Origin of the sequence: Emticicia soli (assembly GCF_037860775.1) — a bacterium.
GTDB lineage: Bacteria > Bacteroidota > Bacteroidia > Cytophagales > Spirosomataceae > Emticicia > Emticicia soli.
The window spans coordinates 346,028-461,370 of record NZ_JBBEWC010000004.1 but is presented as its reverse complement, the minus strand read 5'-3'; the positions used below and the strand labels follow the sequence as shown (position 1 = coordinate 461,370).

General features: G+C 37.6%; 86 protein-coding genes (2 of these 86 running past the window's edge). 32 read left to right on the top strand and 54 right to left on the bottom strand.

The annotated features are described in order from the left end of the window. The 7 genes from WAE64_RS07645 to WAE64_RS07615 all read left to right on the top strand — a co-directional run. Positions 1-2,008, top strand: the 3' portion of a protein-coding gene (locus WAE64_RS07645; RefSeq protein WP_340235665.1) for a PKD domain-containing protein. It extends 1,400 nt beyond the left edge of the window; the window shows 2,008 of its 3,408 coding nt (coding positions 1,401-3,408); its start codon lies off the left edge, out of view; it ends in the stop codon at positions 2,006-2,008. Beyond that, on the top strand, positions 2,005-3,069 hold the full coding sequence (locus tag WAE64_RS07640; RefSeq protein ID WP_340235664.1) for a PorP/SprF family type IX secretion system membrane protein: 1,065 nt from the start codon (positions 2,005-2,007) through the stop codon (positions 3,067-3,069). The genes WAE64_RS07645 and WAE64_RS07640 overlap by 4 nt, the downstream gene beginning before the upstream one ends. Before the next feature lie 89 nt (positions 3,070-3,158). After that, the gene (locus WAE64_RS07635; RefSeq protein WP_340235663.1) at positions 3,159-4,658 is read left to right on the top strand and encodes a matrixin family metalloprotease; all 1,500 of its coding nucleotides are present in this window, start codon (positions 3,159-3,161) and stop codon (positions 4,656-4,658) included. A gap of 254 nt (positions 4,659-4,912) precedes the next feature. After that, positions 4,913-6,010 carry a sigma-70 family RNA polymerase sigma factor gene (locus WAE64_RS07630; RefSeq protein WP_340235662.1) on the top strand — a complete coding sequence of 366 codons (1,098 nt, stop codon included), beginning with the start codon at positions 4,913-4,915 and terminating at the stop codon, positions 6,008-6,010. Positions 6,011-6,017: 7 nt separating this feature from the next. After that, positions 6,018-6,743 carry an anti-sigma factor gene (locus tag WAE64_RS07625; RefSeq protein WP_340235661.1) on the top strand — a complete coding sequence of 242 codons (726 nt, stop codon included), beginning with the start codon at positions 6,018-6,020 and terminating at the stop codon, positions 6,741-6,743. After that, on the top strand, positions 6,740-8,089 hold the full coding sequence (locus WAE64_RS07620) for a M48 family metalloprotease (protein ID WP_340235660.1): 1,350 nt from the start codon (positions 6,740-6,742) through the stop codon (positions 8,087-8,089). The genes WAE64_RS07625 and WAE64_RS07620 overlap by 4 nt, the downstream gene beginning before the upstream one ends. A 115-nt stretch (positions 8,090-8,204) precedes the next feature. Further along, on the top strand, positions 8,205-9,194 hold the full coding sequence (locus tag WAE64_RS07615; protein ID WP_340235659.1) for a matrixin family metalloprotease: 990 nt from the start codon (positions 8,205-8,207) through the stop codon (positions 9,192-9,194). 379 nt (positions 9,195-9,573) lie between these two features. Here WAE64_RS07615 and WAE64_RS07610 read toward each other — a convergent pair whose 3' ends face one another. Both WAE64_RS07610 and WAE64_RS07605 read right to left on the bottom strand, forming a co-directional pair. Further along, positions 9,574-9,774: a hypothetical protein gene (locus WAE64_RS07610; RefSeq protein WP_340235658.1), complete on the bottom strand. Its 201-nt coding sequence runs from the start codon at positions 9,772-9,774 to the stop codon at positions 9,574-9,576. A 280-nt stretch (positions 9,775-10,054) separates the two neighbouring features. Continuing rightward, positions 10,055-10,252 (bottom strand): hypothetical protein, encoded by a 198-nt coding sequence (locus WAE64_RS07605; protein ID WP_340235657.1) that lies wholly within the window; start codon positions 10,250-10,252, stop codon positions 10,055-10,057. Between the two features lie 178 nt (positions 10,253-10,430). On the opposite strand from WAE64_RS07605, the gene WAE64_RS07600 reads away from it, so the two are divergent. Further along, on the top strand, positions 10,431-11,030 hold the full coding sequence (locus WAE64_RS07600) for an RNA polymerase sigma factor (RefSeq protein ID WP_340235656.1): 600 nt from the start codon (positions 10,431-10,433) through the stop codon (positions 11,028-11,030). Next, positions 11,027-11,734: a hypothetical protein gene (locus WAE64_RS07595; RefSeq protein WP_340235655.1), complete on the top strand. Its 708-nt coding sequence runs from the start codon at positions 11,027-11,029 to the stop codon at positions 11,732-11,734. Before WAE64_RS07600 ends, WAE64_RS07595 begins: the two co-directional genes overlap by 4 nt. A gap of 207 nt (positions 11,735-11,941) precedes the next feature. Here the strand turns inward: WAE64_RS07595 and WAE64_RS07590 are convergent, their stop codons facing one another. The 5 genes from WAE64_RS07590 to WAE64_RS07570 are packed head-to-tail and all read right to left on the bottom strand — an operon-like array spanning position 11,942 to position 17,931. Then, a complete protein-coding gene (locus tag WAE64_RS07590) occupies positions 11,942-13,486 on the bottom strand; it encodes a protein kinase domain-containing protein (protein WP_340235654.1) in 1,545 nt (514 codons plus the stop codon). After that, positions 13,486-14,190, bottom strand: coding sequence for an FHA domain-containing protein (locus tag WAE64_RS07585; RefSeq protein ID WP_340235653.1), 705 nt, complete (start codon positions 14,188-14,190; stop codon positions 13,486-13,488). Before WAE64_RS07585 ends, WAE64_RS07590 begins: the two co-directional genes overlap by 1 nt. A gap of 32 nt (positions 14,191-14,222) precedes the next feature. After that, positions 14,223-15,176, bottom strand: coding sequence for a tetratricopeptide repeat protein (locus tag WAE64_RS07580; RefSeq protein WP_340235652.1), 954 nt, complete (start codon positions 15,174-15,176; stop codon positions 14,223-14,225). 8 nt (positions 15,177-15,184) lie between these two features. Beyond that, positions 15,185-17,020 (bottom strand): serine/threonine-protein kinase, encoded by a 1,836-nt coding sequence (locus WAE64_RS07575; RefSeq protein WP_340235651.1) that lies wholly within the window; start codon positions 17,018-17,020, stop codon positions 15,185-15,187. 29 nt (positions 17,021-17,049) lie between these two features. Further along, the gene (locus tag WAE64_RS07570) at positions 17,050-17,931 is read right to left on the bottom strand and encodes a PP2C family protein-serine/threonine phosphatase (RefSeq protein WP_340235650.1); all 882 of its coding nucleotides are present in this window, start codon (positions 17,929-17,931) and stop codon (positions 17,050-17,052) included. Positions 17,932-18,131: 200 nt separating this feature from the next. On the opposite strand from WAE64_RS07570, the gene WAE64_RS07565 reads away from it, so the two are divergent. The 5 genes from WAE64_RS07565 (at position 18,132) to WAE64_RS07545 (ending at position 25,762) form a co-directional block, all read left to right on the top strand. Beyond that, complete coding sequence (locus WAE64_RS07565) at positions 18,132-19,340, top strand: hypothetical protein (protein ID WP_340235649.1); 1,209 nt, start codon at positions 18,132-18,134, stop codon at positions 19,338-19,340. 9 nt (positions 19,341-19,349) lie between these two features. After that, positions 19,350-22,259 (top strand): tetratricopeptide repeat protein, encoded by a 2,910-nt coding sequence (locus WAE64_RS07560; protein WP_340235648.1) that lies wholly within the window; start codon positions 19,350-19,352, stop codon positions 22,257-22,259. Between the two features lies 1 nt (position 22,260). Then, positions 22,261-23,517, top strand: a complete 1,257-nt coding sequence (locus WAE64_RS07555) for an OmpA family protein (RefSeq protein WP_340235647.1) — start codon at positions 22,261-22,263, stop codon at positions 23,515-23,517. Between the two features lie 69 nt (positions 23,518-23,586). Continuing rightward, entirely contained in the window at positions 23,587-24,774 is a 1,188-nt protein-coding gene (locus WAE64_RS07550; protein WP_340235646.1) for a hypothetical protein, read from the top strand. Between the two features lie 19 nt (positions 24,775-24,793). Beyond that, entirely contained in the window at positions 24,794-25,762 is a 969-nt protein-coding gene (locus WAE64_RS07545; protein WP_340235645.1) for a hypothetical protein, read from the top strand. A 25-nt stretch (positions 25,763-25,787) separates the two neighbouring features. On the opposite strand, the gene WAE64_RS07540 is transcribed toward WAE64_RS07545, so the two are convergent. Genes WAE64_RS07540 through WAE64_RS07525 form a run of 4 tightly spaced genes read right to left on the bottom strand, consistent with a single transcriptional unit; the run spans position 25,788 to position 30,084 of the window. Continuing rightward, a complete protein-coding gene (locus WAE64_RS07540; protein ID WP_340235644.1) occupies positions 25,788-26,891 on the bottom strand; it encodes a hypothetical protein in 1,104 nt (367 codons plus the stop codon). Continuing rightward, entirely contained in the window at positions 26,892-28,799 is a 1,908-nt protein-coding gene (locus tag WAE64_RS07535) for a hypothetical protein (protein ID WP_340235643.1), read from the bottom strand. 2 nt (positions 28,800-28,801) lie between these two features. Next, on the bottom strand, positions 28,802-29,242 hold the full coding sequence (locus WAE64_RS07530; protein WP_340235642.1) for a GPW/gp25 family protein: 441 nt from the start codon (positions 29,240-29,242) through the stop codon (positions 28,802-28,804). Positions 29,243-29,247: 5 nt separating this feature from the next. Next, positions 29,248-30,084: an outer membrane beta-barrel protein gene (locus WAE64_RS07525; RefSeq protein WP_340235641.1), complete on the bottom strand. Its 837-nt coding sequence runs from the start codon at positions 30,082-30,084 to the stop codon at positions 29,248-29,250. 182 nt (positions 30,085-30,266) lie between these two features. On the opposite strand from WAE64_RS07525, the gene WAE64_RS07520 reads away from it, so the two are divergent. Continuing rightward, positions 30,267-31,034: a TssN family type VI secretion system protein gene (locus WAE64_RS07520; protein ID WP_340235640.1), complete on the top strand. Its 768-nt coding sequence runs from the start codon at positions 30,267-30,269 to the stop codon at positions 31,032-31,034. Between the two features lie 53 nt (positions 31,035-31,087). On the opposite strand, the gene tssD (WAE64_RS07515) is transcribed toward WAE64_RS07520, so the two are convergent. From tssD (WAE64_RS07515) to WAE64_RS07445, 15 genes are all read right to left on the bottom strand, one after another. Then, positions 31,088-31,492 carry a type VI secretion system tube protein TssD gene (tssD, locus tag WAE64_RS07515; RefSeq protein ID WP_340235639.1) on the bottom strand — a complete coding sequence of 135 codons (405 nt, stop codon included), beginning with the start codon at positions 31,490-31,492 and terminating at the stop codon, positions 31,088-31,090. Positions 31,493-31,580: 88 nt separating this feature from the next. Further along, on the bottom strand, positions 31,581-32,075 hold the full coding sequence (locus WAE64_RS07510; RefSeq protein ID WP_340235638.1) for a DUF4123 domain-containing protein: 495 nt from the start codon (positions 32,073-32,075) through the stop codon (positions 31,581-31,583). Beyond that, positions 32,076-32,831 (bottom strand): hypothetical protein, encoded by a 756-nt coding sequence (locus tag WAE64_RS07505; protein ID WP_340235637.1) that lies wholly within the window; start codon positions 32,829-32,831, stop codon positions 32,076-32,078. Beyond that, positions 32,828-34,351 carry a hypothetical protein gene (locus tag WAE64_RS07500; RefSeq protein WP_340235636.1) on the bottom strand — a complete coding sequence of 508 codons (1,524 nt, stop codon included), beginning with the start codon at positions 34,349-34,351 and terminating at the stop codon, positions 32,828-32,830. The genes WAE64_RS07505 and WAE64_RS07500 overlap by 4 nt, the downstream gene beginning before the upstream one ends. Further along, positions 34,351-34,698 carry a hypothetical protein gene (locus WAE64_RS07495; RefSeq protein WP_340235635.1) on the bottom strand — a complete coding sequence of 116 codons (348 nt, stop codon included), beginning with the start codon at positions 34,696-34,698 and terminating at the stop codon, positions 34,351-34,353. Before WAE64_RS07495 ends, WAE64_RS07500 begins: the two co-directional genes overlap by 1 nt. Positions 34,699-34,701: 3 nt before the next feature. Then, positions 34,702-35,091, bottom strand: coding sequence for a PAAR domain-containing protein (locus WAE64_RS07490; protein ID WP_340235719.1), 390 nt, complete (start codon positions 35,089-35,091; stop codon positions 34,702-34,704). Positions 35,092-35,139: 48 nt separating this feature from the next. After that, entirely contained in the window at positions 35,140-36,978 is a 1,839-nt protein-coding gene (locus tag WAE64_RS07485; RefSeq protein WP_340235634.1) for a type VI secretion system Vgr family protein, read from the bottom strand. 25 nt (positions 36,979-37,003) lie between these two features. Beyond that, positions 37,004-37,426 carry a type VI secretion system tube protein TssD gene (tssD, locus tag WAE64_RS07480; RefSeq protein WP_340235633.1) on the bottom strand — a complete coding sequence of 141 codons (423 nt, stop codon included), beginning with the start codon at positions 37,424-37,426 and terminating at the stop codon, positions 37,004-37,006. A 5-nt stretch (positions 37,427-37,431) separates the two neighbouring features. Beyond that, entirely contained in the window at positions 37,432-37,848 is a 417-nt protein-coding gene (gene tssD / locus WAE64_RS07475) for a type VI secretion system tube protein TssD (protein ID WP_340235632.1), read from the bottom strand. Between the two features lie 37 nt (positions 37,849-37,885). After that, the gene (locus tag WAE64_RS07470) at positions 37,886-39,256 is read right to left on the bottom strand and encodes a DUF5458 family protein (protein WP_340235631.1); all 1,371 of its coding nucleotides are present in this window, start codon (positions 39,254-39,256) and stop codon (positions 37,886-37,888) included. Between the two features lie 88 nt (positions 39,257-39,344). After that, positions 39,345-39,788: a hypothetical protein gene (locus tag WAE64_RS07465; protein ID WP_340235630.1), complete on the bottom strand. Its 444-nt coding sequence runs from the start codon at positions 39,786-39,788 to the stop codon at positions 39,345-39,347. A 79-nt stretch (positions 39,789-39,867) separates the two neighbouring features. Then, the gene (locus WAE64_RS07460; protein WP_340235629.1) at positions 39,868-41,043 is read right to left on the bottom strand and encodes a phage tail family protein; all 1,176 of its coding nucleotides are present in this window, start codon (positions 41,041-41,043) and stop codon (positions 39,868-39,870) included. Between the two features lie 114 nt (positions 41,044-41,157). Next, the gene (locus WAE64_RS07455) at positions 41,158-41,562 is read right to left on the bottom strand and encodes a hypothetical protein (RefSeq protein WP_340235628.1); all 405 of its coding nucleotides are present in this window, start codon (positions 41,560-41,562) and stop codon (positions 41,158-41,160) included. Between the two features lie 4 nt (positions 41,563-41,566). Beyond that, positions 41,567-41,929 (bottom strand): HNH endonuclease, encoded by a 363-nt coding sequence (locus WAE64_RS07450; RefSeq protein ID WP_340235627.1) that lies wholly within the window; start codon positions 41,927-41,929, stop codon positions 41,567-41,569. A gap of 11 nt (positions 41,930-41,940) precedes the next feature. Next, positions 41,941-44,427 (bottom strand): ATP-dependent Clp protease ATP-binding subunit, encoded by a 2,487-nt coding sequence (locus WAE64_RS07445; protein ID WP_340235626.1) that lies wholly within the window; start codon positions 44,425-44,427, stop codon positions 41,941-41,943. 356 nt (positions 44,428-44,783) lie between these two features. Between WAE64_RS07445 and WAE64_RS07440 the strand changes: the two genes are divergently transcribed. Continuing rightward, entirely contained in the window at positions 44,784-46,325 is a 1,542-nt protein-coding gene (locus tag WAE64_RS07440; RefSeq protein ID WP_340235625.1) for a YifB family Mg chelatase-like AAA ATPase, read from the top strand. Positions 46,326-46,359: 34 nt separating this feature from the next. On the opposite strand, the gene WAE64_RS07435 is transcribed toward WAE64_RS07440, so the two are convergent. Beyond that, on the bottom strand, positions 46,360-47,241 hold the full coding sequence (locus tag WAE64_RS07435) for a LysR family transcriptional regulator (protein WP_340235624.1): 882 nt from the start codon (positions 47,239-47,241) through the stop codon (positions 46,360-46,362). Between the two features lie 126 nt (positions 47,242-47,367). On the opposite strand from WAE64_RS07435, the gene WAE64_RS07430 reads away from it, so the two are divergent. Next, the gene (locus tag WAE64_RS07430; protein WP_340235623.1) at positions 47,368-47,772 is read left to right on the top strand and encodes an EthD family reductase; all 405 of its coding nucleotides are present in this window, start codon (positions 47,368-47,370) and stop codon (positions 47,770-47,772) included. Positions 47,773-47,895: 123 nt separating this feature from the next. Here WAE64_RS07430 and WAE64_RS07425 read toward each other — a convergent pair whose 3' ends face one another. The 7 genes from WAE64_RS07425 to WAE64_RS07395 all read right to left on the bottom strand — a co-directional run bounded on the left by WAE64_RS07425 (position 47,896) and on the right by WAE64_RS07395 (position 58,688). Beyond that, positions 47,896-49,200 carry a TolC family protein gene (locus WAE64_RS07425; RefSeq protein WP_340235622.1) on the bottom strand — a complete coding sequence of 435 codons (1,305 nt, stop codon included), beginning with the start codon at positions 49,198-49,200 and terminating at the stop codon, positions 47,896-47,898. Positions 49,201-49,212: 12 nt separating this feature from the next. Then, positions 49,213-50,649, bottom strand: coding sequence for an HlyD family secretion protein (locus tag WAE64_RS07420; protein ID WP_340235621.1), 1,437 nt, complete (start codon positions 50,647-50,649; stop codon positions 49,213-49,215). Continuing rightward, positions 50,649-52,868: a peptidase domain-containing ABC transporter gene (locus WAE64_RS07415; protein WP_340235620.1), complete on the bottom strand. Its 2,220-nt coding sequence runs from the start codon at positions 52,866-52,868 to the stop codon at positions 50,649-50,651. The genes WAE64_RS07420 and WAE64_RS07415 overlap by 1 nt, the downstream gene beginning before the upstream one ends. Further along, on the bottom strand, positions 52,849-53,940 hold the full coding sequence (locus WAE64_RS07410; RefSeq protein ID WP_340235618.1) for a glycosyltransferase family 2 protein: 1,092 nt from the start codon (positions 53,938-53,940) through the stop codon (positions 52,849-52,851). The genes WAE64_RS07415 and WAE64_RS07410 overlap by 20 nt, the downstream gene beginning before the upstream one ends. Position 53,941: 1 nt before the next feature. Further along, positions 53,942-55,330: a TlpA family protein disulfide reductase gene (locus WAE64_RS07405; protein WP_340235617.1), complete on the bottom strand. Its 1,389-nt coding sequence runs from the start codon at positions 55,328-55,330 to the stop codon at positions 53,942-53,944. Positions 55,331-55,692: 362 nt separating this feature from the next. After that, positions 55,693-57,333 carry a vitamin K epoxide reductase family protein gene (locus WAE64_RS07400; protein WP_340235616.1) on the bottom strand — a complete coding sequence of 547 codons (1,641 nt, stop codon included), beginning with the start codon at positions 57,331-57,333 and terminating at the stop codon, positions 55,693-55,695. Beyond that, positions 57,330-58,688 (bottom strand): glycosyltransferase, encoded by a 1,359-nt coding sequence (locus WAE64_RS07395; RefSeq protein ID WP_340235615.1) that lies wholly within the window; start codon positions 58,686-58,688, stop codon positions 57,330-57,332. The genes WAE64_RS07400 and WAE64_RS07395 overlap by 4 nt, the downstream gene beginning before the upstream one ends. Before the next feature lie 347 nt (positions 58,689-59,035). Here WAE64_RS07395 and WAE64_RS07390 point away from each other — a divergent pair, with 347 nt between their 5' ends. Next, positions 59,036-59,446 (top strand): helix-turn-helix domain-containing protein, encoded by a 411-nt coding sequence (locus tag WAE64_RS07390; protein ID WP_340235614.1) that lies wholly within the window; start codon positions 59,036-59,038, stop codon positions 59,444-59,446. Positions 59,447-59,597: 151 nt separating this feature from the next. After that, positions 59,598-59,774 carry a hypothetical protein gene (locus tag WAE64_RS07385; protein WP_340235613.1) on the top strand — a complete coding sequence of 59 codons (177 nt, stop codon included), beginning with the start codon at positions 59,598-59,600 and terminating at the stop codon, positions 59,772-59,774. Between the two features lie 205 nt (positions 59,775-59,979). Here the strand turns inward: WAE64_RS07385 and WAE64_RS07380 are convergent, their stop codons facing one another. The 8 genes from WAE64_RS07380 to WAE64_RS07345 form a co-directional block, all read right to left on the bottom strand. Further along, positions 59,980-60,465 carry a DinB family protein gene (locus tag WAE64_RS07380; RefSeq protein ID WP_340235611.1) on the bottom strand — a complete coding sequence of 162 codons (486 nt, stop codon included), beginning with the start codon at positions 60,463-60,465 and terminating at the stop codon, positions 59,980-59,982. A gap of 89 nt (positions 60,466-60,554) precedes the next feature. After that, entirely contained in the window at positions 60,555-62,009 is a 1,455-nt protein-coding gene (locus WAE64_RS07375) for a Gfo/Idh/MocA family protein (protein WP_340235610.1), read from the bottom strand. Between the two features lie 228 nt (positions 62,010-62,237). Continuing rightward, positions 62,238-63,764: a glucuronyl esterase domain-containing protein gene (locus WAE64_RS07370; RefSeq protein ID WP_340235609.1), complete on the bottom strand. Its 1,527-nt coding sequence runs from the start codon at positions 63,762-63,764 to the stop codon at positions 62,238-62,240. Between the two features lie 223 nt (positions 63,765-63,987). Further along, on the bottom strand, positions 63,988-65,331 hold the full coding sequence (locus WAE64_RS07365) for a TolC family protein (protein WP_340235608.1): 1,344 nt from the start codon (positions 65,329-65,331) through the stop codon (positions 63,988-63,990). Further along, positions 65,331-66,422: an efflux RND transporter periplasmic adaptor subunit gene (locus WAE64_RS07360; protein WP_340235607.1), complete on the bottom strand. Its 1,092-nt coding sequence runs from the start codon at positions 66,420-66,422 to the stop codon at positions 65,331-65,333. Before WAE64_RS07360 ends, WAE64_RS07365 begins: the two co-directional genes overlap by 1 nt. A gap of 45 nt (positions 66,423-66,467) precedes the next feature. Beyond that, positions 66,468-69,683, bottom strand: a complete 3,216-nt coding sequence (locus WAE64_RS07355; protein WP_340235606.1) for an efflux RND transporter permease subunit — start codon at positions 69,681-69,683, stop codon at positions 66,468-66,470. A 47-nt stretch (positions 69,684-69,730) separates the two neighbouring features. Continuing rightward, positions 69,731-70,555 (bottom strand): aldo/keto reductase, encoded by an 825-nt coding sequence (locus tag WAE64_RS07350; protein WP_340235605.1) that lies wholly within the window; start codon positions 70,553-70,555, stop codon positions 69,731-69,733. A gap of 190 nt (positions 70,556-70,745) precedes the next feature. Continuing rightward, a complete protein-coding gene (locus WAE64_RS07345; RefSeq protein WP_340235604.1) occupies positions 70,746-71,663 on the bottom strand; it encodes a helix-turn-helix domain-containing protein in 918 nt (305 codons plus the stop codon). 216 nt (positions 71,664-71,879) lie between these two features. Between WAE64_RS07345 and WAE64_RS07340 the strand changes: the two genes are divergently transcribed. Together WAE64_RS07340 and WAE64_RS07335 are read left to right on the top strand one after the other, a co-directional pair. Then, positions 71,880-72,215: a PadR family transcriptional regulator gene (locus WAE64_RS07340; RefSeq protein WP_340235603.1), complete on the top strand. Its 336-nt coding sequence runs from the start codon at positions 71,880-71,882 to the stop codon at positions 72,213-72,215. Between the two features lie 64 nt (positions 72,216-72,279). Then, entirely contained in the window at positions 72,280-74,778 is a 2,499-nt protein-coding gene (locus WAE64_RS07335; RefSeq protein ID WP_340235602.1) for a PspC domain-containing protein, read from the top strand. A 267-nt stretch (positions 74,779-75,045) separates the two neighbouring features. Here the strand turns inward: WAE64_RS07335 and WAE64_RS07330 are convergent, their stop codons facing one another. Further along, positions 75,046-76,473 carry a hypothetical protein gene (locus WAE64_RS07330; RefSeq protein WP_340235601.1) on the bottom strand — a complete coding sequence of 476 codons (1,428 nt, stop codon included), beginning with the start codon at positions 76,471-76,473 and terminating at the stop codon, positions 75,046-75,048. Between the two features lie 480 nt (positions 76,474-76,953). Between WAE64_RS07330 and WAE64_RS07325 the strand changes: the two genes are divergently transcribed. Further along, positions 76,954-77,175, top strand: coding sequence for a DUF2795 domain-containing protein (locus WAE64_RS07325; protein ID WP_015028821.1), 222 nt, complete (start codon positions 76,954-76,956; stop codon positions 77,173-77,175). A 61-nt stretch (positions 77,176-77,236) separates the two neighbouring features. On the opposite strand, the gene uvrA is transcribed toward WAE64_RS07325, so the two are convergent. The 5 genes from uvrA to mutL all read right to left on the bottom strand — a co-directional run bounded on the left by uvrA (position 77,237) and on the right by mutL (position 85,832). After that, complete coding sequence (gene uvrA / locus WAE64_RS07320) at positions 77,237-80,080, bottom strand: excinuclease ABC subunit UvrA (protein ID WP_340235600.1); 2,844 nt, start codon at positions 80,078-80,080, stop codon at positions 77,237-77,239. Positions 80,081-80,195: 115 nt separating this feature from the next. Then, positions 80,196-82,130: a 1-deoxy-D-xylulose-5-phosphate synthase gene (gene dxs, locus WAE64_RS07315; RefSeq protein ID WP_340235599.1), complete on the bottom strand. Its 1,935-nt coding sequence runs from the start codon at positions 82,128-82,130 to the stop codon at positions 80,196-80,198. Between the two features lie 180 nt (positions 82,131-82,310). Then, complete coding sequence (locus WAE64_RS07310; RefSeq protein WP_340235598.1) at positions 82,311-83,219, bottom strand: rhomboid family intramembrane serine protease; 909 nt, start codon at positions 83,217-83,219, stop codon at positions 82,311-82,313. Between the two features lie 36 nt (positions 83,220-83,255). After that, positions 83,256-83,909, bottom strand: coding sequence for a rhomboid family intramembrane serine protease (locus WAE64_RS07305; protein WP_340235597.1), 654 nt, complete (start codon positions 83,907-83,909; stop codon positions 83,256-83,258). 9 nt (positions 83,910-83,918) lie between these two features. Then, positions 83,919-85,832, bottom strand: a complete 1,914-nt coding sequence (gene mutL / locus WAE64_RS07300; protein WP_340235596.1) for a DNA mismatch repair endonuclease MutL — start codon at positions 85,830-85,832, stop codon at positions 83,919-83,921. A 340-nt stretch (positions 85,833-86,172) separates the two neighbouring features. Here mutL and WAE64_RS07295 point away from each other — a divergent pair, with 340 nt between their 5' ends. The 5 genes from WAE64_RS07295 (at position 86,173) to WAE64_RS07275 (ending at position 94,865) form a co-directional block, all read left to right on the top strand. Further along, a complete protein-coding gene (locus WAE64_RS07295; protein WP_340235595.1) occupies positions 86,173-86,697 on the top strand; it encodes a DUF2911 domain-containing protein in 525 nt (174 codons plus the stop codon). Positions 86,698-86,740: 43 nt separating this feature from the next. Then, complete coding sequence (gene prmA / locus WAE64_RS07290; RefSeq protein WP_340235594.1) at positions 86,741-87,568, top strand: 50S ribosomal protein L11 methyltransferase; 828 nt, start codon at positions 86,741-86,743, stop codon at positions 87,566-87,568. Between the two features lie 36 nt (positions 87,569-87,604). Continuing rightward, complete coding sequence (locus WAE64_RS07285) at positions 87,605-92,365, top strand: hypothetical protein (RefSeq protein WP_340235593.1); 4,761 nt, start codon at positions 87,605-87,607, stop codon at positions 92,363-92,365. 100 nt (positions 92,366-92,465) lie between these two features. Next, entirely contained in the window at positions 92,466-94,361 is a 1,896-nt protein-coding gene (locus WAE64_RS07280) for a tetratricopeptide repeat protein (protein WP_340235592.1), read from the top strand. A 105-nt stretch (positions 94,362-94,466) separates the two neighbouring features. Next, positions 94,467-94,865 carry a MerC domain-containing protein gene (locus tag WAE64_RS07275; RefSeq protein WP_340235591.1) on the top strand — a complete coding sequence of 133 codons (399 nt, stop codon included), beginning with the start codon at positions 94,467-94,469 and terminating at the stop codon, positions 94,863-94,865. Here the strand turns inward: WAE64_RS07275 and WAE64_RS07270 are convergent, their stop codons facing one another. Beyond that, on the bottom strand, positions 94,866-95,216 hold the full coding sequence (locus WAE64_RS07270) for a hypothetical protein (protein ID WP_340235590.1): 351 nt from the start codon (positions 95,214-95,216) through the stop codon (positions 94,866-94,868). It lies immediately after the preceding gene. Positions 95,217-95,305: 89 nt separating this feature from the next. After that, positions 95,306-95,662: a hypothetical protein gene (locus WAE64_RS07265; protein ID WP_340235589.1), complete on the bottom strand. Its 357-nt coding sequence runs from the start codon at positions 95,660-95,662 to the stop codon at positions 95,306-95,308. A 313-nt stretch (positions 95,663-95,975) separates the two neighbouring features. On the opposite strand from WAE64_RS07265, the gene WAE64_RS07260 reads away from it, so the two are divergent. Continuing rightward, positions 95,976-96,416: a thioredoxin family protein gene (locus WAE64_RS07260; protein WP_340235588.1), complete on the top strand. Its 441-nt coding sequence runs from the start codon at positions 95,976-95,978 to the stop codon at positions 96,414-96,416. 116 nt (positions 96,417-96,532) lie between these two features. On the opposite strand, the gene WAE64_RS07255 is transcribed toward WAE64_RS07260, so the two are convergent. After that, the gene (locus WAE64_RS07255) at positions 96,533-97,738 is read right to left on the bottom strand and encodes an RsmB/NOP family class I SAM-dependent RNA methyltransferase (protein WP_340235587.1); all 1,206 of its coding nucleotides are present in this window, start codon (positions 97,736-97,738) and stop codon (positions 96,533-96,535) included. 524 nt (positions 97,739-98,262) lie between these two features. Between WAE64_RS07255 and rpoB the strand changes: the two genes are divergently transcribed. The 3 genes from rpoB to WAE64_RS07240 all read left to right on the top strand — a co-directional run bounded on the left by rpoB (position 98,263) and on the right by WAE64_RS07240 (position 107,378). Next, complete coding sequence (gene rpoB / locus WAE64_RS07250) at positions 98,263-102,120, top strand: DNA-directed RNA polymerase subunit beta (RefSeq protein WP_379976617.1); 3,858 nt, start codon at positions 98,263-98,265, stop codon at positions 102,118-102,120. Positions 102,121-102,205: 85 nt separating this feature from the next. Further along, entirely contained in the window at positions 102,206-106,522 is a 4,317-nt protein-coding gene (gene rpoC / locus WAE64_RS07245; RefSeq protein ID WP_340235585.1) for a DNA-directed RNA polymerase subunit beta', read from the top strand. 295 nt (positions 106,523-106,817) lie between these two features. Next, positions 106,818-107,378, top strand: coding sequence for a fasciclin domain-containing protein (locus tag WAE64_RS07240; RefSeq protein WP_340235584.1), 561 nt, complete (start codon positions 106,818-106,820; stop codon positions 107,376-107,378). A gap of 97 nt (positions 107,379-107,475) precedes the next feature. Here WAE64_RS07240 and WAE64_RS07235 read toward each other — a convergent pair whose 3' ends face one another. Beyond that, the gene (locus WAE64_RS07235) at positions 107,476-107,979 is read right to left on the bottom strand and encodes a methylated-DNA--[protein]-cysteine S-methyltransferase (protein WP_340235583.1); all 504 of its coding nucleotides are present in this window, start codon (positions 107,977-107,979) and stop codon (positions 107,476-107,478) included. Positions 107,980-108,118: 139 nt separating this feature from the next. Beyond that, complete coding sequence (gene secA / locus WAE64_RS07230; RefSeq protein WP_340235582.1) at positions 108,119-111,439, bottom strand: preprotein translocase subunit SecA; 3,321 nt, start codon at positions 111,437-111,439, stop codon at positions 108,119-108,121. A 309-nt stretch (positions 111,440-111,748) separates the two neighbouring features. On the opposite strand from secA, the gene WAE64_RS07225 reads away from it, so the two are divergent. Beyond that, positions 111,749-114,670 (top strand): FAD-binding and (Fe-S)-binding domain-containing protein, encoded by a 2,922-nt coding sequence (locus WAE64_RS07225; RefSeq protein WP_340235581.1) that lies wholly within the window; start codon positions 111,749-111,751, stop codon positions 114,668-114,670. A 95-nt stretch (positions 114,671-114,765) separates the two neighbouring features. On the opposite strand, the gene panB is transcribed toward WAE64_RS07225, so the two are convergent. Further along, positions 114,766-115,343, bottom strand: the 3' portion of a protein-coding gene (panB, locus tag WAE64_RS07220) for a 3-methyl-2-oxobutanoate hydroxymethyltransferase (RefSeq protein WP_340235580.1). The gene runs 238 nt beyond the window's last position; only the last 578 of its 816 coding nucleotides appear in the window; its start codon lies beyond the right edge, outside the window — the gene reads right to left on this strand; the stop codon is at positions 114,766-114,768.

The following is a 115,343-nucleotide window of genomic DNA, read 5'->3' as shown; positions in this document are numbered from 1 at the left end:
AGATGAAGCGATTTGTCAGGGACAAGATAAATTACCACTAGTAGCAACCCCGCTGGGAGGGGTCTGGACTACTACTGGTTGTACAAACTGTATCAATAAAGATACCTTATCTATAGCATCTATAACTGCTAGTCAGATAAAGCTTACTTATACTGTTAATAGTGATGTAGGAGGCGGGAAATTCTGTGATGCTTCTAAACAAATAACGGTTAGCATTGGCAGCCCCAAGGCAAGCTTTGATATTCAGGGAGGCTGTAGTGGAACAAATGCCCAAATCACTAATTTGTCGAGTGGTGGATCGGGGTATGAATGGTATCTTAACGGAGCTACTATGCCTATTTCAACAGCTACTAATCCTTCCTTTGCATTACCGTCGGGGAGTGTTGCTGTTAAATTGATTGTTAAAGCAGGTGGTTGTGAAGATACCGCTTCCAAAACAATAAATATTACTTCTAAACCAGATGTCATTAGCTTTACAAGTAATATCAACTCTGGGTGTTCGCCTCTTAGTGTTACCTTAACACCTAATGGTACTGAGCGAAATGACGTAACTTATACCTGGGACTTTGGCGATGGCACCACCAGTAACGGCTTTCAACCCCCGCTACATGTTTTTAGTAATTCAGGTTCTACTGTAAAAGAGTTTGAGATTAAATTACTAGCCCAAAATAATTGTGGAAATGAAGGTGATAACCGGAAAATTTCGGTAAATCCTTTGGCAAAAGCAGAAATAGGAGTCGATTCAACTGTTTTTCGTTGTACACCTGCTGCTGTTAAGTTTTCTAATCGTTCAGTAGGCCACCAAGGCAATTCTCTCTGGATTTTTGGCGATGGCCATACTTCTAATAATTCGAGTGATACTTTATCGCATGTTTTTTCGGCAAAAGATTCAGCTCAGGTTTATACGGTTCAACTTGTAGTATCAAACTCATGCGGTAATGATACTAATCATGTAGAGTTAACAGTCTTCCCATCAACAGTTAAAGCACTTTTTTTAATTGATAAAACATCGGCTTGTATAGGCGAGCCTGTTAGTTTTAAAGATGCAAGCGTACCTAAACCAAGCCGATGGGAGTGGAAGTTTGGTACAGAAACAGAAGCATTTTCGGAAAACCCCATTTATGGTTTTAAACAATCACAAACTTATACAATTACCATGATTGCTCATACCGATTGTGGCTCTGGTTCTATTCAAAGAAATATAAGAATTGTCCCTCCTCCAAGTGTAGATTTTGAGATAAAGGCTCCTGTTGTTTGTGAAGGGGAAGCTGTTGAAGTGCAAATTAAAGCTGATTCTATTTATAGTTTCCACTGGAATTTTGGAGATGGCTCGCCAATAGACTCTGTTAATGCTACAACCAACCATGTTTTTGCGGGCGATGGTACCAAAAAAATTACATTAACGGGCTTTGGTAAATCTGCTGCTTGCAAAAACGAAAAGCAGAAAGAAGTTTACATTAACCCAAAGCCTAAGGCAGATTTTACATTAAAAAACGCAGTTGATACTTTATGTTCGGGTGCGCCTATAACTTTTGAAAATAAATCTCTTGATGCTACAATTTTCCGCTGGTATACAAATGATACTTTGTATGCATCTCAGCATCTTGAAGTGAGTCTTAAAACAGGGATACACGATATAGCCCTGGTAGCTATAAACAATGAAGGTTGCCGCGATTCGGTTTATCGTCGTAGTGTTATTTCAGTAGACACATGCCAGGTAATGTTTCCCGATGCTTTTACTCCAAATAATGATGGTAATGGCGATTATTTTACCAGTTACGCTACCAAAGGTATCAGGAAAGTAAAGTATTTAAGAATACGAAACCGATGGGGAGAGATAATCTATGAAGCAAAAGATATTAACCCGAATATCCCAAGCGAAGGCTGGAATGGTACTTCATCAAAAGGAAATTCTGTGCCTAACGGAGAGTATATATATGAAGCAGAGGTAGAATTAGCCGGAGGAGGTAAAAGAAATTTTGTCAATAAAGTAATGGTTGTCCGATGATGAAAAAATTTACCCTGCTATTAATTATTCTAGGTATATCAAGAGTAATGCTGGCGCAAAGCCCACAGTTTTCGCAGTTTTATGCTAATCCTTTGTATCATAATCCTGCTTTTACCGGTGATGCTTCCACAACCCGATTGATAGCTACCGCAAGGTATCAATGGCTTGGATACGGATCGGGCTATAATTCGCATGCTTTTTCGATTGATAGTTATTTAGGCGCAAAGAATAGTATCGGATTTCAGGCTATACACGATAACCAGTTTCAATTTTTGAAAACAGAGAGTTTAGCAGGTTTTTATTCTCGGTTTGTGCCATTAAATGAAAACACAGGTTTAACACTAGGTACAAAAATTGGCTGGACTTTCAGCCGGTTCGATAATTTAAGTAATCTGAATTTTGCCGATGCTTTCAGTGCTACTTCGGGTCTTATTAGTGTTAGTCCTACATCAAGAGATAAAACTGATTTTGGTTCAATTCCACTTAATTGGAATTATCCTGATGTTGCCTTTGGAGCTTTATTGAAAACCTCTGAAACCCTTGATGGTTTTCCGCTTACGTGGGTAGGTTTTTCGGCTAATTACAGGCAATTGATGGGCGAAAACACAAAAGCGACGTTTATTCCTAGATGGAAATTAGGTATGCAATTAGGTTATAAAGTGTCGCATCATTTGCAAATATGGGATAGAGCACTTGGTAGAGACGCAGACCGGGAAAAAAGTATTTCTTTTACTTCGCACCTGCGTAAAGAAGCCAGATTCTGGCAAATAGATTTTGGTGTAAATTTTACCTACACACCATTGGTTTTGGGTGTGTGGTATAGAAATATACCGTTCAGAAGATTTGATAAAGTAAGCCAGCAAGATGCCCTGACTTTTCTTGGAGGTTTTCAGTTTGGGAAATTTCTGGTTGAGTACAGTTATGATGTTACCGTTTCATCTTTATACAACAGTAGTGCTGGGGCGCACGAAATAAGTATTTGGTACGGAATAGATGCATTTCTGGATTTTCGCTCAAAAAAAAGGGAGCATCGGAGGCGCTTAGATTGCACAAATTTCTAGCTTAATACTACTAGGAGAAGTTTTTATAATTTACAGTTTTTGGCCAATTACTAAATAAACCCTAATTAAAACTTCATTATTGTTGAAATATGATAAGAAAATTTACTTTACTTGTTTTATGTTGTTTCTCATTGCTGTCAGGGTGTTTAAAAGATTACCCTATTGTTAAATATGATAAAACCATTGCTACGCTTCCGGAAATACAGTCTTTAGCATCAATGGGTTGTCAGCTAAGCTATTCATTAGACGAGAAATATGATAGACTTAACGATAATAACCAATTAAATGCTATTAAAACAGCCTTTAGTACCTGGGAAGAAGCGTATCCAAGCCTGCGCTTTGTAGATGTTACTAATACTAGTGTGCCGTCAAATATTAAGATTTATTTTGCTTTAGCATCAGACTCTGTCATTTATAAAGAAAACACACCTGCAGAGAGTTTTATTAGAAGTTCTTATGAAGAAGCATCAACCATTGTTCAGAAAAATAGTAGAGAAGTAGCAATTTATTTAAATGTAAAACATGATTGGAATGTAAACCAGATTACTAAAACTATTATGTTTCACGCTGGCTATATTCTTGGACTTAAACCTTCAGATGATCCTACTTCTGTTATGTTTCCAAAACTAACAGAAGCACCAATTACGATTAATGATACAGACAAAAGGAAATTAAAAGAAAGTTTTCCGAGAGGATGCCAGGTATGGCTCGAAAACAAAACAGAATTGCCTGAACTTTTTTATTATAGTACAAAAGTTTTTAAAATAGGGGATAGAGTTTTTGCCCTATGCGAGGGTTTTTATCCTGAATTTCTCCTTTACGAGTTTAATACCGATAAAGCCACATGGGAGAAGCGGAAAAGCTTGATTATCAATACTAAAGAATTTGGCATAGATATCAGGAATATTTTTGCTTTTGGGTTGCTGACACATGGTTATGTTGGCCTTGCTACCAGCTTTTTTGGTGATGGCACAGAGAGTGGTGAGGTATGGTCTTATGACCCAAGCAAAGATGAATGGAAAGAAGTAAATGATGCAAAATTTCCTAACAAGCTTATGACACCAAATAATGTTTATGCAAATAGCAGTAATACAAAAGGGTATGTATTTATATATGGATCGGCTGAGACAACGGCTTGGGAGTTTGATTTATCAATAAAACAATGGACAAAATTAACAATACCAGAAAGTTTCTCTATTTCTCCTTTTCTCTATTTTGTAGGTAATGGTAAAAGAAGTTATATTTTTTCTTTTGAACCTTATCGTGAAAACTTCTACGAATTAAATACAAATGATAATCAATGGCGCTCTATTGTCTCATCAAAAATAATTAGTACACCACATACCGTGACACCCTTTGCTGATAGTGATAACATTTATTTAATAGTAACGGATACTAATGAAGAATCAGAAAATTTAAGACATAAAATGTGGGTTTTTAATAGTGATAAGGGGCCTGCATCACAGTGGGAACTATTGGTAGATTTTCCGGAAAAAATAACTAAGCAAGATTTAGCTTTTGGTTTTGTTACCAAAGGTAGAATATTTATCCAGACTAGAGATAATGTGATTTGGGAGTATCTGCCATGATGCTATGTTTTTAAGCTTTTAAAAGCAAAATAAGCCGTAAAATAAAAGTTCTCAAAGGCTAAGTTTTACCACGTTTATTCTTATTGGTTTAGCAATAAGTACTATTAAAATATAAATAATGGCTGTTTGTTAGAAATAAATTAGTGTTTGTTAGAAGTTTCAGCAAAAGGGTTAAGAGGTGTGCTTTAAAACTAAAATTGTATAAAAACTAACTTTCATAAATTCGAATATACCTTATACTTTTCTTCAAAAACATGAAAAATAGAAAAATATCTATTGAAGAATCTTATAAAATTGTCTGTGATAACTTACCCGAATTAATAGATAGATTGGGGAAGGCTAAAAAAGATGACTTTATAAAATATGCTCAATTAGAAATACTAAGCATTTCTAAAAATATAGGTGAAATTCCTTGTAATTTTATTGATATTATCTGTCCTCAGATAGTAGAAAAATCTTTTGAAGTATTTTTAGTGAGGTACAATAATTCTAAAGAGGATAATGCTTTAGAAAATGTACGTAGTAATGCTAAAATTAAAATTCATAACGATTATAAGAAAAACATCTACCCTTTTATTGATTTTATAGCACAGAAGGAGTCATTGACTACCGAAGAAATAGCAGAATTGAAACATTCTGTGTTTCTATGTGGGCTTAATGTGATACAAAAGAAAAAAAGAGAATCTGTTTTAAAACTGAAAAATGAGAGTGTATTTATTAATGAAGCTTTATTTTATCAGTTTATAGTGAAGAAGATATTTCTGAATTGTGTAAGAAAGTCTTTAGAAGAGAGCCTTCGGAAATCTAAATGTCTTGACGATTTTACAAGTAAATTTGAACTTAAAAATGAAAAAATAAAGGCTCTTATTTATAAAATAACAACAGAGTATTGGGGCTCAAATGTAAGTGAAATAGAAGAACATATTCATGATTATATACATGATGCGCAATTAGAGATAATAGAGAAAATAAAGAAAAATGAATTTTGCCTTTCTAGCGAATTAACTACGTATATTTCTAGTGTTGTAATTAATAAGTTTAGAGAAGAGCGCAGACGAGCAGATAAAAACGTATCAATAGATTATCAGAAGCTCGATAAAATCGAAGAGTATCTAGGTGAAGATAGCTCAGAAGGAAATGTAATTATATACTTTTTGCTGGATATTAAATTTTTGGACCAATTAGACCAGAAACAAAGAGATGTTTTTGAAATGGATTTGCAAAGATATTCTGATGAAGAAATCGCTGAAAAATATGATACTTCGGCTAATAATATAAGCAAAATAAGGAGTAGAATAAGAGAGAAAGCACTTAAGTTTTTACTGGAAAATTCTCATAAAATAGATAATTAATAATGACATGGATACCAATAGAGAAAAAGAATTGATAAAACGTTACCTAAACGGAGACGCCAGTCCTGAGGAATTCTGGGAGGTAGAACAACTTCTTGCAGAAGACCCCAATTTCTTAAAGAAATTTGAGACCACAAAAGGATTGAATTATATTGAGAAAACAGTCTTTGAAAAGAATGTAAATGAAGAGATAGATCAGTATTTAGAGCCAATAGAAGAAGTTGCTCAAAAAAGAGAGATTGATAACAAACCAAGAGAAGACGACAGATACAAAAAAGAAAAAATAGTATTCTTCACACCAAGGGTTCTTGTTGGCATGGCTGCAAGTCTTATTATAATTGCTGGATTGGTATACCACTTTACAGCGGGGCAAGATAAAGCACCTGTACTTTTAACAACTTTATCAGCTCATGAAAGGCTTGATGTTATTCCCACTGACGGAAAGAATTTTGCGAGCGATGATTCTACAGGTATTGTAGGAGATGTGGTAGTACAATTATTTCAGGATAAAAAGCTGCCGTCAGATACTACAAAATATATCTACATAAAAGATATGGATAGACCGGAGGCAGATACATTAAAGGTTTTCTTCTCAGACAAAGCAAAGCTTGAAATGTGGCAGAAGGCTAAGGAACTGACAATAAAATACAACGAAACAGAAGATAACTATAACTTATTGATTGATAAAAAGAAATATATATTAAACCTAAATACCCTAGAAACACTAAAATGAAACAGATAATATTGTTTGTTATCTTAGTATTTGTTTTTACCAACAGTTTCGCCCAGAATAAAAAAAATACTAAAGAAGACGAAAAAATAGCAAGAAAATGCCATTGTGGCGACGTTAAAGGGAAATCTTTTGAAGATGAGAAAGATATGTTTGATAGTGCTACTGAAGCGAGAGCGGTTGTAAAAAGTTTTCGAAGCTTTTTTCCTGATTTTAATGAAGACATAAGGGTGATGCCGGTTACTTGTCTTGAGAATGGCAATCCAGCAAAAGCAATAGTATGTACTAAGATTCGATATGTATTCTATGACAATGATAATTTGACAAAAGAAAAGAATTCATGGTTTGATAAGTTTGTTTTAGCACATGAATTAGGGCATCACATAAGAGGGCACTTCCATGATGGTTCTACCTTTAATCCTAAAACTGGTGACACGGAGGAATATAATAATAAAAATTTTAAGTTTTACAATGAGAGCATTATAGAAGAACTTCAAGCTGATGAATTAGCTGTATATACAATAAAGCGATTAGGGGGTAACTTGTCTACAATAAGTAAAGCAATGGAGGCGCGAGGAGAACCTGCTTCCAACAAACACCCTAGTAGTAAAGAAAGAAGCTTGTTTATTGAAGCATGTTGGAAGAGGCTAAATGTAAATAGAGATTTTGATAAACAAAACGATAAAAATTTTGCTACAGAATTTCATATTAAATATGGTAAAAAGGTTTACGGATTTACATTTGAAGTTCTGGGAGGATGGATGACGAGTATTCCGCAATTCAGTAAAAACAATGAAACTGTTAATGCTACTCTAATTTCTAGACCAAATAAACCTACATTTAAAGCTGGGTTACGTTTTTCTTATATAAATATTGATTTTCCTATACGACCAGAGGTAGAAGTTAATTTTTTATCACATCACTATGCAACACTTGATGAAGCTAAAATCTCTAAAGCCGAGGAGTTCTCTTTTCAGCATATTAGCATTATTCCTCAGGCTACATTTAGTACATTAAGTATTTCTAAAGATTCTATTACTATACCTCGCTGGGCGTTTACAGCCTCAGCGGGTTTGGCTGTTAATGTACCTGTTGCTTATAGTTACAGCAATTATTATACAGCAAATACCCCTGCAATGAGCAAGAGTGATTTAAAGACAACGTTTAATCCCACTTTTGCAATAGGCCTTGAACGTAAACCTATAAGAGACAAAATAGTGAAGTATTTCAGAGTATCGGCAAGGTATTCTCCTATGCCTCTTGGTATACCGAGCAATAACCCACAAGATAAATTGAGTACAAAATCTCACTTAATGGATTTGAGCCTATCTCTTAGATTGTGGAATTAAACTACTTAAGAATTTATTACCACGCTTTGATAAATATTACCACATAAACCAAATTAAAATAGGAAGAAATTTTACCACTCAAGATTTTTTTTAAAATCAAAATCTCTATTAGTATATGAGAAAGATATTTATTGCCGTATTTTTAAGTATTCTGGCACTCCAATGTACGCCAGACTACGAAGAGGTTAAGCCAATTGTTTATATAAGTAATAATACAAGAGACAAAGGAGGAAGAACTTTCTCGGATTGTACTATTAAATACACCCTAATAAACTCTTTTAAAGATAAAGACAAAACTACGCTACAAGGTGCTGTACGCGATGCCTTTGGTTTATGGCAAAGTGTAAACCGAAATCTGATTTATATTGAATCGCCGGTAAGTGAAACCAGCGAAATTTTGGTCAGATTTGCCGACCCTTCTGAGATTGAAAAGACAGAAATCACTGCGTCTACAGGGTTATTGTCTACAACTGTCAAAAACTTATCTTCAATAAAACAGTCTACTAGTGGTCAGTTTTCCATACTGTTAGATAATTCTTACGACTGGACTAACGACCAGATAACCAAAACAGTTGCTTACAATATTGGCTTTTTTCTAGGGCTTGCTACTTCTACAAACAAAGAGTCAATTATGTATCCGGTGTATTCAAATACACCTAATAAAATAATCAAAGAAGATTCTGTACAGATTAATACCTTATATTTATTGCCATGCAGAACAACAAGTGTGGGAAGTTTACCAATCAAATTTAAATTAGGAAACCAAATGGTAGTGAAAGAGTTTTTGACAGGTAAGGCAGGGACAATTTCTATCCGCTCTTCTGGAGTAATGGTTGTTGGGCCAAATATTGGAGAGTCTACTCCTGACGGAAAAGATGTATTATACTTTTTAATACCAATTGATAAAGTTTATTATGTTGTGCCTAATTATCCTCACGGCTCAATTATGTATCGTTTCAATGATAATACCGAGTGGTTATCGTGCAAAAGTAATTGTGAGTTTACCACTAGAGGTAACGAGTTTATATCAATATCTTTTCTTGTTAATGATAGTATGCCCGAAGAAAATACAGGTACTTATGATGTAGAGATTAATTACAAATAACCTTGTATAAGTTCCCATAGCTACACAATATGGGGATTTGCTTGCTATGATATTAAATCAGGTGACTTTGAAAATGATATTTCTTAATATTGGAGCTAACTGTTTTGCAAGAAATATTTTTCTGGAAAAACTGTAACCTATTGTATTGAAGAAGAATTAATGATAAATGAAACTAACAAATTAATCAATGTGTGTTTAAAAATCGGTATAAGCTCTTTCGATACTATTTTAAGAAAACTGTAGAAAGTTTATTTTTATTCATTAATTCAGAACAGTTATTTTTTGAGGTAACATCATTGCCTTCAATTAAAAGATAGGGTAGTTGTGCAGCTACCCTATCATTGATTTTACTCTTTAAATTTAAAGAGACAAGCTAAACTCAACCACCGTAGTCTGGCTCATGAGGTGGTTTACCATCAGAAGTAGGTTTGTCGGCAGGCACTACAACATTGTTGTCTCCTGATTTGCCATCAGGGCTAACTACTTCATCCTGACAAGAAGTAAAGCCTAAGGCTAACAAAGTTGAGAACGCCGTGATTCTCAAGCCATTACTGATAGTGGAAAGACGTAGATCTTTCATTTTTTTAAAGGTTTAAAGAAGGTCGACGTTGGCCTTCTGAACCTTTATGAAAGAGTCTTTAAAACATGACAGCCTTTTCTGAAGTTTTTTTTCTAAGTTAGATAAATAGTTTTTTCTAAAAATTTAAGTGTTTTATATAGTAATTAGAGAAAAATGAACAACAAATAGACTGATAGCCGAGATACATTTACCAGGGACAGAAAAAGTAAATAAAAAAGATAGGATAGTTGTGCTACTATCCTATCTTGGGGTTCTCTCATTAAATTAAGACACGCTAAACTCAACCACCATAATCTGGTTCATGGGGTGGTTTACCATCGGAAGTTGGTTTGTCGGCAGGCACTACAATATTGTTGTTTCCTGATTTGTCTTTAGGAGTAACTCCTTCATCTTGACAAGAAGTAAGGGCAAGGCTAAACAGCGCACAGAATGCAGAGAATTTAAGGCTGTTTGAGATTGTATTTTTTGAAAATTTCATGTTGGTTTCAGAAGGGGTTTTAGGGGCCTTCTGAACCTTTATGAAAGAGTCTTAAAAACATGACAGCCTTTTTTGATTTTTTTTCTTAATTTCATACTTACCTTTTTTCCTGAAAAAACTTAAATACCTGTAACTATTCTTTATCTAAATAGAATAAAGAGTGAATAAAATTAAATTGATGGCTGAAACATTTACTGACCAACAAGTAGTTGATGGATTATTGAAGAGAGAAAAAAGTCTTACTAATCGTATAGTTGCCTATTTGTATATTTACCAAGAGTCAATTACTCATATGGTAATGGCAAATAATGGCCGGACAGAAGATGCAGAAGATGTTTTTCAGGAAATGATAATAATCTTTTTGAATCAGGTATGGGACGAAAAATTTAAACTAATTAAACTCTCCTCTGACGACCCGGAAGAGGAAGAGAAGTATATAAAAATCAGCACTTATTTGTACAAACTAGCCAATCGTATTTGGTTAAAAAAAATGTTGAGAGATAAAAAACAACAAAATTGGGAAGATAAGTTTTTGGCTCTTCAAGATACTAATGATGAATATACACCATTATTACAGATAACTTCAGAAGAAGATAGCTCTCGGTTTAAAAAAATGTATAGCCAGCTAAAAGAAGATTGTATAAAGATTTTAGATGCATTTTATTTTCAAGATAAATCTATTAGAGAAATTGCTGATGAATTGAAAATAACTGAAGCAAACGTTAAAGTAATAAAACACAGATGTATTGAAAAACTAAAAAAAATTATTACAAGATGAAACAAGCAGAAGATCATGAAGAGTTCAATACAATTGAAGCTTACTTGCTTAATCAGCTAGATAAAAAAACAATGGCAGATGTTGAGTATAGAATTAAAAATGATAGCGAATTCGCAAAAAAAGTAAAAGAAATTCAGCACACACAATTGTTTATAAAAGAAGCTTTTTTAGAAAGAAGTGCCCTGGAAACAATTAAAGCATTACAACAAAAAGATAGAGAGAAATTTAAAAAAGAAACACAACCAAAACGTAAAACTGTATACTGGAAAAAAGTTGTTTCTTTTGCTGCCGCCGCTTCAATTATTATTATCTCTTATCTGTCGTTAACTCCTGTAGAATTTCCTGATACAGAAAACGACTTTCATATTACCCGCGGGCTTGATACTACTAACTTTACTAGAGAGCAACGTATTGCATTCAGCCAGTTTTTTGATGGACAAGCCCATTTTGCAGAAGGAGAATATTTGCTGGCAGTAAGAGACTTTGAAAATGCAGCAACTGTTAAAAATGTGCGTCCTTATTTCCGTGAGGCTACACAATGGCATTTGGCGCTGGCATATACTAAAAGTGGACAAGCACTAAAAGCAGAAAGAATTTATAAACAATTCAGTGAATGTGTTGATTGTGAGTATCCGATTAGCCCTGTTAACCGATGGAAACTTTGGTGGCGAATACAATGGGCAAAGAATGGTAGACTGTTTTAGATGAATATGATGCATTTTCTTACCTATATAGTTTAAATTATGAAAATACATATATTGCATAAGTTTTGAAAAATGTTCAGCTTCAAATTCTTTTGCAGTAATGGTAAATAAAGCACAATTGATATATATCTTCTTTAATCTTACTCAAATTGTATATACTACAAAAACCTATATTTTATACGTTTAGGAGTAATATTCATTTAAAGGCTATAAATCGAGATAAGGGGTAAATTCTACTTTTAGTGTTGTGTTTCCAATAGATATTATATCATCCGGAAAAATGGCCAGCCCCATTGAGTCAACTTTTATGGCATTTACATATATTCCGTTTGTTGATAAATGCCATACAGATTGCCCTTCGTTGTTGGTTCTCCATTGGCCGTCTCTAATAAACCAGATGCCGGTCTTAACCGAAAACTCTATTGTAGCATGATAGCGCGAAATGGTTAACATATTATCTAAATCTGCAATGGCAATGTCGTTTTCTTGGGTCTCGGTATTAGTTTTCCGGCCAATCAGTACAATGCCTTTACTCATGATAATATCATTCAAATAAAAACAAGTATTGGTTTCTTTACCTACCACTATTCTGAGCCCAATACTACCATTTAAAAGATAACTACCACAGCTTTCACAAAATAAGTCATGTTTTGATTTAATTTCATGATTACAATTGGCACAGTATTTATTTATATCAATAGAATTAAGTATAGTTAAGATTTCATTTGCACTCTGAAAGCGCAAGAGAGGATCGGCTAATAAGCATTTTTCTATTATTTCTACCCAAAACGTACTAATAATATTGTTTTCTTTAAAATACGTAAGGTTTTCCCAAAGGTTATTTAATACTTTCTGAAAGTATTCACCAAGCCTTGAGTGATAGTCATTTACACTCGAGGCAGAGTCTGGAGGAGTTCCATAAGGGTAATAGCCTCCTGTTAGGGTTTCAAATAAAAGTACACCAAAGCTAAAAATATCAACTGTTGGTTGTTTTGTGAAAATATCTTTTTTTTCGGTATCAAACCATTCGGGAGCCATATATACATCAGTGCCTAGTACTTCTGTTTTTCGGGTCATTCTCACATTATTTCGGCCAGAAATGCCAAAATCGATGAGTTTTGCTTGGCCATTATGAAAAACTACATTATTGGGCTTTAAATCACGATGAACAGCATGCTCTTTATGAAGGTCATTTAAACCCTTAAGAATATCAGAGGCTATTTTAATTAGCTTAATATTAGACAAATTGGTGCCTATATAATTTGTTAAAGCACCACCTTCGCAAAACTCCATTACATAGAACGGATTCCCCTGCATCAGACCTCGATCAAATGCACCTACCAGATACTCCGATCTTGTTTGGGCCATTTGGAATTCAAACCAAAAACGAGTCTCAACCGATTCTCGGTCTTTAGTACTAATTTCCCATAGACGAAGCATTTTTACTGCGAATAAAGTCCGGTTTTTTTCTTCTTCTACCAAATAAACATTACAGTAGCCACCTTTACCAAGTAATTTGGCAAAAAAGTAGGTTTTACCCTTATCGCTTATAAATGGAAAAACATTGTCATCGTCAACACGAGTGATAGTTGTAATAAGGGGAACTTGTTTCTTCTTTTTTGAAAAGAACGGCAGTATTTTATCAGCAATACGTTGGCTGAGATGAAACTCAAGAGAGGTATCACATCTAAGGCACTTTTTTAAATTTTCAGGATTGCTATAACCACATTTTCTACACTTTACTTTATTCATTACTCTGGTCTAAAAATAAACATTCTATCACCTAAAAGAATTATGTCTCCGTCTTTTAATTCCATCATCGAATTTACCTGAATATACGTTGTCTTAAGGCTACTTTTATTATTGATAAACCAACGGCCATCAATATTTTCAATTACGGCATGTTCCTGCCCTGAGATAGTAAAATTTTCCCGATCAAGGTTATTTCTATTTAACGTAACAGATTCGCCTTCAAATTCAGATGTTTTTCCGCTTGTTTCAGTATGTCTTGGTATTGATGTAAGTTTAAACTTAGGGTCAGGTCTTAATGGTTGCGTATATGGGTTAAAGGTACCCCGTGGTTGGGTCTTAGGCAAAGGTGGCATTTCACTGCCCGGCCCTACGGTTCTTCTGTTATTCTGATGAGAAATAGGCGGAGTAGACGGAGGTATATAACTAGGTAGTTCGGGAGCTTTATTATAAGCTTGTGGTATATCCTGATTATTAATAGCAGGATTAACAGGTGTAGGGGTATTTTGTTGTATTGGTAATTGAGGGAAAGGGTTTTCTTCAGGCGCTGCCTGTTTTTTTTCAGTATTTCCAAAATCAAAAAGTGCTGACCAACGGTTTTTTGGTTGCTCTTCGTTTATTTTGTTAAACGGGCAGTTCGGACAAAAATCTTCATCAATTCGTCGAGGATACCGACAATCCGGACATGGATGCTCATTTCGATTCATTTTAAAATTTATTTAGTTATATAAATTCCGTCCTATTTTTTCTTTTTACTGGCAATACTTTTAAGCTTTTTTTGTAAGACACTTACCTTACGTTTATCGTCTTTAAATAACTCAGTTGCTCTATTGAGTAGCGCAATGGCTTCATCATGTTTGTTTTCATTCATCAGGCTTTCTGCTTGTTTTTGGTAGGCTATCAAAAGGTTATTTGAGATAAGAGGATCAATTACGCCTGCCTTATATATTGTTTCCAGTTTATCAACAGCTTCAAAGTAATTACCATCTACGATGCTTCTTCCAGCTTTTGTTCTTAATATTTCAAAACTATCTATCTCTGCAATTAATTTTTTGGTAGTTAAGTCTTTCGAATAGGTAGGCAGCGAAAAAACTTCGTTGTATTTTTTTTTAGCATCAGCAAATTTGCCAAACATAAAAAGGCTTCTGGCCGCATCTTTTATTCTGATGTATTCAGCGTTTTTCCTATGCGCATCAATTGATTTTAACTTTGAATCTAGCCTGTTTTTCTTTTCTGATTTAGCATATATGATTGCCTCATTTATGGCTTCATAAGCATTGTTGTCGTCGCCATCTTTCAAAAAATTTGCTGCTTCTTGCTCAAAAAAAGTAGTTATTTCTTTTTCCGCCTCTGTGTCGTCGGGGTTTAGTACCAATATCTTTTTATATCTGTCTACTGCTTCTATGTTTTTTCCTAATTTTATTAGAGTATTAGCGTTTGCTTTCAGATTAAGTATATCTTCTGTTACCTGAATTTTGTTTTTAGTGTATTCGTCATTGCCATCTTTTATTATAAGGCAAGATTTATATTTTTTGATAGCGGCACTATAGCTTCCTAGTTTAAACAATGAATCACCTTGCCGAACGTATCTTTCGCAATCATCAAAAAAAAAGCTTTCGGCAATAGTTTCGTTAAAGAAACTAACACTTAGCAACAGGCTTAGAAAAAAAAACTTGGATCGGGTAAAATTCATATATTAGTTCACAATTTACTATTACATTGTTGTATCTTTTGTTGAATCTCGCTGGTATTATTTAAGACTTGTGCTACCAAATACCACTCTTTTGCATCTTGAAACTCTTCGTTTTCAAAAATGCCGTCTCCTCTTTTTTTGATAGTTTCGTAAATCTGATTAAACTGAGGTGGATTTATGTTGGTTAGAGTTGCTAATTGTTTAGCCTCTCTGAACAGAGCTATTGCTCTATGTTTATTATTAAGAGAAACTTCTTTTCCCTGGCGTAAAAGGTCATTGCATTTTCCTTGTGCAGAGCTACGGCAGTCTTCAAATTTTGCATTACAAACGGCATTGTTTTTCTTTTTACTGCAAGCTATCTGGTAATAATTCCAAGCGCTTATAATTGAGCCTAATTGTAATTCCCGGTCTCCTTTCTCAATATAAACCTGATTCGGAGAGTTGGAAGTACCTTCAGTTTCAGGGTCGGGGTTAACTTTTTTGTTTTTCGCCAATTCGTACAGCTTTTTTGCTTCATCGTTATTGAGTACTACCCAAGCTGCTTCCGATAATTGCATTGCCATTTTGAAATCATTTTTCTGAAGGCTTTGTGTGGCCAATTGCATGAGCGAATCATATTTGGCTTGTGGTGTTCTGGTCTCTGTTTCGGTTTTCTCAGCTACTGGCGTTGGTTTAGTTTCAGTAGTGGCTAATTGTGGCGCTTGGCTGGCAATCAGAGGTTTGGCAATATCTTGTTTCGGTAAAAAAACAAAAAGTAGCGTAATAATTATTAAAAAGAGAGCAATGCTCGCAACTATTATTTTTTTCTGTTTTGGCCCAAAAGAGTTTATATAAGAAGTTAAATTCTGAAATGCAACTTTGCCTTTGTTAATCTGAGGACCAAGACTTTTATATGAACTACCAACCAACTGTTTAGATTTGCTGTAAGCAGTACTCAAAGATTTCTGTAAGTCTATTTTGGGTTTATTATGGTTAGTTTTTACCTTTTTCTCTTTTATCGGTTTTGCTCCAACAAAAGACCATTTGCCTGTATTCAAAAAAGTGGCTCCGTAGTTTTCCAATTCTGCTGCAGTTAAGCGGTCAGCTAAATCTTTGGTCATACACTTTTTGATAATACTATTCAACTCTCTCGAATATTTCTCTGGTAGGTCGGGTATTACTCCTCCCATTAGCAATACAGTGCCACCGTTACCATCAAATGGCAAATCTTCCGTTAGTAACTCATACATAGTTACACCTAGCGAAAAAACGTCTTTCTTTGGGTCGTCAATACCGGTAAGTATTTCGGGTGGGGCATAAGGGCGTGAAAACGAAATAACCTGTGTGCTAGATGTAGCTTTTGTAAGCGTTGATCTTACTTTTTTACTAATACCAAAATCTGTAAGCAGAAAATCTCCTTGGTCAGATATTAATATATTATCTGGTTTTACGTCTCGGTGTAAAATTTGATTTTTGTGCAAATAGCTTAATGCTCCGCCAATCTGATACATAAAAGTAGCAATATCTTTTTCATTAAATGGTTTATAAATATCGCCTGTATCGTCTATTCGGTTTGAAACAGAACCATTCTGGCAAAACTTCAGAATCAGATAAGGTCTTCGGTCACAAACATCTACGTGATGTGGTTTTAAAATATAAGGGTGTGTTAGTGCCTCTGTCAGGGTAAAGTCTTTTATAAATTGTCTTATGCCAGCATCACCTACTCTAACATAAATTTTTAGTGCTACCTCAATGCCCGCCAGTTGGTCTTCTGAACGCCATACTTCCGACAATTCTCCTCCACCAAGATATTTTAAAAGTTTATATCTGTCATGAAAAATATCACCTATATTAAAATTGCTCATGTGTTTAGGGTTAGTCTGAATGAAACTTATTATTTAAACATGTTTTTCATCTTTTTCCAAATAGATTGCTTGCTACCGGTATAACTCTCAATCGGTTTTTCTAACACTTCAATAATTGCTACTGTAATGTTATCTTCGCCACCGGCTTGGTTTGCCGCTGCAATCAATTGTTGAGCAGTAAGTTTTACATTCACTGTTTGTGAGAGATGCCAGTTAATATCTTCATCCGAAACCATAGTATTGAGTCCGTCGCTACAAAACAAAAGCTTATCACCTCTTTCTAATTCTATTGATACAAAAGATGGTGTAGGAGGGTGTTCTGAATCTCCGATACATTGGGTTATGATATTCCGATATTCGTGTACTGCTGCTTGTTCTTGTGTTAATAAGCCTTTTTTTACCATTTCCCATACCCACGAATGGTCTTCTGTTGCGAGTCTTGTGCCTTGGTTTTGCCTGAAATGATAACACCTGCTATCGCCCACCCAACAGATATAGGCTCTATAATCAACTATCCATCCCATTACAAGCGTAGTGCCCATTCCTTTATATTCGGGGTAGCTTTCTATTAGTTTCAAAAGGTTTTTATGCGAATGAATAATCAATTGCTCAAACACATATTTTATCTCTTGCGGAGTTGGTTTTTCATATTTGTTGGTAGCTAGGTATTTTTTAATAATATATGTTGTTGACTGCGAAGCAACTTCTCCGGCCGCAGCCCCCCCCATTCCGTCGGCAACAGCTAAAAGACAACCCGCTGAACCTAACACATAAGAATCATTCCCAAAATCTCTTGACTCAGTAGCAATTACGTCCGGAATAATAATATAATCGTCTTCATTATGCTCTCGAATTTGCCCGGTGTTTGTGTCGGCTACCAGACCAACAACCGTATGAATATTTGTACTCATCAGTATCAGAGAATGGGTCAAAAAAGGAAAATATTTGTGTTTCTGGTAAATATATTCAAACCAAAAACATCCACCAAATTTTCTTATTTTAAGGTATATATACCGTAAAATAGGTTTCTTTGGAAAGAAATATTAATTATATTATTATTGTGCTCGGTCAAAATTTTAGTATTTATCAGAACTTTATAATGGCCAATAGCATGAAAAACCAAATTTTGTTTCCCCTTTTACTTATTTATGTGTTTGCCTGTGTTTGCCAGGTGGCTAGTGCGCAAGATGTTATCTATACCGTAGAAAAAAATATCATTAAATGTAAAATCATTGGGGTCGAAAACAACGATTTGATTTATATCGAAAACGTTTCGTCTAAGGTTACTCATATAGAACTTGCCAAGGCATTTCTCATTTTCAATGAGAAGGGTAACTTTTTACTTGTTGAAGATTATACCCAAAACAAAGAGGGGCAAGGAAGAATACGGGAGGATTTTTTTGCTGAACAAGCACTGCCCAGGTACGACATGATTATAGGTTATGATAACACCGTGATAAGGTGTGAGATAACATATGAAAGTAACGATGTTGTGAACTATAAGAAAAAACAGTCGGGCTCGCCAGGCACTAAGAATAAAAGCGATATTATGTTTATTATATACAAAGATGGTAAACATAAAATACTCACACAAGATTTTATAGGCAAGTCGGCCGAGTTTAGATTGGCAAAAGCCGATATTAAAGAAAAACTACTGGAAGAAGAAAAAGAACTAGCTAATGCCCCCGAGCCTATTAACAATACTGCTACCGTACCCCAGCAACTAGAACCCGAACCTGTAAAGCCATCAGAATCTCAAAAAAATGTTGAATCTGCCAAAGATGTGAGCGGGGTTTTGCAAAAACCGGTTTTAAGTGATGAACAGTATAAAGAATATAGTAATACCGGCAAACAAAAGGTTATGGACTTTGAGAGTTTTTTGCAGATTATTACAGATAAACAAAAAGATCAGGTAGAGAAAGACAAGGCAATTGAGCAAGCGCTTAGACTCTTCACCCCCAATGCTACAATCGAAATATCACAAAAATTGCCTAGTGGCGAAATTCAGAAAAATACAAGAAAAGTGAGCGATTACCTCAAAAGGTTAAAGTTTAGTAGTTATTCATCAATAACAATGGAGTGGAGTGATATTCATTATGTAAATGAACTAACTCAAGAAGCCGACGGGAATTATTATGGCGTAATAAGGGGTACACAGAGATTTCAGGGTTATGATACTTCTGGTAACATAAAGTATAGCGACGAAACAGTTAAGGATGTAAAAGTGATGGTAAAGTCTTATAAAAAAATAATAGAAGCCCTTGAAAAACAGCAATGGGATGTTTTGCTAGGCAATATTGGTATAGTAGAAACAAAATAACTTAAACGTATGATAAGAGTTTACAAATTCATCATTTTGCTATCTTTTACTTTTGTGACTAATCAAGCTTTTGCCCAAAACATATCCCCTAAAGATACTGCTGAGATTAAACTGGTTGTCAAAAGAAAGATAGAAAACAGCCTTGCAGATTTAATGAATTACATAAGTTCGGGGTTTGATGGCGATGCCCAGGTGCAAGAAAACATTAAGAAAAGTTTTACGACAAGTAATACTCAGGTTTTTTATGATAAAAATTCAATTATAGAAGACGATATTAATCCTAACCATGTATCGGCTAAAGATGTGCAAGATTCTGACGTAGAAAAGTACCTTAATAACCTCGATTTGCTATATAATAAAAACGAAGAAACAACTATATTCTTTAACGATGTTAGAACCTCTAATGTAAAAAGGGCAGGAGACAACACTTATATTAAAGCCTATTACTCAAGCCATTTTAAAGGGTCTCATAAATCAATAAATATACAATATAAACCAACTCAACGTGTTGCGGAACTTCGGTTGGAGAAAAACGGGAAACGATGGACTGCCAACATAGTTCGGCTAGCATTTGTAACGCCTGACGACTCTATCGGTTCTACTAGAAATGATTTGGTGATTATGCCAGACTCTTCAACAATGCTTACTGATAGTGCCGCTGCCGCAGTAGCTTTGAAACTTGAAAATGAGCGTATATTAAAAGAACAAGAGGAACAAAAAAAATACAAAGACGAATTTGATAAAGTTCTTGCCGATGCCGATGAGGCTTTTAATGCTAAAGAATATGAGTTGGCTCTAAGCCAGTATCAGAAAGCAAAAGAAAAAAACAAAGAAGAGTATGGTAAGTTTTTTCAGATTCAGGTGAAAATCTCAAGAACAAAAAAGGCTATTCAGCAAGAAGAAGAAAGAAAAAAGCAGGAAGAAGAGAAACAAAAACAAGAAGATGAAAGGAAGCACCAGGAACAACTTATAGCTGACTATAGAAAAAATATTACAGAAGCAAAACTTGCTGAGCGCCGCAGATTTTATGACAAGGCTATACGCTTGTATCAGGCCGCCTTTTTAATAAAGCCAGACTCATCGTTTAAGTACGAAACTAATATTAAACACCTTACCGAAAAACTAAGGATACAAACTGAGTTAGATGAGATTTTTGTAGCTGGTAATTATAAAGACCTAAAAGATAAGTATGATAAGATTCTGAAAACTAATAAAGAAGATTCTGATTATTATCTTGGAAGAGGTAGATGCTATGTAAAACTAGGAGAATATACAAGAGCCTTAAAAGATTTCGACCAAGCTATTTTATTAGATTACTCTAACTGCAATGCGCTTATCAATAGGGCCGAATTGCATATTCAGCAAAACAATATTCCTAAAGCCGTAGCCGACTATTCGAGCTTTTTAAGTATCGAAAAAGACAGTGCTTCTGTTTATGTAAAACGGGCACGGTTGCGTATAACAACCAACAACACGAAAAGTGCATTTGAAGACTTCGACAAAGCCATTGAGCTAGCTCCTAAAAACCCGAATTACTACTTCGAAAGGGCCATGCTTAATTATAATAACAAAGAGCACAACAAAGCGCTAAAAGATTTTACGAGTGCTGTTACGCTCAATAATAGTTTTACAATGGCTTTTTATCAGAGAGGTTTACTGTATAACGATTTAAAGAAGTATAAAGAGGCCGGTGATGATTTTATGCGAGCCAAAGCACTAAATTTAGATCCTGTTTTAGTAAATAACTTTCAAAACATTGCATTGGCTCAATTGAATGATGGTGAGCAAGATTTTATTAACAACAGGCTAGATAGCGCACTACCCAAGTTTATAAATGCCACATTAATACAGCAAGACTACTGGCTTGCCTGGTATAAAAGAGGTGAGTGCTATGCTGCCCAAAAGAATTATGATACGGCTATAGAAAACTATACTAAAGCTATCTCTTTCAGACAAAATTATGACGATGCATTTTATAAAAGAGGACTTGCCAAATACTCGCTCGGTAAGTATAAAGAAAGCATTGTTGATTTTCAGCAAACCAACGACCTGAACCCTAGCTATTATCAGGCAATGTTTGCTCAAGGTACTGCAAATCTTCAGTTGCAAGATTATAAAAATGCTATAGTATGGTTTCAAAAAATAAAAATTGCAGAAAGAAATATAGAAAAGCAATATCCTAAGATATTTTTTGCCAATACACACGGCAACCTTGGTATATGTATGTATTATACTAAGTATTTTGTAGAGGCACTACCAGAGTTAAACGCTGCCATAAAACTGAACGAAGAGTATGCTGAGGCATACTACTATCGGGGTCTTGTAAATCACGAACTAGCCCACTATAAAGATGCAATTGAGGATATAGGGCGCTCAATTGAGCTCAAACCACAAAAATACGAGAAGCATTTTGCACGTGGGCTTGCTTATTATAATATCGAAAAATTTGCTGAAGCCAATAACGAATTTACCGAAGCTATCAGGCTTGATGTTGATAAAAAAGAGATTTTTTTGATGCACCAGCTGAGAGGCAAAGGCTATTATAATATGGGCAAATTTAAAGAGGCTGTTGATGACTTTAGCTTAGTCAATAAATTAGATAGTAGTAAATGTGATTCGAGATTCTATTTGTTGTTAGGCATAGCACAGCTTAAACAGAATAAAACCAACGAAGCAGCTTATTTTATGAATAAATCTTTAATGTTAGACCCATCAAATTCTGAGGCATCTTATGCACTTGCTTGTAATTATCTGGCAACAAAAGATATAGCAAACGCTTTAAAGACATTTGAGACGGCATTTCAAACCAAAAAGATTACGAACCAATTTGTTAGAAAAGATGATTTACTAAGTTTTGTTAATAAAGATTTCAGAGACAATAAGGAGTTCAAAGATTTAATAAAAAAATACTTGAAATAACATGAAACTGTTGGTTTTTGGGTACTTTCTATTTACTCTTTTCTTTTCGCTTGAGCTACCGGTAATCATTACGGGTAATGTTGTTAATCATCAGAACCAAGCTATAAAGGCTAAAATAAGTCTAATAAAAACAGATACTCAAGAACTGGTAAAAACATTTGAGAGCCAATCAGATGGTTCGTTTATTATACAGAGCGATTTAAAAAACATTAATCTGAAATTTGAATGTGCCGGCTATAGGGCTGCTATGTTACCAATTGAAGCAAGCCAGATAAAGCTAAATCGGATTGTTTGCCAAATTAATCTTATAAAAGAAGATTTTCAAGCCGAAGATAAAGCATATCAGCAATCAACTACTAAAGATTATAATATTGATAACATAGCTGATAATGTTAATGCCAAGAGTTTTCAAAGTTTCAGTGTAGTAGATGCATATACAAACGAGCAATTGTCGGCAGATATAGCGTTATTTCCAACAAGAACAAAATCGACGGTAGTTCGCCAGACAGATGCTAAAACGCCCGAAATAGAGATAGTTTTTGATAAAAAAGATATTGTAGCTTTTGAAGTAAGTGCACAAGGATACCAGAAATACTTTGGTAATCTGATTATTGAGAATCTGGATATGAAAAAACACAAGAATGTAATCAGGTTAATCAGAGAATTAAGTATGCTGAACATCTCTTTGGCAAATTCAACTATCAGTAAGGCATCTGTTAGTCTGGTTGATGAAAGTAATAAAAAAATAACATTAATAATGATTGATAAGGTTTTGCTAGCGAACTTATATCCATCAAGAAAATATAAGATTTTGCTAGGCAATAAACTTATTGCCCCTGAGTTTGAAGCAAAAACCGGAATCAATCAGTATATAATTACAGCTTCGGAATCAGGAACAAACAAGCAAGAATATGTTGGCTTTGAAAAGAAATTCCTGATTTATTTTGAGCAAAGCAGCTACGAATTAGTAGAGGATTCAAAAAGAAAAATTGATAGTACAGTTAATCTTTTAAAAGATAATAGCGCTTTAAAAGTTGAGATTATCGGTCATACAGATAACATTGGAAATACTTATCAAAACCAATATTTATCCGAGTTCAGGGCATCTAAAATTTCTAATTTGTTGTTCAATCAAGGCATAGATAAAAGCAGAATGAAGATAGGAGGGAAGGGCAGCAAACAGCCATTGAGTAGTAATGCAACTGAGGCTGAGCGCAAAAGAAACCGTCGTGTAGAAGTAAAAATTTACTCTGATTAATTAGTCGGAAAAACAATTCAAACAGCTATTTTTTATTTTAATATCAACTTGTTCTTTACCTTTCAAACTATGCTTAGTGAAATAAAAAGTTATCCTGTGAACTGGGTTGATGGAATGAAAATCTCGAAAAAAAACTTTATTGAGATTGAGAGTTTCGTTCAGGATTTTATTCGTGATTCTATTGCACTTCGAACAAACGAATATAATTATGGTTTGCTAACCAGCCCAACCAATACAAACTCATACGAGATATTTGTTCATGTTGGTTCTCAGAACCTGATTAGTGTAAAAATGACCTTTTGCAGAGCCATAACTGCGGCGGGCCATAGAATTGAGCTGATTAAGACCACTGCCGAAGATGCCATTGCCATGCGGATTCCGTTTGCCTCTGTTGTAGAGCAGTATGCGTTACAAGCCACTCAGACAAACGAGCTTTATATAACATTGTCGATTAACCCAGATAAACGTGTGCCCTTTGGTGAAGCTATTAACGAAACCCCACCAAGGTATCCTTTTGCCAAAGCCGATTATCGTTTAAGTATAATACCTGCCGATCATATTGCCTCTTCAGAATATAGCTCAAACCACCTGATAGTGGCCAAACTCATTTATAAAAACAATGAAGTAAGACAAGATACTGACTATATACCACCGGCAAGTACAATAAATAGTACTTCTAAGCTAGTAGAGTGGCACAGCAGGTTGGAGGGGCTCATTGTGAATATTGAAAATAACTGTATCAAGATTGTTCATAAAATAAAACTCAAAACTGAGAGGAAAAGTAATCTGAGCGAAAATATTGCTGTTCTGGTAGATAGAATTCTGCTAACGATTGCGCAGAATATTACAGATTACCGAGTGATTTTACCTGATGAGCCTCCGCTTAAAACCATCTCTTTTTTTACAAAACTATCGAAAGTTTTTAAAGTATATATCGATACACTTCCGAGTAGTGAAAGAGCTGCCAGAGAAGAAATTCTTAAATATTTTAGCTCATGGGCTGAGGTACCGCCAAGTATTTTTGATACCGGTATGGACAACATCATCTATCTTAAATACAATCATCATGAAATAAAAGCACATTTTGAGCGAATTTATGAAGTATGGAGGGTTATCGACAATTTATTTGAAACCTTAACCAAGCTCGAATACATTGGGGAACAAAGAGGAAAACAAATTTTTGTTATTGAAAACCCGGTTCATAAAGATAAAGCCCCGATAGAACCAATTAAATCTAAATTTAACCCCTTAGACTAATCTCTAAATATTTAACAGTATGTTAGAACCTATTAATAAAAGAGAGAGAATTCTGGCACAGCGCAAATTTGTTGGTGTGTATATTCTTTCATTAATAATTACTGCCTTAATAACTTATTTCTGGACTCGCTCAACAACTGATAAGCTAAAAGCAGAAAACGAGCAACTCAATAAACTCATGTCGCTCTTGGTAAGTATAGATTCAGTGGGCAGCCAACTCAATACTTTAAATAAAATTGATGAGAGCTTTGGTAAGAATCAAGAATCAAAAGTGTTGTCATACGAAGAAGATTTAAAGGTAAATAAGGCAGAAAACACAATGCGGATAATAATTAATAAAGTAAAAGCCGACTCGGCATCTTTTGTGGCCGGGGTAGCCGTAGAAAACAGGAAGGTTGTTGCAGGGGTTATTGACCATATTGATGTTCTGCTAGGAAACTGGACAATTCTTAAACTATTGAGAGGTTTTGTGAAAAAGGGAGAAACAGATTTTAGCGCTATCGAAAACTGTAAAAGGGAACTCGAAATGTCTCGCATGGATGTCAAAAACCTGGAAAATCAACTACGTATGGCATCAATGATGCGCCAAGGACCTACTAGTACTCCAAGCCATAGTTCAGGGGGTAATTGCGAAAAATATATTGAAGAGAACCTCAATCTTAAATTAAAAGTAAAAGATTTAGAAAATGAAATCTCCCACAAAGCTGCACCTGTGGCACCACCCCCATCTAGTATTATTATTAATAACTCAGATGCCAACGCAGATGCCCGCCGTATGTTAGTAGAAGCCGATTGTTCTAAAATGAGAGGAATGGAAGGAAGAAAACGTAAGAGCAAATCGGAAATAGAGCGTTTGTACGACGATGCCTACAAAACACTCAAACAAATTGTTGATAATCCGGAGGTAAATGCCAACTTGAAAACACTGGCACAGGAAAAAATAAAAGAGATTCTGAAATACAAGAAAAGTATTCCGTTTGAAGACTAAACCTGTTTGAATTGGGCAAACCACCTCAAAGTGTTACGTTCATCCCTAACAATGCACTTGAGGTGGTTGTTTCATTTGATAATTTAAAATAGTGGCCTTTGGTTACCTTTATATCAATATTTATTACGGTATCTGCTTCAAAAGGCATAAAGTTTTTAATCAGATACTCAAGCACTTCACGCTTTTGTCCGTCAGCAAAGCCTTCAACTGTACTTTTAGCGTACATATCGGCTTCTTCAAAGGTTATTGGGCCAATATTTATTAAAATAGCAGGAATTATCTCTTGGTAATACGGGGCACTTAAAATAAAATCTTCGCCTAGTATTCCAGCTCCTAGCGATACCCCCATTTCATCTTCTTGTTGGGTTTCTTCGTTATAAACAGTAGGTATTTTGTGTTTTATAGGAAATGTATTTTTTATGTTTACGGGGTTCTGAAGAATACTTTCAAAACATAATTCTGTTAATTTAAAATTACCTACAATTCTTTGAGCAATAGGTAACAAATAAACCATATTTGATATTTGATGGTAATTAAGAAAAGGAGGTGTTTCCCAAAAATCCTGAAAGATTTTGTGTTCGCTTATATTACGTTGATTTATAAAATACTTTACTTCTTCTAATTCAAGGTTGATTCGTGTTCTATAAATTTCCTGTTCGATAGGTAAAAAGAATTTTCTGGCAGCTTTTTCTCTTTCTTTTTGTATGCGAATCTCGGTTAATATTTCTTCTTTATCTTTTGCGCCTTTTTTGTGTTTTACGGGTTGGTGCGTGAGCGCTTCGGGCAAGGCGTCGTAAATACCTTCTCTATTTATTTTGAGTTGTAACAAATGGCTTTCAAATTCAGCTTCGTCAGCCAACTCAATATCTTTATGGTAGTTTCGATGAAATAACCCTATCGGAATCACAACGAGCCGATTAAGTAGTTCTTCGTCTAAGTCTGATAAAATTATTTCTACTTTTGCATCTATGGGCAACTGCTTTATTCTATAAATCAGTTTTTGTAAGCGTGTAGTATCTTCTTCATCTGTTTGGTTTTTCAGATGAAGCTTCTGCAAGGCATTACTAACATTTTTTTTCTTTTTTAGTTTTCCTTTTGCTTTGGTGTAATTTTCTTTAAATTCCTCCATTTATTCAAGGTAGTATAGTATATTATACGGTAAATTATTGGCTGAGCAGCTCTCTAGGGCTATCTTTAATTCCTGGCTTATAATGCTCCAGTCTTCGTCCATACTTTTTTTAGATGGGAACAAAACAATCTGGATGCAGCGAATGAAACCTTCGCTTGCGTTTCGGCCATTCATGAAATTCTTTTCAATAGTTAAGTCTCTTATAGTATCACCTAAAAAGGCTATACAGGTAGTACGTATATCTTCATGGGTTACAATTCTGTTGCGTGTAAGCAGATTTCTCTTTAAGGCATTGATTTTTTCGGTCTCTTTAAGTTTTGACCTACCTCCGGTACTTGTTGTTAAAAGTGTTACCTTGTCTGAATCAATATAAATATCTGAATAAGCAGCCATTGGTGAACCTGCAGCTATATCGTTGGCTTCTTCAGCATCACACGACCAAAACTCTACACTTACATTATTATCCGGTTTTCGAGGGCGTAATGTTACATAAGGTATTGAACCGGTTTGAATCTGATTTTTATCATCCGAGAGTTTTAATTGTTGGTCTAATTGGGCAATATTCTGATTCAATTCTTTAATAATTGAATTTAGAAACTCTGAACCCAATGCCTCAAATGCTTTGCTTTCGTCTTGCAACAATTCAAGTACATAATACAAAAGTCCTTTTGCATCACGGCTGTCAAATCTTCCTACACCCTGTTGCCTGAGGGTGTAAGAGTCAAATTGTAGATTTTCCAAATTGGTAAATGGCGATGATTTATAAATGGTATTTTCGTCATCGATAATACTTTTTACTGCCAGAAAAGGCTCATCTGTTTCTAGCGGAATGATATTCAAATGCTCTTGTAGCGTATATGTGAGTTGATTGAGTTTTCGGTTAATAACCGGAAAACAATTAATAGCGCAATAAATATTCTGAAAGGAGCTATGATCGAAATCCATCGGAAATCGTGCTTCTATCCAAACTAACTCTCCTCTCATTTTGTGCATAAGTGCTTCTTTGCCAAAAAATTTTTCAAACTCTTCCGGATATACTTTGCTTATTACCGGCCATTTTTTCTTTTTATTCTCAGCTGTTTTAAACCTTCTCAAATCGTATTCATCTGATTTGAATGAGACAAAATGCTTGTTATAAAAAAGTTTAGTTTGTTGTTCGATTCTTTTTAGCGCGTCAAATTCATCATCCAAGTTGGCTCCTTCAGTAAACTCCGGATAAATACCCATTTTTACTGGTAGTTCAATATCATCGATAAACCACTTAATTTGTGATAGTTTTCTTAAGTATTGTTCTTTTTGTGGCTCATTCAACCAATCGATGAATATCGACATTCCCTCTAAAGTTTCAATATATTCACTGAGTTCAATGCCAATCCATAATCTCTGATAATCAATAATTTCTTTTCCCCTTGATGAAATCTTAGTACTGTGAACACTGTTTTTCTGAAGTCCCTCTTCTAATTTGTAAATATTTGTTTGTGTAGCCAGAAACTTAATTTCGCCATTAAAAATTTTGAAGGGTAAAATCGGAGAGAAAAAATACTCTTTATTTGAATTATACCCTGCACTAAAACCTGCTGGGGCTTTATAAAAGAATTGCTCTTGTGGCATTACTACCGTAAATGGATCGATAGCCCTGGTTTGTATAATAGCATGAGCAGGCTGAATAATATCTACTACGTCGGGATTCATGAGGTTAGAAAGCCGATCAATTACTCTATCACTTGTACTATGAATTTCGTTAGCGACCTTCTCTATTTCAACGGCACAGGCTTCAAATAATAGACCGACAAGAGGGTCGTAGCCATCTAATTGTGAGCTTTGTGTTTGCCAGATTTTTGTGGCACGCTCAACCATTCTACGCTTGATCTGTGCCTTATCAAATGAGGATTCGTCAAATTTTTGCATATTTATTCAACAGCTATAGGTGCAATAAAAATATACTCATTGAAGCTAAAAGGCTTGTTGGTTAAAACCAGAAAAGCATCTACTTTTATCCATAATCTTTTGCGCACCTTTTTTGTCAGGTTTTTTAGTATTTTATAATCTTCAATAAAATCTTCAATTTCTACCTGCACGTTTACATCGGTTAATCTGGGCTCGTTTTTTCTTATGGCGGTAATTATAGAATCCCGCACATTATCGAGCCACTCGTTATCGGTCATTAATTCAAAATCTCGTTCCCATATACCACAACCAAAGTCATAATCGTATCTCGATTCTCGGTAATGTGTAGTAAGCATAATATGAAGGTGTTGAGCAATTGAAAGCTCCAATTGGCATTTTTCGTGCTTTCGTTTTTCGATTATCAAATCAAACCTCAAGGGCAATGTATAGAACTCTTGTTTCATGTTTTTCAAAATCTAAACGTAAGCCCAAACTGAATGCATATCCGAGATATAAGAAATGGGGTTTTGATTTGCTGTGTTGCTTGATTTGGGTTGTTAGAATTACTAACATTGTCGGTAAATTGTATTTCTTTTTGGGCTACAGTCAAAGTACTTAATTGATCGGTGCCATTTTCCTGATAACTCGTAAGGGAAGCTGTTTTTGGTTGTATAGTAAGATTATTTGCCTGTATTTCGGCAAATAATTTAAAGCCTGGTGTCAGACTTTTTCTGACGCCAAGTGCTGCGAGATACCCAAAAGCCGGCCCAGATTTATAATTATAAACACTTTGTATAAAGTTCTTTTTTCCGCCTACTAAAACCGTATTATCAACTGTGTTGGTCATACCAAAAGGCAAGCCTATTGTTACACCTACCCGGCTATAGGGGTAAAAATCGACATTTTGTATAGCTTTGAATGTGATGTTGGGAGTTAAGGCAATTATCTGAGCATCAAAAACAGCCTTCGATTCTGAATTTGCTATACTTTTTTCTGAAGAAATTTTTGGGCTAAGGTAATAATCAATATCTAAACCGAAGTTAATAAAATCGTTGATTATATAGCCTGCACCCAACCCTACTTTTAAGCCTTGCCCCCAACCTTTCAATGAGTTTTTCAGTAGCGTATTGGTATTGACGTCGGGGATACCTTTAAACGAGTTTGGCATAGCAATACCATAATCTAAATAGCCTTTTATATAAAGCCTTGATTCTTCTTGTGAACTCACTCTTCTGGTAATTTCTTGTTGAGCTACGGCCGTTGCTGTAGCCGAAAATAGTAATAAAATAAAGGATAGATGTTTCATAGTCAAGCTTAAAAAAAATGTTCAGAATTCCTGAAAATAAATACTTAATTTGTTAATAATATTTCAAATAAAGGTTATTTTTGAATAAGATAATTTTAAATAAAAATATGATAAATTTTGGCTCCAGATTTACCCGAACAACCGATGTTCAATCGTATGCTAATCGAGCAAAGTCAAATATTATGGCAAGAAAGTGGTTTCCATCAACTGCTCTCTATACATTTCTTACAATGGTTTTCTTTGCTTTAATTACTTTCCTTGCTTGTTATTTTACCGATTTTCCGTTTATAGGCATTTATACTACAGTGCAACTATCGTTTCTTTTATTAGGCCTTATACATGCTTATATATTATACGATATGCTGGATTGGCTAGATAAAAAAACTTTCTGGAAAGGATTTTTGATGACACTCTTTTTTGGTTTAATGGGTTTATTAGCTGTTTATCTGGTAAAATATATACCATATATTAAGGCTAATCCGAATACTTATCTAAGTGCTACATTGCCTTTTGTTTTACCTTTTCTTGTTAAATGGGTGCTGAAATTTTTTGGAGATATTCCGTTTAAAATTTATAAAGCCTGGTATTATCCGCTTGGACAAGCTGAGCCTGATACCGACCTGATTGATTTATCGAAAATACTGGTTATACAATTTGAGTTTCCTAAATCAGTGGGCGATTATCAGTACACTAATTTTACGGCAAAAGCCCCTGTAAATATGACAGTAGGGCAACTGTTTTTCATATTTGTTAATGAGTACAATTATCGGAACAAAGAGCGACCTCTTCAATATCTTGATGAAGACGGTAACCCATTTGGTTGGGTCTTTCATAAGAAAGTGTCTTGGTTCAAAAAGCGTAATTTTTTCGACCCCGACATGAATTTCAGAGAAAACTTTGTTCAGAACAACGATATCATAGTGGCAACACGAACTGTTACAATCAAATAGAATAATAAAAAAGCCTTCTCCACTCGGAAAAGGCTTTTTTGATCAACCATAAATTAGATACCCCATTTGTTATCGAGAGATGCGCCACCTACTACTATTTTATTAGCCGAGATTGTAAGCGTAATCGTGAATGCTGCATTGCTATCACCGCCACGAGCGTCAAAGTTTTCGGTATATTCTACGCAATAAGCATCTTCAAACTTAATTTCTTTCAAAGTCGATTCTTGATCGATACGGTTATATACAATCTGGCCAGAATCTTTTTTGTAAGGGTCAAGCATCCAACCCACTAAAGCAGTGTTATCAGTTGCTACGATTGTTACACGGATTGTGCCTCCATGTACTTTTGAAGATGGGCGGCCTTTTTCGTCAATTGATTGATTAAATGAGAAGTTACAAGCCACAACTTCACAATCGCCGCTACCAGCGGCGTTAAAGGTTGCACTAAACGATGCCATACTTATTTAATTGTTTTTTGAGTTTAGAATTAAATTATATGAAAAGATAAGCCTTATTTTTAACGGGAGAAAGTTTTTATGGTCTATTTTATTTATCGGTAGTTTTTAGGTTTTGCTTGATTCTTTCGGTGTGTAGTTCGCCGTTTTTGAGAGAAAATTTAAGGGCAAAATTTGGGTCTTCGTCTTCCATAAAGAAGAAATGAATGGGACCAAAAAAGTCTTCCAATTGTTGAGTATCGCAAGTAGGTAAGAAAATTCTTAATACACGTGGGTCATAAAACCTAAAGTATAGCTGTTTACCTTCTTCGGTTTTCACCATCAGGAATCTGCGGAAGTGCCTTGATAAATCCTGCAGACTCAAATCAGCTGATACAAATAACCCCCATGAATTACCCCATCCTTCTTTCATATGCCACTCTCCAAATATTGAGTTATCATAATTGAATAAATACGGTGCAACACCACTTAGTCTTTCTTCGGCTAAACCTTTATATAAACATATGAAGGATTTTTCCCCCGCAAATTCTTTTGCTTTTTCTATTGCAGCATTCATACGAGCAGAGTCTAAGAGGAGAAAAGGCATTTATCTTATAATTATTAGTTGCTTAGTTTCATTTAAACAAAGAAAAACTGGGATTTTAAACTTTGAGGTAACTTGGTCATCATTACTCTCGAAATAAATAACCGGATTGTTTAAATCGTCTTCTATAGTGACAATTTTATTATTATGATAATAAGTTATCTTGAATTTTGAAAAATCTAATGGCTGCAGTTTCATCTCTTTGTCTGCTAGTATTCTTTCAAATACTGGTCTTAAGTCGTCTACTCTTTCTCTATAAGTAAGGTTATAGTAAGCCGCTATTTCTAAATCTTTGAATTCATGCAATTCAAAAAACTCTGTAACTTGTTTGCGATTACATATATCCCAAATCTTTTTATAAAAATTATATATTTCTTGTTCAAAACTCTCATTTAAATCAGGTGTATTAATGAAATAAGGGTTTTTAGAAATCGTTAAGGAAAACTCTATTTTTTTATCAAAATATTTCTCTGATTTTCCAGAAAAATCTGGTGTTGAATATTCAAGAATAGGTAAATCTTTATTAGTATTTTTTATGGATATCTTGCAAATGGTATTATCTGAAATTGTAGCATTATCCATTGAAGGTAATACTACAATTTCTATGTTATTTGAGCCGTTAATTAAAAACTGATTAATTGGGATTTTCATCTCTAATACTTTTGCACCCATATGTGAAAAAACAGGTATGTCATTCACAAGAATTCGCAGAAAACAGTTTATTTTTTTTAGCTCTATGATAAAAAGGTTTGAATTCATTTGTTTTTCAAATCAATTATTGTGATTGTCCTATCCTCTATCGGGTCAAAAACTGTAGCTTTTTCTTCTGATTTTTTTTCATATTCAAAATTAAAAGCACTTGCCTTACCATAAATAGCATAGGAAAGTTCTAGACCATTAAATCCATAGTAAAATTCTGCTTTATCTTCATTGTCTTTTATTCCTAAAGTTACTTTGGCTTCGCCCCCAGCATTAGCACCCGCTTCAAGGCCAAACGTATCTCCATAATGTTTTTGACCTTCCATTAAAGTTATTTCTGCCAAAATTCCAACTGTAAGCTGTCCATTTGTATTACAGTATGATAATTTAATGTCTTGGTCTGTTACTTTTTTAATACCTAAGAGTTCACAATTTATTTCTCCAGATAGCACAAGAGTAAGCTTGATTTTTAAAAGGTCACTTTTTTCAATATATTTTTTTATTTTCCCTAAAACTGTCCCAAAGCCAGGTATAGATTCAATCGCCGCTCCTAAGGCATCAATTTTAACACCAATGCCAAATAAAGGAGCCATCCCTAAATCAAAGGTAGATTCATATCCGCATTTAGGAGATCCTTCAATTTCAACCCATTTACTTTTTAAACCTAGTTTGAGGTTTAAAAACTTATATTCAACTTCTACACTACTATTAAAAGTACTTGACATTTTTTTAATAGTATTTAGAATTGTATCAGCAGTTGTAATAGCTTTTTTAACATTTGCAAAATCGAAAGTCTTTTCTAAGCTATATTCAGTATTATCTTGTTTGATAGCACCCTCTATTGATATAAATTCCTTATCTTCTTTTTCAAGCATCTTAACCCCATTGTGAAATCCAAAAGAGGATGTATTTGGAACAGGATTTACTTTTATTGTAAAATCGTATTCAATATCAGGATAGACTTTAATAACCACTGATCGCTTAAGATTACAAGTACTTATTGGTATATTATATGTGTTTATTGGAGCATCAGAGGGCCATAATGAGCTAGCAAAGGGAATATAACTAATTGAAGCTGCCTTAAATTTTAATTCTGTGTCTGTTTTACTAATTGGTTTAGGATTCACTAAATCTAAAACTTTATTTTTATGTCCGGTAGTACAAGGGCCTATTAAACCACCTACAGTTACTGTGACATCTTTTGCATTCTTATTCGGTCCGGCAACTATTTCTATTATATTATCTCCTGTGGCAGTATTTTTTTCAACATTTAACGTGTATTTTCGGCCAGCTTTTTCAACTGTTACAGTATTAAAATTGCACTTTGCATCTGGGTCGTTTTTTGTCGAAGCTTGGGCGGGATTATAGCAACATACTTCAGCAATCGGCTTTGATTGTGGTTGAGGCGTTTGTGTAGCGGTTTGTTGTTTTAAAGCTTTATTGTATTCCTCTTGGTAAATAACAGCATAGCGTTCACTAATACCTTGCTTTTTTAACCCATCGTCAGAGATAGACATCTGATATTCATTATTGAGTCTTTCTCTAGATTTTTGCTTTATATTTTTTTCGTCAACAGGCATTAATTATGGGTTTTTGTTAAATAGAGAAACAGGGCTTGAATTTTTTTTTCATCGGTTCGACCCGGATATGTCATAATTTCTTTAATGTTTTCATTTAAACTTAGAGATTGAATCTCTTCAAACTCAATAGAATATCTTATAAAATCGCATATACAATTGGCATCGAGTAATTCCCATTCAAATGCATATTCTAATCTGTTTTTTAGCCAAAGTGAAAACTCTTGTATACTCTCAAATAATGGGTAATTCCTGAAGTCTCTTAGAAAATAAGTAACGATTTCATCGTTTAACTGATGGAATAAAATCTTTTTTAGATTTAAAAATTGTTTTTCCTTTATTTCTAGCATATTCTATCTGCAAACCTCACAAAAAGGTGTGCCGTTATTGGCAGCTTCTTTAAGTGTTAATGCTTGATTGAGAGTTCGTTGAAATTCTGGACTAATATTGCCCAATTCAGGAGCAAAAGAGTTCATACCAACACTCACACTACCAATATCTCCAATCAGAACAGTTGGTAGACCTACTACTATTCTGCCTCCATGAGCAGTTGGATCTCCTAAACGAGCAGCTGGTTGTCCACCAATAAATACTCCTAATGATCCCATAATAATCATATCTGGTGCAGATGCACAAAAACAAAGGTTTCCTACAGTAGCTGCAGGTAATCCACCAATCAATACTCTCGGTTTTCCAGGGGGGAGCACTGGACCACCAACATGAGGTTTGGGACCATCAAACATCGGGCAAACGTGCATATCTCCGACTCTGGCAGCGGGTCTTCCCATAATCTAATTTATTTTTACCATTAATCCTTGAATATTAACCAACGAAGAACCTTCAACATCTGTCATTGCTCCGCTCAGTTTTGCACTTAAACTTCCTTTTACTTCTGCTTTCATATTAGCACTTAGCTCTGCATTCATTGTGGCTTGAAGTTCTATGTCTTTTGTAGCCTTTGCTTCAATGTTCTGTGTAGCTGACGCCTTAATATTTTTAGTTTTTGCACTGATAGTAATATCTCCTTTGGTAGCTTCAATGCTAAAGTTGTTGCCGGCCTTCATTTTAATATCATTACCGGCTTCTAAAACTATATTGCCTGCTGTTTTTAAAGTAATTTCTCCATTGCTCTTGAATGAGATATGCAGAGATGTACCTTTCTTATTCGCATTGGTTATGTATACTTCTTGTTCGCCTCCTTTGTCTTTAAACCCAATTTTGTTTCCTCCCTTGGTACGTATAAACTTTTGAAGGTTGTCGGTGTTGGTATATTTGGCACCGGCGTTATCTTTAGGATATACACTCCCCAGAACTACCGGAAAATCACCGTGATTTTGTTCATAGCCAATCACTACCTGGTCTCCAATTTCGGGTACCCATAGCATACCTTTAGAGCCTCCAGTGTAGGGGGTTGTCATTCGTAGCCAATTGCTTTTGGCCTCATTGGCATTGCTCCAGTAGAATTTTACCTTTATGCGGCCTAAATTCATGGGGTCTTTGTTTTCAACAACTTTGGCCAATTCAGGTTGTGCAATAGGAATTCTGATGCTATGATTTCGTGGAGGATGGCTGGCTGTTTGGGGTACTGCTTTAAAGAAGTTTTCGTAGTTGCCCTCGTGGTCCACAGTGTGGGTTATTTCTATAATACGGTATTTGCCAAAGTCTTTCGAAATGCGTTTATAATTCTCTTTCAACTTTTGGCCTCGTACCGTAATAATTGTGCCGACGTTAAGATTTGGCTGCTCACCTCTACCCCTAAACGAAATCATGTCGCTGGCATTCACAGCCTTAATATTCTTGATTGTGTCATTAAGCTCATTGGTACTTCTTATATCTTTAAAAGTAACCAGGTGAGAGTCTTGTTTAAACATTTTTTCAGATTCAGAAAGCGCAAACTTTGCAAAATCTTCCATTTGTATATTCTGAGACGAAGAGTTGCCTGTGTAATCTTGTAGCTTATAATAGTTGTGGTGGAGCATCTTAAATTTGGCAGGCTTCAAAGAAATCGACATATCAAAGTTTTGCATGCCATCAATCCAGAAATCCATTGTTTTATTGGGTGGAGTGCCCATAATTAAAGTTTGTCCATCATAATAAAACCATTCGCCATACTCTTCGGCTACACGATTCATAAACTCAAAATTACTTTCATCGTATTGTACTTTATAATCAAACTTATCTGATTTCTTTGGATTAATTTTTTTCTGAATCGGGTAGGGGGTTATAACTTTGTCGAAGATTTGCTTGAGATTCATACTCACGAAACCACGTCGCTGAACGCCGTCCTCTAACATAAAAGTTGGGCTGAAACCTTTAATAATAAAAGAATTGGTGAGCTCACTATTACTCTGGAGCGAAAGCTCGGTGATAATTCCAAAGAATTTGAAGTCGTCGCTATGGTCGTCATGAAACTCTCTGAATACGGGCTCAAACTTAAATACTATTTTTTTGCCTATGAGTTCTTTATGTGCTTTCTGAAAAAAAACTTCTTCTTTTTCCTCAAATTCATCGAACGGAACAACTACTTCAAAACTATGATGTGTAAAGATTGATTGGTCAATCCGAACACTCGTAAAGTTTTTAATAGTTTTTTTATCAATAGATATATCTGCTATGATTAACTGTGCCATAGAAATTATGAGTTATAAGAAGCTGTCAGCCTTTATCTTTTTCTGCCCAAAGATTATCGTGCTTTACGTTACCGATAATTATTTTTTCGGCTGTAATACCAATGTTTACGGTTAGTGCCGACGCAACCCCTGTATAAGGTGTGTACACTTCACGGTAAGAAACACAATGACCATTTTCGAAATCAACTTTTTTAAAAGTTGCCCCCCGGTTATCGATCCTATGAAAAACTATTCTTCCTTTCATGGGTTTCTTCACAGCAACGGCCCAATCTGAAAGTGTTTTATGCTGATTACTTGTTTCAGATGCCAGAGTTAGTTTTATAAGCCCGCTTTTAACTGAAGCCATTGTTTTACCTCTTGAGTCGGTAGGCTGATGCAAACTATATTCGCACGAAACTACCCGGTAGCTAATTCCCTGAAGTTGAAGCTCTGCACTAAAAGATGCCATATTGCTTAAGTTTTCTTCTCGCCTTTAAATTGTTTATTCCAATGATTATCAAGTTTGCTACCATCAATTGTTACTATAGGTGCTGAAATTGTAATAATAGTTACCATTGATGCAGAAGAGGTGCTATCAAAGCGTTCATGAAATTCTACACACACACCGCTTTTAAACTTAATTTCCTTTTGGATACTGCTATTATCTATACCACGGTAAGTAATAGCGCCATCTTTTTCTTTTACAGGGTCAGCGGCCCACACAGTAATAGAATCATCGCCCAGCGTATCAAACTCTAATGTAATTCTACCGCCCTTTGGAATAGAAGAGGGGCGCCCTCGGCTATCAATATCCTGATTAATATCAAGATAACAATAGTTAAGGTCGGCAACAGTCTTGTTGTCCAGGCTGAATGTGGCTTTAAATGACATTATAAAATTGTATCAATAAGGCTGAGGGCTTATTTAACTATTGCTGATTATATGACGAATCCCATTTACGATCTCCGTCGGCATCGGGATCATCACCTTTTGTACCATCTAATGAAATCAAGAAGGTTTTTGCCGGAAAATAAGGCACCATATGAATATCTAAAATGATACGGTCTTTTTGCTTTGGGTCTCTTTCAAACTTTTTAATCGTAAATTTCTCTATTAACTTACCCGGTCCGGTTATTTTATCTAAAAACCGGACTACCTGACTCTGGATGTCCATACGCATGTTATGATCCCAGTTTTCGAAAGCACGACGGTTAAGAAAATCAATAAGTACCTTTATAACCCAGTCAAAAACTCTTACTACAGAGTAAGTTTGGAGGCCTATGTTATCACCATTAAATAATGTTTTTGCCGAAAAGGCCATTACTTTTCCGTACTCATTTACCATTGGCACCAGACCCATTTTTTCCATCTGGGCAATGTCACTTTTCTTCACCTGAAACTTAACTCCGTCTACCTCATTAAGCGTACCATGTTTGCGGCCTGCTGTTACCTGCGAAGCCAAAGTGCTATAAATTTTGCCTGCTAAAGCTGCCGATGGCGGAATAAATAAATCATCTTCTTCACCTATCTCTTCGTATTTGCCACGACCCACCAGCCAGTTGGCTGTCATAATCACATTCGATAAGTGAGCATCACCTCCGGAATGATTGGCGCTGTCAAATACATCGATTACATCTTCGGCCGTATCCAGATGTCGGAAATCAGTGAGCATCATAACCTTGTTTCTATGAGCCATCTGTGCCCATTTGTTTATTACCGAATTTGATTTAAGATAACCCGGTAACACCATTAGTGAGTAATTTTCACGCAGGTCAAGGCGATCATAGTTTTTATTCATTTCTTCTGATACAGCATCAAAGAATACTGTATTATCGAGGTCGGTCAGGTTATCCATTTCGGCATTCATAATGCTGATGTTTTTAACCTTATCTAGCTCTGTATTTTTATAGAACAATGCCATCGAGCGATATGAGCGTTCTAAATCACGGCATGCATCTACTGCTTTAATCACATTATCAGCTAGCAGATTATGAGCTTGCTCCATTTTTCTCTGGCTCGATGTGAGCATAGTAGGCAAGTCTTCAGTACTTGATAGTATATCTTTCCAGACCTGAAGCCTTCTTTTTAGCTGTTTTCTTTCTTCTTTTTTCGCATCTTCAGTCAAGAAAATATCTTTTCTAGCTTTACGTTTCGGATTCAGATTTGAGACTCCGTCAATAACCGTTTCGAGAAGGTCAAAAGAACCAAATTTTTCGAGAGGCTTTAAACTTTGTTCTAAAGAAGGTTTGCCTTCACGAACTTTCAAGGGTTGAGCTAAGTCTTGTTTTTCGGTTGCCATATTCTTTAAAGAAGAATCTGTTAGGTTTAAAAATTTACGTAATCCATCAAACATTTATACCGATGATTACAAAGTCGATTAATACCGTTTATTTGTCCAGTTCATCAATCATTGCTTCAATGGCACTGATAAATGCAGCCTTTGATTCGGCATTTTTAAGTGCCGTTTGTAAGATTTTATTTGATTTCAGCTGACGCATCAGTTTTTGTAAATCGTCTGCTTCGTTATTGAGCGACTGTAAAAAATCACTTTGGCTGATCAATCCCTTTTTTGTGAAATCCCCCAGGTTTCTGAATTCCAGTTTCTCCTGAACGTCTGCTCCTTCGGCATCAGAAAAGTCAACCTCTACAGACGGTTTATAGTAATTAAAAACCTCATCGACGGTCTTTAAATCCTGAACGATTTCTGGTTTTAAAGGTGGGTCATTGGTTAGTTTTTCAATCAAAAGTGTTCGATTAAGCGGAATGTCAGCAATTGCTTCCTGTGCATTATCTAATTTACGTTCTTGTCCACCAATACTGTAATTGAACATGGGCTAATAAGGTTTTAGGTATTGTTGCGAATATATTAATATTGTGAAAAAGCAACTGAGATTTTGTTGTAAATTTATTTTAAGGTATGTATTTATTGAAAAAATCTCTTGTGTCCAGTATTTTGTCGGCATTTCGTGTTGCAAAATCTTCATAACGATTTTTGATTGAATCCCAAATTTTGCCACATGTGTCTTTTATGGAAGAATAAAAATTACTTATGTAATTGAAAACTTTTTTAGCTATGTTAGATATAGAGTTAGAAATATATAGCATTAAATCAGCAAGTAAATTAATATCCTTATCGTAGATTAATTTTGCTCCAAGGCTAATCATTGAATTAACTAGTGTTATGACAGTTATTATTGCAACTACTAATAGTGCAGCAGTTCCACCAATAATGGTTAGAATTATTACAGCAATAGTTAGTACTACATCTGTAACAAGTGCTGCAAGAGCGGTAAATAGTTTATCTCTATTTTCAAGACTGCTATCTTTTTCATAAGCTTTCCATGCATCAGAAAACTCAATGGCTGAAAATACAACTCCAATAGCAGACATCCAACCTGCTTTTACTCCTGTAAGGGCTTTTCCTGATATCTTAAGCGTTTTTAGAATAGTATCTTCCAAAACAGATACTTTAGTAGCTACTTTACTAGCATACTTACCTATTTCTCTCACAATTTTGTCAAACATCATTTTAAATCTGTCCCAAAAACTTTCAGTTATCTTCCTGATTTTTTCTTGAACACCTTGTATCTCACTAAAATCATAGAATTGTACGGTTATTTTTATTTCTGATACAAAAGTGTTTATAGAAACAAAGGCTTCTTCTAACTCTATAAATAGTATTGTATTTTTTGAAGAGTAAGTTATGCTTGCAATAGGTTTTATGGCATTCTTGAGTTTAGCAAGAGTCTTTTCTAGTTCTTCCATTTCTTCTAATTTAGCAAAACTCATTTTCCCGATTTTTTTATTAGCCTCATCAACTAAAGTTTTTGTAATATCGGCAATCTTATGAGTTATAGAGCTAATTGAAAATGCGCTGGCTTGTGTTTCTTCAACTTTTGATATTGATGAAGTATGGACTTTATTAAAAGTAGTTGGAACCGAGCATACTCTTGCTTCATGTTGGGGGTTTTTTAGGCTCCTATTTAATTCAAACAAGGAATTCTGATTAGCTTGTAAAGGGTAAGTATTCCTGTCTGAATATCCAGTATTTGTCAAATAATTAATAGCGTTTCTGTTGATGCTCATACTCTCTACCAATTAAAAACTTGTTGAACTGAAAAAACTTTAAGCCTTAAACTAGCCATGTAAATTGCTTATTGATTTTTGACTATTGTTAATGTCTCCCATTTAGTAAATAGACTATTGCAGATTATTAGTTGGGAAATTATTTATTCGAGATGAAGAGCCACCTGCTCGGATAACCTCTTCTACAAATGTGGTACAATTATTAAAAACCCCACCCCAAACCCATTTTTTTGAGGTCGACATCATTAATTCATAATATGCTCCTTCCGGTTGAGGAAGAGCGTATATTATTCTACCAAGCTCCCATTTTCCATTTTCTTTCAAATATCTTCGATAGCCTAATTCATTCATCATCGTAGGATACGCATGTATACCAGCAATTTGAAAGTATAATCCATTTTTAGGAATGTATAATAATGAGTGACCATACTTTGTTGATCCTGAAACAACTATCATTTCTACTTTAGATAAGTCCAGATTAGCAGGACAATAATTTAAAGGTTCGCCTTCGTATGCCATTTATTTATTTCGTTTTAGGCTCATAATCCTTCTTTAAGCCTTTATACTTACCTGTAAGAAAGTTAAATTCAAAGTACTTATATTCAGAAGTATCAAGTATAAAAGGTATTCTATAATTATACCCATGAGCTTTGAAGTGACAATCATTTGAAGAGTCTTCGTCATCAGTGCATAAAACAACGCAATTGTCTATTGTAGAGACTCCATTATCTGCATCACGTCTTATATGATGTGCTTCCCACATGTTACCAGAGCTAATAAGCCAGTTCCATAAATCTTTTCCGCACATTGCACATCTACCTTGTTGACGCACGAATGCAGCGTCTTTGGTAGGTCTTGAAAAATTGCTTCTCTTTCTATTTGCCATTATTGAAAAATTTAATCCACCTTCCAATTATACTCCCCTGCTTCATCCAAACTTATGTTTAATGTTGCTCCTTTGACTAGCTCGCCGCTGATAATCATTCTTGAAATAGGCCTACGTAAAAGATTTCGGATATTCCCTTTAATTGGTCGGGCGCCGTATCTTGGTGTAAAGCCTGTCATGGCTAGTTTTTTCTTGGCATCATCACTTAATTCAAGACTGATGCCTTGTTTGGTTAGCGGGTCGAGCAGACTTTTTAGATGAATATCAAAGATTTTTACCACGTTTTGCTCAGAAATTGGCGCAAAAGGTACTATTTCGGTCACACGGGCCAGAAACTCAGGTCTGAAATACTTCGCCATTATTTCCATTAAATCGTTTGAGGCTGGTAGTTCGCCTTTGTCAAATTTATTGGCGATGAAGTCGCTGCCAATGTTAGATGTAAACAGAATAACAGCATTAGAGAAGTCTCCTTCTTTGCCAAGTCTGTCATGCATTTTCCCTTCATCCAGAATCTGGAGGAAGATGTCAAAAACAGATGGGTGAGCTTTTTCTATTTCATCAAAAAGTACTACCGAATAGGGCTTCTGACGGATTTTATTTACCAGTAAACCTCCTTCTTCGTAACCAACATAGCCGGGAGGTGCACCATAGAGTAATGCCGCAGAGTGCTCTTCTTTAAACTCCGACATATCAAAACGAATCATAAATGATTCGTCGTTGAATAAGAAATCGGCTAAAGATTTGGCTAACTCGGTTTTTCCAGTTCCGGTAGGGCCAAGCAAAAAGAATGAACCTATGGGTTGACCAGCTTTAATTAGTCCTGAGCGAGACTCCAGAATAGCTTCGCACAAAGCCTTTACGGCATGGTTTTGACCAACTACTCTTCTTTGCAGAACTTCGTCCATTTTCAGAAGTTTTTCTCTTTCACTACTTTGTAGTTTGCCGAGCGGAATACCTGTTTTGCCTGATATAACAGCAGCAATATCTTGCTTGGTAACTTCGTCTCTTTTTTGTTCACTAAGGCTTATTAAACTTTCAATAGTGGTTTTTAAATAGTCTTGCAGCGACTCTGTTGTTTCTAGTGTTTCTGGTTGAATATCGCTTTCAATCTGATTTAATAGAATATGACTTACTTTATTCTTCAGAATGGTCAGAAACCAGCGTAGTTCTTTAAAAAACTCTATTTCTTTAAACTCGGTATTTCTTATAATAAGGCTCTCAAACTCTTGTTTAAGATTCTCTAGTTCGTTTTTTGATGTCTCGTCCATCATCCTGATTGCCGCCATCGTTCGGTCTATAAGGTCAACAGCAGCATCAGGCAGCCGTCTGTCTTTTACATATCTTTTCGATAGCCTGACAGCCTCATCTACTGTTCCTTTAGCAACTTTTAAAGAATGATGTTTTTCATAAAAAGGTATTAGGGTTTCAATCATTCTCGAGGCCGTTATCAAATCGGGTTCTTCAACTCTTAGTACTTCAAAACGTCGGTTAAATGCTTCGTCGGCCTCAATATATTGCCTGTATTCGTCTTGCGTTGTTGCACCTATAACTGTTATTTCTCCACGAGCCAATTCGGGTTTAAGTAATTGGGCCACTCCCGAGCCTAATGAGCCTTTGCTATCTAGTAAAATATGAATCTCATCTATAAACAAAATGGCTTTCTCAAACTGCTTTATTTCTTTTATGATACTTTTTATTCTATCTTCTACTTCACCTTTATAAGAGGCTCCTGCTGCTAAAGCCCCTAAGTCTAATTCGAAAATTATAGCAGATTGTAAATGAGTAGGTACTTTACTTGCTACAACATCTTGGGTAAAGCCATCGACCAAAGCTGTTTTACCTACACCCGGCTCACCTACAAGAATCACATTGGGCTTTGTTCTTCTGCCCAAAATCTCGGCAATCATTCTTGTTTCTCTATCCCTTCCTAATATTGGGTCTAGCTTACCCTCAGATGCCAATATTGTTTTGTTTATACAGTATTTATAAATGGCATTAGATTGTCTTTGTGGCACTTGTATATCTGCTTTGCCGGCGGCATCAACTTCATTTACGCCAAGTGCATTGTTGATGGCTTTACTCTCCAGATCAGAGTCCAGAATTTCTCTTTCGTTAATAGGCAGAGATTTTAGCTGTTCTTGGGTAAAAGCAAGATTCGGTTTTAAAATTGCTGCTATAACGCAAAGAGGGTCAATAGAGTTACGGTTGAACTGCATGGCTATGAGCTCGGCCATTTCTATTGTCTTCTTTACTTTTTCGTCACCTATTGGCTCTTCGGATATTTTTGTACTTTTAGGTAAATCTTCTATTCTTACCTCTGCCCAGTCTCTTATGTAGTTAATATCCTTACCCAACGCAGCTAGCATGGAAGCAAGCCCAATTTCGTTATGCATGATAGCTAACAATAGATGAGATGGTGTGAATTGTTCGTTTTGGTATTCTTTGGCTATCGATTGTGCAATATGAATTGCTCTTTTCAAGTCATCAGAATAAAACATAGAATAGGGGTTTGAGTGTTTTTCTGCTAACTTAGAGGCTTGGCAACTGTTTTACAAATTATGAGGGCTAAATTTATTTAACGTGCCTTTTTGAGGCATTTTACCTAGAAAACATTATTAATTGAATAGATTAGAGATTAAATAAATACTGTATTTGATTAAAGAACTTCTATGTAAGAGAGAGGCAAAACAATTATTTAAACAGATTTGAATAGCTGTTTGAGGTTTATAGATGACCCTAATAGTAAGTCTGATGAGGCCTTTTATAAAAAGGTTTACATTCTGTATCTTGATTAGCGAATAAAATTTTACATTTGATAAAAAATCTTCGAAATATTTAAGTTAAAATATAGTATATGCTCGCAAAATGTTTTGGTGCTGCTGTGTATGGCGTAAATGCCACTTTAATAACGGTTGAAGTAAGTGTTGTGCAAGGTATTGGGATGTCGATTGTTGGGCTGCCTGATGGTGCCGTGAAAGAAAGCCAACAAAGAATAGATGCTGCTCTTAAGTATTGTAATTATCAGATTTCCCGCCAAAAAACTGTTATCAATTTAGCACCGGCCGATATTCGGAAAGAAGGCTCGGCTTATGATTTACCAATGGCTGTGGGTATATTGATAGCCGGAGAACAAATAAAGCCTGCTAAAAATTTAGAAGAATATGTAATTCTGGGCGAATTGGCCTTAGATGGTAAACTAAGACCCATAAAGGGCGTATTGCCTATTGCTATAGAAGCTCGCCGCAATAAACTGAAAGGCTTTATTCTGCCGGCCGAAAATGCGATGGAGGCATCTATCGTAAATAACTTGGATATTATAGGTGTAGAAACGCTGAATGATGCAATAGATTTCTTGACAGGTGCAAAAGAAATTGAGCCTCTGGTAACCGATACAAGAGACATCTTTTTTAATGCCATTAGCGAGTACGAGGCTGATTTTTCGCACGTACAAGGCCAAGAAAATATAAAAAGAGCAATGGAAATTGCCGCAGCAGGCGGCCATAATGTGATTATGATTGGGCCTCCTGGCGCAGGCAAAACTATGCTTGCCAAACGCCTGCCATCTATTTTACCGCCTCTTACTTTGCATGAGGCTTTAGAGACAACCAAAATTCACTCGGTGGCAGGTAAGTTAGGTGTAAAAGCTTCTTTAATTGCCCGACGACCTTTTCGGGCACCACATCATACTATCTCTGATGCGGCTTTGGTAGGTGGCGGCGGTTTTCCGCAACCCGGCGAAATCTCCTTGGCTCATAATGGTGTTTTGTTTCTGGACGAACTACCCGAGTTTAAACGAACAGTGTTAGAAGTAATGCGGCAACCTTTAGAAGAAAGAAAGGTTGTCATTTCTCGCACAAGACAAGCCGTGGAATTTCCTGCCAATTTTATGTTGATTGCCAGCATGAACCCCTGCCCGTGCGGTTACTATAACCATCCTGAGAAAGATTGTACTTGTCCACCCGGTACTGTGGGTAAATATCTGAATAAAATCTCAGGACCTTTATTAGACAGAATAGATTTACACGTAGAGGTAACACCTGTGAGTTTCGACCAGATTGCATCAACCCGAAAAAACGAATCTTCCACTATTATTAGAGAAAGAGTAGTAAAAGCCCGTGAGATACAGACAAAACGCTTTGAGAATTTTCAGGATATTCATTGCAATGCCATGATGCCACCGGAAATGGTAAAAGAAATATGTGATATTGGTGAAGGCGGCAAGGCCTTATTGAAAAAAGCAATGGAGCGCCTAGGTTTATCAGCCCGAGCTTATGACAGAATACTGAAAGTATCTCGTACGATTGCCGACTTAGCAGATTCAGAAGAGATACGCATTGAACATCTGGCAGAGGCTATACAATTCAGAAGTTTGGATAGGGAGAATTGGGCGGGGTAAGAAGAATATAATCTTATTATCTAAAAGATTTTTCTTAATATTTTTTAGCGTGCATGTTAGTCAGAAGCTCACATAGTTTCTTCACGGCTTTTTTTTCGTAGGCTTCTTTGAGCGAGATAATCATTATATTTCGTTTCATGTTTTTTCCATCAATGCGAATGGCTACCACTTCGGGGTCGTTTACGCTGGTATCACTCAATATAGTATGCCAATGCCCTGTTTTTACGATTTCAAATAGTGTAGGAATATCATTTATTTCCATACAGATATTCGGGCTTAAATTTTTCTCGCTGAATGATTCTACAAAAAACTGAATGGTACTATACCCACTGAAAGGCAATGCTAATGGTAGCGTAGCTACTTCATTGAGCGATATGCTGCTTTTCTTCGCCAATGATGATTTTCTACTTGTTACCAAAACCATATTTGATTTTAAAAGTGTATGGTATTTCAAATGTGGCTCTTTGGTTTCTTCATGAAACGACACAATAAAGTCAAACTGATGCAGGTTGAGTTTTTCGAGCAGGTCTTTAGTAGTACCAAATACAACCTGAATTTTGATATTTGGATATTGCTTTGCAAACGCTATCAATGTTTTGGCAAAAAGAATACGCATAGAGTAAATCACGCCGATAGTGATTTTGCCAGTATTCAGGTTTTTTAAATCTCGCAAAACCAATACACCTTCATTCGCTCTACTGATACTCTGCAAAGCATAATCACTAAATATTTCTCCGGCCTCAGTGAGTGTAATTCGTTTTCCGATTCGGTTGAATAAAGGCACATTCAGTTCATCTTCTAATTGCTTAATCTGCTGAGACAAAGTACTCTGGCTGATATTCAAAATCTTTGCGGCTTCGGTAAAATTTGAAAGTTCTTTGGCTTTTAGAAAGTATTTGAGTTGTCTTAATTCCATATTTCTAAATCGGTTTTATCGATTGATTTTATCGAAAAATAGCGTTTTGCAAATATATAAACGCTTTAGATATTTGTGGAATAATATTTTATTTGAAACTGTCTATCACTTAAATTCTGATCAATCATGAAATTTAAACTTATTGCAACATTTTTACTTTTCGCCACTTGTGTTACTGCATTTAGTCAAGAAAAACAAGCTCAAAAGTCTGAGAAGGGCCTGATTAAAATATCAATTATGTATCCTTTTGCCGAAGGTAAAACTTTTAATATGGAATACTACGAAACTAAGCACATGCCAATGGTTGCAGGGTATTTAGGCTCGAATTTGGTTAAATACACCATTGAGAAAGGGCTTGCCGCTGGTATGCCTAACCAGGCACTACCTTATATGGCTATTGGTACGTTTTATGTAAAAAGTCTTAGCGATTATCAGTCGGCTATTGCACCAAACAGAGATGCTATAAGGGCAGATTTTGCAAACTATACTAATGTAAGCCCTGTAATTTTGGTGAGTGAGGTGGTAAAGTGAGGGTTGTAGCTTATGAATTCATCATTGTCTGGTGAATAGATTTAATTTATTCACCAGACATTCTCTTAGGTTCTGTTTTTAAATTCCTAAATGAAAGTGATGCGTTATATCTGGAATTTAAGACTATTTGTAATAATCTAAGATTATCTTTCGAAAGAATAACTCATATTTTGCCTGAACAAAACTCGATTTAGCCTTTTCTAAATTAAGCCGGAAATTATTCAATTCAATCGCATGGATGAGTCCTTCAGTAAACCGCTCTTTAGCCGAATCAAACGCCACTTGTTGGGTATTTAATTGCCTTTTGGCACTACTCAGTTTCTCTTTCGAAATGCTCGCCGCCAGATACGCTTGCTCAATCTCTTGTTTCAGCTGTAACTTTGATTGAGACAACTGCGTCTCAGCCATTTGTCTTGCAATCAAAGCATTATTTATTCGCATCTTTACTTGTCCATTACTATAAATTGGTATGTTGATGTTCAAGCGTGCATATTGATTAAGATTAAAGTTTAACTGATTAAAATAATTATATTCTCTCGCTGCTGCACTTGAATAAGCTGTCCCCATTCCTGCACCGAGTGATACACTAGGGTATTTAGCTGCTTGAGCTATCCTGATACCCACTTTTGCACTCTGAAACCTTAATTCAGCATTTTTTATAAGAGGCTGATTATTAGCGGCCATCAAGATTGTCTGTAAATAAGAATCATTAATCACAAACACTTTTTCATCAAAAGCAATAGGTTCTACCTCAAATGAATGATATTCTGGAAAGGCCATTAGTTGAGCTAACGAAAGTTTTGCCAGCTCAATGGTATTTTTCATGTTCAAGGCATCAAATTCGGCTGTAGCTAATTGCGCATCTAAGTCTATTAAATTTGTTGGGGGCATATTGCCTTCTTCTACCAGTTCCTGCACTCTTTTCAATTGACTTTGAAGGTTCACCACTTGCTCCTGGCTGATTTTCCAAAGTTCCTGATTCATCAGTACTTGCATATAAGCAAGTGTAATCCGGTTTCTCAACTCGTTTTTCCCACTTTGCAAGTCCCACTCATCGGCTTTTAAATTAAATTCATTTTGTGCAATCTGGTTCTTTATGGCAAAACCATTAAAAACTACTAAGTTAGTACCCAAACCTATTGAATTAGATGAAACAGTGTGCGAAACAAAACCATTAGTGAATGGGTCAATACTCCGCCCCGAACTAACTCCTTGAGAAAACGAACCTGATGCATTAGGATAAACAGCCTGTTTAGATTGGCGCACTGTATTCTCAGATTGACGTATTTTTAACAGCCGTTGCTTAATATCAAAACTCTGTTTATAAGCATAATCAATACATTGCTCCAAAGTATATTTGTTTTGCGCCGATATATCAAGCACAAAAAAGTATAATAAAACTATAGGAACAATTTTTCTACTAAGCATAAATAGTGTCAATTAGCGTTTCATTGTCTTTCTTATATCATAGAAAAGTTTTTCTATTAATTTCAGATTTTCAGTAATTACCTCTCCCGAAGCGGTCATGCCATTTTTAAACGGTAATTTTTTATTGGCAGAAGTTACTAAGCCATGCGGAAAATCTACCCTTACCAGATAAACTGTATCTTGAGGTATATCCGAAATATAAGAAACTTGCCCTTTTACTGTTCCAAACTCCTGAAATGGATAGCTCTGAAACTTCACAATTACTTCCTGGTCTTTTCTAACCTTACCAAAATTATATTGTCCCAATAGCATCTCGCCATGGTACCCAGTTCCTTCTGGTAGAACATACAGTAATTCCTGACCTGCTTTTATCATCTGATTTTCCTGTAGATTGGTCAGAAAATTAACCTTGCCTGCAATCGGCGCCACAGCAATATACCGCTGCTTCCAGGCTTCAATATCACTTTTTAATGAATTAATAGACTGAATGAGATTGTTTTTTTGCTCTATTATGGTCTTATCCAATTCTATCAACTCTTGTTGTTTTTGGTTCTGGCTCATTGAATTATTATCTAAAGCTCCTTTTGCCTGTTCAAATGCTTGTTTTTTACTTAAATATCGGCTTTGAGCATTTCTCGCATCCTGTTTCGATACAAATCCTTTCTCGCTCAAGCGCTGTTGGCTCTGCGCCTCTTCATAGGCCATTTGCAAATCCTTCTCTTGCAATTCCAATTGCGCTCTGGTATTTTCTTGAATGTTTGTTAAAGTATGAATATCTCTGTTTACAGCCCCTTTCTTCTTTAGATAAGAGCCATTAGCCATCGACGACTGCGACCGCACAAGAGCTTCTTGAAACGTCTGATATGGTTTTTGTAGTTCTCCCAACGAAAAAAACAGAGGGATAGTAGTGTGATGAATACCTTCAAAATTATTAACAGCAGATAATTGAATTAATTGATTAATACTATTTTCTAAACTCAATACTTCATCAATACTCGCTGTACTCTCCAAATACGCCAAGTGGTCACCCGACTGTACTAAAGACCCTTCTTTTACCATTAATCTGGTTAAACGCCCATCCATTTTAGCATTCACCGATTTTGGAGCATTATCTGAGATTACTTTCAATTTCGCCCCCACCAAGTCAGGGTATTCCACAAACCAAGTAACTCCAAACAGTATTACTAAAACAAAAAAGAAAACACTGACCCCCCAACTAACCAACCACGAAGGAGGTTGATTTAAAATTTCATCTACTTGAGTATTCCTTAATTCTGGCATCCGAGAATTTCCATCGTTTCCATCACCTCCATTATTCATCTCAGGAGGTTTAGGAGGACCAGTAGGAATTGCGTTGACTGGCTCAGGGCTAGATACACCTTTTCCGCCTAACAGTTCCGTCAGGTTTGTTCTAAGCAATTTCTCGGTTATATCTTTGTTATTTTCCATCAATTCCCTAGTTCTAATTGATTTTTTACTAACTCGAAATATTTTCCATGCTTTTGTGATAATTCCTTATGGGTTCCAATTTCAACAATCTCACCCTTTTCTATAACCACAATCTGGTCAGCATTTTTTACAGTACTCAATCGGTGGGCTACTATCACTACCGTTCGCCGACCAGTCGGACCGCTCTTAAAAAATGCATCCAGATTTTGCATAATCACACTCTCATTATTCGCATCTAAGGCATTGGTTGCCTCATCAAAAAATATAAGATCAGGATTCTTATACACAGCTCTGGCAATTAATAGTCGCTGCTTTTGTCCTTGGCTAATTCCATTTCCTTCAGCACCTATCTTGGTATTGTAACTTAGTGGCAATTCCTCAATAAAAGACTGTATATTAGCTACCTTAACGGCATGTAATAGTTTCGGTATATCTGGTGTTTCATCTCCTACGGCAATGTTGTTAGCAATTGTATCTGAGAAAATGAAACCATCTTGCAATACCGTACCACATACATTACGCCAAGCCCTCGGACTTATATTAGCCAAGTTCGTATCACCCAAACGTACTTCTCCCTTATTAAGCTGATAGAATTTCAGTAACAGTTTTAATAAAGTTGTTTTACCACTACCACTTGTACCTACAATAGCAGTTATTTTTCCATGCGGTATAATAAGATTTATATTTTTTAATACAGGTTCATTACCTGCACCGGTATACGTAAACGAAAGGTTCGTGATATTAATGTCTTTATTTTGTGGTAGATGTTTAATCAGGGTCTTTTCTTCCGGTTCTTCATTGTCCATTTCATGTATTTCGTTCAATCGCTCTATACTGATTTGGGCATCCTGCCAGTGCTGTATAAATTGTATGAGTTGTTCAACGGGGCTATTTAGTTGCCCCATAATATATTGCATAGCCATCATTCCACCTAGCGTCATTTGCCCGTTTACCACAGCAGTAGCCGCCAGAAAAGTAATCAATATGTTTTTACCTTCGTTAATAAACAAGGTACCTGCTTGTTGATATTGGCCTATAGCAAGACTTTTAATATTCCACTTGAATTGCTTTACTTGTAAATTTTCCCATTCCCAGCGTTTCAGGTGCTCGGCATTGTTCATTTTTATTTCTTGCACACCAGTAATCAATTGTATGAGGCTACTCTGATTCTGGCTCGCCAGCGCAAAGCGTTTATTATCCATCTTTCGACGATAACGTAAAAAAAACATTATCCAAAGAGTATATAAAACACTCGATATGATGAAAATACTAAAGATAGTCACGCTATAGAACGCTGCGATGAAACTAAAAATTACCAGATTAAAAAGTGAAAATAATACGTTGAGCGATGTGCCCGTAAGAAATGACTCTATTCGATGGTGATCACCAATGCGTTGCATAATGTCGCCGGTCTTTTTTGAATCAAAAAATGCAATAGGGAGTTTCAGTAGCTTACTAAGGAAGTCTGACAGTATCGATAAATTAATGCGTGTACTGATATGCAAAAGTATCCAGCTACGGATGAAATCTACAGACATTCTACCCAGAAACAACATAGATTGTGCAATCAGAATCAAGTAAATGAAGTGTATATTGCGTGTTTGTATACCTGTATCAACGATAGATTGCGTTAAAAAAGGCAGAATGACCTGAAGGATAGAACCAATCATTAAACCTAAACCCAACTGAACCAGTAAGCCCTTGTATCGCCACACATATTGCCATAGCATTCCTATAGCTAAACCCTTATATTTTTCTCCTTCTTCTTCATAAAATCGTGGAGTAGTTTCTAAAAGCAATGCAATGCCTTCTTCTTCATTATTTTTCTTTGAAGCTAGCCACCCCCTGCAAAACTCATCTTTAGTGTAGTTTAGCAATTCTTTGCCCGGATCGGCTACATGAACCGTTATTTCTTTACTAAAACGACTTTTTGATATTTTGTATACAACCACAAAGTGATTTTGCTGCCAATGAACTATACACGGTAGAGGTGCTTCGGTTACCAGTTTTTCAAAGCTTACTTTTATGGCCAGTGTTTTAAAACCAATATCTTCAGCAGCTTGCGCAATGCCTAACAAAGAAACACCCTCTTTGCCAATTTCTGCTTTGCTGCGGAGTGTTTGTATAGTCATGCTCTTCTTATAATGCTTTGCTACCATGCGTAGGCATGTAGGGCCGCAATCCATTGCGTCGAGTTGTTTATAGTAAGGAAACGGCATTGGTAGTCTTTTTTTCTTTTAAATCATAGCAAAAATGTTCGAACTCTTCAGTTGTTTTCATAAGCCCTAGATTTACTAATTGTTGAGAATCTAAATATTTAATAGAGCCTTCGTAATGGAAACCTATCGCAGGATTTTTGCTTACTTCATTTTCAAAATGTTTATAGTAAAATGCGCCGCCATAATGCTCGCCTCTTTTTACTTCTTCCTTTACTTCGCCGATAAAATCAGATAAAAATTTTGTATGAAAAACTACCCCTTGAATATCGCTGATTTTGGCGCCGTTAACAGCATGCATGCCCTGAACTAAATAGGTACCATTGATATTTTTAAAAATTGGTATTTTAGATAAAATATGAGGCGGATTTATCTTACCAAAAACCCTTTCTCTCATACCTCCTGTAAATATTACAGATGAGAAGTCATTAAAATTATGTCTATCCAAAAATCTGAAAAAGCTTTGTTTATATTCTTTATCAAAATATGGAATATTATTCAACGGATTGCCCCCCTTGTAATCTGTTGAATCAATCTGATGTGGTGAATACATATCTAATAAGAAAGTTCTGACGGCGGTTGTTTCTTCCCTTTCTAAAAAACGAACAAGGTCTCGTATTGTAAGGTTTTCGGCATGCGGAAACGAAAACAATTCATCTATATCAACCACTATACACCAATGATTTTTACCATAGGTTTCCAGCAAGTGTTCCATCCAATACCAATGATTAACATAGGTTTCAGAGGTACTGAAAACATGCGTGTTATCTTCCTTTGAAATAATTGCTTGTGAGTTATCAGTCGAATTATTATCTATAAAGAAAAATCTATCTACGCCTAATTGCTTATAATATTCAATGAAATGAGGTAATCTTAATGATTCATTTCTAAAAATGGCAAAAAGTCTGATTTCGTTTGTATCAAACGGAATCACCGTATTTTCTATCCTTTTAAGATAGCTAACAGAATTGAGGTATTGCTTTTTATACTTTGCAATCTCTCGTCTTAAAGCAAAATATTTGCTTATTTTTCTTATCTGTGTTTTAAGCTGATATTTAAAATTCTCTAATACCATCTTATTTTTTTAAAAGATTAGTAAAAAGGTAATTTATCTCTGTAGAAGAAGGCCTTGGTGCATCAGGATTGTTGATGATACCATCTTTATCGATAATCATATATCTTGGTATTGAATTTATCTCATATTTAGATATAAAATTTGAACTTTTGGAATTAGTAATCAGATAACTGTGCTTTTTTAACTGATGCTTCTCAATGGCTCTGCGCCAAGCAGTTTCTTCATCATTCAGAGCCAAATAGACAAATACGACATCTTTTTGCTCTTTACTCAGTTTTTTAGAGTGAGGCAACTCTGCAATACATGGAGAACACCAACTTGCCCAGAAATCGACATAAATTACCTTTCCTCTCCATTTTTTCATCAAATTTGACCATGTTTCTTTACCATTAGTCTCATCTATTAATTTCAACTCATCGGTTTCTACTGCAGTATACTCTATATTCTTCATTAAAGCTTCCAGTCCGCGATTTGAACCATAATCCTCCTTAAAAGCATTAATATATTTGATGGTAGTTTTACGATCATATTTTTGGGCAACCATCTGTACAATTGTTATATACTTAAAGTACTCTTGAATTTCACTTGGAAACTGTTCAAAATCTGTAGCATATCTTTCGGCCAGGGTTCTTTTGGTAGGATTGCTTATAACGTTGTTAATATTATAAAAATTAAATATGGGCTTCAAACTTCTGTTATTTAAGTTTGCCACACTTATGAATTTTTCGGAACTAAGTAATTTTGATAAACTGGTATCACGAAGTTTATTATTCAAGCCAGATAATTTAATATATTGTTCAACTAGAACTAAATCTGCCAATATTCTGGCCTTATAATCATCGGCTTTCAAAAACGAGTCTCTTACATTATCATAATATTTGTTACTGGCCTCGATGTAACTCTTTATACCTTCGCTCTTATTATCTCCTTTCAGTTCTCTTGTTTTCTTAAAAAGTTCTTCTATTGTTTTTCTTTGAGGGGTCTCATCAAATACATCCTGATGAATATCATTAATAATATGTTTCTTACCTTTAACTAACTTAGAAATTTTTCCTGCATCGCTATTTGCGTCAACAACAATTGTATCGCCAGCTGAAACTATAATTGAATATTCTTCAGGGAATTGATAAAGCATATAAATAATTTGATGTTTTTCACGAAGAGCCAGTTTCATGGTATCATTCGGATTGACATTCTGATCTGAAACTAAATTTTCTTTGATTTCTTCTGCCGTAAGGGGGGTGGTTATGTGCAGAGGTTCTGAACCTTCTGAATTAAATATTACCGTAATTTCTTCTGGTAAATTACTGGTTAACGCGCTCTGAGTCTGCTTTTTTTCAGTTGAGCACGATAAGAATGTTAATAAACTCAGAACCCAATACTTATTCATGTTAAAAGATTTTAATTTATAAAATGCTCTATCCCCAATAAGGAATAGAGCAATAAATAAAAAGATTAACAGCTAGCGCAGCAGTACCCTGATACATAGTGGCTTCCACTTTTGGTTGTTGATCCATTATTATACCAGTTTTGGGCTTTACTAACAGAGTGTCCGCAAGTTTTACCAGAATACTTGTTGGAGCCATCTGTTGTTCTATAGTAAATACAGCAACCGCTACCACCTACTATTTTTTTCATTTGGTCTCTGTTAAGCACCTCTACTGAAGAATTGAGATTTGTTAAACTTAAATTTTTCATAGTCATTTGTTGTTTTGAAATTAATAATTGAAAGTATATTGATTTGATCAAATCCTAATTTTGAATGGCTGCCTGGGGCAGACTGTACTCTGTTGTATAAATGTTATAAAGCTTTACTATATCGCTGCCTTTATAAAATTTCGGAATTTCATTACCGTTCAGGAATTTACTTGGAGCTTCGTAAATACCAGCAATCTCAAGCCATTTCAACTGTTCGCTCAGTAGTAGCATGCTTTTCTCATTTATTTCTTTTATTTTAAGCACCTTTTTCCATTTACTTAAGTTCTGACTGTTGTCGGTAAACCATGCATTTAAGGCTCCAGCCATTTCCTCTTTTGTTTCCTGACTTAGTATAATTCTGGCTACCTCAGTTGCAGTATCTTTTTCTAATGGTCTTACCGCCAACACAATTTGTACATGAATATCTGCATATTGTTCTGATAGTTGTTTAGCTGCCAAGTAGGTATAAAAGCATGAGTTACAGGTTGGACTCAAAACTAGAGTCAACTTGTTAGCGGCATGAGTGTTGCCTATTTCTATAGCTTGCATACCCGCAATAAATGGAGTTAAACTTGTATTTCTGGTAAATAGTGTATTCAAATAGTCGGAATCGAACTTCAGCTTTTGTAATTCGTTTTGCATTGTGTCTATTTGCAATGCTTGCTGCAAGGGCTTTTTTAGTACTACCAGCAGTATGACCGGCAACAAAAATGTAATAAGTACTCCAATCGGCACTTCTGAAAGTATTGACGAAGCAGAAAAACCGGTTTGAATAAACATCGCTAATTCTAACCATAATAGTACCTGTACTGCCATGCATAATGGGCACCATTCTTTTGCTATAAAAAACTGATAGTAAACTGACCAGAAAGTGTATGCTCCTGCCGATACACCCAAATACTGAAGAAGTGTGTAGGTAGCGGCATCGTGAAATAACAGAATAGTAAGAAAACTACCTGTAAAATACAACAAGCCTATGTCTGCCCACGAAAGCCAACCAAATAGTTTGGCTGCATTTGAACTAAGTATATTGTTGCAATTACTTTTGCTATTAAATTGACAGACACTTTTTAAGAATGAATTACCTGTATCAATACTGTACCATACTAACATGCCTGATACAATTATGCCAATAAACTTTGTGAGTAATAAGGTATATAAAGGGCCATTCTCTTCAAAATTATATTGTTTCGTAATTTTGTAAAGAATAATACCTAAACATGCAATGAGTACAGTTATTACAAATGGTATTCTTAAGGTCTCTAATATTTCTTCTTTTCTTTTTTTGGAATAATCCAACTCACCCGATGATTCATCCGGTTCAACTATAAGTGTAATACCATGCCATTTAAACATAAACTCGTGAATAGGCTCTTTAATAATACCTTCTTTTTCATGGCGCCATTCAATAGTGTCGTTTTCTGCTTTGGTAACTGTAACGAAGGTGCCACCATTGCCTTCAAAATAGGCAATAGCAGGTAGTGGAATCTGATTCAACTGCTCCGGCAATAATCTGGTGGCTAAATTAGCTACTTTAAACTCAGCTAAAATATCACTTAATCCAATAAGAGTAGTAGCATATGGATGTTGGTGAAAAGCTCTTTTAAGACTTTGGGTTGTTACTTTAACCTTCGATAATTTTATTACTTGCAGAAGTGCTTCAAAAGCATTCTTTTCATTTAGCGTTAGTTTCATATATCTAAGGAATTTAAAACTACTCTATTGTATTCTGATGTGTAATTTTTGTTTGAGGCATTCTTCATCTCTTTTATGTGCTTTTTAAAAGAAGCATTTAATAAAAGCTCTTCTATTTTTCTTTTAATATCAAGCTTAGTCTCAAATGCGAAATTCCCTCTTAATCCTATTTTGTGCAGTTCTACTTTTAAACCATTGCCGTTCTGGTCATATTTTAGGTCTAGCGGATAAACCAATAATGGAACTTCATTATCAATTGCTTCTTTAATCGAACCTAAGCCGCCATGTGTAATGAATAAATCAGTTTCCTTTAAAACCTCTAGTTGAGGAACTCTCGAGAAAAAATACACATTAGGCGATATCTCTTTGATGGCACGAGCAGTTTCTATAATAAGACTATTTACAGAAATCAATAATTTGATGTTGCCTATTTCGGCAATAGCATTTAATAGATTTTCTACGAAATCAAGAAGTGTTTTGTTTGGCCCATTATAATAGGTGCCAAAACTACAATAAATAATTTTTTGACCTTTTGCTCGATTATGCTTAATGTCCGGCCATAATTCTACAAATGAATTATCCAGTTCAGTATCTTTCCTTTTTAGTCGAGTACAAAGCCCCAGATAATGTTGCCATTCTTGTTTTACATTAGGTGAAACCTCAAATTCAAGTGGAGCCGCAATCAACTCCGGTACCCCGCGGAACATTTTTGTAAAATGATTGTCTTTATCTATAATATCTTCTGGCACACCACTCTTTTGAAATATTTGTTTCTCTTGTTGCTTTTTCAGATATGCCAGTATGCTTTGTTTAGGTTGAGTAATACCGGTCCAAAAGCTCGTTGTTTTCTTAAAAGTGCCGGGCTTAGTTGAGGTACTTTTAAGCCAAGAACCTTCTGACACTATTGGATAACCATTTATTCTATAGGTCGATAACATAGGGTTGAAGAAAACAACGTTTAGTTGTGGACGCAATGTTTTTAACACCAGATAATCTGTGCTACTGAAAATATCAATAATGACACCTGCTGGTTTTATATCTTCTAGTAGCTTACCTAATTCCTTTTTTCGATAATTAAACAACTCATTGTTCTTATAAGCTTTTGCTAAGCGCAAAAAGCTAACTTTTGCTTTCTTCTCACTTACAATAAAATCGCTTTCCATACCAAACATTACTTTCATACCACTTTGCCGAACTGCTTTATAACCATTCTTTTCTACCAATTCAGTAAGAATTTCATCGGTCACCGCGAAGTAAATCTCATATTTATCTGCTAATAAATCAGCTAAGTACATAGCAGGTATAATATGGCTACGTATAGAAGCAGGTATGAATAAAAGACCAGATTTTTTCATAAAGTCGAGCAAAAGCATTCAGCACTTCTCATGAAGAAGTCTGTCATGTATTAGAGTGTTTTCATAATAAGTTATGTCTTATAGATTCTTGAATTGTATTGATCTGAAGACAGCACAAAATTGCGCAACCGACTTTTTTTATCCAATCAGAGTGCTGATAATAAAATGATAATAAAGTGAGCAAAAGAATCAATAAAATTGGGTTTTTAAAGAGCAAAAAATACCACTTAGGGATTTTATATATAGGACTTTTATTAGAATTATTATTACTTGACTGATATAGCAATAATATTTACCTTGCATCCAACTTGAAGCCATAAATAAATTCTTAAACTTTTAATGCTGCGATGAAAACTTTAGAAGAAACTCTTTTTAGATACCAACTAGAGAAGAAGATTACACAACAAGAAATGGCAGCTATGCTAAATATTTCACAAGCTACCTATAACAACTGGATTAATCAGAAGTCTCCCATTGCACCCAAGTATTACCCAGTTATAGCTAAAGTATGTAGTATTGATGTTTCGCCTTTTGCTTCTACTCTGGTAGTCAACTGTACTCAAAACAATAATTCTACCGATGGAAATATACAGGTGGATACCCTTAAGCTTTATCAAAAATTTACACAAAATTTAGAAGAGCAAATTTTATTTTTAAAAGATTATGCGAGTGAATTGCAATCTAAATTGCAAGAAAAAGAAGTACTTATAAGAACTCAACAAGAAGAGATTAATCTTTTGAGGAAACGAATTATTTAGCTTGATGAACGTAAAGAATTTCAACACTCGAAAAAGTTTTAGCGTGCATTTTTAGCAGAAGTTCATTTAGTTTTAAGGCTTTTTGGGGTTGTAGTAAAATTAATTTAATAGCGTTGAACTTACTTTTTAAGATAGTACCAACGCTATTTTTATGATTTCGCAATTCTTTAAGCAGAATGTGCTTTATTTTGTACTACTACGCTTCATCCTTTGTTGTACGTATCAGATTAATGCCCGACAGGAAAAAGATAAAGCCAATAATGCCATAGATAATCAGCGCTTTAATATTCTTTGCCCCGCCCGAGGTGTTGACAAACAACATGGCTGAATAAATAAGGCCAATTATGCCTAAGATAGTAAGTACCGATCCGAAGACTCTTTTAAGGTTCATAAATTTATATTTTAAAGATTGTGTGGAATAAATAAGCTTTTATTGCATACGCTTAATGCTAAATAAAACCCAAAAAAGTGTGCCATAGCTAAGTGATAAATATTACAGAACTGGAAGTTGGAATGTAACTATTTATAAGGGCTTAGTTTTCGGCCCTGAATACCCACTCCGGTGCATCATTAATGCTTTGGCGAAGATGTAAATTTAGTTGTGCTACATGGTGCTGTATATGCCTGATATTGTAGATAAGTATTTCATGAATTGCATAATCCATAGAGCCAGAAGAGTTCACCCAACGAGCTTCTATTGTCTGCTCAGTAAGGTTTTCAATCAGGGTTTTAGCTTTTGCTCGGCAATGGCTTAAATACTTAATCAGCTCTGTTTTTGTATAAGTTCGTTCGGGCATTCTGTCTTCAAACTCCGATTCTGTAAAAGGGGCGGGTGGGGTGAAAGTTTTAGGGGCAAGGCTAAGGTAATAATCAGTAAAAAACAAAACATGAAAAGCTTGATACCATAGCTTGCGGTCAGTATCCCATTCATCGTTAGGGCAAAGCAATATCGAATCTTCAAGCATATCAATACTTGCTCCCAACTGATTCCAAAGGCTCTGTTTTATGGTTTCTATCATAGCGTACGAAACAGGTTAAATGTCTTTATATACAAAAAGTGGCAACCTTTACGATTACCACTTTTATATCTGAATCTTTAAATTCTAATCTATACTTCCCAGCCTTTTCTGTAAGTTCTACCTACAAACTGGTTAGCTTCTTCAAGGTTAGTGATTCTCATGTTTTCACCATCCCAAAGGAGTTTTTTACGTGCATAGAACTCTGCCTGGCCTTTGCTATTGTCTTTTTTCAGCATATAGCTTCTGATCGCCAGGTTACCCATTAATACCGTTTCGGTCATCGGGCCTGCGTAGTCAAACGAAGATGTTAAGCCTTTGTGCTCTTTGCTGTTGAAACCAGCTTTACAAGCATCTACCCATCTGCGTTGGTGACCATATTCGGGCTCAATGTCTTTGGGTAAATCAGGGCCTAATTCTTTAGTGCCATCGTTTAAGTACAATTTCGGCATCATTGGCGAGCTATCGTTAATGTTGGTTGAAATAATACCCTTGTCACCGATAATCAACACACCATTGCTGCTATTAGTACCGCCGATGTCTTCACTGGCAGGAATAATATCAGGGTGAGCTGGTCTGATACCACCATCGCTCCATGACATTTCGATATTCGACTTACTCTTAGGAGTTGCCGCAAAATGCAATGTGATGAATGAAGAAGCCGGACAACCCTCTGGGTTATAATCAGGTGCCCACATTTTTGTATAAACCGAAGCCACACTACATTCAGCATCGGTAGGGTATTTTAAGCCTAAGGTTCTGAACGGAATATCAATTAAGTGGCAACCTACGTCTCCAAGAGCACCTGTACCGTAATCCCACCAGCCTCTCCAGTTGAACGGGTGCATATTAGGGGTATAAGGTTTAAACTCAGCAGGGCCGAGCCATAAGTTCCAGTCTAAATCTTTTGGTTTTAAGCTTTCATCTGGCTGTGGCATTGCATTACCTTGTGGCCATACAGGGCGATTTGTCCAGATTTGTACTTTAGATATTTTACCCAATTTGCCTGAGTCTACCCAGCCCTGTACGGTTTTCAAGAGCGGGTTTGAAGCACCTTGGTTACCCATCTGGCTCACAATTTTGTATTTTCTGGCCATTTCGGTCAATAAACGTGCTTCACGAATATTGTGCGTCATTGGTTTTTGCACATACACGTGTTTGCCACGCTCCATTGCAAATTTAGCCGCAGGACCGTGCACGTGGTCAGGTGTAGAAATGGTAACAGCGTCAATATCTTTTTCTTTATCCAACATCTCACGGTAGTCGGCATAAAGTTTTGCATTAGGGAATTTTTTTACGGTTTCTTTTGCAGAACCTGAAAAGTCAACATCACAAAGGGCTATAATGCGCTCTCTTCCGTTAACAGATGCATTGGTTATATCGCTTCGGCCTTTACCACCCGCACCAATGGCAGCTATGTTAAGCTGGTCGCTAGGCGAGATAAATCCGAGACCACCAAGTACATTTCTGGGAACGATAAAAAAAGAGGAAGCAATAGCTCCTTTTTTGATAAACTCTCTCCGAGATTCGTTTGATTTCTCTTTCATGTTTAAAAAATAATGTATTTAGGATTGAATAACTGAGCTTTGTGGCTCAACGAGGCCAAATTTTCATATACCTCTTTTGCTGTGCTAAAGTAGAAAAATTATAGCCAAATACATTGAACTAAGGAATAAATTTATTTCAACTTTTACCTGAAATCATAACATAAAAACTACACTTTAGACGTAGTACACACCTATAATTGGTATTAAAACAGTATAAAAGCGTAGTTTTTACTTCTCATATTTCAGAAACTTATTAGCCCACGGAATGAAATGTTGCATATTAGGCCAGTCGGTATGGCCGCCGTCATGCTGCCGCCATGCCAGATGTCCCTCTAGCATATCGGTGTTTACGGGTGGCATTTTTTCTTTCATGTAATCATTTGACACCCCAAGGTCTTTAGCTCCTAATAATTTGAAAACCGAACCTGCGGCTATAGTAGCCATATAACTACCTTGCTGGTCGAGCCATTTAGCGTCGCCTTTTTCGGGTATTCCATAACTGATGAATGTAGGGCGTGGTGCGCAAAGCGCAATTAGTTCGTGCGAATCAACAGGTAAGTCGCAACCTGTTTTTGTGCCAAAACTGGCTTCAGCAGCGCCATATTTCAGGTAGTTTCCGGCCATCCAGTAATATAGCCCTCCTGTAAGATTTTCAACAGCTTCGCCAAATACCCTGCGGTGTAGGGTAGAACCGCCTTTGCCCGAAGAGCCTATAAGCCCTATGGCAAAGCGAGGCTCAAACGCAAGTGTAACCAAAGCCGCCTTACCATAACGAGATACTCCCTCAATACCTACACGCTTGGCGTCTACAGCAGGGTCGGTTTCCAGATAATCGAGCGCACGGGCTGCACCCCAAGCCCATGCTCGCAATGCGCCCCAGTCGTCTGGTTTTCGGGGCTGTCCTTTGTTTACCAAACCAATAATTCCTCGGGTAAGCCCTGCACCATTGTCGGCCTGAATACTGGCGGGGTCGAGCGTTACATATCCCCAACCTGCGGCAAGCAATTGCTCGGTCGATGGCGATTCTCCGTTAACAGGCGGAGCGAAAAAATTAGGTCCGGGCAGGCGAGTGATAGGCGTATAAGCCGGATACTGGTCGAAAATGGCTTTTAGTGATGGGTCATGTTTTATCATCATGTCTTTAAAAGACGCATTGAGTTTTTCCATGTGCTCGGGGCTAGGCTGTGCAGGAGCAGGAAACGATGGGCGGCCAAACATTATCAGCACAGGAACAGGGCCTTTTACATTAGTTGGCACAACCAATAGCATATTTATATCTACATTTATGAGTGGATACTCGCTATTATCTACATGGCCTATGAGTTGCTTGGCTATTACGGGGGTTCGTCCTACCAGCTCTTTATCTGTAATCTTTATCGTCCAGCTTACTTGTGGTATTTTCTTGGGTAGCTTGCCATATATTTCTCTTTCTATGTCTTCTACCAGCTCAGGGCGACGCTTGTTCCACCAATCTTCTGGGCTGCTTACTTTTTTGCCGTTTTTGAGTGTAAGGGCATCGGGTAAAGTAGGGCAGGGGTTAGCTGTTGCTTCATCATAATTGGCATGATTCGGTGCCGACTCGTTGCCGCTCGGGCCAGGTCTGAGGCGTTTAATGCCCAATTGCTGCATCATGTTTTCACGGTCTTGCTGGTCGGTAAAAGTTACCAATGGTGGTAAGCCTTCTTTAGAAGAAGCCACGTTTTGTGCCATTGCACTTGCAGATGCAAAGAGCAACGAAAAAAGAACTTTTTTCATGCTTGTTTAATAATTAAGGTTGGTTGCTTTTCTGAAATACTAAAGTGTGGGGCGATATAAGCAAAAAGGCTTAGTATGAGATTTAGGCAAACATACCTGCTCCTCAATACTAAGCCTTTTATAGGACTAAGTAACAAAAAAATATAGAGACTTTATCAGATTTTATAAAATTCCGGTAAAGTCTCTATCAATGTTATAAACAATAAAATAAGACTGATTATACTTACTCTTGTCCGTCTCCAACTAAGAATTGTAAGAGTTTTTGTTGATAACGTACATGAATATCAGCACGAGCTACATTAACTTTTGCAGAGGCCAGTGTATTTTGGGCTACAAATAAATCTACCAAAGGAGCTAGTCCATTCTGAAAACGGCCTTCTTGCAATTCGAAAGCAGCTTGTGCGGCTGATAATTGTGCTTGCGCGGTAGTGAATTGTTGTCGGGCTGTTTCGTAGTCGGTTAAGGCTTGGTTTATCTCGGCTCTTATCTGGTCTTGTCTGTCAAGTATATCCAACTCACGATTCGCCTCTTCTATGCGGTTTTTGGCAACTGCTGTTTTGGTCTGGTTGCGGTCAAATATATTCCAAACCAAACTCAAACCAGCATAGACGTTAATCTGGTTACCCAACTGACGTATAATATTGCGTTGCTCAATTGTACTTAATACGTCGGTACCATTAATGTTTTGTTGAAACAAGTGTCGGCCGGCGGTAGTAAAGCCACCTGAAGCAACTAACTGAGGTTTCAAGGCCGCTTGAATCTGTGGTGTTCTGAGGGCAATGGCTTCTCTTTGTTGTTTAAGCGTCAATAAATCATAACGTTTGGAATAGGCTGAACCGATTAAATCTTGTCCTGCTAAAGTAGGTAGCCCTTCTTCTGCTAATTCCTGAAAATCATAATCATCTCCGGGAAGATTCAAACGACGAATCAGAAAAATCTTACGGCTTTGTAGCGCATTTTTGGCGGCTATTACTTGTTGTTCGTCTAAACGGGTTTGTGCCTGTTGTTGATACAACTCGTTTGGTAATCTCAAGCCTGCTTTTACCAAGTCGGTCAAGATTGTGTCTCTTTCTTGCGAAAGACGCCAGTTTTGAGTAGTAATTTCAATCATTCTTCTATCTAAAGATAATTGAAGAAATGCGAGGCTTAAATCGTTAACTACTTGCTGGCGGGTAAACTTCAGTTGAGAGTTAGCCGCTTCTTCTGTTTTCTGAGAAGCTAATACCTGATGCTTACGTGCACCGCCATCGGCTATTACATAGTTACTATTGGCCTGGAAATTCAGCCCTGTATAAGTACTGGCTACCAAAGCAGGCGTAGCAATGGTAAGCAAGTTGCTACCCGACTGGAAAGTGAAACCGCCATTGAAAGTAGCATTGGGTAAAAACAGATTTTTACTACCGTAAACGTCCCATTTTGCTGTTTCAATATTGTTTTGTGCTTTCCTGATGCCTACATTCTGCTGAATAGCCATTTGCAGTGCATCCTGAAAACTTAGTACTTTGGTTTGTGCCGAAAGGGTAGTGGCGTAACACAGTAGGCTTAAAAGCAATATAACTTTTTTCATTATTTCGCTGCGGGTTTATTCGCTACTTTTACAAGTGAGCTATCTATCAATGAATTACCGACGTTCAGAGCTACTACATCGCCCTCTTGTAAGCCTTCGTACACACGATACTGTAGGCCATCGCCTGCACCAATTTTGATAGGTCGGTAAAAAATACGATTGTCTTTAATAACAGGGGCAAAGTATTTATCTCCTTTTACAACCAATGCTTGTGCCGGAATACTCAGGAACTCTTGCGCAGGCAGACGAATGATTACTTTCAGGAAGCTACCTGCCAGTATCTGGTTATTGGCATTGTTATATTCTATTTCGGCCAGCATCATACGTGTACGGGCATCTAGTTCGCCTGTCATACGGGTAATATTTGCATGCAGTGTATCAGCTGAACCCGGTACAAGAATATCGACAGGTGTACCCGGACGAACAACGCCTGCATCGGCTTGCTCAACAAAGATGGTAATCCTTAAACGGTTAACCTGCGAAATAGTAACCACAGGCAAAGCACTTGTTTGTGATGAAGTGGCTGCTTGCAATAAGGCACCTACATCGGCATAACGGGCCGATACATTACCTGCAAATGGTGCTTTGATGGTAGTATAAGAAAGTTTCTCTTTCTGGGCATCCAGCCTTGCTTTAGCCATTTCAACATCAGCTCGGGCTTTATCTGCTTCTTGCTCGGTTACATATTTTTTTGATAACAAAGACTCAACTCTGCCTAAATAGCTTTGCTTTTGCTTTAAGTCGGCCTCTAAAGCCAGTTTTTCCTGCTCTAAGTCTGGCGACTCAATAATGGCAATGGTTTGGCCTGCTTTTACGTCTTGCCCTTTATCTACATAAAGTTTTTGCAGGTAGCCACTTATTTTGGCAAATAGGGTTACCGACTGGTAGGGGCGTGCCTCGGCAGACAACACAAGGGTCTTGCCGGATTTTTGCTGACTAATAGTAGTAGTACTAACAGTAGTCAGGCCATCAGACTTTGCGGTAGGTGTCTCAGCAGAATCAGCACGGTTTATAACAAAAATCCCGACTCCTACGATTACTGCGATTATGACTAATAATCCGATTCGGCGAAGATTTTGTTGATTTTTCATAATATATATTTGTTTTTAAGGTCTATTATTGTCTCTGGTTTTGTTTTATGCTACTACGTGGGTGTTTTCTTCCTGGTCTTCCAATAGGCTTACCTGTGGTTTTGCTTTGCCTCTGTATAAGCCAGCATATACCACCGGAACCACAAAAAGGGTAAAGAGGGTAGCAATAATTAACCCACCAATTACGGCTCTGGCCAAAGGCGCATTTTGCTCAGAACCTTCTCCTAAGCCAATCGCCATCGGAATCATACCCAGAATCATAGCAAGGGCTGTCATCAGAATCGGACGAAGACGGGTTCTTCCAGCTTCGGTTACGGCTTTCAGTACCGAGTAACCTTCCATACGCAAATCGTTGGCATAGCTTACCAGTAGGGTAGCATTAGATGCCGCAATACCCACCGCCATAATAGAGCCCATAAGCGATACTACGTTGATGGTGGTATGGGTGGCATACAAAAACAGGATGATACCCGTTAAAGCTCCCGGAATTGCTACTAATACAATAAGCGGGTCTTTTAATGACTGGAACAAAACAACCATCAGTACATATACCAGTAAAATTGCTAGCACCAAACCTTGTGCCATATTGGTAAACGACTCGTTCATTACCTGTCCTTGTCCACGAACGGTAATGGCAAAGCCTTTTGGTAATTCTCCCATGCCTTTTATAATGCGGTCAATATCTGCTGTAACAGAGCCTAAATCACGCCCTTCTACGTTAGCCGAAACGTTAAGCACACGCTGAATGTTCTCGTGGTTAATCTGGCTTGGCATTACGCTTGGTTTTATATCCGAAACGTTTCGAACGGTCTGTGCAATTTGTCGTGGTACATCGGTTGGCTGTAAGGTCGAATTGCTATTCAAGGCGCTTGCTGAGGCACTGGTTGTGAGTGGTAGATTCATTAAATCGCTCACTGACTGTATTTTACTCGATGGCGATTTTACCACCACAGTATAGTTAACGTTATTGGCCGGATTAAGGAAGTAAGAAGGCGCAAACAAACCACTCGATGATAGATTCACCAATAAGTTACTGGCTACGTCTCTCTGGCTTAAACCAACTTGTGCTGCACGTATGCGGTCAACATCAACTTTCAGGGTTGGGTAGTCTAATACCTGTTTAATGGTAACGTCTTTCAAGCCTGCTACTTTTTTAAGCGAATCTCTCAGAACCTTAGCTAAGTCGTAACCTTTATTATAATTGTTTACTTCTACCTGCACATCAATAGGCGAACTTAAACCAAAGTTTAATACCTGCCCAACCATATCGGCTGTCTGGAAATATGATTGTGTACCCGGAAACTCATTATCCAGAATCTCTCGTATTTTGTTACGGTATATTTCGGTGGGTTTATGCCCTTTTTTCAACGAAATCATGATTTCGGCATCCATACCATTTACGTTATCTGATTGTACGTAGGCAAGGTTAAAGAAAATAGGTACGCCGATATTGGCACTGATAGTACCCAGTTCTTCTGGCGGAATCAGTTTTTTAACCGACTCTTCAAGGCGTTCCACATATTTTTCGGTTTCTTCAATACGAGTACCAAAAGGTGCCCTGAAATGCAGCTTCATAAAGCCCGTATCAGTAGTCGGGAAAAAGTCGGTTCCAACTTTAGGGGTAACCAAAACTACCGTAAGCACTACTATTACCAAAGAACCAATAAGAATAAGCGCTTTATGTTTTAAGGTTTTGCGTAAACGGCTGGCATACGTATTTTGTAAACGCTCAAACTGACGGTCTCTCCAAAGGTCGAACTTCGTTGAGTGGCTATCGTGTGAACCTGCCGACAACATTAAACGTGACAGTAAAGGCACGAGCGTTCTTGACAGGATATAAGAAGTAAGCATGGCTACAACCACCGACAAGGCCATTGGTACAAACAAGTACCCCGCCGGGCCTGTAATAAACAATACCGGAATAAACACGATACATATTGATAGCGTAGCAACCAAGGCAGGGGTAGCAATATCGCTGGCGCCATCTAAGATGGCTCGCACGAGTGACTTACCCATACCCAGATGTCGGTGAATACTTTCTATTGCAACCGTTGCATCATCGACCAACATACCTACTGCCAACGACAAACCACCCAAGGTCATGATATTGAGTGAGTTGCCTGTGAGGTCAAGCACAACAATTGCTGTCAGAATAGCTAAGGGGATAGAAGTTACAACAATGAATACGTTTCTCCAGTTACCCAGAAAACCAAAAATCATTAAACCAACCAGCACAATTGCAAGCACCATTTCGTGCAATACGTTGTCGATAGCTGCACGCACAAATATACTTTGGTCGAAATCGGTAGTTATTTCTAATCCCTCTGGTGCTACCTCTTTTATCTTAGGAATCATGTTTTTCGATGCCTCAACAATAGTTAAGGTAGAAGCACTCGATTTACGTAAGATACTCAGATAACTAGCGTGCTTGCCGTTAATGCGTACAATATTGGTTGGGTCGGCAAATGAGTCAGATATTTTACCAATGTCTTCTATCTTGATTGTTTGCCCGTTAATAACTTTTACCGGAATATCATAAAATTGCTCAACGCTGCTTGGGCTGGCATTGAGGGCTATGTTGTATTCAGTTCCCCCCATTTTGGCAGTACCTGCCGGAAGAATAACGTTAGAGCTTTGTAGTGCCGCAATAACATCGGCTGCTGAAAGTCCTTTGGCTGTCAATTGAGCAGGGTCAATATCTATGTTAATCTGCCGTTGTTTACCACCATAAACCCCGGGTGTTTGTAAACCCGGAATTGTAAATAAGCGAAGTCGTAAAAAGTTATTGGTGTAATCAGCTACGGCATCTTCTCCCATGGTATTACTCGAAATAATCATGTGCAATACCGGAAGGTTAGATGCATTATAAGGAAGTAGTACCGGAGGCTGCATGCCGGGAGGCATCTGGCGTAATGCAGTAGACGATACCGCTGAAATCTGGGCCAGGGCCTGCCCTAAATCGGTGCCGGGCTGAAAATATACACGTAACAAACCAATACCCGGAATAGAGCTCGACTCGATACGAGATACCCCTTGAACCTGCGAAGAAATACCACGTTCGTTATTGATTACAACCCTGCGCTCCATATCTTCGGCCGACAGGCCCGGATATGCCCACACAATGTTTACAACAGGTATGTCAATTTTTGGAAAAATATCCGTTTGCATGGAACGGATTGCTATAACACCGCCGAGCATCATCAAAAAAGCCATGACTGCAATGGTATAAGGGCGATTGAGTGCTAATCGAACAATCCACATAAGAATAGATTTAGGTTTTAATATAAAAAATTGATAGCTGTTTCAGCTTAATTCATAACAGAGGGCATCATGCCCCACACAGCTAAGTTTTCTTGTAAATGTTTTTCCGAAGAAGTGCCCGGGATCGGAATAATATTCGGCGACTTTTCAAGCAACCAGAGTAAAGATAGTTGTGGTAAAGTAAGTCCCATTTCAACAGCTTTCTGCTGGTACTTCGGGGCTTTATCGGAGTCAATCATAGCAGTAGGGCAGTACGCTATGAAAGCGATATTTTCGGTGGCACAGGTCTGGGCAAATTTCAAATGGGTCTGATTTGCAATGCTCAGGGAGTTTTGAACCGAAGCAATTTTTGTAATACTTTGTGCTTGCCTTAGCTGGTCTAATTTAATATTAGAAAGACCAATTTCACGTATTTTTCCTTGTTTTTTCAAACAAGCAAGCATCCAAACCGATTCTTCAATGGGTACTTCGGGGTCAACGTGGTCTAACTGATACAAATCAATGGTTTCAAGGTTGAGCCTGCGTAAGCTTGCCTCAACAGTGGTTTTCAGGTAGCCGGGTTTACCGCTGGCAAATATCTTGCCCGGAGCATATTTAACCGAGCCTCCCTTTGTACCCACTATTACTTCTTTCTTAAATGGCTCTATGGCTTCTGCCAGAATGAGCTCCGAGCAACCAGGTCCGTAAGCATCGGCGGTATCAAAAAAGTTTACACCTAGCTCATAGGCTTTCCGTATTACCTTAATTACTGCCTGCCTGTCGGCAGGTTCTCCCCACGAGCCTGCACCTGTGGTTGCACGCATGGTGCCTAAACCAATTCTGTTGATTACTAGGGTATTACCGATAGTAAACTGCTTATGTAGAACCTCCATGAAGATTTTATAGGTAAAATATCTTACAAAGATATTTTTTACAAGCCCTGCAATCACGGTAAGTTTTGCAGTAAGAATGGTAAAAATCGAAGAATCAGGTCAGAAAAGGTTGTTTATCATATAAATATACTAAGAATATTTATAATTGTTAGAATTAGGGCGATTTCGATTTCCCTGTCAGCTAGAGCTCTTAGTTTGTTTGCATACGGTATTCCCTAGGAAGTACTCCGGTTGATTTTTTGAAGAATTTTGTAAAATTGGTGGGCTCGTCGAAGCGTAAACGATAGGCGATTTCGGTTACTGAAAGCTCAGTTGTGTGTAACAAAGATTTTGCTTCAAAAATCAGGCGTTCGTTAATCAATTGTTTTGCCGATTTACCGAGTTCTTTCCGTAAAGTATTACTCAGGTGGTTGGGGTGTATATTAAGTTGTTCGGCAAACTCGTTTACGGTAAATACTTTACCTGTGCGGCCTTTAGATAATAGCAAAAAGTGCTCTTCCAGTAATCGTTCGAATGCCCGTGTTAATCTTAAGTTTTTGGTGTTTTCGGTAGTAGTATTTGTATGTATCTGATAAGTTTCTTGTGCTTTAATAAAAAAGATATGTAGTAAATGGCGCATGATTTCCCATCGGCAAGTAGAAGAACTACTTACTTCTTTGAGCATCAGTTCAAATAAATCTTTAAATGGTTGTTGTTGGTCGGCTGATAAATCAAACACGGCCCGGCCTTCGAGCTGAAACATAGGTAGCTCACGAATAGCATGCAGGCTCTCGGGTGTAGATGAAAAGAAACTTTCGTTGAAAAAGCAGATATAACCCGATAATTCTTCTAAACGATGATATTGATGCAAATGCCACGGGCTAAGAAAATAGAGTGTTCCGGCTTGCATCATAAAATCAGAAATGCCTACTTTAAAGGCAAGTTTTCCGCTTGTTACAAGGGCAAAAATGTAGCAATCACTCCGATAAACCGGGCTAATGGCAGGCCTTGTTAGCATGGCCTCTTCAAATCGGTATAGCTGAAAATCGGGCGAGTGGGGGTCTGGCAAACCCAAAGCCTGCATCAATTTTGTGATTCCAATAAAAACTTCAAAATCCGGCGTTTTCACAAAAAATCGTTAATTGGCTCAAAATTACAAATAGAAACAGTACGTTGGGTTAAAAATTACTTAATTTCATCCTTAAAAATCTCGATTTGCTCATGGTTTTTTGCCGTTCATACTAATTGAGCCGTATTTTTTGCCAAGTATCTTGCATTGCATAGTACCTTTTATTAACTTTGTATCATTAATTCAGCTGAAAATGCTTTAAACGAGATATAAAACATGGATTTAGAAAACGCCCAAGTGCAGATGCGGAAAGGTATATTGGAGTACTGCATCTTACACATAATTTCGAGGGGCGAAATTTATGCCTCCGAAATCCTAGACGAACTCATCAATGCCAGAATTATGGTTGTTGAGGGTACACTCTACCCCCTCTTAACCCGCCTCAAAAACTCAGGTCTGTTAGATTACAAGTGGGTTGAGTCTACTTCAGGGCCGCCACGAAAATATTATGTATTAACCGACACAGGCCAATTGTTTTTAGATAATCTTAACGGAACGTGGAATGAACTTTCGGATTCGGTAACAACGATTATCAGCAAGAAAACCAAATAGACGCAAACACTCAAGACTTACCTTTCATTTATCTAGCCATTGAGGCAGTTTATAGTTTAAGACAATGAAAAAGACAATACAAATAAATATAGCAGGCGTAGTTTTCAATATAGAAGAAGATGCCTACGACAAGTTAAGCAATTATCTGCGCTCGATTCAGCAGTACTTTGCTTCTTATGAGGGAAATCAGGAAATAGTTTCAGATATAGAAGCCCGGATTGCAGAGAAATTCTGGATAAAAGATAAATCAGATGGTGCTTCGCAGGTAATAACCCTTGAAGGTGTAAACGACCTCATCAAATCGATGGGTAGCGTGGCCGATTTTGAAGCCATAGAAGAAGAAGAAGATTTGAAAAGTGCCACTTTCAGTGCTGAATCGAGCAAGAGCTATACAAGTACAACCGAAGAAAAAAACAGCTTTGGTGGCCAACAAACTACCACAGCAGGGCCAAAACGCTTGTATCGTGATGTAAAACGCAAGGCTCTAGGTGGGGTTTTAGCAGGTTTGGCACATTATTTCAATATTGACGTAGTATGGATGCGTATCATCTTCCTGTTCTTATTCTTGGGGATTCCACCATTGATTGATGATTTAGCGCCTGTATCGGGTTTTGTGTTCCTGGGCTATTTTGTGTGCTGGATCGTATTTCCGCCTAGCACAAACCTTGTTGAGGACGAAAAAATCAAGAAATTTTATCGTGACAACGACAATAAGGTGCTAAGTGGTGTTGCCAGTGGTTTGGCTGCTTACTTTGGTGTTGATGTTACCGTTATTCGTTTGCTTTTTGTATTAGGTGTATTGTTCTTTGGAACTGGCTTGCTTGCCTATATTATTTTGTGGATTGTAGCGCCTAAAGCAAATACACTAACACAAAAAATGGAAATGAAAGGCGAACCCGTTACGCTTTCTAATATTGAAACCAACATTAAAGAAAACCTGAAAGTAGATAAAAATGCGCCTGAAAATGCCCTTACTAAAATTCTTTTGTTCCCGTTTCGTTTAATCGCTGTCGTTATTAAAGGTATTGGCGAGATTCTGAAAAACCTAGGGCCTGTTGCAAGAGTTTTAGCAGGTATAGTAGTAATGGTTTTTGCTTTGTCGGTTATCGTAACAGTAGTAATAGGGCTTGCAGCATTTTTCGGAGTAATGACAGGCTTTGAAGGTAGTGATTTCTTTGACCATGCTCCTTTCAAAATGTTTGCCGACGATATTCATCCAATGGCTGGCTTCTTTGCTTTCCTTGCTAGTTTTACGCCGTTCTTAGCTTTATTGTTGGTGGGTTTAATACTATTAACCAACCGCCGTATAGGTTCACGTAACTTCTGGATTTCGTTACTAGGTTTATGGTTGGCAGGTTTGATGGGTACGGGTATTCTGGCAACAAAATATGCTCTGAATTTCAAGAAAAAAGGAAAAGTAGAGGTAATCAAAAATTTTGCTTTACCAACACAAACCCTTGTACTTGATGCTTACGATAATACTGATGAAGATGGCTTTGAAGTGACAAACCGTGTAAGCGTAGATTTAACCGGATATGATGGCTCTGATTTGAAACTCGAGCAAAGATTTGAAGCTCAAGGGCGCACAAAAGCCGATGCAGAAAAAAATGCCAGAAGCGTAGTATATGAGGTGAAACAAAAAGACTCATCACTTGTTTTCGACGAAGATTTATTGTTGTCAGATGATGCTCGTTTCCGTGGACAAGACCTTGATATGACACTGTATATTCCGTATGAGAAACCATTCAAATTAACCAGAAGATTCTACTACGAAGTATTTAACCGTTGGCATAATGATAATTATGAGATAGACTCTGACGACATTGATAAATATACCTTTGTGATGAAACGTGACTCTGGTATGATTTGCAAAGATTGCCCTAAATTGAGTGAAGAAGAAAGAGAGGCTATAAGAGACAGAAACGACCACTACGATGAAGACGGCAACTCGTTTAATATGGAGGTGTTTCAGGGCAAAGGGCAGTTTGAAAAGAAGTTTGATGTAAGAAATTTCGGTAAAATAGATGTAGGTGGTGCCTTTATTGTTACTGTGCGCCAAGGAGATTCTTACAGCGTTTCGGCTGATTCGGACGACCAAGATAATATTGATGATTTGGATATTGATGTAAAAGGCAATACGTTAGAGATAGAATACAGAGATAAGTTCTCGTTTGGTCGCCGAAATGAAAGAACAAGAATCAACATTACCATGCCAAAACTAGAGGCGCTAGATTTATCAGGTGCATCGACAGTAAAGGTGATTGGTTTTAAAGATAAAAATCAGGATGTTGAAATTGACCTGACAGGCGCAGTGAAAGCAGCAATTGATATAGATGCCCGTAAGATAGATTTAAACGCTACCGGAGCTGCAAATGCTGACCTTCGTGGAACTGCCGACAGAGTAGATATAGATGTTACCGGTGCTTGCCAGATAGATACAAGAAAAATGGAGATTAATCAGGTAAATGCCGATGCTACCGGAGCAAGCCGTATCCGCCTCGGAAAAGTAAAAGACCTGAGCTCTTCTCATACAAGCGGTGCCAGCAAAATAAGTAGAGAATAAAAATAAATAAAGTCTAAACCAAAAGAGATTGCTTTAAAACGCAATCTCTTTTGGTTTAGACTTTATTTATTTTTCGACAAGATATTTTAGTAATTAATATTATTATTTCTTACTTGTATTTATAATTCTAAAATGTAAATTTTCTCAATTACTATAAATTTTCGTTCATAAATGACTTATTATAGAAATTCACAAACTTTAAAATGTTTACTTAAGTTAAATTGATGTGTATTACAAAAAAGCGTTTTAGATATAATTTTTTGTGATCTATTTCAAAAGTACTTTTAAGCTATCTACAGCATTTTTTATTGATTTATCATTTTTCAAGTTTTCTAATGTACCTTTATAACTTTCAATTTGTGACACTAAATCTTTTATAGCAGGTGTAGTTATACTTGGTCTAACAATTTCAAGCATCTCTTTGAATTTCTTTTTGCAGAGAGAAAACTGTAACTTACTAAATATACCAGTATCATTAAATGATAAAACAGCTATATTTGCTTGATGGGAATCTAACTTTGAAAGTAGCTCTTCATAGATAGGTTGTGCTGCACTAGAAACGCCATTTCCATTTGTTAAAAATACATCAACAAGTGATAAAACATATTTCTTGTTTATTCCTTTTGAAACTTTTGGAGGGTCTCCAACAATTCTACTTAACTGTTTCGCAAAAGTAGGTTCATTATAAAAGTTATTAAACCCTCTATGAGCTGAAAGTAAATTGTCTATTGCAGTTTCAATTTCTACAATTCTTAGGTCATCAGGAATATAACTCTCAGCATTTACTAATTGAAGAAATTCTCTAGATAGTTTTTTTTCTTGTTGATAGTTATTTGCAACGAAATTGCCATACTTGATTCCAAATGTGTTTTTAGTATCTTCATCGACTTTATTCCAAATTTCTGGAAGCAACTTATTTATATTTTGACGTGTTTGGCTCTCTGTATCATTTTTGGTATAAATACCAAAAAATCCTGCAACAAGGTTATTAGATTGTTCTTGAGTCAAGTTTGTGAAAAATACAGAGATTTCTTGAGCATCTTGATCACTTATTGTAGTATTTTTTATTCCTCCTAAAAGTTGTTTAATCCTAATTGTGAGTTGTGAAAGAGGTAATGAAATTACCTCTTTCACACATGTTTCAAGCCATGAGATTAATTGCAGTCCAGTTAATTCATTTTGATTGGGGTGAGCAGCACTTGCCCAATTTCTCATGTAATTGATGTATTCAAGATGTTTAAATCCTAGCTCTGAAATTAAACCAATCTCTTTAGCACCTTTAATTAAGTCATAGTCATCAATTTTGGGTAAATCATTCTCGCCTTGTACTCTTTTTCGTTTTTCTCCGGAAACTGCATTGTCATAGAAGTATTCAATATCATATTGGACAACTCTTTTTCTTATTTGTAGTATCGTTTCATCCCATAAATAATTTAAAGCAGCATCAAAAAGACCTGATGCAACACCTGCAATAAACTTTGATAAATAGAGTGATTGTTGTATTTCTCTAGTGTCTATTTTTGAAATTACATCTTCTAAGTTTTTAAAAACATTAACTCTTTCAGAAACATCAACGAAAATATTATTAGAAGGTAAATTATGTTGCTCTAAAAATGTTATGAGGTCATTTTCAAAGTTACGAAGTTGAATGTTGTATTTTTCAGATTTTGTTATTTGTAAATTATTGTTTTCCACTTGCAGTTAAATATTTTATTTGTGAATTTATGAACTAACTAATGATATAGTATTAGAAAATCTCTATAATAAGACCATTAATTTAAACAAATCAAAATTAAACAAAAATTTACATTTCGGTATTATAGGCTGGCGTTTTATTTTCAACTATCCTTTGATAACAAATAGTAAAATCTACAGTAAACCATAATTGTTAATATATAAGTAATTATATTTTAACAAATAAGCATTTATTGAAGACTGGAATTTACAAAAAAACTCCTTTTCATTTGGAAGAAAAGGAGTTTTTTTTATATTTGTAACTAATTGATACTCAAATTATTGGTCAAAATATTATATATTTTTTCGGAGAATATATAATATTTTTCAAAAAAAACGTTTGTCAGATAATACATTTTTTGGTCAAAACACTTGACAAATTAAAAATTGTTATACTTTTGCAGCCACAAATTTTTTGTAACATTAAATAAGGAATAAACTATGTATTGGACACTCGAACTTGCGTCATACCTTGAAGACGCTCCGTGGCCCGCTACAAAAGATGAGTTGATAGATTTTTCGATTCGTTCGGGAGCACCCATTGAAGTTATTGAAAATTTACAAGAATTAGAAGACGACGGACAACCGTACGAAAGTATTGAGGAGATTTGGCCCGATTATCCGACCAAAGACGACTTTTTCTTCAATGAAGATGAATATTAGATGTCATTAAATAAAAAGAGCAATAAACATCGTTTATTGCTCTTTTTGCTTGTCAAAACTTTTATTTTAGTTCTTCTTTTAAAAAGTAGCCCGTATAGCTACCTTTTACTTTAGCTATTTGCTCAGGCGTACCTTCTGCTATTATCTGCCCACCTTTATTGCCACCCTCAGGCCCAAGGTCTATCACGTGGTCTGATACCTTTATTACGTCAAGATTATGTTCTATAATCAGTACTGTATTGCCTTTATCGGCTAATTTCTGCAATACCTCCAGTAGTTTTTGGATGTCCTGAAAATGTAGCCCTGTGGTAGGTTCGTCTAGTATATAGAGTGTTTTACCTGTATCTTTCTTCGAAAGCTCTTCGGCTAGCTTTACACGCTGCGCTTCACCACCCGAAAGGGTAGTGGCATGTTGCCCCAAAGTAATATAGCCTAAACCTACATCAAAAAGGGTTTGCACCTTTCTGAAAATCTTCGGTTGAAACTCAAAGAACTCTATTGCTTGCTCAACTGTCATATCCAACACGTCGGCGATAGACTTGCCTTTGAATCGAACTTCCAATGTTTCACGGTTAAAACGTTTACCCTTACAGGTTTCACAGGCTACGTGTACATCAGGCAGAAATTCCATCTCAATTTTTTTCATTCCTGCTCCCTCACAATCTTCACAACGGCCACCTTTTACGTTGAACGAAAAACGCCCGGGCTTATAACCTCTTATTTTTGATTCTGGTAATTCGGCAAATAGTGTTCTGATGTCAGAAAACATACCTGTATAAGTAGCCGGATTACTTCTTGGTGTGCGGCCGATTGGGCTTTGGTCTACCTCAATTACTTTATCTACAAACTCCAGACCCTCAACAGCTTTGTAGGCTAGGGGCTCTCGTTTAGAATTATAAAAATGGCGATTCAGAATCGGGAATAAGGTCTCATGAATCAAAGACGATTTACCACTGCCACTCACACCGGTAATCGAGAGCATTTTGCCTAATGGGAGTTTCAGGGTTACGTTTTTAAGGTTATGGCCTGTTGCACCTTTTATTACTAAGGCTTTGCCATTTCCTTTTCTTCGTTCTTTCGGAATATCAATGCTCGACCTGCCGCTTAGGTAGTCAGAGGTGGTGCTTCTGTTATCAAGAAACTCTTGTGGAGTACCTCTGCCTACAATGCTACCACCGTGTCGGCCAGCGCCGGGGCCTATGTCTAGTATATAGTCTGACTCCAGCATCATGTCTTTATCGTGTTCTACAACCAGAACGGTGTTTCCTAAGTCACGCAAATCTTTTAAAGCCTGAATCAGCTTCACGTTGTCTCTTTGGTGCAAACCAATACTTGGTTCGTCCATGATATATAAAACGCCCACCAACTGGGTGCCAATTTGTGTAGCCAGCCGAATCCGTTGTGATTCGCCACCTGATAAGGTTCTTAGCGGCCTGTTAAGTGTTAAGTAGTCTAATCCTATGCCTAAAAGGAAACCAATGCGTTTACGGATCTCTTTCAGTATCTCACGGGCAATGGTATTCTGACGGTTTGACAAGCGGCTTTCCAAATTTTCAAACCATTCAGCAATTTCCCGAATGTCCATTTCGGCCAGTTCAGCAATATTTCTATGGTCAATCTTGAAGTGCAACGATTCTTTTTTCAGACGTAAACCACCACAATCAGGGCAGGTTTTAATTACCAAGAAGTCACGCACCCAATCTTGTATCTTATCATTGTCAGAATCTTGCTGGCGTTTCAAAAACGTAATTACGCCTTCAAATGTCGAATTCCATTCTGTACCTGGATATTTCTTCGAAGGCACCGCTACGGGCTCTTCGCTGCCATATAAGATAGTTTTAAGGGCTTCGGGCGGTAGTTTATCTATGGGGGTTGAAATATTGGATTTGAAGCTCTTGAGTATAATTTCTATTTGCTTAAAAATCCATAAGTCACGGTACTCGCCCAAAGGAGCAATACCCCCTCGGCTAATGCTTAGAGATTTATCAGGAATGATAGAATCTTCGGTTATCTCTTCAATAGTCCCCAAACCGTTACAGGTAGGACAAGCACCATAAGGTGAATTGAAAGAGAAACTATTAGGCGAAGGGTCTTCGTAAGAAATACCCGATTTGGGGTCGGTCAGATTCTGAGAAAAATATTGAGTTTTACCCTCTGTATCAAGCAGCATCATAGAACCCTTGCCTTGTTTTAAGGCTGTGCTTACCGATTGGGTTAAGCGATAGCGGTCGTCAGATTTTGGTATAACACGGTCTACTACCACCTCAATATCATGAATCTTATAACGGTCGAGCTGCATTTTAGGATTAATATCCAGTACCTCGCCATCAACCCTTACCTTATTGTACCCCAATTTTGCAATTTGTACAAACAACTCACGATAATGCCCTTTTCTACCTTTTACCAAAGGAGCTAACAAGGTGATTTTTTGCCCTTCGAATTGCTGCAAAATCTGGTCAATAATCTGGTCTTGTGTTTGCTTCACCATCTTATCGCCCGTAACATAGCTGAAAGCCTCACTGGCACGTGCAAAAAGCAAACGGAGGAAATCGTAGATTTCGGTAGTTGTACCAACAGTAGAACGAGGGTTTTTGGAGGTGGTTTTCTGTTCAATAGAAATTACCGGAGACAAACCATTGATTTTGTCAACGTCTGGTCGTTCCATACCGCCAATAAAACTACGGGCATACGAAGAGAAACTCTCCATATAGCGTCTTTGGCCTTCGGCATAGATAGTATCAAAGGCTAAAGAAGATTTCCCACTACCCGAAATACCAGTAATAACTACCAGTTTGTTTCGGGGAATATTTACATCAATGTTTTTAAGATTATGTTCTCTGGCGCCTAAAACTTCTATTTGGTCGTAGCCAGTCAGGTCAATGTCATTCAAATGTTTTTCGCTCACTATATATGGCAGATTATTTAGAAATTAACGAAAAAAGTAGGTTTGTAGTTCCTACTTTTAAAACGAATTAAGCGGCCTTAGCCGCTTATATTATACCAATAAATTTACAGTAACATTAATACACCAAAATCCGGTTACTCACCATTTCTCTGGCGGCTTCGGCTATTCCTTCAGGGTCGAAACCACATTCGCGGTGTAGTTCAATCTGTTCGCCATGCTCTACTATTCGGTCAGGAATACCCAGGCGTTTTACTTTGGCTGTATACTCGTGGTCGGCCATAAATTCTAATACGGCACTTCCCATGCCGCCTTTCAGGCAACCATCTTCCACAGTTATTACTTTATCGAATCTTTGAAACACCTCATGCAAAAGGGCTTCATCAAGCGGTTTTACAAAACGTAAGTCATAATGCGCTGCGCTGATGCCTTCTCTTTGAAGTGCTTCGCAAGCCTGCACGGCATAATTACCAATATGACCAATGGTCAGAATGGCAACATCGCTTCCGTCTTTTATTTTTTGTCCTTTACCTATTTCTATTTTTCGCAATGGGCGTCTCCAATCAGGTAAAACACCTTCGCCACGTGGGTAACGGATAGTGAATGCTGTTTTCAGTTTCTGTACCTCATCTAGCTGGAATGTGTACATCATATTGCGCAATTCCTCTTCGTTCATAGGGGCGGCAATCACCATATTCGGAATACAACGCATAAAAGCAATATCATAAGCACCATGATGCGTAGGGCCATCGGCTCCGGCAAAACCTGCACGGTCAAGGCAGAAGATAATGGGTAATTCCTGAATACATACATCATGAATCACCTGGTCGTAGGCACGTTGCATAAACGTAGAGTAGATATTGCAATACACTACCAAGCCTTGTGTTGCCATACCCGCCGAAAAAGTTACGGCGTGTTGCTCGGCAATACCCACATCAAAAGCCCTCTCAGGCATGGCTTTCATCATAATATTGAGCGAAGAGCCGGAAGGCATGGCAGGAGTAACCCCCATTATTTTTGAATTAACTTCGGCTAGCTCAACAATTGTATGCCCAAATACATCCTGATATTTCGGAGGCATTGGTCGGTCATATACCTTTTTCTTTATTTCGCCCGTTACTTTATCAAAAAGACCCGGCGCATGCCATTTGGTCTGGTCTTTTTCGGCAGGAGCGTAGCCTTTACCTTTTACAGTTAGGCAATGTAATATTTTAGGTCCCGGAATATTCTTTAAATCTTCGAGTACACTTACCATATGGTTAAGGTCGTGCCCATCTATCGGGCCGAAGTAGCGAAGATTCAATGCTTCAAACAAATTACTCTGGCTCAGTAAAGCACCTTTCATGGCATTTTCTACTTTCTGCACAATTTCTCTTGCACTTTTGCCAAAGTTGCTCATTTTACCTAACAAGTTCCAGACATCGTCTTTGGCTTTGTTGTAGGTCTGTGAAGTAGTAATATCGGTCAGATATTCTTTTAAAGCCCCTACGTTAGGGTCAATAGCCATGCAGTTGTCGTTCAGAATAATCAGTAGATTGGCGTCTTTCAACGAACCTGCATGATTCATGGCTTCAAAAGCCATTCCGGCTGTCATGGAGCCATCGCCGATTACAGCAATGTGCTGGCGTTTTTTATCGCCATTGTGCATAGACCCAACGGCCATGCCCAATGCAGCAGAAATAGAAGTAGACGAGTGGCCTACTCCGAAAGTATCATAAATGCTTTCTTTACGTTTTGGGAAACCCGAAATACCACCATAAAAGCGGTTGGTATGAAACTGTTTTCTACGGCCTGTCAGAATCTTGTGCCCATAGGCCTGATGCCCTACGTCCCACACTAATTGGTCGTCAGGTGTATTAAATACATAATGTAAAGCTACACTAAGCTCAACTACCCCCAGGCTGGCACCAAAATGCCCACCATACACAGACACAATATCAATAATAAACTGTCGTAGTTCGTCGGCAATTTGTGGAAGTTTTGATCGGTCAAGTTTTCTTAGATCGGATGGTTCGTTGATGAATTCCAGAAGGTCGCCGGGTGTGATGAGCATATCTTTATAACAAATTACAAGTCGATTGTTCTGTCTAAACCAAACATAACATAAAATGTTTGATTATAACGCAAATAAATTTTATAATTTTTGGGTTTAAACAGGGATGTCCATCAATACTTATGCAGTCTGATGGCAGATAAGCTTACAAAGGTACGTAAAAAAACATATAATGCTTTACTAATCTTTTCTTTGGCTGGCTCTGTAGAGTTTTTGTTTTTCTTCTTTTGTAAGACTTTCGTAACCAGACTTACCGATTTTATCCAGAATGGCATCTACTTCGTCTTGGTCAGGGAAATAGTTGGGGTCAAGATTTGTGTTACTGATACCTTTGCTTGAAACAGTAGATTCGCTATATTTTCTCTGAGGAATTTTCATTTTAGGCTTCGGTCGCCATAGGCTGCTCCACCAGTCACCAATAGTTTCTATAGGGCTACCCAGGTCAATACCTTTCCGCAGTAAATAAATATAAGAGTACCCTGCCAATGCTCCGCCCAAGTGAGAAATACCACTACTTGGCACAATAAACGACAAGAGCAAGAAAAACCAGGCTATGTATTTAATTTTAATCAGAAAAAGGCCAAAGAAATAAAATTCGTATTCAGGCAGAAGCGTAACCGCTGCAAACATAACCGCACAAACCGCTGCCGAAGCACCAAGTACCGTAGAATTGATGTTATTAACCTGTGGTGTAAGCGATAATAAATTATAAATACCGATATATATTAAACCACTTAAAATACCACCAATAATGTAGATGTTCATTAATTTCCGGCTGCCAATAAACTCTTGCACCAATGTACCAAACCAGTAGAGCGTAAGCATATTAAATAGCAAATGCCAGAAACTGTAATGTGTAAACCCGTAGGTAAGGAGAGTCCAGGGTTTCCAGATAAACTCCTTAATAGGCGCAATAAGCAAAACATTGTCATTAATGAGTTTATTAATGACATTTCCCTCGGGAAAAAACGATAAAATAGCTCCTGTCAGAACTAAAGACAAAAAGACTATTGCATTGATGAGCATTAGCTGCACCAATGTATTTCCGCGACGGAAAGGATTTTTTATGTCATCTAAAAAATTTGCCACTCGCTCTTTCTTCCTTAAAACAAATTTATATAAAAATTAATACCGTGCTTTACCAAAGCCAAAAAATCTTAATAAAATGAAACCAACCAGCAAACCACCTACGTGTGCAAAGTGAGCTATTCCCATTGATGAACCCTGAATACCAGCGTATAACTCGTATAATGCATAAAAGCCAACTAAATATTTGGCCTTAATTGGCACCGGAAACGGAAAAATAATAAGCTCGTTGTTGGGGAAAAGATATGCATACGCAATCAGAATCCCAAAAATAGCTCCCGAAGCTCCTACCATTGGTATTGATGCCAAAGCCCAATATACTTCTGAATCAGGCGAGAACTGAAGCATGTCATACATATTTACGAAAGAGTAAATAAAACTTGCGCCAACGCCTGTAATCAAATAGTATATAAGAAAACGTTTTGAACCAAAAAATGTTTCGATTCCTGAGCCAAAAATTAATAAAGCAAACATATTGCTTAATAAATGCCCTAAACTACCATGCATAAACATATAGGTAAAGGGCTGCCATATCTTGAAATTCGGATTCAGTAAATCAGGAGTTCCGGGTAAAATAGGGTTAAAGAAGGCAAATTGCTGAGTAATATAATTTTGATTTAAAAAATTTGATAGTAAAAAAACTACAACATTGGCAATCAATAAATTACGAGCAACCGGGCTTAAATAAAACATAGCTTTCTTTTATTTTTTTAGTATGAGTTCGGCTAATTGTTCCAACGACAATATAGTCATAATTGGTTCACCATTAGGGGTATAAGCAGGAACAGCCGTTTCAAAAAGTTGATGAATCAGTAAATTTATTTCAATTTTCGAAAGTTCGCCAATATATTTGGCAGAAGATTTTTTTGAGAATGAACGAGCCACGTTTTCTACACTATCAAGATGTAAATCATTCTGATTAGTTTTGAATTGGTGCACTAAGCCTTCAAAAATTTCTTTTTCGTTTTCTTCTTGTACTTCTGGCGGAACACCAGTGATTTTAATGGTATTTTGCCCGAATTCTTCAAACGAAAATCCGAGTGCTTTTATTTCGTCCTCAATTTCCATAACCAACTGAAAATCAGAGGGGTGTAAATCGAGAGTTTTCGGGAACAACAATTGTTGCGTAAACGAATTTTTGTTTTTTACATTGTTGTAATACTTCTCGTACAGAATACGCTCATAAGCAGCTCGCTGGTCTATCAGCATTAAGCCGCTTTTTGCCTGAGCCACAATAAATCTGTTCTGTACCTGAATCGCACTAATGTCTTTGACTTCGGCTAGGCGTCTGCTTTCGTCAGTAATATCGTTAGCTTTACTGCCCAGCGTTATAGGCTCATCTCTCTGAAAGTCTCTTTGAGTAGCAGAAGCATGAAAATCAAGATTAGTCTGATTGTTGGGTTTAAAGCTATCCAGTCCCTCAAAAAGCTTACGCCAGTTTTCGGTATTAGACCTGTCTCTAAATGAATCATCATCAACAGGTGGTAAAGATGAACTTGCACTCTGACGAGGTTTTTCGAAGTCAGAAATACCCGAGTTAATAGGCGATGGATTATCGGTAAAACGGCTCGTAGAGGTAATATTACCAAAGTTTATATCTGATTCGAAATCAATAGTAGGCGTAAGGTTGTAAACACCTATAGCACGCCTCACAGCCGACCTGATGATGGCATATACTGCCCGCTCATCATCAAACTTTATTTCGGTTTTTGTCGGATGAATGTTTATATCAATATGCGAAGGGTCAATTTCCAGAAACAAAACATAAAATGGGCTGCTACCCTCGGGTATGGTGGCTTCAAAAGCACTTAACACCGCATGGTGCAGGTAATTATGTTTAATAAAACGCTTATTGACAAAGAAAAACTGTTCGCCTCTACCTTTTTTGGCCGACTCAGGTTTGCCCACATAGCCTTCTACGTTTACAAAAGGCGTTTCTTCTTCGCAGGTAGCCAGTTGCTCACGGTAGGTCTTGCCAAAAATATCAACTATCCTTCTGCTTAATTTACCTGCAGGTAGGTTATACACCTCAACATCGTTGTGGTAAAGCGTAAAAGTGATGTTAGGGTGCGCTAAAGCAACTCGTTGAAATTCGTCTAAAACGTGTTTCATTTCAACGGGGTTCGACTTCAGGAAATTACGGCGAGCCGGCACATTAAAAAACAGATTTTTCACCTGAAAGTTAGTGCCCTTTGTACAAGAAACCGACTCTTGATTTTTGAACTCCGAACCCTCGATCCGAATCATGGTGCCAACTTCGTCAACCAGACGGCGGGTACGAAGTTCAACCTGTGCAACGGCAGCGATAGAAGCAAGTGCTTCGCCTCTGAAACCCATAGTACGAATAGCAAAGATATCTTCAGCAGTTTTTATTTTCGAAGTTGCGTGTCTTTCAAAACTCATGCGGGCATCAGTTGCCGACATTCCCATGCCATCGTCAATTACCTGAATCAGCGTTCTGCCTGCGTCTTTTACAATCAACTGAATAGTATTAGCACGTGCATCAATCGAATTCTCTAATAATTCTTTTACTACTGAGGCCGGTCGTTGCACAACTTCTCCTGCTGCAATCTGGTTTGCAATAGAATCAGGTAGTAAATGAATAATATCTAACATTGTATTAATTTTTTGCCAGCTAAACTCTCAAATTTATTTAATTAACCTTAATTTTAAAGCAATTTGTTCCATTGATAAAATATTTTGGTACTAATTACCTCATACTTATACCAGTTAAACTCTCTGTTTTCAGCTTTGGTTTTCATAATTTATTTTTTCTAAAACCATAAGCTGTATTTCTGTTGCAAAATTGTTGTTTTCTGAAATGAAATCAGCAAAAAACTTTATTTTATTTTATACGATACAAAAATAAATGCAACAGATATGTTTTTTGAGCTAAATTCTGAATGCTAATATAATACGCAAAAATTTTATATTTAACCATAAAACCTGAAAAAAAATGAATAAAATTCTGAAAATCGTAATCATAAGCGTGGCAGTGCTAGCGCTTGCCTTTTATGGCTTTCTTACTTTTACAAAAAGCAAAAGCCCTGCTGATACTGCCAGCTTTAATCAGAACGGCCTTTCGGTACAGGTTGATTATTGCCGGCCCTATAAAAAAGACCGTGTTATTTTTGGCCAATTGCTGCCTTATGGCAAAGTATGGCGAACAGGTGCTAACGAAGCCACTATTTTTGAGGTAAAGCAAGACGTAAAAATAGCTGATAAACCATTGAAAGCAGGAAAATATACGCTATGGACGATTCCGAATACCGATAACTGGACAATCATTTTTAATAGCCAGACAGGCCAATGGGGTACTGAATATGATGAAACAAAAGACGTATTAAGAGTAGATGTGCCTGCCAGTAAACTAGCTGAAACTGTAGAACAATTTAAGATTGATTTTGCCTCAGCAGAAGGCGGAAGTGATATGATATTGCGTTGGGAAAACACAGAAGTAAAAGTGCCTGTGAGACTTTAATATAAAATTCTTTGTTTTCAGAAGAATTTCCGAACTTTACGGCATGGATTATATAGAATTAACACTACAAATAGATGCTGATTTTGTCGAGATTTTGATGGCAGAATTAGCCGAATTAGGCTTTGAATCGTTTGTTGAGACAGACGAAGGGCTGGAAGCCTATGTTCAGGAAGAACTTTTCAACGATTTGGCTATAAAGCAAATGCTAGAAAACTATGCATCTCGCACGGCCATTTCTTACCAGTTTAAAAAGATAGCCCGCCAGAACTGGAACGAAGAATGGGAAAAGAATTTCCAGCCGATTCAGATAGGTGAGCAGATTTACGTCCGTGCCGATTTCCATGAACCTAAGTCTGATTTTCCTTACGAAATCATTATTACGCCTAAGATGTCATTTGGCACAGGTCACCATGAGACAACTTCGATGGTGATGGAGCACCAACTTGGCATTGAGCATACCAACAAAAAAGTGCTTGATGTGGGCACTGGTACGGGTATTTTGGCTGTTTTGGCATCAAAACTAGGTGCAACTACTATCAGTGCCTTTGATATTGATGAATGGTCGGTCGAAAACACAATTGAGAACGTCAAATTAAACGACGTATCGAATGTAATTGTGAGACTCGGCACAATAGAAGATGAGCCACACGACATGTATGATATTGTATTGGCTAATATTAACAGAAACATACTTATCAGCCAGATACCTGCTTATGTAACATTCCTGAAGCCGGGCGGCGAATTAATTGTAAGCGGTTTTTATGAAAAAGATATAGCTGATATTGAAACTATTGCCGAGTCTGTTGGTTTAAAAAAAGTAGCCCAACTAAGCAAGAATAACTGGGCGGCGGTCGTTTTTAAATATCGGTAAATTAAAAAGGCGAAATTAATCGCTGCTCTTTCACTTATGCGGCATCTTTCTATCATCTTCTGTTGTGGGATTCTTTTGTCATTTTCTGCAAAAGCACAGTCAATCAGGTTATCGGACAATCCGCAAACCTTTATTAGTGAGATAAAAACAGTAATGGCAACAGGCAATAATGCCATAGCCATTGAGATGGGAAATAAATTTGAGTCGTACTGGACAAACCGTTTTACTGCCAATCAGAAAGCAGTTCTGATGAACACAGCAAAAAAAATGGGTACCAAAGGCCACAAGATGGCTCAATTTTATTACTTCTTTCTGATTATAGACAAGGTAATTAACCAGGAAAAATACGACGAAGCCAAACTGGATAATTTCTTGAATGTAAACAGCAAAGCTGTTGAACTCTACGATTTAAAAACAGCAACCAGAATTTTTGAGACTTTTAAGGATTTTCTGGAGAAACGGAGAATTTATGTTTCTGGCTTTAACCGTTTGTATGCACTTGGTGGCACTTTTGATTTTAAATTTCTAGACAAAGCGCAAGAAACCGCTCAAGCTCAGCAACCTGCAAGCAACGATGCAGCTACTCCTGCTGCGGCCGAAGACTCTAAGTATTTTGACGATTGGGATAAACCCAGCCCATCAAACGCCTCGGCAAATACTACTGCGCCGGCTATGCAAGCTACCGAAAAAAAGGCTATGCCTGTTTTGGGCGGGGTTGCGCTAGAGATAAATAATGTAGATTTGATTCTGGCAACTGCCAGCGACTCGGTTACTGTTGCTAAAACCTCTGGTACAATAGCTCTAAAAGATGGTGTTTTTGTGGGTAAAGGTGGTACTATCACTTGGGAAAACCTTGGCATGCCTGAAATATCGGCGGTTTTGGGAGATTATACTTTCGAAATCAGAACCCCACGTTTTACGGGCGAAGAAGTTACACTTACTTATGCACAGCGCCTCACGGCGCCTATCAAGGGTGTGCTTGAGTTTAAGGGCGAAAAACGTGCTAAAAATGCCCAAGCTACGTATCCACGTTTTATGTCTTACCAAAGCGATGCTTTCATTAAAAACATTGATAAAAGTATAGAATATAAAGGTGGATTTTCGATTATAGGCAAGCGTATATTCTCATCGTCGGTTCAGAACTCCTATTCGAGCATTACCGTAAAGCAAGATGGCAAAGTAGCTTTTAAAACCAGCAGTACCCGTTTCGAAATCAGCGATTCGTTTATTGGCGCACAGTCAGCCAGTTTTGTAACCTATATCGAAAAAGATTCAATTTATCATCCGGCTTTAAAGTTGAATTATGTACCTGCCGATGGTATTTTGCGTTTAAATAAAATGGATGGTGGCGGATTTAAAGATGCTACTTTTACCGATACCTACCACCAGATGAGCATTAAATGCGATGCCATGCGATGGAGTCTGGCAGAAGGTAAAATGGATTTCTATATTATATCGGGTAGAACACAGATTCCGGCAGTTTTTGAGTCTCTAGATTTTTTTGATTCTCAAAGATTAACAAACCTTAGTAGTGGTGGTGGTTTTAATCCGCTGTTGGTTGCATCAAACTTTATACAAAAAAACAACAAGACGAGTTTTAGTGTAAATGAAGTTGCCGCTTTTAATAATAATAAAATAGCACCTCAAACCCTTAAATCTGGTTTAATGGTGGCTGTGCAGCAAGGCTTTATTTACTATAATCCTTCAACCGACCTTTACAGCATTACTACAAAAGGCAACCATTATCTGATGGCCAATACAGGCAAAAAGGATTTTGATGAGATACTCATTCCGTCTGTTTATGGTACCAGCAAAGACTCTACTGCTAATGCTACGCTAACATTGAATGATAAAAGTCTGGTGATACGAGGGGTAAAACGTTTTAATCTGAGCGATTCGTTAAGGGCTTTTATTGCACCTTATGACCAAACCATAAAAGTAGGCAAAAACAGAACCTTTACTTTCAACGGCCAGTTTAAAACCAAAAACTACCGTTTTGCAGGGCAGGAATTGACTTTCGACTACGAAAAATATATGCTTTCGCTGCCTAAGATAGACTCTATTACCTTTACACCAGCCGCAGTATATAATAAAGGTGGCCGAAGAGAGATTGGCAGTAGAATAAAATACGATAACCCTGGGGTTGTTTACCTCAATAAACCAGACAATAAATCGGGTAAACAGTCTTTACCGCAGTACCCAATGCTGAAAATAGATAAAGGCGTAACGGTCTATTTTGATGACGAGTTTAGAGGTAAAAAAGCTTATAATAGAGAAGTACGCTTTGAAGTGCCAAAAATCGATTATGATAGCTTGAGCACAAAAGACATGGAGTTTGCAGGTACATTTTATTCAGGCGAAATATTTAAGCCTTTCAAAGAAAAACTTCGTGTAATGCCAGATACTACCATCGGCTTTGCACACAAAGTACCAACAGGCAAATATCCGGTGTTTGGTAACGAAACCTCCGTTAAGTTTGCCTCACCACTTGTAATGGATGGCAAAGGCTTACATACCGAAGGAGACATAACTCACCTGGCAGCAACACTCACAGCCAAAGAAATATTCTTTGCAACAGACTCTTTATTGGCAAAAGGTGAACAAGGCAAAGTAGTTGAAACCAATAAAGCAGGTGCGTCTTATTTCCCACAGGTAGAAATCAAAGACTATACATTGAAATGGCTTCCTAAAGCCGACTCAATGCTGATTGCTTCTAAAGAGGGTTTTAACTTCTATGCGGGGTCTTCGTCACTAAAAGGAAAAATATTGGTTCGTAAAGGAGGTTTATTCGGGCTTGGTCAGTTGGTGCGCACAGATTCTGAAACGGGTTCCGACCAGTTTAAGTTTAACAAAGAAGGCTTTACCGCTGATAAATCTCAGTTCAATATCAAGTCGGCAACTGCTTCTTCAAAATCAGTATTGTTGGGTAAAAACGTAAATGTGAATTTCAATGTAAATACCAGCATTGTAAACATTGCTACCAACGAGGGTAACTTTAACGACAGTACGCAACAATCATCGTTTGAGTTTCCGTATGCAGCCTATAAAACCAATATAGACCGTGCAGAGTGGAACATCAAGAAAAAGCAAATCAGCATGAAAGGCGATGTAGCTACTTCGGTGTTTACATCAACTAATGCCGAACAATTGGGGCTGGCATTTAATGGTAGCTCGGCAATGTATGATATTGAGCAAATGACTTTTAATATTGGTGGTGTGCCATTTATTAAATCGGCCGATGCCAAGATTATTCCTGATAAAGGGCTGGTGGCGGTTCGCCGAGATGCAGAAATGTTGCCGTTTAAAAATGCCCGTTTGACTATCGATACCCTGAATGGTTATCATAACCTACGAAATGGTAACATACAGATTTTATCTAAAAACAAATTTACTGGCGATGCCTCATATCAGTTTGTAAACGTGCGCAAAGATACTTTCAATATTAAAATGGGAGACTTTGAGATACGTGAAATGGCAGCCGTAGCAGCAGATGGTAAGAAAACCAAAGATAAAAACTACTCAACCTATGCCCATGCTACTGTAAAAGACCGTGATAGTTTGTATTTATCTCCTAAAATTATATACCAGGGTGAAATTTCGATGCTGGCACCTGTCAAAAACCTGACTTTAGATGGTTTTGTATTGCCTGTTTTGAAGAAATACCCGAATCTGGGTGGATACTGGATTCCGTATAAAGGCGATAAATCGGAAGAAGTGGCGATTACTGTAGATAAGAACTTGAAAAGCAACGAGTCTTTACTTTTTGCAGGTTTGCATTTCAGAACTACGGCATCAAGCAATGGGTTGTACCCAACGTTCTTATCAGCTAAAGAAGTAGAAGAAGATCAGGATGTTTTTATAGGTTCAGGTGTTTTGCGCCGCGACGAACCTAATAAACTATTCAGCATAAAACTAGAAGGCGAAAAAGTGCCTGTTAGTAATAAATATGAATTGCTTGAAGATAAAGGTATTATTAATCTGGAAGGTAAGTTCAACTTGTTGAGCAACGACCTTGCACAATATCTTCAAACATCAGGTTTTGCCAAAATACGCCTTGATACACCAAAGCATGAGTTTAATACCATGATGCTGGTGAACTTCCCGGTTGTGCAGCCTATTCTGGCACACATGGCAAACAAAATAGTGAAAACCAACCTTGACCAAGGAGTTAACGAAGCTGCAATAGAATTAAACTCACCTGAGTTGATTTCAAAAATTGGTAGCATTGTAGGTGATAAAGACATTGAAGATTACAAAACACGTTCGGCTAAAGAATATGTGCCTTTGTTTAAGTTTTCGCCGAAGTTTATCAATACAATGGTTTTCAGCGACTTGAAACTACAATGGGAGCCTAAGCAAAATGCTTACAGAAGTGTAGGTAAGCTGGGTATCTCTAACATTGGTGAAACAGATATTAATGCCAAGGTTGATGGCTATGTAGAGATTCGCAAGAACCCGACAGGTGTTGACGAAATGTATATCTTCCTGGAACTATCAGGCGAAAACTGGTACTACTTTGGTTATAAAGAAGGTGAAATGGGTATTATTTCTTCTGACGACGCCTTTAACGCATTGGTAACCAAAGGCGAGAAGAAAAAAGACAAGAGTTATCAGGTTATTGCCGTTGATTACTCAGAGGCGATTCTTTTCCGTAAGGTATTCTTAGAAACCTATAAAGGCATAAAAGAACCGCCTAAAGGTAAAAAGACCGACCCTAAAAAACTGGCAACAGTACCTAAGGAAGAAACTCAGAAAAAAGACGAGAAGAAAAAAGAAGCCGAAAAAGACGGATTTTAAGAGTAAAGGTGAGCATTTTAATAGTGCTCACCTTTTTTTGTTTTGTAGAATTGGCAAAGAAATTGTTATCTTCGCTACGAGATTCCAAATAGTATTAATTATGGCTAAAAATAAACAAAGACCTAATCAAAGCACTCCTCCCCAAGCAACAAAACCAAAATCAGTAGCAGCTACACTTCCCAATCAGTCGGCAGATAACAGTTTTTCATTAAATCCCGTTGTAGCATCTATCATTATTGGCGTAGCAGTTTTAATTTCGTTCTGGGCCGGATTCTCAAATGATTTTGTGTTGTGGGATGATAACATGTATGTTACCGATAACATCATGGTACAAAACCCTACTTTTGCCAACCTGATTCGTCTATTAGGTGTTGAAAGCGCCCTGAACTACCATCCGGTTACAATGGCAAGTTTATGGCTCAATTCGGCTTTATTTGGTAAAGGAGCAGCGTCGTTTATAGTAGTGAATACGCTTATACATTTAGCCAATACTTTGCTTATTTTCAAGTTTACCCGTCAACTAACCAAAGATAATATACTGGTGAGTTTTCTGGTGGCGCTTTTCTGGGGTATTCACCCAATGCACGTCGAGTCGGTTACGTGGATAGCAGAGCGCAAAGACGTGCTATACACTTTGTTTTTCTTCTTGGCTTGTATTCATTATGTAAAATATTTAGAGCAAAACCAGCGCAAATTCTATATCTATTGTTTTGTTTTCTTTGTGCTCTCTTGCTTATCAAAAGCCATGGCGGTGGTATTACCTTTGGTTTTATTGCTGATAGATTATTGGTTCGATAGAGGCTTTATTACAGTTAAAAATATTACTTCAAAACTACCGTTCTTCATCGTTGCTTTGTTGATTGGTGCTTTAGCTGTGCATATACAAGGTGGTGGTAATTTAGGCGGAAGAATCGAAAAAATGACAGCCGATGTAGCCATTGCCAATGTGTTTACAATGGGTACAAAACTGAAGTTCGGTTTTTATGGTTTTCTGGTTTATATCTTTAAAATGTTTGTGCCTATCAATCAGCATAATTTCTATGGGTATCCGGCTACCGACCAGTATAATGCCATTCAGTTTGTTACAGCACCTATCTGGGCCTTTATTATTCTTGGTTTAGGTGTGTTGGCTTATAAACGCCAGAAAGCCGTTTTCTTTGGTATTTTCTTTTTCTTTTTTACCATACTTTTGGTATTACAGTTCTTATCGGTAGGGGGAGCTATTCTAGCTGAGCGTTATGCTTATATTCCATATTTCGGAGGACTATTTGTGGTATTTTATGTGCTGAATCAGAAGGTACAAGCCAAGAATCTGATACTGGGAGGAAGTGCCATTGTAGCACTTATTTTTATGTACCTTACCTATAAGCAAACACTCACCTACAAAGACACGGGTACTTTATTTGCCAATTCTTACAAATATGAGCCAACATCGCCGGTTGTAAATGAGAACCTTGCTAACCATTACGGCCGCTCGGGTGAGATTAATAACGTACTGCTTTATGGCGAATATGCGCTTTCGAAAGGGGTAGATTCTTATGCTTTAAATGGTGCATTGGCTAATGCCTATTACCTGAAAGGAGATTATAAAAAGGCTTTGGATTTTTATCAGAAGAGCATCGATAAATCGCCGGAGCATCGCAAATTCATTGCTTATTATAACCGTGGTATAGCTAACCGTGATGCAGGTAATTTTGAGCAAGCAGCCAGCGATTTCACAACGGCAATGGATATGGGTGAAAACAAAACCGCTTACCTTGGTATGCGTGCTTTTGCTAACCTGAAAGCCAATAAGTTTAAAGAAGCTTATAATGATTATACCCGCATGATAGATTTGGGCATGTCGGTCGATACTGCTTATAACGATAGAGCCGTGGCGCGTTATAGTCTGGGTGATACTGAAGGAGCAATAAAAGATTTGAAAGAGGTAATGAAACGTAACCCAAACTACGTTGATGCGCGTAATAACCTGATAAAGTTAGGTGTGCAGCCATAAGGCTTGCAAGTATATTTTGCAGAATGAACTAAAACAATTGCAATGATGTTGCATAATTGTTGTATCTTTGTGTCATTGTTTCGGTGACACAATTTTTCATTATTTATGCGAAAAATATTCACTCATTATCATAATCTCAATAAAGTAGGTCTGTGGCTATCTATACTTTGCACAATTCATTGTCTTGCAATGCCATTTATACTTACTTCGTTGCCTTATTTGGGTAAAAATGCCATCAGCGAGCGTTCTGAAATTCTTCTCATTGCGGTTAGTGCGGGTTTGGCTATTTACTTGTTAAGAAAAGATTACAAGAATCATCATAATTCTACACCGCTTAGATTGCTTGTAGTAGCCTTAATCTTCAATGTTTTAGGTATTTTCTTTGTATCTCATACTTATGAAATGTTCTTCAACGTAACAGGTGGCTTATTAATGGCCTCGGCATACGGCCTTAACTGGTACTGGCACAAAAGAGCTTGCCATAGCCCTAATCATCAGCATTGATTAGAACTTGATGTCAAGTTTTAGAGAGCCTTTAGTATTATTCTGATGCTTGAAGATTATATCGCCCCAGTCAGCATATATATCAGAACTTCCAAGAGTATCGTTTACAATTCCGCTTTCTAAGACATAGACACGTTTTAAGACCAGGCTATCCGGGCGTTTCCCTTCTTTAAGAATTATAATACAATTATTTTGGATTTCTCCTTTGATAATAACTCTCATTTGAGTTGTGTAAGAACTTTTTCTCTTTATGCTAATTGTAGTATCTCTACCAGCATTTATGTTAAAGGATTGTGTGGAATTTTGGCAGCTTGTCAAAGTTAATAGCAAAAGTAAGTATTTGTTTCTCATAGAAAGCTTATAGTTTTTAACAGATAGCATCGGGCCTTAACTGGTACTGGCACAAAAGAGCTTGCCATAGTCCTAATCATCAGCATTGATTAGAACTTGACATTTAATTTTAGCTTCCCTTTACTAACATTTTGATGGTAATAGATTATATGGAAACTAGAGCCATAAAGGTCACCTAAACCTTGTTTGCAATCATTGTCGCCTTTTGATAAGTGAATATCTTTATATAGTCCATAATCTTGCTCATTAGGATGTCGCATACGAACCAAAGCATCGGCATTAATATTTCCAGTAACTTTAAGAATGGCTCCATCAGCATAACCTCTTTTCCATACAATAATAGTAGTATCTCTAGATGCGTCTATTTCTATATCTCTGGTTACTGGACCTGGATGCTCACACCCTGTAAGCAAGCCAATGAAAACTAGAATTATTAAATATCTCATTCCTTCATTAATTGTATTCCCACAATTGTAGATTCTTGTTGAAAGCGAGTCAAAATCATAATATACAATATTAACAAAAACGCTTGCTATTATCAATACGGAATGCCAAGATTGAAAAAGTATTTATAGCAGCATTTAATAGAATTACTAACATACAGATAGGCTAAATTTCAGAGAATAGTAGCATATCTTGAAACAAAACTTGATATATGAGGGGCTTATTTACAATAAATTCTGCTTTTTTTCAAGCCGAGAAACTAAATGTCAGGTTTTTATCGTTAATCTTGTATAAAATTTCAAATCTTTAATACTGATGAATAAAAAATTATTGCTTGCTACCCTTGGGCTATTATTTAGTTTGTCAACCTTTGCGCAACACGCCTCAACAGGAATCAAATTTGAAGAGAAAACTTCCTGGAAAGAAATCATAAAAAAAGCTAAGGCAGAGAAAAAACTTATTTTTATGGATGCCTACACAACTTGGTGTGGCCCGTGTAAAATGCTTCAGGCAAGAGTATTTCCTGATAAACAATTAGGCGAATTTTTCAACCAGAATTTTGTAAATGCTGCCATTGACATGGAAAGCGACGAAGGTATGAGATTGTCGAGTATCTACGAAGTAAAAGGGTATCCGACATTGTTTTTCATTGATCCTAACAATGGCAAGGTAGTAAAATCAATTTTAGGATATACAGAAATTGAGCAATTGCTAAGTACAGGCAAAAATGCCGCATCTAAAAAGAAAAGTATATAATTAACGATATTGGGAGAGTTGGCGATTGTGATGATTAAGAAAAATCCCAAACAAAAAGAGTAGCATTTCGGTGCTACTCTTCATTGTTTATAGGCATTTAGCAAATGGTATTGCCATTATTTTCGTTCAATCAACGCCATATAAAAGCCATCAAACCCATCAGTAGCAGGCGAAGTACGCTGCTCTTTTATTAACTTATATTCCGTATTCTGCACAAGAAACTTCTTTACTTGTTCCTCACTCTCTGAGGGCAAAATACTACATGTAGCATATACCATTTTCCCGCCATGTTTCAGCATTTTTGAATAATTGGTAATAATCTCGCTTTGTGTTTTTTTGATATTCTCCAGAAATTCCGGTTTGAGTTTCCATTTAGCATCGGGGTTGCGTCTTAGTACACCTAAGCCCGAGCAAGGTACATCTAAAAGTAGGCGGTCGGCGCTTTCTTTTAGTCTTTTAATGGTCTTGGCTTCTATCAACTTAGTTTCTACATTACCAATGCCATTGCGGCGGGCTCGTCTTTGTAGTTCTTGTAGTTTGTAATCTTCTACATCCATAGCAATAATGCGCCCTTTGTTTTCCATAAGCGTTGCTAAGTGGAGGGTTTTCCCTCCTGCACCAGCGCAGGCATCTATTACTCGCATACCGGGCTGTACTTCCAGAAAAGGGGCAATCAACTGGCTTCCGGCATCTTGTACTTCAAAAAGACCATTTTTAAAGGCTTCGGTCGAGAAAACGTTGGCTCTTTTCTGTAAAACCAAGGCATCAGTAACATCACTTACCGTGTCGGTTTCAATACCTATCTCTTGAAACTTACGGCGTAAATCAGCCGGATTGGTTTTGAGAGTATTGGTACGCAATACTACCGGAGCCTGTTTGTTCATGGCTTGTAGTTCTGCATTCCATTCTTCGCCTAGTTCCTGCTCACCGATGCTATCCATCCAGTCGGGTACTGATTCCTTTATCTTTCTGATTTGCTGTGCTTCTTCAAAGCGGGCTAAAATCTGTTTTTCGTTGATTTTCGCAAACTCCTGCCACACTGGTAGTTTATCGCCCTGCAAAATTCGCCATGCCGCAAACAATTGCCAGAATTGTGCTTCCTCGCTCACAGTGGTATCCGAAAGTTGCGTTACAAATTTCAATAGTCGCCACCAGCGCACAATCTCGTAGGTATTTTCAGCAATGAAGGCTCTATCACGGCTACCCCATTTCTTATTCGATTTCAACACATATTCAATTACTTTGTCGGCCTGTCGGTTTTCTACAAAAACCTGTTGAAGGGCATATACAATGGCTTCAACCAATACTCTATGGTATTTCATACTATTCTGGTATCTCTATCTTAAAAAACACAAAGGTCAGGCTTTTTTGTGGGATGAAGAAATGGAAAGGTGGATATTTGTGGCGCGAACTTCCAGTTCGGCGCAGATGGAGGGTGTTTTGTGTGTTTACTGCGAACTAAAAGTTCGCGCCACAAATCATTTACTGGCTTCTCTAAACAATGGAAATAGATTTGAAATCAGCATAATACAAAAATATTTCAAACAATCTACACATTTCTACAATAAATATTTGTTTTTTAAGTTGTTATTATATAATTTCGCACCTTATTTAGCGATACTCTCTTTAACAACGCTTATCATTATGAGATTTTTGTCCGATACACAACACGTTTTCCGTAGGGCGGTTGCACAGGGCCAATTATCTTCTTCACTACGAAATATATATTTTCAGCTTGTTTGTTAGCATAAGTAAATTGGCTCTTTGTTCAGGAGTACGAGCCCGCTTGTCGCTTTAATTTAACAGCTTGTTTAAAAAAAATTATAAACTTAAAACTTTCAAAGCCTTGAGTCTGACAGTAAACGGTAGAAAAAGTTTTGCAACGGTTCACCCATCTGTAGATTATCCAGATTTTCTAGATGTGCAAGTGAGATCGTTCCAGGATTTCTTCCAGATTGACACACCAGCCGAAAGCCGCAAAAAAGAAGGGCTTTTCAATGTGTTTGCTGAAAACTTCCCAATCGCCGATTCTCGCGAGAACTATGTGTTGGAGTTTGTTGATTACACAATTGACCCACCAAAATACTCAGTTGATGAGTGTATTGACAGAGGTCTGACGTATGCTGTGCCTTTAAAAGCCAAATTACGTTTGATTTGTAACGACGCCGACAACGAAGATTTCGAGACCATCGAGCAGGAGGTATTCTTAGGTAATATTCCTTATATGAACGAAAGAGGTTCTTTCGTTATCAATGGTGCCGAGCGTGTTATTGTATCACAATTACACCGTTCGCCGGGTGTATTCTTCTCTATGAGCAAGCATACAAACGGTACAAAGTTATACTCTGCACGTGTAATCCCGATGAAGGGTTCATGGATTGAGTTCTCGACCGACGTTAACAACGTGATGTATGCTTACATCGACCGTAAGAAAAAATTCCCTGTAACTACGTTGCTTCGTGCCATTGGTTTTGGTTCTGATAAAGAAATCCTTAACCTGTTTGGTCTTTCAGAAGAAATTCCGGGCACTAAAGAAGCTTTAACAAAAGCTATCGGTCGTCGTCTGGCTGCACGTGTTCTTAGAACATGGACTGAGGACTTCGTAGATGAAGATACAGGTGAGGTTGTATCAATTGACCGTAACGAGGTAATCTTAGAGCGTGACTCTATTATTTCGGAAGGAGATATTACTACAATTTTGAATACAGAGCAAAAATCGGTGATCTTACACCGTGAAGATGCCAACGTATCTGAATTTAACATTATCTATAATACATTACAACGCGATAGCTCAAACTCTGAAAAAGAGGCGGTTGAGCAAATCTATCGCCAGCTACGTAACACCGAAGCACCTGACGAAGCAACAGCCCGTGAGATTATTCAAGGTTTGTTCTTCTCTGACAAACGTTATGATTTAGGAGAAGTAGGTCGCTACCGTGTAAATACAAAACTTGCGCTAACAACACCATTAGAAACAGGGGTATTAACCACTGAAGATATTGTTGAAATCGTTAAGTTCTTAATCAGCCTTATCAACTCAAAGGCAGTAGTCGATGATATCGACCACTTGTCAAATCGTCGTGTGCGTACCGTAGGCGAGCAATTATACGCTCAGTTTGGCGTAGGGTTGGCTCGTATGGCCCGTACTATCAAAGAACGTATGAACGTTCGTGATAATGAAGATTTCAAACCAGTTGATTTGATTAATGCCCGTACGCTTTCGTCGGTTATTAACTCATTCTTTGGTACTAACCAGCTATCACAGTTTATGGACCAAACCAACCCATTGGCCGAGATTACGCACAAACGTCGTATGTCAGCCCTTGGACCAGGAGGTTTGAGCCGTGAGCGTGCAGGTTTCGAGGTTCGTGACGTTCACTATACCCACTATGGCCGTTTGTGTACGATCGAAACACCAGAGGGACCAAACATTGGTTTGATTTCATCACTTTGTACGTATGCCAAAATCAATGGTATGGGCTTTATTGAAACGCCATATCTGAAAATTGAAGATGGTAAACTAACCAAAGAGCTTGTATATCTTACTGCCGAAGAAGAAGATGGTAAAAATATTGCCATGGCAACGGCAGACGTAGATAAAGATGGTAATTTCTTGGTAGATACATTGAAATGTCGTTATGAAGGGGACTTCCCGATGAAAACGCCAGATTCAATCGACTACATGGATATTGCCTCAAACCAGATTGTATCGGTAGCAGCTTCGTTGATTCCTTTCATTGAACACGATGATGCCAACCGTGCCTTGATGGGCTCTAACATGCAACGCCAGGCCGTACCATTGTTACGCCCTGAAGCTCCGATTGTAGGTACAGGTCTTGAAGGCCGTCTGGCTCGTGACTCTCGTACCCTTGTAGTAGCAGAAGAAGATGGTGTAATTGAGTTTGTTGATGCTAACGTAATTAAGGTTCGTTATAACTGGACAAAAGAGCAATCTTTGGTTAGTTTCGATACAAACCTTACTACTTATGAGCTAATCAAACACCGCCGTACCAACCAGGATACTTGTATCAACATCCGTCCGATTGTATTGAAAGGACAGGAAGTGAAAAAAGGACAGATTCTGGTAGAAGGTTATGCAACACAAGGTGGAGAACTTGCACTAGGCCGTAACCTTGTGGTTGCCTTCATGCCTTGGCAAGGATACAACTTTGAGGATGCAATCGTAATATCTGAAAGAGTAGTACGTGAAGATATTTTCACTTCTATCCACATTGAAGAGTACGAACTTGAAGTACGTGATACCAAACGTGGTGAAGAAGAATTAACGGCTGAGATTCCGAACGTTTCGGAAGAAACTGTTAAGAACCTTGACGAAAACGGTATCGTACGCACTGGTACACGAGTAAAAGAAGGAGATATTCTGATTGGTAAGATTACACCAAAAGGTGAGTCAGACCCAACACCGGAAGAAAAACTATTACGTGCGATCTTTGGTGACAAAGCCGGCGACGTGAAAGATGCTTCGAAAAAAGCACCACCATCAATGGACGGTGTGATTATTGATACAAAATTATTCTCTCGCCCTAGTAAAGAAGAGCGTTCGAAACACAAAGACGAGCTTAAAGCTTTGATGAAAAAACACAGCAGAGCCTTACTTGAATTGCGTGAAAGAATGCTTGATAAAATGGTAGAATTGCTAGATGGCAAAACTACTGTGGGTGTGAAACATAAATTTGGTGATGAGTTGATATCGAAAGGCGTGAAATTCAACCGTTCGAATATTACCAACAACTTATTCCCGGATAAAAACAATTATGTTGACGAAAGCCAATATAACGTACCAGAAGAAGTAAACCTTTTAGGTGATGTGATTCTGGATGGTTGGACAGAAGACCTTGCGCTTAACAAACTGATAGTTGCACTATGTAAAAACTATCTGGCTCGTCGTAGCGAAGTAATCGGTCGTTTCAAACGTGAGCGTTTTGTATTAGAAGTTGGAGACGAACTACCTGCAGGTATCGTGAAATTGGCGAAAGTATATATTGCTAAAAAACGTAAACTAAAAGTAGGTGATAAAATGGCGGGTCGTCACGGAAACAAAGGGGTTGTTGCCCGTATTGTACGCGATGAAGACATGCCATTCTTAGCAGACGGAACAACAATGGATATCGTATTGAATCCACTTGGGGTACCTTCTCGTATGAACATCGGACAGCTTTATGAGGTTGTATTAGGTTTAGCAGGTCGTAAATTAGGTCGTAAATATGCTACACCAATCTTTGATGGTGCTACTGAAGCAGAAGTATCAGCAGAGTTGGCAGAAGCAGGATTACCACCGTTTGGTCGTTCGCAACTATACAACGGATTAACTGGTGAGCCATTCGACCAAAAAGTAACCGTAGGTATCATGTATATGATGAAACTGGGCCACTTGGTTGATGATAAAATGCACGCCCGTTCGATCGGACCATACTCACTTATTACGCAACAGCCACTTGGTGGTAAAGCACAATTTGGTGGTCAGCGTTTCGGAGAGATGGAGGTGTGGGCACTAGAAGCATTCGGTGCATCGCATATTCTACAAGAAATCCTGACGGTTAAGTCTGATGACGTGGTGGGCCGTGCGAAAGCATACGAAGCCATCGTAAAAGGCGAAAACCTACCAAAAGCTAATATCCCTGAGTCGTTCAACGTATTAGTACACGAGCTAAGAGGTTTAGCATTAGAGATTACCTTGCAATAAGCAAAAACAATAGGCGTGTCTTGATTGAGAAATTGAGACACGCCAAGATTTTAAAAAATCATTTTCACATCAATCATACTTGAAAATGTCTTTAAAGAAAAATAAAAAACTTAATAGCGACTTCAACAGCATCACCATTAGTTTGGCTTCACCGGAGTCAATCCTGGAGAGCTCGTTTGGAGAAGTAACACAACCGGAGACGATCAACTACCGTACCTACAAACCAGAGATGGGCGGTTTGTTTTGTGAGCGTATTTTCGGACCTGTGAAAGACTGGGAATGCCACTGTGGTAAATACAAACGTATTCGCTACAAAGGTATTATCTGCGACCGTTGCGGGGTTGAAGTAACCGAGAAAAAGGTACGTCGCGAGCGCATGGGGCACATCGAATTAGTTGTGCCGGTTGCACATATCTGGTATTTCCGTAGTTTACCAAACAAAATCGGGTATTTGTTAGGAATGTCGTCGAAGAAACTCGACCAAATTATTTACTACGAACGATACGTGGTTGTTCAACCTGGTATCAAAGGCGAAGACGGTATCTCGGCTAACGACTTCCTTACAGAAGAAGAGTATCTTGACATTGTTGATAAACTGCCAAGAGAAAACCAGATGCTTGACGATAAAGACCCGAATAAATTTATCGCCAAAATGGGTGCAGAGGCATTAGAAATGATGCTTTCTCGTATCAAACTAGATGAGTTATCTTACGATTTACGCCACGCTGCGGCAACTGATACTTCTCAACAACGTAAAGCTGAAGCTTTGAAACGTTTGAAAGTAGTAGAGGCTTTGCGTGATGCCAACACACGTATCGAAAACAAACCTGAGTGGATGGTTATCCGCATGGTTCCGGTTATTCCACCAGAATTGCGTCCGCTTGTACCGCTAGATGGTGGTCGTTTCGCAACTTCTGACTTGAACGACCTTTACCGTCGTGTGATTATCCGTAACAACCGTTTGAAACGTTTGTTGGAAATCAAAGCGCCTGAGGTAATCTTACGTAACGAAAAACGTATGTTACAAGAGGCTGTCGATTCATTGTTCGACAACTCACGTAAAGTAAACGCTGTTCGTTCAGAAGGTAACCGTGCTTTGAAATCCCTTTCAGATATGTTGAAAGGTAAACAAGGCCGTTTCCGCCAAAACTTATTAGGTAAACGTGTTGACTACTCTGGTCGTTCGGTAATCGTTGTAGGCCCTGAGTTAAAACTACACGAGTGTGGTTTGCCTAAAGATATGGCTGCTGAGTTGTTTAAACCATTTATTATCAGAAAACTGATTGAGCGTGGAATCGTGAAAACAGTAAAATCTGCTAAGAAAATAGTTGACAGAAAAGACGCCGTAGTTTGGGATATTCTTGAAAATGTTTTGAAAGGACACCCTGTTCTTCTAAACCGTGCCCCTACGCTTCACCGCTTGGGTATTCAGGCATTCCAACCTAAATTGGTTGAGGGTAAAGCTATCCAGTTACACCCGTTGGTTTGTACGGCCTTCAACGCCGACTTTGACGGTGACCAGATGGCGGTACACGTACCACTAGGGCAAGAGGCTATCATGGAGGCATCTATCTTGATGCTTGCTTCTCATAATATCCTTAACCCTGCCAACGGTGCACCTATTACTGTACCTTCTCAGGACATGGTATTGGGTCTTTATTACGTAACTAAAGGACGTAAATCGACTCCGGAACTTCCTGTTTTGGGTGATGGAATGACTTTCTACTCTGCAGAAGAAGTAATCATTGGTATGAATGAGGGTAAAGTTTCAAAACATGCCTACATTAAATGCCGTGTAAAAGTAAAAGACGAAAATGGTCAATTAGTTGATAAAGTAGTTGATACAGTAGCTGGTCGTATTCTTTTCAACCAATGTGTGCCTGAAGAAGTAGGTTATCTTGACGAATTATTGACTAAGAAAAAACTTCAACAGTTGATTGGTCGTGTATTCAAAGAAGCCGGATATGCCCGTACTGCGAAATTCCTTGATGATATCAAAGAACTAGGATACCAGACGGCCTTTAGAGGTGGTTTGTCTATCGGTTTGGATAACATCATCGTTCCGCCGGAAAAAACAAAACTAATCACCGATGCGAAAGCAGAGGTTGAAGAAGTTCAGAATAACTATATGTTTGGTATTATCACAGAGCGTGAGCGTTACAACCAGATTATCGACATCTGGGGCCGTGTAAACACCCGTATTCGTGAGGTACTATTGAAACAATTAGAAGCCGATCAAGGCGGTTTCAACCCAATCTACATGATGATGCACTCGGGTGCACGTGGTTCGCAAGAGCAGGTGCGTCAGTTGGGCGGTATGCGTGGATTGATGGCGAAACCACAGAAAAATATTCAAGGTTCGGTTGGTGAAATCATCGAAAACCCAATCTTGTCTAACTTCAAAGAAGGTCTTGACGTACTAGAGTACTTTATTTCTACACACGGTGCTCGTAAAGGTTTGGCCGATACAGCCTTGAAAACTGCCGATGCGGGTTATCTTACTCGTCGTTTACATGACGTTGCTCAAGACGTAGTAGTAAACGAAGAAGATTGCGGTACGCTACGTGGTATTCAAGTATCTGCTTTGAAAGACAATGAAGATATAGTTGAGCCTCTATCAGAGCGTATTTTGGGTCGTACATCAGTTTATGATATTATTGACCCACTTACGAAACAACTGATTATCAAATCAGGTGAAGAAATCACAGAAGAAATTGCTGCTCAGATAGATGAAACAGCTATTGAAACTGTAGAGATCCGCTCTGCATTAACTTGCGAAACTCAAACAGGTGTTTGTTCAAAATGTTACGGACGTAACCTTGCAACAGGCCGCATGGCTGACATGGGTGAAGCCGTGGGTGTAATTGCCTCACAATCAATTGGTGAGCCTGGTACACAGCTTACACTTCGTACATTCCACACAGGGGGTACTGCCCAAAACGTTGCTTCTGATGCGAGCATCAAAGCTAAGTTTGGTGGTGTTGTCCAACTTGAAGAGTTGCGTACTGTACCATCGGTTGACCGTGAAGGTAACGAGATTACTATCGTGTTGGGTCGTCGTGGTGAGATTCGTATCCTTGAAGAAGGTACAAACAATATCCTTATTACCAATAACGTACCTTATGGTGCTACTTTAGAGGTGAAAAATGGTGATGTTGTGAAAAAAGGAGATTCTCTTTGTCATTGGGACCAATTCAACGCCGTTATCCTTTCTGAGTTAGATGGTACTATCGAGTACGAAGCTATCGAAGAAAACATCACGTATAAAGAAGAGGCCGATGAGCAAACTGGTTTCCGTGATAAGGTAATCATCGAGTCGAAAGACCGTTCGAAAAACCCTGCTATCATTGTAAGAGTACCTGGTGGCGAAGAAGATAAAGCGTATAACTTACCTGTAATGGCTCGTCTGACTGTTGAAAATGGTCAGAAGATTAAAGCAGGTCAGGCATTAGCAAAAATCCCTCGTGCCATCAACATGAACCGTGACATTACGGGTGGTTTGCCTCGTGTAACCGAGTTATTTGAGGCTCGTAACCCGTCGAATCCTGCGGTTGTATCTGAAATTGATGGTATCACACAATATGGTTCGGTAAAACGTGGTAATCGTGAGATTTTCGTAGAAGCAAAAGACGGTGTTAAATTGAAATACATGGTACCTCTATCAAAATTGATTCTGGTACAAGATGGTGATTTCGTTTTAGCAGGTGACCCTCTATCAGACGGTGCCATTACACCAGCCGATATTCTACGAATCAAAGGGCCTACCGCCGTACAAGAATACTTAGTAAACGAGGTACAAGCCGTTTATCGCCAACAAGGGGTGAAGATTTCAGACAAACACATCGAGGTGATTGTACGCCAGATGATGCAAAAAGTTGAAATCGTTGATTCAGGAGATACATTATTCCTTGAATACCAAATGGTTGACAAATGGGTGGTACGTTTGGCTAACGACAAGATTATGGATAAAAAAGTGGTAATGGATGCAGGTGCTTCGGATAAATTCAAACCGGGTCAGATTATCACCTCTCGTGAGATGCGTGATGAGAACAGCCGTTTGAAACGTGCTGACTTAGCACAAATCCAGGTGCGTGATGCTATGCCGGCCGTATCTCGTCCGACGCTTCAAGGTATCACAACTGCTTCGTTAGGCACTGAATCATTCATTTCTGCGGCATCGTTCCAGGAAACCACTAAAGTATTGTCAGAAGCTGCTGTAAGAGGTAAGCGTGATATGCTTGAAGGTTTGAAAGAAAACGTTATCGTAGGGCACTTGATTCCTGCCGGAACAGGTAATCGTAAATACCAGAACATCATCGTTGGTAACAAAGCAGAATTGGAAGCTGCCGCTGAAAAACGCAAAGCACAAGATGCTGCCAAACAACGTAGAGAATATGTTTAATTGAATATAACAAGTAGGCGTTCAAAATTTTGAACACCTACTTTTATGATAAAGCCCTTATATCTTACCGATATAGGGGCTTTTGTTTTATGCTAGCCGAACGGACTTGTTTATACTTATTTCTTGTTTTTAGGCTATAGGGGAAAAAAATCTACACACTTTTTGGTGATTTTAATGCCGTTTTACAGCTTTTCTGCTAAAAATACCCATTTTATCATGCTGGAACAGTTTCTTTACTATTATTTGCGAGCATACTTTGCTTAAAAAATAAAGTATTCACAAAAATTTTACAGTCATGAAAACTATCTCATTATTATTAGCGTCTGCTTTGATTTCATTGGGGACGTTTGCGCAGGAAACAAGTGATACGAAAGTTACGGTTGGTGGTGCTGAAATGAGCTCTCATAAAAATTTGGTTTCGAATATTATGGAATCTAAAGACCACACAAAGCTTGTATCAGCAATTAAGTCGGCTGGTTTGGTAACAACGCTTCAAGGACCAGGCCCTTATACGGTTTTTGCGCCTACTAACGAAGCATTTATGAAGATTGGTGCTACACCATCTAAAGCAACCTTAACCAAGGTTTTGAAATACCATGTGATTGATGGTAAATGGGATTCTAACGATATTATGGCCGGTATCAACGGCAACAATGGTACGCTTTCAGTAAAAACTATGCAGGGTGGTACACTGAAATTTTCGATGAGTGGCGATAACCTGATAGTTACTGATGAAAATGGTATGACTGCCACAGTTACTACCAAAGATATTTATCAGAGTAATGGTATTACGCACGTAGTTGATACTGTATTGATGCCATACGATAGCAAAAAAACAGTAGCTAGTATGCAATAATTCGCTTTAAGCGATTAACAATATTGATAGCAGTAAAGGGTTGTTCGACAGCTTTTTACTGCTATTTTTGTTTTTGCTCTCTTTACTGCTAAACTTATTAAAATAAACTCAACTGCTCTTCTTTAGGTAAACTGCCTTCGTGGCGCAGCAGCCATTCTTTACGCCATAAGTCGCCACCATACCCAACCAGACTTTTGTCAGAACCTATTACTCTATGGCATGGCAGAATAATTGTGAGTGGATTGTTGCCATTAGCTACGCCAACGGCCCTGATAGCCTTTTCGTTGCCAATGATACGAGACAATTGGAGGTATGATATGGTCTTGCCATAAGGAATGCCTTTGAGGTTTTCCCAGACCATTTTCTGGAAATCAGTTCCTTGTGCTGCCAATGGTATATCAAAGTCTTTGAGTGTGCCCTTAAAGTAAGCGTCAAACTGCCTGATGCATTCTTCAATAATAGGTGAATTTTCAGGCGTTTCCTGCAACTGGCGGCTAGGCTTTTTCTGCGCTTCCCGAAAAAGCACGTGTGTGAGATGGGTATCAGTTGCTATTATTTCAAGAGCTCCCAACGGAGATTCATAGTGTTTGATGTACGTCATTTTGCTTGGCTGGCGAGAATTGTGGTTTTACCTTAAATGGGTATCTAATATACAGTTTTTTAGCTATTTAATGCTTTAAAACAAAAGAAGCCGCTAAAATTTAGCGACTTCCTAAGTATTCTATTTTACAAAATAGCTATCAATCAACCAACACAGCTTTACCGCTGATTACGTCTTCTTCTACGTGTTTGTATTTCACTTCACGTTTTACAGTACCATCTTTGTACTGAACACTTACACGTTGGTTACGGTCAGCAATTTTCTGCGCGCGTGCCGGTGTAACAGGCGCTGAACCTGAATCTCCGCTACCACCTTCTTCGTTTGCTTTATTGGTTTGTAATTTCGGTTTCTCTTCTTTTGGAGGCGCCAATTGCTGGAATCTTAACTCTACCACATTGGCTTTCATCAAGAAACTTACAGTATCGGCATTTACCTTGTTCAAGAAGTTTTTAAACAACTCTACGGCTTCAAACTTATAGATTAACAATGGGTCTTTTTGCTCATAAGAGGCATTCTGTACCGATTGTTTCAAGTCGTCCATATCACGTAGGTGTTCTTTCCACTCCTGGTCGATAACAGTTAAAGAAATATGTTTTTCTATCTCTTTAATCAACTCTCTACCATCGCTTTCTACGGCGTTTTTCAGGTTGCAATACAAACCAATGTTTTGCGTACCATCACCAATGATAGCAATGAAAGGCTCATCTACCAAAGCACGGCGGTCTTTCAATACATCAGATAATACCGGAACCATGTTGTTACGAATGGCTTCATTTTTGGCTTTGTATGTTCTTTCGGCTTGTTGGTAAAGGCGGTCTACTAATTTGCTGTTTCCTTTCGAGAACTCGTTGCGCTCAATTTCAGGTTTGATACCCAATTTCTGAATGCTACGAAGCTCAAACTCATCATAATTGCCCTCAGCGTTCATCACAATATCATTACAGGTATCATACATGATATTGGCAATATCAAGCGATAATCTGTCTCCAAAAAGGGCATTTTTACGACGTTTGTAGATAGTATCACGTTGGATATTCATTACGTCATCATATTCAATCAAACGCTTACGAGTACCAAAGTTGTTTTCTTCTACTTTCTTCTGTGCTCTTTCAATAGAGTTGGTAATCATTGAGTGTTGAATCACCTCGCCTTCTTCCATACCCATTCTATCCATTACTTTGGCGATACGGTCAGAACCGAACAAACGCATTAACTGGTCTTCTAATGAAACGAAGAATTGCGAAGTTCCCGGGTCGCCCTGACGACCAGCACGACCTCTCAACTGACGGTCAACACGACGAGAATCGTGGCGTTCGGTACCAATAATGGCCAAACCTCCGGCATTTTTACTTTCCGGTGTCAGCTTAATGTCAGTACCACGACCAGCCATGTTGGTTGCAATGGTAACAGTGCCAGGTTTTCCGGCTTCTGCTACAATGTCGGCCTCACGAGCGTGTTGCTTGGCATTCAATACCTGATGTGGTATTTTACGAAGCGTAAGCATTCTACTTAATATCTCTGAGTTTTCTACCGAAGTTGTACCAACTAATATTGGGCGGCCAATGCTTACCAATTGCACAATTTCATCAACAACAGCATTGTATTTTTCACGTACGGTTTTATAAACTTTATCTTCTTCGTCTTTACGGATAACAGTTCTGTTAGTAGGAATACTAACAACATCTAGCTTATATATTTTCCAGAACTCGCCTGCTTCTGTTTCGGCTGTACCCGTCATACCTGCTAGTTTGTGGTACATACGGAAGTAGTTCTGCAAGGTAATAGTAGCGTAAGTTTGTGTTGAGTCTTCTACTTTTACGTTTTCTTTAGCCTCAACCGCTTGGTGTAAACCATCTGACCAACGACGGCCGTCCATGATACGACCTGTTTGCTCGTCGACAATCATTACCTTATTGTCTAATACCACATACTCAACGTCTTTCTCGAACAAAGTATAGGCTTTTAACAATTGGTTTACAGCATGAATACGCTCGGCTTTTAACGAGTAATCCCGGATTACTTCGTCTTTTTTCAAGATTTTGTCTTGTTCTGGCAAATCAGATTTTTCGATAGCTGCCAGGTCAACACCTAAGTCAGGCATCAAGAAGAAGTTGTGGTCTTCGCCCTCACCTGTAATAAAGTCTAAACCTTTATCTGTAAGCTCAATTGAGTTATTTTTTTCTTCAATTGTAAAGAACAAAGGTGCATCGGCTTCAGGCATTAACTTCTGGTTTTCGGCCAGATACGTTGCTTCTGTTTCGTGCAATATTTGTCTCATACCTTGTTCTGACAAATACTTAATCAATGGTTTGTTTTTTGGTAAACCACGGAAGGCACGGAACAATGCCAAACCACCTTCTTTTTTGTTTCCGGCAGCAATTAGCTTTTTAGCCTCGTTAAGGTATGTATTAGTTAAAGCCTTTTGTGCCTCTACAATGCGTTGGATACGTGGTTTCAGAGATAAAAATAATTCTTCATCACCTGTGCGAGACATCGGCCCACTGATAATTAAAGGAGTACGGGCATCATCAACCAATACTGAGTCAACCTCATCGACCATTGCATAGTGGTGCTCACGTTGAACAAGCTCTTCCGGGTCGTTTACCATGTTATCACGTAGGTAGTCAAAACCAAATTCGTTGTTTGTACCATAAGTGATACCCGCTTGGTAAGCAGCTCGACGTGCAGCCGAATTGGCAGGATGTTTATCGATACAGTCGCAGGTAATGCCGTTAAATTCAAAAATAGGCCCCATCCACTCAGAGTCACGACGAGCAAGGTAATCGTTCACCGTTACGATGTGTACGCCTTTGCCAGCCAATGCATTCAAAAATGCAGGGAAAGTAGCCACAAGGGTTTTACCTTCACCGGTTGCCATCTCGGCAATTTTACCTTTATGAAGCGCCGCACCGCCTATAATCTGTACATCGTAGTGCACCATGTTCCAGGTAAGCATATTACCTGCTGCTAACCACTGGTTTTGCCAGATGGCCTTATCGCCTTCAATTCTGATATGGCCTTTTTTCATGGCCAATTCACGGTCGAGGTGAGAAGCAGTAACAACTATTTCGGTATTTTCAGTGAAACGGCGGGCTGTTTCTTTTACTATAGCAAATGCTTTTGGTAAAATCTCAAGAAGCACTACTTCTAATTCTTTATTTCTATCAAGTTTTAACGAGTCAATTTGTCTGAAAGACGCTTCTTTTTCATCAACCTGCATATCAGGATTCTGATTAATGTTTTCTTTCAGTTGATTAATTTGCTCGTCGATATGAGAAAGTTTCTGTGCAATGTAATCTTGTAGTTCCTTTGTTTTGGCACGGAACTCGTCGTTGGTAAGACTCTGTAATTTGGCAAATTCTTCATTTGTCAGTTTTACATAAGGTTGTAGTTCCTTATTATCTTTATCAGACTTTGTGCCAAAAATCTGTGTAATCCCCTTGGTTAAAAAATTTAACATTTGTATATCTAGTTCTTAATTTCGTATTGCGTATGTGTAATCTTACTGTCAAATACCTTTCCAAATTTGCCAAGTCTGCCATTTTGTCAAACTTTAATTGATTGATTGTTAAGGTTTTCTATTTTTAAGGCTGCAAATTTACGCTTTTATGACAGTTAAATAACAACAAAAGTAGGGGAATATTGTTAATAATTGTTTGCTTAATGAGGGAATCCTGAAATTTTAAAGTTTATTTAATGCATTTCTTTTTCGATACTTAGCAAATCTGCCTTTTCTTCCTCAAATTTGAAATCAAAAAAACAAAACCCAATGTTTGAGTCATTGCTGAAAGATTTTGAGGGAGAATTATACTTCAGAAATACAACTACCGACGAGGCTGTGAGAACTGTATATGCAACCGATGCCTCAGTTTATCAGGAGAAGCCCCTTGCCGTGGCACTTCCTGAAATTATACGTGATATTAAAAAACTGATACAGTTTGCTAATGCTAATGAGCTTACCTTGATTCCACGTGCAGCCGGAACTTCTTTGGCAGGGCAGGTTGTGGGTACAGGATTAGTGGTTGATATTTCGAAAAACTTTACGAGTATCATAGAAGTAAATCGTGAAGAAAAATGGGTAAGAGTACAGCCGGGCGTAATTCGAGACGACCTTAACGCTTACCTAAAACCTTATGGCTTGATGTTTGGGCCGGAAACCTCAACTTCGAGCCGTGCTATGATTGGCGGAATGATAGGTAACAATTCATGCGGCCTACATTCTATTATATGGGGAGCAACCAGAGATAATTTGCTTGAAGTTAAAGCACTATTATCAGACGGTAGCGAGGTTGTTTTTGGGCCGATAAATGCCAATGAACTGAAAGCAAAATGCCAGCTAAACACAAAAGAAGGAGAGGTTTACCGAGAGTTAATAGCTTTAATTGATAATCAGGAAAACCAGGAGGCTATCAGAAACGGATTCCCTAAAAAGAGCATTGCTCGCCGGAATACAGGCTATGCCCTTGATGTGATTGAGGAAATGTACAAGTTTGAAGAGGGCAAGCTATTTAATTTGAGTAGCCTGATAGCAGGGTCGGAGGGAACGCTTTGCTTTGTAACAGAAGCCAAACTGAAACTGCTCGATTTACCACCGAGCGAAGTAGGCATGGTAGCGGTACATACCGTTAGTTTGCACGAAGCCCTATTGGCAAACCTGATTGCATTGAAGCACAAATGCGCTGCCTCGGAGTTGGTAGATGATTTTATTATGGAATTTACCAAAACCAATATTGAGCAATCTAAAAACAGATTCTTTATAGAAGGTGGCCCAAAGGCGATTCTGATGGTAGAGTTTTTTGCCGAAACAGAAGCTGATTTAAGAGAAAAAGCCGACAATCTGATAGCAGAATTGAAAGCCAATCAGTTAGGGTATGCTTATCCGCTTTTGCTAAAAGATGATGCCAAAAAAGCATGGGATGTGCGCAAGGGAGGCTTAGGCTTATTAAGAAATTTGCCCGGAGATACGCAACCTGTAAACCTGATAGAAGATTGTGCGGTAGACGTAGAAGATTTACCTGCCTATATCGCCGAGTTGGAAGCATTACTGAAAAAGCATGAAGTGCAATACTCAATGTATGCCCACGCCGGAGCAGGTGAACTGCACGTTGAGCCTATGGTGAATCTGAAAACATCAGAGGGACGTGCTTTGTTTCGTACTATTCTGGCCGAAACGGCTGCTTTGGTAAAAAAATACGGCGGTTCGTTATCTGGTGAGCATGGAGATGGCCGCTTGAGAGGTGAGTTTATCCCATTTATGATGGGTGACAAAAACTATCAATTATTCAGGCGAGTAAAGCAGATTTTTGACCCTAAAGGCATATTTAATAAAGGAAAAATTGTAGATACGCCACCAATGAATGAATTTTTGCGCTACGAGGCCGATAAGGCTGTTCCTGTGCAAAAAACAATTTTTGATTTCTCAAAGCAAGAAAGTTTTTTGCGTCTGGCAGAAAAATGCAGTGGCTCGGGCGATTGCCGGAAAACAGAAATTACTGGTGGCACGATGTGCCCAAGTTATATGGCTACCCGAAGCGAAAGAGATACCACTCGAGCAAGGGCTAATATATTAAGGCAGTATCTAACAAGTAATGCCGACGCCAGAACTGTAAGTATGGACGAAACTAAAGAGATACTGGATTTATGTTTATCATGCAAAGCTTGTAAATCAGAGTGCCCATCAAGTGTTGATATTGCAAAGATGAAAGGAGAGTTTTTACAGCAATATTACGACAAGCAAGGCATACCTTTCCGCTCGAAACTGATAGGCAACTTTACTAAACAAATGCGTTTGGCAAGTATAGCTCCTTGGGGATATAACTTTATTTTCAAAACTGATTTTACCCGTCGGATAGCCAATCGGCTTGTGGGTTTTCACCCTGACCGCACCATGCCTTTGCTACATAGCCAGACTTTGCGAAGCTGGTTCAAAAACGCAAAGGAGGTAAAAGACTTTGCTTCAAGCAAAAAAGTATATCTGTTTTGTGATGAATTTACCGACTTTAATGATGTAGAAATCGGCAAAAAACTGATTCTGCTTTTACAAAAACTGGGGTATCAGGTAATAATTCCGAAGCATGTAGAAAGCGGGAGAACGTACCTGTCGAAAGGTATGATTCGTGAAGCGCAAAGCATTGCTGAGCAAAATGTAAATTTGCTGAAAGATTTGGTGAAAGACGAAACGCCTATTATTGGTATAGAGCCTTCGGCAATTCTGACACTGAAAGATGAATATCTGGAGCTTGTACCTAAGTATCTGCAAGAGGGAGCACAGCAGATAGCCAGCAATACTTTTATTTTTGAAGAATGGTTTGCTCGTGAAATTGATAGGGGTAATATTAACAAAGAGGCTTTTTCGTCAGAAAAGCGCTTAATAAAACTACACGGGCATTGCCATCAGAAGGCACTTTCGTCGCTTACGCCAAGTAAAAAGAGTTTGTCCTTACCTGCTAATTATGAAGTACACCTAATTCCATCAGGTTGTTGTGGCATGGCGGGGTCGTTTGGTTATGAAGCCGAGCATTATGATGTATCAATGAAAATAGGAGAGTTGGTACTTTTCCCGACTGTAAGAAAACAACCAGAAGATGTAATTATTGCCGCACCCGGTACAAGCTGCCGCCATCAGATAAAAGACGGAACAGGGCGCATTGCCAAGCATCCGGCTGAGATTTTGTATGATGCGTTGTTGTAGTAAAATTGTGGGGCGAACTTCCAGTTCGCATTTTGTAGAAAATGCTTTATAATAACGGCGAACTGGAAGTTCGCCCCACATGAATAACACAAAACTCAATAAGATTCTTTCTCGTTAGGAAAGTTAGATGACTTCACATCTTTTGTATAATTAGCAACCGCCTCTGTCATGATGGTATGCAGGTCGGCGTACCTACGTAAGAAACGAGGAGAGAACTCTTTGTTAATACCTAGCATATCGTGTACTACCAGAATTTGCCCGTCACAATGTGGGCCGGCACCAATCCCAATAGTTGGAATGCTAACACTTTCGGTAACTCTTTTGGCTAAATTGGCCGGAATTTTCTCTAGTACTATGCCGAAGCATCCTACTTCATCAAGCATTTTAGCGTTTTCTATCAATTGCTCGGCTTCTTCTTCTTCTTTAGCTCTAACGGCATAAGTACCAAATTTATAGATTGATTGTGGCGTAAGCCCTAAATGCCCCATAACAGGAATACCTGCGCTCAGAATACGAACGATAGATTCTTTTATTTCTATTCCACCTTCTACTTTTACGGCATGCCCGCCTGACTCTTTCATGATTCTGATGGCCGAGCGCAGCGCTTCTTCTGAATTGCCTTGGTATGAGCCAAAAGGTAAGTCTACTACTACTAGAGCTCTTTTTACCGCCT

Bases quoted from the DNA above. Each gene is read 5' to 3' on its own strand.
- WAE64_RS07565 (WP_340235649.1), top strand. From the start codon at position 18,132: ATGAAAAACCAAATTTTGTTTCCCCTTTTACTTATTTATGTGTTTGCC.
- WAE64_RS07620 (WP_340235660.1), top strand. From the start codon at position 6,740: ATGAAACAGATAATATTGTTTGTTATCTTAGTATTTGTTTTTACCAAC.
- WAE64_RS07625 (WP_340235661.1), top strand. From the start codon at position 6,018: ATGGATACCAATAGAGAAAAAGAATTGATAAAACGTTACCTAAACGGA.
- WAE64_RS07405 (WP_340235617.1), bottom strand. From the start codon at position 55,330: ATGAATAAGTATTGGGTTCTGAGTTTATTAACATTCTTATCGTGCTCA.
- WAE64_RS07520 (WP_340235640.1), top strand. From the start codon at position 30,267: ATGGCAAGAAAGTGGTTTCCATCAACTGCTCTCTATACATTTCTTACA.
- WAE64_RS07600 (WP_340235656.1), top strand. From the start codon at position 10,431: ATGGCTGAAACATTTACTGACCAACAAGTAGTTGATGGATTATTGAAG.
- WAE64_RS07535 (WP_340235643.1), bottom strand. From the start codon at position 28,799: ATGCAAAAATTTGACGAATCCTCATTTGATAAGGCACAGATCAAGCGT.
- WAE64_RS07490 (WP_340235719.1), bottom strand. From the start codon at position 35,091: ATGTTTGATGGTCCCAAACCTCATGTTGGTGGTCCAGTGCTCCCCCCT.
- mutL (WP_340235596.1), bottom strand. From the start codon at position 85,832: ATGTTAGATATTATTCATTTACTACCTGATTCTATTGCAAACCAGATT.
- WAE64_RS07575 (WP_340235651.1), bottom strand. From the start codon at position 17,020: ATGAGCAATTTTAATATAGGTGATATTTTTCATGACAGATATAAACTT.
- WAE64_RS07380 (WP_340235611.1), bottom strand. From the start codon at position 60,465: ATGATAGAAACCATAAAACAGAGCCTTTGGAATCAGTTGGGAGCAAGT.
- WAE64_RS07360 (WP_340235607.1), bottom strand. From the start codon at position 66,422: ATGAAAAATCAACAAAATCTTCGCCGAATCGGATTATTAGTCATAATC.
- WAE64_RS07400 (WP_340235616.1), bottom strand. From the start codon at position 57,333: ATGAAACTAACGCTAAATGAAAAGAATGCTTTTGAAGCACTTCTGCAA.
- WAE64_RS07530 (WP_340235642.1), bottom strand. From the start codon at position 29,242: ATGAAACAAGAGTTCTATACATTGCCCTTGAGGTTTGATTTGATAATC.
- WAE64_RS07635 (WP_340235663.1), top strand. From the start codon at position 3,159: ATGATAAGAAAATTTACTTTACTTGTTTTATGTTGTTTCTCATTGCTG.
- WAE64_RS07590 (WP_340235654.1), bottom strand. From the start codon at position 13,486: ATGAATAAAGTAAAGTGTAGAAAATGTGGTTATAGCAATCCTGAAAAT.
- WAE64_RS07280 (WP_340235592.1), top strand. From the start codon at position 92,466: ATGGCTAAAAATAAACAAAGACCTAATCAAAGCACTCCTCCCCAAGCA.
- tssD (WP_340235639.1), bottom strand. From the start codon at position 31,492: ATGGCATCGTTTAGTGCAACCTTTAACGCCGCTGGTAGCGGCGATTGT.
- WAE64_RS07410 (WP_340235618.1), bottom strand. From the start codon at position 53,940: ATGGTATTAGAGAATTTTAAATATCAGCTTAAAACACAGATAAGAAAA.
- WAE64_RS07435 (WP_340235624.1), bottom strand. From the start codon at position 47,241: ATGGAATTAAGACAACTCAAATACTTTCTAAAAGCCAAAGAACTTTCA.
- WAE64_RS07485 (WP_340235634.1), bottom strand. From the start codon at position 36,978: ATGGCACAGTTAATCATAGCAGATATATCTATTGATAAAAAAACTATT.
- WAE64_RS07265 (WP_340235589.1), bottom strand. From the start codon at position 95,662: ATGAGATATTTAATAATTCTAGTTTTCATTGGCTTGCTTACAGGGTGT.
- WAE64_RS07450 (WP_340235627.1), bottom strand. From the start codon at position 41,929: ATGGCAAATAGAAAGAGAAGCAATTTTTCAAGACCTACCAAAGACGCT.
- WAE64_RS07370 (WP_340235609.1), bottom strand. From the start codon at position 63,764: ATGAAAAAAGTTCTTTTTTCGTTGCTCTTTGCATCTGCAAGTGCAATG.
- WAE64_RS07235 (WP_340235583.1), bottom strand. From the start codon at position 107,979: ATGACGTACATCAAACACTATGAATCTCCGTTGGGAGCTCTTGAAATA.
- dxs (WP_340235599.1), bottom strand. From the start codon at position 82,130: ATGCTCATCACACCCGGCGACCTTCTGGAATTCATCAACGAACCATCC.
- WAE64_RS07420 (WP_340235621.1), bottom strand. From the start codon at position 50,649: ATGGAAAATAACAAAGATATAACCGAGAAATTGCTTAGAACAAACCTG.
- WAE64_RS07585 (WP_340235653.1), bottom strand. From the start codon at position 14,190: ATGAATCGAAATGAGCATCCATGTCCGGATTGTCGGTATCCTCGACGA.
- prmA (WP_340235594.1), top strand. From the start codon at position 86,741: ATGGATTATATAGAATTAACACTACAAATAGATGCTGATTTTGTCGAG.
- WAE64_RS07395 (WP_340235615.1), bottom strand. From the start codon at position 58,688: ATGAAAAAATCTGGTCTTTTATTCATACCTGCTTCTATACGTAGCCAT.
- WAE64_RS07430 (WP_340235623.1), top strand. From the start codon at position 47,368: ATGAAATTTAAACTTATTGCAACATTTTTACTTTTCGCCACTTGTGTT.
- WAE64_RS07325 (WP_015028821.1), top strand. From the start codon at position 76,954: ATGTATTGGACACTCGAACTTGCGTCATACCTTGAAGACGCTCCGTGG.
- WAE64_RS07540 (WP_340235644.1), bottom strand. From the start codon at position 26,891: ATGGAGGAATTTAAAGAAAATTACACCAAAGCAAAAGGAAAACTAAAA.
- WAE64_RS07500 (WP_340235636.1), bottom strand. From the start codon at position 34,351: ATGCCTGTTGACGAAAAAAATATAAAGCAAAAATCTAGAGAAAGACTC.
- WAE64_RS07495 (WP_340235635.1), bottom strand. From the start codon at position 34,698: ATGCTAGAAATAAAGGAAAAACAATTTTTAAATCTAAAAAAGATTTTA.
- WAE64_RS07570 (WP_340235650.1), bottom strand. From the start codon at position 17,931: ATGAGTACAAATATTCATACGGTTGTTGGTCTGGTAGCCGACACAAAC.
- WAE64_RS07295 (WP_340235595.1), top strand. From the start codon at position 86,173: ATGAATAAAATTCTGAAAATCGTAATCATAAGCGTGGCAGTGCTAGCG.
- WAE64_RS07525 (WP_340235641.1), bottom strand. From the start codon at position 30,084: ATGAAACATCTATCCTTTATTTTATTACTATTTTCGGCTACAGCAACG.
- WAE64_RS07375 (WP_340235610.1), bottom strand. From the start codon at position 62,009: ATGAAAGAGAAATCAAACGAATCTCGGAGAGAGTTTATCAAAAAAGGA.
- rpoC (WP_340235585.1), top strand. From the start codon at position 102,206: ATGTCTTTAAAGAAAAATAAAAAACTTAATAGCGACTTCAACAGCATC.
- WAE64_RS07610 (WP_340235658.1), bottom strand. From the start codon at position 9,774: ATGAAAGATCTACGTCTTTCCACTATCAGTAATGGCTTGAGAATCACG.
- WAE64_RS07225 (WP_340235581.1), top strand. From the start codon at position 111,749: ATGTTTGAGTCATTGCTGAAAGATTTTGAGGGAGAATTATACTTCAGA.
- WAE64_RS07560 (WP_340235648.1), top strand. From the start codon at position 19,350: ATGATAAGAGTTTACAAATTCATCATTTTGCTATCTTTTACTTTTGTG.
- WAE64_RS07440 (WP_340235625.1), top strand. From the start codon at position 44,784: ATGCTCGCAAAATGTTTTGGTGCTGCTGTGTATGGCGTAAATGCCACT.
- tssD (WP_340235633.1), bottom strand. From the start codon at position 37,426: ATGGCATCTTTTAGTGCAGAGCTTCAACTTCAGGGAATTAGCTACCGG.
- WAE64_RS07470 (WP_340235631.1), bottom strand. From the start codon at position 39,256: ATGGCAACCGAAAAACAAGACTTAGCTCAACCCTTGAAAGTTCGTGAA.
- WAE64_RS07615 (WP_340235659.1), top strand. From the start codon at position 8,205: ATGAGAAAGATATTTATTGCCGTATTTTTAAGTATTCTGGCACTCCAA.
- WAE64_RS07340 (WP_340235603.1), top strand. From the start codon at position 71,880: ATGGATTTAGAAAACGCCCAAGTGCAGATGCGGAAAGGTATATTGGAG.
- secA (WP_340235582.1), bottom strand. From the start codon at position 111,439: ATGTTAAATTTTTTAACCAAGGGGATTACACAGATTTTTGGCACAAAG.
- WAE64_RS07605 (WP_340235657.1), bottom strand. From the start codon at position 10,252: ATGAAATTTTCAAAAAATACAATCTCAAACAGCCTTAAATTCTCTGCA.
- WAE64_RS07460 (WP_340235629.1), bottom strand. From the start codon at position 41,043: ATGAGCATCAACAGAAACGCTATTAATTATTTGACAAATACTGGATAT.
- WAE64_RS07385 (WP_340235613.1), top strand. From the start codon at position 59,598: ATGATTTCGCAATTCTTTAAGCAGAATGTGCTTTATTTTGTACTACTA.
- WAE64_RS07425 (WP_340235622.1), bottom strand. From the start codon at position 49,200: ATGCTTAGTAGAAAAATTGTTCCTATAGTTTTATTATACTTTTTTGTG.
- WAE64_RS07275 (WP_340235591.1), top strand. From the start codon at position 94,467: ATGCGAAAAATATTCACTCATTATCATAATCTCAATAAAGTAGGTCTG.
- WAE64_RS07510 (WP_340235638.1), bottom strand. From the start codon at position 32,075: ATGCCTTTTCTCCTCTTAGACTCTGCTCGTATGAATGCTGCAATAGAA.
- WAE64_RS07445 (WP_340235626.1), bottom strand. From the start codon at position 44,427: ATGTTTTATTCTGATGACTTGAAAAGAGCAATTCATATTGCACAATCG.
- WAE64_RS07455 (WP_340235628.1), bottom strand. From the start codon at position 41,562: ATGGCATACGAAGGCGAACCTTTAAATTATTGTCCTGCTAATCTGGAC.
- WAE64_RS07255 (WP_340235587.1), bottom strand. From the start codon at position 97,738: ATGAAATACCATAGAGTATTGGTTGAAGCCATTGTATATGCCCTTCAA.
- WAE64_RS07505 (WP_340235637.1), bottom strand. From the start codon at position 32,831: ATGAATTCAAACCTTTTTATCATAGAGCTAAAAAAAATAAACTGTTTT.
- WAE64_RS07580 (WP_340235652.1), bottom strand. From the start codon at position 15,176: ATGAATTTTACCCGATCCAAGTTTTTTTTTCTAAGCCTGTTGCTAAGT.
- WAE64_RS07415 (WP_340235620.1), bottom strand. From the start codon at position 52,868: ATGCCGTTTCCTTACTATAAACAACTCGACGCAATGGATTGCGGCCCT.
- WAE64_RS07240 (WP_340235584.1), top strand. From the start codon at position 106,818: ATGAAAACTATCTCATTATTATTAGCGTCTGCTTTGATTTCATTGGGG.
- WAE64_RS07545 (WP_340235645.1), top strand. From the start codon at position 24,794: ATGTTAGAACCTATTAATAAAAGAGAGAGAATTCTGGCACAGCGCAAA.
- WAE64_RS07270 (WP_340235590.1), bottom strand. From the start codon at position 95,216: ATGAGAAACAAATACTTACTTTTGCTATTAACTTTGACAAGCTGCCAA.
- tssD (WP_340235632.1), bottom strand. From the start codon at position 37,848: ATGTCATTTAAAGCCACATTCAGCCTGGACAACAAGACTGTTGCCGAC.
- WAE64_RS07285 (WP_340235593.1), top strand. From the start codon at position 87,605: ATGCGGCATCTTTCTATCATCTTCTGTTGTGGGATTCTTTTGTCATTT.
- WAE64_RS07350 (WP_340235605.1), bottom strand. From the start codon at position 70,555: ATGGAGGTTCTACATAAGCAGTTTACTATCGGTAATACCCTAGTAATC.
- WAE64_RS07465 (WP_340235630.1), bottom strand. From the start codon at position 39,788: ATGTTCAATTACAGTATTGGTGGACAAGAACGTAAATTAGATAATGCA.
- WAE64_RS07555 (WP_340235647.1), top strand. From the start codon at position 22,261: ATGAAACTGTTGGTTTTTGGGTACTTTCTATTTACTCTTTTCTTTTCG.
- WAE64_RS07365 (WP_340235608.1), bottom strand. From the start codon at position 65,331: ATGAAAAAAGTTATATTGCTTTTAAGCCTACTGTGTTACGCCACTACC.
- WAE64_RS07595 (WP_340235655.1), top strand. From the start codon at position 11,027: ATGAAACAAGCAGAAGATCATGAAGAGTTCAATACAATTGAAGCTTAC.
- WAE64_RS07260 (WP_340235588.1), top strand. From the start codon at position 95,976: ATGAATAAAAAATTATTGCTTGCTACCCTTGGGCTATTATTTAGTTTG.
- WAE64_RS07355 (WP_340235606.1), bottom strand. From the start codon at position 69,683: ATGTGGATTGTTCGATTAGCACTCAATCGCCCTTATACCATTGCAGTC.
- WAE64_RS07630 (WP_340235662.1), top strand. From the start codon at position 4,913: ATGAAAAATAGAAAAATATCTATTGAAGAATCTTATAAAATTGTCTGT.
- WAE64_RS07550 (WP_340235646.1), top strand. From the start codon at position 23,587: ATGCTTAGTGAAATAAAAAGTTATCCTGTGAACTGGGTTGATGGAATG.
- WAE64_RS07335 (WP_340235602.1), top strand. From the start codon at position 72,280: ATGAAAAAGACAATACAAATAAATATAGCAGGCGTAGTTTTCAATATA.
- WAE64_RS07640 (WP_340235664.1), top strand. From the start codon at position 2,005: ATGATGAAAAAATTTACCCTGCTATTAATTATTCTAGGTATATCAAGA.
- WAE64_RS07390 (WP_340235614.1), top strand. From the start codon at position 59,036: ATGAAAACTTTAGAAGAAACTCTTTTTAGATACCAACTAGAGAAGAAG.
- WAE64_RS07305 (WP_340235597.1), bottom strand. From the start codon at position 83,909: ATGTTTTATTTAAGCCCGGTTGCTCGTAATTTATTGATTGCCAATGTT.